The following is a 109,063-nucleotide window of genomic DNA, read 5'->3' as shown; positions in this document are numbered from 1 at the left end:
CTAATCATGACACCCTGGCCCAAGGATCTCGCCCATCGCAAGCTGACCGGAGTCTGCGCCGGCCTCGCCAACGGGCTGGGGGTGTCCAGGGTGACGGTGCGGGTGGCGGCCCTGCTGGCGCTGATCCTGATGCCGCCCCTGGCGCTGGCCGCCTATCTGCTGGCGGTGCTGATCATGCCGCCCCGCCGTGAATTGAAGCGCTGGCTGGATTGACCCGAGTCACTCAGCGGCATTAACCCAGTGAGGAGCACAACATGCTGGAATTTATCGTCTTGATCCTGGTGCTGATCGGCATGGCGCTGACCGGATTCACCGTGTTGGCCATGCTGCTGGTGAGCGGGGTCTTCGTGCTGTTTGGCGCCCTGGCCGGCATGTTTGCCCTCATCATCAAGCTGGCGCCCTGGTTGCTGCTGGTGCTGGTGGTGTGCTGGCTGCTTGGCAACAGGCGCAGGCAGTCGAACACCTACCGTTAAGCCTCCCTGAACTCGCATCCTTCCTTGGCCACTGCTTGCAGTGGCCCTTTTTATGGGCGCGACACGGGTTCGGTGTGCGGGGTGGCAAGCCAGGAAAGGCTCCAGTCGTGCCACAGCGCCGGCTCTTGCACCAGGCGCTCCTTGAACGCCTTGCTCTGCTGCTTGAGGCGGTACTCGAGGCGCAGCGCCTCGCGTTTGCCGGGAACCTCCTGCTGCCACGCCAGCGTCAGGGGCCCCTTGCCGCGCAGGGCTCTGGCCCCCTTGCCGCTCTGGTGCTGACGCAGGCGCCGCTCGGGATCCGTGCTGATCCCCGCATAGAGTGCCCCGGCGCCGGTGCGCACCAGATAGACAAACCAGGGGGAGGGCGTGTCGGTGGCGAGGGTCACGAGGTGCGCCACCTTGCCCGCCGACCCCCGAGCCGGTGCAGGGGCAGTAGGCTCACCAGCAGGCCAGCCCAGACGAAGGCAAAGCCCACGGATTTCACCGGATCCGGGATCTCGCCAAACCAGAAGAGGGCGAGCAGGAAGGCGAGGCTCGGCTCTATGTATTGCAACAGGCCCACGGTGCTCATGGGGGTGCGCGTCACCGCGTAGCAGAACAGCCCCACCGGCAGCAGGGTGGCGGGCGCACTGCCCATCAGCAGCAGCTTGTCGGCCCAGTCTCCTGCCATAAACTGGCTGGTGCCCTGCAAGGTCAGCCAGCCGAGGACGAGCAGGGCGACGGGCAACTGCACCAGGGACTCCAGATAGAGGCTGGTGCCGGCGTCCAGTCTCACCTTCTTCTTGATGAGGCCGTAGAGGGCAAAGTTGGCCCCCATCACGAGGGAGAACCAGGGCAGCTCGCCGTAGGAGAAGAGCATGTAGGCGAGCCCCGCCAGGGCGAGCGCCACCGCCAGGTGTTTCTGCGGGGTGAGCCTCTCTTTCAGGAAGAGCACCGCAAAGGCGATGTTGAACAGCGGGGTCATGAAGAAGGCGAGGCTGGTGGCCAGCACCTGACCCGTGGTCAGGCACCAGGTGAACATGCACCAGCTGATGGACATCACGGGGCCCGCCAGCAGCACGAGGCCGAGCTGCCGGGGATCGCCGCGCAGGGCCGCCCAGGGTACCCGGTGGCCGAGCAGCAGCAACAGGCCTCCCAGCAGCACCACGGACCAGAGCACCCGGTGGGAGAGCAGCTCCCACATGTTGACCTCGGGCATGAACTGGTAATAGAGGGGCAGCATGCCCCACAGCACGAATGAGAGGGCCGCGCTGCCGGTGCCCATCCAGTTCTTCATCGCTCTCCGTTTATTAAACTAAACAATGGCGGCTGCATGATAAGTATCCGCCGCCACTTTCACAAGCGGGAGCGGGGAGAAAACTCTGGTACTATCGGGTCCATGAACCGACTCGATATCCTGTTTGAACAGATCCGGGCCTGCCGCCTGTGCGAGGCCCACCTGCCGCTCGGCCCAAGGCCGGTGATCCGCGGCAACGAGCACGCCCGTCTGCTCATCATCGGCCAGGCCCCCGGCACCCGGGTACACGCCAGCGGCATCCCCTGGGACGACCCCTCCGGCGATCGGCTGCGCCAGTGGCTCGGGGTGGACAAGAGCGTCTTCTACGACGAATCCCGCATCGCCATCATGCCCATGGGGCTCTGTTACCCGGGCCGGGGCAAGTCGGGGGATCTGCCCCCCAGGCCGGAGTGCGCCCCCACCTGGCACGACAAGGTGCTGATGCTGTTGCCCAACATCGAGCTGACCCTGCTGATCGGCCAGTATGCACAGGCTTACTACCTGCGGGAGGCGGCGAAAGGATCCCTCACCGAGACGGTGCGACACTGGGCGGACTTTGGCCCGGCCTGGTTGCCGCTGCCGCACCCGTCACCGCGCAACACCCTCTGGCTCAGGAAGAACCCCTGGTTCGAGCAGGCCGTGATCCCCCATCTGCAGCAGAGGGTCGCCCCCCTGCTTGCCCCTGCCGGCTAGAGCGCCGGCTCGGCCTGCGGCTTGGGCTTGCTGCGGGCCATGGCGACCAGCGGCAGTATGATACACAGGCACCCCAGCAGCAGCGGCAGCCCTGGCTGCTCGTCAAACAGCCAGACCCCGATGGCGACTGCCATCAGCAGCCCGGTGTACTCCGCCGAGGCGATCTTGCTCGCCTCCGCCTTGCGATAGGCCATCACGCACAGCCCCGCATAGACCATGATGAGCGCCGAGGAACCGAAGGCGGGCCACCACATCTGCCACTGCCACTCGCCCCCTTCCCACCAGGCCAGCGCCAGGATGAAGGGCATGCTCAGCACGTTGGTGAAGAACAGGGTCTGGGCGATGGGCTGCTGGAGCGGGATCCGCTTGATCAGCAGATTGTTGACCGCCAGGGAGAGCGCCACCCCCAGGGCCGCAAGGGCGGCCCAGTTCACCTCGGTGGGGCGCAGCACGATGAGCACGCCGACGAAGCCGAACAGCGCAGTCAGCACCTTCTGGCGCGACAGCGCTTCCCCCGCCAGCCAGACCGCGAGCGGCACCATCAGGAGCGGCGCAGCATAGAAGAGGGCGTTGGCGGTGGCGAGCGGCAGGCGGGTGAGGGCGACCACCATCAGGCAGACGCCGATGGCCCAGATGTGGGCCCGCAGCAGGTGCCACTTGAGCGCCACCGGCGGGTTGTGCCGCCAGGACCAGAGCAGCCAGGGGGCGAGCAGCAGGGCGGCGGAGAGCTGGCGGAAGAAGACGAACTGGAAGAGGGGCTGGTCCGGCTCCAGCACCTTGACCAGTGCATCGGAGAAGACCGCCACCATGTTGCCCAGCACCAGATAGAGGATGCCTATTCCGACTGCATTCATACCACCTCCAGATTCAGATGAGGGGAGGGTAGCCCGCGGCCCGTTATCCAGTAAAATGATAAAAAGTCACCATGCATGAGAATTTTGGATAATGAAGCTGCCTCCCCTGCGTGCCGTTCAATATTTCGAGGTGGTGGCCCGCCTGCTGAGCTTTTCCCGCGCGGCCCTGGAGCTCAACGTCAGCCAGAGCGCGGTCAGCCACCAGATCCGCCTGCTGGAGGATTTCCTCGGGGAGCGGTTGCTGCTGCGCCAGGGTCGACTGCTCTCCCTGACGCCCCAGGGGGAGACCTATTTCGAGGGGATCTCCGCCGGGCTGGTCCAGATAGCCCAGAGCAGCGAGCAGTTGCGCGGCGGCGGCGAGATGCGGGTGCGGCTAGCTGTCTACAGCTCCTTTGCGGTGAAGTGGCTGATCCCCCGCCTGGCCGGACTGCGCCAGCTCCACCCCGAGCTGGATCTCAGTCTGGAGATGGTGGCGGAAGACCCCGAGCTCTCCGACAGGGTGGCGGATGGCTTCATCACCGTCTCCCCCGAGGGGCCCGGGTACCTGCACGATCTGCTCTATCGGGAGCGGCTGATGCCGGTGTGCAGCCGGCGCCTGTGGCAGCAGGTGGAGGGGGAGTGGCCCGCGACCCTGTGGCAGTTGCCGCTGCTCTCCATCCAGGCGATCTACAAGGAGAAGGGGGAGGACTGGCGGCGCTGGGCCGAGGTGGGGGGCCTGACCATTCCCCCCGAGGCGAGGGTGCACCATTTCAGCCATATCCTGCTGGCGCTGGAGGCGGCGAACTGGGACCAGGGGATGGCGCTCATCAACGACTACATGCTGCAGCCGGAGGACCCTCGCCTGGTGCGGCTGCCGCTGCACGCCCTCGAGACCGGCGACAACTTCTATTTCGTCTGCAAGCGCTCGCGCGCCCATGAACCCGCCATCAGCCGGCTGCGCCAGTGGTTGTGGCAGGAGTCGCAGGCGAGCCTGAGGCCCGGAGAAAACGAGCCCCTCAGGCGCGTCTGAACCGACTTGGTACGAAGAGGCTGGCGGTGCAGACCACGACGGACTGGCCTGGTTTGTGGGGGCTGATGGCGCTGGTGATACCAGCGCCATCGATCTTCACGTTCGCTTGAACTGGCTCAGTACAAACAAGGTGGTGGCGCAAACCACCACAGATGGACCCGCCGGGGTGTCCTGATACCAGGAGAGGGTCAGCCCGCCGAGTACGGCGAGGCAGCCGATGAGGGCCGCAAGGCCGGCCATCTGCTCCGGGGTCTGGCTGAAGCGGCGGGCGGTGGCGGCGGGGATGATCAGCAAGGAGGTGATGATGAGCGCCCCGACGAACTTCATGGCCACGGCGATGACCAGACCTATCAGTAGCATCAGCACGCAGCGCAGCACATCGACCCGCACTCCCTCTACCCGCGCCAGCTCTTCCGAGATGGTCATGGAGAGCAGCGGGTCCCACAGCCGCCACAGGGTGAGCAGCACCAGGGCGCCGCCGCCGTAGATCCAGAGCAGATCCATGGGCTGTACCGAGAGCAGGTCGCCGAACAGGTAGGCCATCAGATCCACCCGCACGTTGTCCATGAAGCTCAGGGTCACCAGGCCGAGCGACAGGGCGCTGTGGGCCAGGATGCCGAGCAGGGTGTCGGTGGCGACCTGCTGGTTGCGGCTCATGATCACCAGCAGCATGGCCATGGCGAGGCAGCAGACCACCACCGCCAGGGTGAGGTCCACCTGCAGCAGGATGCCGAGCGCTATGCCGAACAGGCAGGCGTGGGAGAGGGTGTCGCCAAAATAGGCCATCTTGCGCCACACCACGAAGCTGCCGAGGGGGCCGGCCAGCAGGGCGATGCCGAGGCCGGCCGCGAGGGCGTATAACAGAAAGCTGTCCACTTGATGATCCTGTTGCGTGCGTTACGGGTTGCGGGAGGGCAGGCGGATGACGGGAGCCTGCGGTTCATGGTGGTGATGCTCGCCATCGCAGTGGTGATGGTGGGTGTAGACCGCCAGCACCTCCTGCTCCGGCCGCCCGAACAGGCGGGCAAATTCCGGGTGGCGTGCCACGCTCTCCGGCTCGCCGTGACAGCAGACGTGGCGATTGAGGCAGATCACCTCGTGGGTGCTGGCCATCACCAGGTGCAGGTCGTGGGAGACCATCAGCACGGCGCAGTGGAATTCGGCGGCGAGCTGGCCGATGAGGGCGTAGAGCTCGATCTGGCCCGTGATGTCTACTCCCTGGACAGGTTCGTCCAGCACCAGCAACTCGGGCTTGACCAGCAGGGCGCGGGCCAGCAGCACCCGCTGCATCTCGCCGCCGGAGAGCTTCTGCATCCGGTTGTCCAGCAACTCCTGGGCGCCGACCCGCGCCAGGGCCTCCTCGATGGAGAGGCGGCCGTTCTTGCCAAGCTGCAGGAAGCGGCGCACCGTCAGCGGCAGCGTGGGGTCCAGGTAGAGGCGCTGCGGCACATAACCGACCCGCAAATCGCGGCGGCGAATGATTTCGCCCGAGTCCGGATTGAGCAAGCCCAGCACCAGCTTGCTCAGGGTGCTCTTGCCCGCTCCGTTGGGGCCGACCAGGGTGGTGATTTTGCCTTTGTTCAGGGTAAAGGAGACCTTGTCGAGCACGAGTCGTCCGTCAAATGAGAGACAGACCTCTTTCAGCTCCACCAGTTGGGTCATGACAGCTCCGGGGTTTACAGCCAGTGAGAGTTATAATATAACAGCGACGTTGGTTTGTTATATTATCACACACACACTCCCTGACGAGACCTCTATGCGAATTCTTGCCCTGATCACTGCCCTGCTGGCGGTGAGTCTGCCTGTCCGTGCCCTCGAGGTGCTGACCACCATCAAACCCCTTGGCTTCATCGCGGCGGCCATCACGGAGGGAGTGAGCGAACCCAAGGTATTGCTGCCGACGGGGGCTTCCCCCCACGACTATTCCCTGCGCCCCTCCGATATGCGCAGCATCAACGAGGCCGATCTGGTGGTCTGGGTAGGCCCCGAGCTGGAAAGCTTCATGGCAAAGCCGCTTGCAAAGCATCCCCATGCACTGACCCTGACTCTGGTGCCGGGCATGCCCTTGTTCAACTACGCAACCCAGGCGAGCCACGACGACCACGATCATGAACACGAGGCCCACGAGCACGGTGATCAGGATGATGGTCATGAAGGGCACCATCACGAAGGTGTGGATCCCCATCTCTGGCTGGGCCCGGCCCAGGCCAAGGCGATCGCCACCGCGATCGCGACCAAGCTTGGCAAGCAGGATCCGGCCAACCAGACGCGTTATGCCGCCAATCTTGCTACTTTCAAGGGCAAGGTCGATGCCCTGGACAAGGTGATCGCCGAGCAGATGAAGGCGGTGAACGAGAAGGGCTACTTCGTGTTCCACGAGGCTTATGGCTACTGGGAGCGTCACTACGGCATGAGTTCCAGGGGACACTTCACCGTGAGCCCTGAGCGTCGTCCCGGCGCCAAGACCCTGGTGGAGATCCGCAAGGCGCTGGAAGAGAAGCAGGCGAGCTGCATCTATGCCGAGCCGCAATTCTCGCCAGCGGTGATCGAGTCGGTTGCCCGCAACACCGGGGCCAGGGTGCTGTTGCTGGATGAAGTCGGCGAGCAGGTGCCGCTCGGCCCGGATGCCTATCTGCAATTCATGCAGCAACTGGCCGAGGCCTTTGCCCAGTGCCGTTGAGCTCTTCCCGGCTTTTCCGATGAGGCTGGCAGCGCCAACTATACTGACCTCCAGCATCTGATATGGAGTGTCTGCCATGAAATGGTTGTTCGCCCCCATCTGCATGCTGGCCCTATCCGGGGTCGGCGTGCAGGCATCCCGCCTCTCCGAACACATCGCCAGCCCCGATCTGAGGGCAAAAATGCAGGCTGTCTACGGTGCCAGGGCGATCCAGCGCGCCGAGGCCTTCTCCCGCCTGCTCACCCCGAGGGCCGGCACGACGGATCAGCAGAAGCTGGAGCTGGTCAACAACTACTTCAACAATCTGACTTACAGCGAGGATCCCAGACTCTGGGGTGACGAGGATTACTGGGCCAATCCCCTGGAATTCATCGGGGCCCGGGGTGGGGATTGCGAGGATTACAGCATCTCCAAGTACTACACCCTGATGGAGCTCGGCGTCGACGAGAAGAAACTGCGGCTGGCCTATGTGAAGGCGATCCGCTACAACCAGTTTCACATGGTGACGCTCTATTTCCCGAGCACCAAGTCAGATCCCCTGGTGCTCGACAACATCAATGGCCGCATCCTGCCGGGTAGCCAGCGCAATGATCTGCAACCCGTTTACAGTTTCGATGCCAAGAGCATCTGGGTCATGAAGTCGCGTCGCGAGGGAACCCTGGCGGGGAGCGCCGATCGCCTGACCCAGTGGACCTCGATGCAGAGCCGGTTCTCCAGCGAGCACCTGCGCGTCCCCCGCCGTCAGCTATAGCTTGCCCGCGCTTTTCAACTCTTCGAAGTATCTTGCCGCCCCCGGGTGCTGCGGGACGCTCAGCACCGGGCCCGTCTTGTTGCGCGCCTTGTGGAACAGGTTGGCATAGCCATATGTCTGTTCGTTGAAACCGGTCTGCTGGCTCAGCATCGCTTTGGTCAGACGATAGACGTCTTCGTCTGGTGTAGCGGCATTGGTCACCAGAGTGGCGGCAATGGCGAAGGTCGGTGTTGCCTTGAGGTTGCCGGGATAGATACGAGCGGGTACCTGGCTGCGCTGATAATACTTGACCCCCTTGAGCAGTCGCTCCCGCGTCTCCCCCTCGATCGGCAGGAAGCGGATGGCGCAGCGCTTCGCCGTGGCCAGCACGATCCGGTTGGGGTGGCCCATCACCAGGCCATAGGCATCGATCTGCTTGCTGCACAGCGCCTCGGAGAGATTGGCCACGCTCTTCAGGTCGAGGTCCTGCTCTCTGGTGCCCAGTGCGTGGAACAGGGCCAATGCCGTCTGGCGGGTGCCCGAGTGCTTCAACCCCATGTCGATGGGGGACAGCTTGAGTTGCGCCAGGGTGGTGATGTCGCCATCGGCTCGCACCACTATGGTGAAAGGTTCCGCATGGGTGGCGAAGAGGGTTCTCAGCTCGGGTTGGGGTTGCTTGGCGAACGGCCCGATCCCCTGGCTGGCCTGATAGAGCCAGTCGGACTGGACGAGGGCATAAGGGGTCTCCCCTGCCTGCAGTATGCGCAGATTCTCGATGGAACCTGAACTGGCTTGCGGCTTGCATGACAACGTGGGGTCACTCTTGTTGGCCAGCCGGCAGAACTCCTTGATGACCTGGTAATAGATGCCCTGCTCACCGCCCGTGCTGATGGCCAGGGAGGCGGCGTGTGGAGCGGGTTGCCACAACAGGGCAAGCAACAACAGCGGGGTTCTCATGATGCCTCCTGAGTGGCGTAGCCATCGATGCCCCAGTTGCGCAGGGTGTCTACGTCGCTCACCTCGCTGGCTTCGGCCAGCAGGGTGTAGCCGGAAGCATGGAGGCACTGGGAAAGCAGATTCCAATAGAGGGGAGCCTGGGTCAGCTGGCAGCTGATGAAGACAGGCCTGATGGGATCGAGCCTGGCCAGGTTGTCGTTGTTCATCGGGACATTGCTGAACGCCATCTCGATCCCCTGGGTCTGAAGCGCCGTCAGCCGCTCTTCGGCGAGGGGGGGCAGGCTGGCCAGATCCCAGCGCCAGTCCAGGGTCTTGCCTCTGGCATTGGCCAGAGAGGGGGCGAACTGTGCCCAGTCGGGATGGTTCAGCAGGCTGAGGGGCAGCTGAAGCCCTTCCGCTTTCTCGACAAGAAAGTCGTTGAACAGGGCCCTGATCTCATCGGGCGAACTGTCCGTGGTGGGGGGGTGCTTGGGCAAGAGCCGGCTGTAGAGTCTGATGTTGCCCTGAGTGGAGACGAAATGCTGCAGGTACATGTCACCTGCGGTATCGGTCAATCCCGTCAGCTTCTGGTGAGCCAGGGGGACGTCGAGCCTGCCGAGCTGGGTGATTTTGAGCCGTTGCTGCAGCAGATCCCGCTTGCGTTCGGACACCAGTTGATTGATGGAGGTGGCGACCTCCTGCAACTCGCGAAGCCAGGGGAGAGGCAGGTTGCCGCTGAACTGACGTTTGCGGATCTGGGTCAGTTGCTGGCTGATCTGTTCAAGCGGACGCAGCAGGCGACGGCATACCCAGGTGATGACCAGAGTAAAGACCAGTAGTCCGGCGAGCAGGGCAAGCCCGGTACGGCTGATGGCGTTCCACAGGTGCTGGTAGGCATACCCCTCGTGCCCTTCCAGCGTGAGAGTCCCAAGGATGCGCCAGCCATCGGTCAACTCCTGCTCAATCTTGACCGGGGGCATGTCGATAACCGAGGGAAGCCAGGTGGGGACGTTTTGTTGTGCGGTGTGGAAGACCTTCTGGAACAGCAGTTGACCGTCCGGATCCAGCAAGACCACCGAGCTGACGAAGCCGCCGTCGAACATGGCATTGACGATGGTTTCCGCGAGAACCTTGTCATCATTGAGCAGGGTGCCCTGGAGTACCAGACCCAGGGCAGTGATGGCGGTCTCAAGATTGGCCGACATCTGGTCGAGAATGGATTGTCGTACCGTGGTGATCTCCAGCATGAGCAGCAGGACGGCACCGATGGCGAACAGGATTAGGATGATCACATTTAACAATTTTGCCAATGACATACCCACTCCATGGTGATGTTTTTGCAACATTTGCGGATCCGGAGCGCCAAACAACCGGACTAGGTTCTTAAAAATAGAAAAAAATGGCTAAAAACGACGATCATTTCTGCCCATGCTGGAAGGTTATGCATAAAATGTGAGTTTCGTGCATGTAGCTATGAACTTTTTGTAAGTATTTAGGTCTAAAAGCCAGATATTCGGTTTTCATAATAAAAAATCATAAAAACAGACCCACAAACACCACCCTTAGATCTAATAACAGGATAGCGGATGAAACGTCTCCGTCCCTTGGTAGCACAGGCTGCCAATTGGGAACCCCCGGTTCCCCGCAAACACTTTTACGCCATGCTATTGCTCACGGCCATGACGCTGTCAGCGGTAGCCGTATTGCCAGCCCCGGGTGACATCCTGGAGCGGCCACTGCGTCTGGAGTTGCCGATCGCCACCACGGGCACCGCAACCAACGAAGACAATACCGACTTCAACGACATCCCGGATCACGAGCTGGTGGAGGCCGCAGCTCCGGAGGACGACATTCCGGCCGATCCCACGCCCCAATGGCAGGACTACCGGGTACGCAACGGCGAAAACCTGACCACCATCTTCAACACCCTGGGCCTGTCCACCACCACCCTCTACAAGGTGCTGGATGCGGACACCAAGAACCATCTGGCCCGCCTCAAGCCCGGCCAGACCATAGAGCTGCTGATCGATCAGGACAACATACTGCAGCAACTGAAGATCCGTCTGAACATCAAGCAGACCCTGGTACTGGAGCGCACCGATGACACCTACAGTGCCAACATGCTCAACGAAGAGGTGGAGTGGCAGAAGAAGAGTTATGAAGGCGTCATCAACGGCAGCTTCTACGTCAGCGCCCGCAACGCGGGGATCCCGGCGAACCACATCCAGAAGATTGCCAACCTGTTTCAGTGGCGCCTGAACTTCGCTAAGGATCTGAAAAAAGGGGATAAATTCAAGGTATTGGTGCGCCAGGAGACGGTAGAGGGCAAGAGCACGGGCAACACCCAGCTGCTCGGGGTCGAAGTCTTCAGCCAGGGCAAGGCGGCGTCGGCCTGGTTGTCTGAGGATGGCAACTACTATGACGGCCAGGCGAACAGCCTGGAGCGGGGTTTCCGCCGTTACCCGACCCACAGCCGCTATCGGGTCAGTTCCAACTTCAACCCGGCACGGCGTCATCCCATCACGGGCCAGGTGCGTCCCCACGAGGGCACCGACTTCGCGCTGCCGGTCGGGACGGCCGTCATGGCCACCGGGGACGGCGTGGTGCTCAAGGCCACCCGCCACCCGCTGGCCGGTACCTATGTGGTGATCAAGCACGGCCGGACCCTGACGACCCGTTACCTGCACCTGAGCAAGCTGCTGGTGAAACCGGGCCAGAAGGTGAAGATGGGGGACAAGATAGCGCTCTCCGGCAACACGGGCCGCTCCACCGGTGCCCACCTGCACTACGAGGTGCGGATCAACAACCGGCCGGTCGATGCCATGAAGGTCAAGCTGCCGATGGCGGAGCCCCTGAGCGGCAAGGAGAAGCGCCAGTTCCTCGCCAAGGTGAAGAGTTACCGCAAAGAGATGGAGGCGGGTTGATCCTCCCTCTTTCCCAGATAGCAAAAGGCCCCGCCATGATGGCGGGGCCTTTTTCATGGACCGGGCTCAGTAACCCTTGTCGAAGTCAATCCGGCCATCGAGCTGCTGGCCGTCGATGAAGCGGATGTAGTTGCGGATGAAGATCTGGGCCACATCTTCCGGGAAGCTGTAGGCGCTGTTGTGGGGGGTGATGACGAGATTGGGTTGATGCCAGAGCGGGCTGTCGGCGGGCAGGGGCTCCTGCTCGAACACGTCCAGCACCGCAGTGCCCAGCTTGCCGCTGCGCAATGCCACCAGCAGGTCGCCTTCGTGCACGGCATTGCCCCGGCCGACGTTGAAGAAGATAGCCCCCGGCTTGCAGTGGTTGAAGCGATCGGCGGTGAACAGGTGACGGGTCTCGCGGGTTGCCGGCAGCACGCTGACGACGACATCGGCCTGGGCCAGCATCTTGTTGAGTGCGGGCAGTTGATACACCTGATCGAACCCTGCGCGTTCGCGGCCGCTGTGGCTGATGCCGAGCACCGTCATGCCGAAGTGCTTGCCGGTGTGGGCGATGTGCTGGCCTATGCTGCCGGTGCCGAGCAGCAGCAGGGTCTTGCCCTTGAGCCCCTGATAGGGGTGGCTCTGCCACAGCGTCTGCTGCTGTTGCTCCCGATAGAGCGGCAGCTGGCGGCTGAGGCTGAGCAGGTGGCCGAACACGTATTCGCTCATCAGCGGGCCGAAGATGCCGCGGACATTGGTCAGCAGGTAGTCGCGACGGCAGCTGGCATCCAGCAGCACGTCGACTCCGGCATAGGTGGATTGCAGCCAGACGAGCTTGCCAGCCTTGGCCAGCAGCGGCCTGGCGCGGGCCGGTTCGGCCATCAGGATGTGCGCCTCGCCGATCAGTTTCTCGGCCTCGTTCTGGTTGTCGGCCCGCAGTATGTGCAGATAGGGGAGGTGGGCCGCCTTGAGCAGGCGTTCATAGTGATTGTTGTCCTGGCTGAGCAGAAGCAGGGTACGTTGGCTCATACTCTTGTTCCTTATCGTGTTTACGGCAGGGCTAAGGGGGTACTCTCCCCATCTTACCCCAGTTGATCTGGCAAGAAAGTCGAGTGGGGCGCTTTTTCATTTTCGCCACGCCCCTCGTGGGCTACAATCTGCCCCACATTTTGCAAAGGACCCGACTCCAGTGTTTGGTGACAAGTTTTATAAGCGACTGGCCGAGCTGCAGCCCTGGCAGCAGACGGTCTACACCCTGGCGCTGGCAGAGCGCATGTACCCCAACTATGCGCTGTTTACCCAGGCCGCCGGCTTCGGGGATGCGAAGGCGTTTCGCCACGCCCTGGATCAGATGTGGAACTACCTGACGGTGAAGGGATCCCGCGTCAATCTGGGCGCCATTCTGGAGGCGTTTGAAGTCTATATTCCCGATCCCCGCAAGTTTGAATCCTACGGCGCCTATCCGGCACTGGATGCCTGCGTGGCGCTGGGCTGCGCCTACAACTCGGTGATCTGCCGGGTGGGCGAGGAGGCGAACGATGCCAGCCACGCGTCCGTGGGGACGGTGGCAGGGTTCATCGACATGCTGGAAGGTCGTGAGCTGAGCGACGAGGAGCTCTACGAGCACGAATACATGGAGGCCGAGCTGGAGTTCCAGGTCGAGTTGCTCAAGCGGGTGGCTCATGAGCGAGACAGCGATCGGATCCTTGCCATCCGCACCTTTGCGGCCCAGGACGGGGTCTCCAACATCGGCATCAGCCTGGAAGAGTGAGCCTTTCGCTCGATTCCCATAAAAAAAGCTCCCAATGGGAGCTTTTTTTATGCCTGGCGATCAGGCCCGCTCTTCGGTCAGGGGGCGGACGCTCAGCACGGGGGCGGCATCGATGCCGTCGGCGTTCATCATGGCCGAAATGCGCTGCAGGGAGGAGAGCAGCAACCCCTGCTCCCAGTTTTCCAGGGCCTGGAAGCGCTGGATGAAGCTCTCCTGCAGCGGAGTGGGGGCCTGGGCCAGCAGGGCGCGTCCCGCGTCGGTGAGTGTCGCATGGACCTTGCGTTTGTCGGTTTCGCTGCGAATGCGCTGCACCAGTTGACGGCTCTCCAGCCGGTCCATGATGGTGGTCGCGGTGGCCTGGCTCATGTTGGTGTGATCCGCCAGCTGGCGCATGGAGATCTGGCCCAGTTCGTCTATCCCCTTGAGCAGCAGGAGCTGCGGCGACGTCAGTCCGGCCTCCTTGATCAGGCGCTTGGAGTGCATGTCGATGGCACGGATGATCTGGCGCAGGGCGATCAGCACTTCATCATGTTTTTCCATGGGGTCTGGGTCATCGCAGGGCAGTGGAGAGGCGCAAAATTCTCCGCCTAATTCACCACCAGGTCAATATGGTTTTCACTGTAATGATTTCTGCTCTAATTAATTTTGTGATAGGTTATTAGGCAATAGCCCCATTAAAACCCGATATTTGAGGAGTGACATCATGAATGACGACCTGGATATCAAGTCCCTGGTTGCCGACCTTCGCGTGGTCAGAGTGCGCTATGAACTGCCTGATACCTCGGCTTTCGTGCGTTATCAACCCGCCTATGACGAGGACCCCAACAACCTCAAGGTACATCACTACGATGGGGAGTTGCCCCTCTCCTGCAGCAACACAGGTTCTTTCAGTCTAAAGGAGTTGGTCAATGAGTTGCGCTACGCCTATGTGCTGGTGCACCTCTTCCCCGACGAGAGTGCCATGCACTTCTACCTCGCCGGCCTCGACAACGGCCTGGCCCAGCTGGAGTTCATCGGCGGTTCTTTCGACTTCAACCGCCTCTGGATCACCAGCGGTGTCTCAGGTCTGGGAGTGCCCATGGCCATCTTCCTCGGCAAGCGCCACGCGGTGAACGGCCAGCCTTCGGTCAGCCTGGTGGATCACCGTGAGCAGGCCGCCGGTCGCCTGGTCTATCGCGCCATCGGCGGCGCCGGCGATCACGTGGGCGAAGACTTCTTCAACAACGACTAAAAGGAGGCCAGATGAGAGCAACCAAAGGGCTTTTGAAAGGCCTCAACCCCACCATGGCCATGACGGCCCTCACCGTCGTGACCCTCTTCCTGCTGTTCGGCGTCTTTGATCCGGATACGGCGGGCACCTGGTTTACCGGGGCCAAGGATCAAATCATTGCAGGTTTCAAGTGGTACTACATCCTGGTGGTCGCCCTGTTCCTGTTCTTCGCCGTCTACCTGATGTTCAGCCGCTTTGGCAGCATCCGGCTGGGCGACGACGACCAGGTACCGGAGTTTGGCTACTTTGCCTGGTTCTCCATGCTGTTCAGTGCGGGCATGGGGATCGGCCTGGTGTTCTGGAGCATCGCCGAGCCCATGAACCACCTGCAGGGCAACCCCTTCGTCACCGAAGGGATGACGCCGGAGGCGGCCCAGATCGCCATGCGCCTCACCTTCTTCCACTGGGGTCTGCACCCCTGGGCCATCTATGTGATCGTCGGCCTGTCGCTGGCCTTCTTCAGCTACCGGCGCAAGTTGCCACTGGCCATCCGCTCTGTGCTTTATCCCATCCTCGGGGATCGCATCTACGGCTTCTGGGGCCATGCCGCCGACGTGCTGGCGGTGTTCGGCACCGTGTTCGGGGTGGCGACCTCCCTCGGCCTCGGGGTTTCCCAGATGAACACAGGCCTGAACCAGATGTTCGGGATGGAGGTATCCCAGGTGAACCAGCTCTGGCTCATCGGCGGCATCAGCCTGATCGCCACCCTGTCGGCCATCTCCGGTGTCGGGCGCGGGGTGAAGATCCTCTCCGAGCTCAATATCTGGCTCAGCGTCTTCGTGCTCGCGCTCTTCCTGGCGCTGGGGCCCACCACTTACATCCTCAACGCCTATGTGCAGAACATAGGTGACTACCTGCAGAACATCGTCCGTCTGAGTTTCTGGACCAACACAGAGGCCAACGGCACCTCGGCCTGGCAGTCGAGCTGGACGGCGTTTTACTGGGGCTGGTGGATCGCCTGGGCACCCTTTGTCGGCATGTTCATCGCCCGCATCTCCAAGGGGCGCACCATCCGCGAATTCGTGCTCGGTGTCCTGCTGGTGCCCTCCCTGCTCGGCATGCTCTGGCTCACCGTGTTCGGCGGCACGGCCATGAACCTGGAGCTGTTCGGTGGCGGCGGCGTGGTGGAAGCGGTCAACCAGGACGTTACCCTGGCGCTCTACAAGACGGTGGAGCTGCTGCATTGGGAGACCTTCGGCTGGATTGCCAAGGGGGTGCTGACCCTGCTCATCTGCACCTACTTCATCACCTCCAGCGACTCGGGCACGCTGGTGATTACGACGCTGCTCTCCATCGGCGATCAGGATCCTCCCGTGCTGCACCGCGCCATCTGGGGGCTGGGCCAGGGGCTGGTGGCGGCCATCCTGCTGGTCTCCGGCGGCCTGGCCGCCCTGCAGGCCGCCAGCATCATAGCCGCGTTGCCCTTCTCGGTGATCATGCTGGCCATGTGCTACTCCCTGATGCTGGGTCTGAAGCAGGAGAGCCGGCGCCAGTTCGAGTACCGGCAGAACCTCAAGCGCCACGACGGTTCAACCCACATGAGCCTGCTGGAACGCATAGGGCCGGCCTGACGGGTCACGCGCGCCATGTGCAACGAAAAGGGGAACCTCGCGGTTCCCCTTTTTGCATGTCTGAGCGACGGTCGGTGCTTACAGCATCTGCTTCAGGCGATAGAGCAGGTCGAGCGCCTGACGTGGGCTGAGCTCGTCGGGGCGCACCGCTTCCAGCTCATCGACTATCGGATGGCTCTGGGGCGCCATGGCCACCGGGGCCGGGCGAGATTCGCCGGCGGCCACCGGGGTGGCGCTTTCCAGCTCCGCCAGCTTGTGGCGGGCCTGATGGATCACCGATTTCGGCACTCCCGCCAGCGCCGCCACCTGCAGGCCATAGGAGCGGCTGGCCGCCCCCTCCTGCACCGCGTGCATAAAGGCGATGGTGTCGCCGTGCTCCACCGCATCGAGGTGGACGTTGGCCAGCCCGCTCATCAGCTCCGGCAGCCGGGTCAGCTCGAAGTAGTGGGTGGCGAACAGGGTGTAGGCGCCAATCTTGCTCGCCAGCTGCTCGGCACAGGCCCAGGCCAGCGAGAGGCCGTCATAGGTGCTGGTGCCGCGGCCGATCTCGTCCATCAGCACCAGGCTCTGGGCGGTGGCGTTGTTGAGTATGTTGGCGGTCTCGGTCATCTCCACCATGAAGGTGGATCTTCCCGATGCCAGGTCATCCGACGCCCCGATGCGGGTGAAGATGCGGTCGATGGGGCCGATGCGGGCGCTGTCGGCGGGCACGAAGGCGCCGATATGGGCCAGCAGCACGATGAGCGCGGTCTGGCGCATATAGGTGGATTTACCGCCCATGTTGGGGCCCGTGATGATCAGCATCCGCCGCTCCCGCTCCAGCCGGATGGGGTTGGCGATGAAGGGGTCCGTCATCACCTGCTCCACCACCGGATGGCGGCCGGCCTCGATCAGGATCTGATCCTCGTCGATGAGGGTCGGGCAACGGTAGTCCAGGGTTTCGGCCCGCTCGGCCAGGTTCGCCAGCACGTCCAGCTCCGCCAGGGCGGCGGCGGACTCCTGCAACTCGCCAAGGTGGGGCAGCAGGGCATCGAGCAGCTCCTCGTAGAGGCGCTTCTCCAGCGCCAGCGCCTGGGCCTGGGCGGTGAGCACCTTGTCCTCGTATTTCTTCAGCTCATCGATGATGTAGCGCTCGTTGTTCTTGAGGGTCTGGCGGCGGATGTAGTGGGCCGGCACCAGGTGGCTGTTGGCGCGGCTCACCTCGATGTAGAAACCGTGCACCTTGTTGTAGCCCACCTTGAGGGTGTTGATGCCGGTCAGCAGCCGCTCGCGCTCCTCGATGCGGGCCAGGCTGGCGGTGGCGCCGTTGGCCAGATCCCGCAGCTCGTCCAGCTCGGCGTTGAACCCTTCACGAATGACGCCGCCATCGCGGATCAGCACGGGCGGCACCTCCATCACGGCGCGCTCCAGCAGGTCATGCAGCTCGGGGAAGGTGCTGGCCCGCTCGCGCAGTTGCTGCACCGCCTCGTGCTCGCTGCCCGCCAGCAGGCGCTGCAGCTCCGGCAACTGGGCAAAGGCCTGACGCAGACGAGTCAGATCGCGCGGGCGGGCGGAGCGCAGGGCCAGGCGCGCCAACACCCGCTCCACGTCGCCGACCTGGCGCAGCAATCCGCCCAGCTCGTCGTAGAGGTTCTGTTCGATAAGCTCCTTGATGGTGCTCTGACGGCCTTTGAGGATCACCCGATCGCGGATCGGCTGGTGGATCCAGCGCTTGAGCAGGCGGCTGCCCATGGGGGTGGCGGTACAGTCCAGCACGGCGGAGAGGGTGTTGTCGTGACCGCCGGCCAGATTCTGGGTCAGCTCCAGATTGCGGCGGGTGGCGGCATCCATGATGACCGCATGATCGGGCTGCTCGAGGCGCACGCCGCGGATGTGGGGCAGGGCGGTGCGCTGGGTATCTTTCACGTACTGCATCAGGCAGCCGGCGGCACACAGGGCGGTCTCGCTCTGTTCGACCCCAAAGCCCACCAGATCCTGGGTGCCGAACTGCTGGCACAATAGCTTGCGGGCGGTGCCCAGCTCAAACTCCCACTCCGGGCGGCGGCGCAGGCCGCGGCGACCCTCGACATGGTGCAGGAAGGCGAAGGATTCGGGGTAGAGGAGCTCGGCCGGATTGGTGCGTTGCAGCTCGGCCAGCAGGGTCTCTTCTTTCTCGAACTGGTTGATGAAGAAGCGGCCGGAGCCGATGTCCATGGTGCCGTAACCGAAGCGGCGGCCATCGTGGTAGACGGCGGCGATCAGGTTGTCCTGCCGCTCGCTGAGCAGCGCCTCGTCGGAGACGGTGCCCGGGGTGATGATGCGAATGACCTTGCGCTCCACCGGCCCCTTGCTGGTGGCGGGATCCCCCACCTGTTCGCAGATGGCGGCAGATTCACCGAGCTGCACCAGCTTGGCCAGATAACCCTCGATGGCGTGATAGGGCACCCCGGCCATGGGGATGGGGCTGCCGGCCGACTGGCCGCGCTTGGTCAGGGAGATGTCGAGCAGCTGGGAGGCCTTGCGGGCATCGTCGTAGAACAGCTCGTAGAAGTCGCCCATCCGGTAGAACAGCAGGATCTCCGGGTTCTCGGCCTTGAGGGTCAGGTACTGCTGCATCATGGGGGTGTGGGCGCTGAGGGCTGCGCCTGGCGCCTGGTATTGTGCTGTCATGTGCTATTCCAGAAGGTGTTCTTGCGGGCAAGCCTGTGCCGCAATGGTCTGAATCTGGGGGCCATTCTACATGGTCGGGCCGGGATGGTGAGGGGTTATCTCGGTTTTGGGGGGGCGGATTTTGCGACATGCCGAGTGCCGTGAAGAAGGGATCTGATGAAGCGCCGGGGGATGCGGTCAAGAGTACGCGGGTCATGGAAGAAAGCAAAATCCCCGCCTTGACGCGGGGATTCTGGTCAGGGCAAGGACTCAGTACATGGCCTCGCTGCCGGTCAGCATCTCGTGCAGCTTGGCTTTCTGCTCAGCGGTCAGCACCTTGCTCACCTCGAACAGGTAGTGGGCGCGGTAGTAGCGGGCCTGCGCCTGTACGTCGCTGATGGTCTGCAACTGCTTCTTGGCCGCCGCCTCGTCCCACTTGCCGGACTTGATCATGTTGACGATCACGTCCTGGCCGATGGCGTCGAGCTTGACCGAACTCAGCTCCTTGGTCGCCTGTTCGCGCAGTCCCTTGATCTGTTCCACCTGGGCGCTGGACAGGTTCAGCTCCTGTGCCAGGGTGGTTTCGCTCTGCAGTTCGGCGTTGCTCTCGGTGGCGAAGGCACTGGTGGCGATGCACATTGCCAGGGCTGTCATGGCGACTTTGAACGGATGCTTCATCTGACTTTCTCCTTGTTCTCATCGGATAGAAACCGCACGCATGGCGGTGCCTGCTGATTATAGGGAGCCCCCATGTACTGGAGCTTAAGCGGTGACAACTTGCTGACGCAGCCTGCCCCCCGGTCGGTTGCCCGGGGGGCGGGGCAATTGCATAATGAGCGCCATATTTCGCCCGAGAGGGCCAGCGGAGGGCACTATGATGGGACTTGAGACGGAGATAGCCCGGTTATCCCAGGAACTGGGGGACGCGCTGATGGCGCGAGGCTGGCTGGCCGCCACGGCGGAGTCCTGTACCGGGGGCGGCGTCGCCACTGCAATCACGGATATCGCCGGCAGCTCGGCCTGGTTCGATCGCGGCTTTGTGACTTACACCAACGAGGCCAAGCAGCAGATGCTGGGGGTCAGCATCGACAGCCTGCTGCGCCACGGCGCCGTCAGCGAGGCCGTGGTGCTGGAGATGACCCGGGGCTGTCTGGCCCGCTCGGATGCGGGGATCTGCGTGGCCGTCAGCGGCATCGCCGGGCCAGGTGGCGGCAGCGAGGAGAAACCGGTCGGCACCGTCTGGTTCGCCTGGGCGGATCGCACCGGCCGTCACCACTCCCTGCTCGCCCGGTTCGACGGGGATCGCCATCAGGTTCGCCAGCAGGCGGTCAGACAGGCCCTGTCCGGACTCCTGGCCCTGCTCAAATAAATTGGGCTTGATACTGTATGCATAAACAGTATACTTAGCCCAAGTTCACTTCTTATTCACGATTCCCAGCGGAGATTGGCATGGATCAGAACAAACAGAAGGCACTGGCGGCTGCGCTGGGCCAGATCGAAAAGCAGTTTGGCAAAGGCTCCATCATGCGTCTGGGCGACAGCAAGACCATGGACATCGAAGCCATCTCCACCGGCTCCCTCTCCCTGGACGTGGCGCTCGGGATCGGCGGTCTGCCGTGCGGTCGCATCGTCGAGATCTATGGCCCGGAATCCTCCGGCAAGACCACGCTGACCCTGCAGGTGATCGCCGAGGCCCAGCGCAAGGGCAAGACCTGCGCCTTCGTCGATGCGGAGCACGCGCTGGATCCCATCTATGCCGCCAAGCTGGGCGTCAACGTCGATGACCTGCTGATCTCCCAGCCGGATACCGGCGAGCAGGCCCTGGAGATCTGCGACATGCTGGTGCGCTCCAACGCCGTCGACGTCATCATCGTCGACTCCGTGGCCGCCCTGACCCCGAAAGCGGAAATCGAGGGCGAGATGGGGGACTCCCACGTCGGCCTGCAGGCCCGCCTGATGTCCCAGGCCCTACGCAAGCTGACCGCCAACATCAAGAACGCGAACTGCCTGTGCATCTTCATCAACCAGATCCGGATGAAGATCGGCGTCATGTTTGGCAGCCCGGAGACCACCACGGGTGGTAATGCCCTCAAGTTCTATGCCTCCGTTCGCCTCGACATCCGCCGTACCGGCGCCATCAAGGAAGGGGACGAAGTGGTCGGCAACGAGACCCGCGTCAAGGTGGTCAAGAACAAGGTGGCCCCACCCTTCAAGCAGGCTGAGTTCCAGATCTTCTACGGTGCCGGCATCTCCAAGGAAGGCGAACTGGTGGACCTGGGCGTCAAGCACAAGCTGATCGACAAAGCCGGTGCCTGGTACAGCTACAACGGCGAGAAGATCGGCCAGGGCAAGGCCAACGTGATGAAGCTGTTCTCCGAGAACAAGGCGCTGGCCGCCGAGGTTGAAGCCAAGCTGCGCGAGCTGCTGCTCTCCGGTGCCGCTCCTGTGGAAGAGAAGGCTCCCGCTGCCGAGTACGACGAGTACGAAGCCGAAAACGAACAAGAGTTCGAATAAGGAACAGGAAAGGCCGGGTGAATACCCGGCCTTGTCATTTATGGTTGATGAATCCGTTACCGAGCCGGTCGAACCGACCTTTGAAGAGCAATTGGCGGCCGCCCGTGCCTATGCCATGCGCAGCCTGGCCCGACGGGAGAGCGCCGAGTCTGAACTGGCCAGGCGCCTGCGTCAGCAGGGCTACCAGGAAGAGGTGATCGAGGCGGTGCTCGACTACTGCCGCGGTTACAACTGGGTCAATGACGAGCGCTATGGCGCCATGGCGGTGCGGGCCGGTGCCGCCAAGGGACAGGGCCCCCTCAAGATCCGCTTCGACCTGCGCCGCAAGGGGCTGGACGATGGCCAGATCGATGCTGCCTTCGAGCAGCCCGAGCTGGACTGGTTCGAACTGGCGTTCGCCCTGCTCGAGCGGCGTGCCAGCGTCGCCGAACTGGATGACTTCAAGCTGCGGATGAAGTGGCTCAAGTATCTGCTTGGGCGGGGCTTTACCCAGGATCAGGCGCGTTATGCCATCTCTGCCATGCAGCAGGGGAGTGAATGAAGGGCTAGTCCTGGTCAGGGGGGAACCTGTGTCCCGTGAAGAAGGGAGAGGGCATTTTCCCTGTTTTATCCTGTCTCTGATGACAAGGGGGCCATGATCCGCCACCCAGCCGACTCCCCTCACCGCCTGCTCCTGTCTGGCGTGCTGCCGCAGTCCCGAACCTTGGGGGCTTTTTCACCCGCGACGGGCCCGCGCGTTTTACTTTACCCGGCAGAAAACTTACATTAATGCGGTTAAAAGTCCGTATTCGAATCAAGCAGGATTTTCCATGTATATGTCCACGTCAGAGATACGCGCCGCGTTTCTCGAGTATTTCCGCACCCAGGGGCACCAGGTTGTCTCTTCCAGCTCGCTGGTACCGCACAATGACCCGACCCTGCTGTTCACCAACGCAGGGATGAACCAGTTCAAGGACGTGTTCCTTGGCGCCGACAAGCGTGCCTACAATCGCGCCACCACGGCCCAGCGCTGCGTGCGGGCCGGCGGCAAGCACAACGACCTGGAAAACGTCGGCTATACCGCGCGTCACCACACCTTCTTCGAAATGCTGGGCAACTTCAGCTTCGGTGACTACTTCAAGCAGGACGCCATTCGTTTTGCCTGGGAATTCCTGACCGGTACCCTCAAGCTGCCCAAAGAGCGCCTGCTGGTGACCGTGTATGAGACGGACGACGAAGCTTTCAACATCTGGGCCAACGAGATCGGCGTACCGACCGATCGCATCGTGCGCATCGGTGACAACAAGGGTGCCGCCTTTGCATCCGATAACTTCTGGCAGATGGGCGATACCGGCCCTTGCGGCCCCTGCACCGAGATCTTCTATGACCACGGCGACCACATCTGGGGCGGCCCTCCCGGTTCCCCGGAAGAGGATGGCGACCGTTATATCGAGATCTGGAACGTGGTCTTCATGCAGTTCAACCGTCAGGCTGACGGCACCATGGAGCCGCTGCCCCGTCCGTCCGTGGACACAGGCATGGGGCTGGAGCGTATCTCCGCCATCATGCAGGGGGTGCACTCCAACTACGAGATCGACATCTTCCAGGCGCTGATCAAGAAGGCGGCCGAGATCGTCGGCACCACGGATCTGAGCAACCAGTCCCTGCGCGTCATCGCGGACCACATCCGCTCCTGCGCCTTCCTGGTGGCGGACGGCGTCATGCCTTCCAACGAAGGCCGCGGCTACGTGCTGCGTCGCATCATCCGTCGTGCCGTGCGCCACGGTCGCAAGCTGGGGGCCACCGAGGTCTTCTTCTACAAGCTGGCCGCCGAGCTGGCGGTGCAGATGAAGGACGTGGCAGCCGAGCTGATCGCCCAGCTGCCGCTGGTCGAGCGCGTGCTGCGCATCGAGGAAGAGCAGTTCGTCCGCACCCTGGACCGCGGTCTGCTGTTGCTGGAAGACGTGCTGGCCAACCTCGGCGATGCCAAGGTGATCCCGGGCGAGGTGGTCTTCAAGCTGTACGACACCTACGGCTTCCCGGCGGACCTGACCGCCGACGTGGTGCGTGAGCGCGAGATCGGTATCGACGAGGAGGGCTTCAAGGCGGAGATGGAGAAGCAGCGCGCCCGCGCGAAAGAGGCGTCCAGCTTCGGCGTGAACTACAACGACGTCCTGAAACTCGACTTCGAGACCCCCTTCACCGGCTACAAACAGCTGAGCCAAATGACCCAAGTGGTCGGCATCTACAAGGATGGCGTCGAGGTCAGCGGCCTGATCGCGGGCGAAGAGGCCGTGGTGGTGCTGGCAGAGACCCCCTTCTATGCCGAATCCGGCGGTCAGGTGGGTGACAGCGGCATCCTGAAAGTGGATGACGGCATCTTCGCGGTGACCGATACCCAGAAGGCGGGCAAGGCGATCATTCACAAAGGCTACCTAGAGCTGGGTACCCTGGAGAAGGGCGCCGAGGTCGAGGCCGTGGTCGATGGGGATCGCCGCCAGGCCGTGGCCCTGAACCACTCGGTCACTCACCTGCTGCACGCGGCCCTGCGCCAGGCGCTGGGTGAGCACGTGACCCAGAAGGGTTCGCTGGTGGGAGCCGAGCGCATGCGCTTTGACTTCTCCCACTTCGAAGGGCTGACCATGGCGACCATTCGCCGCATCGAAGAGCTGGTCAACGCCCAGATCCGTGCCAACCACGCCGTCAACACCGAGCTGATGAACCTAGATGCCGCCAAGGCGGCCGGCGCCATGGCCCTGTTCGGCGAGAAATACGAAGACGACGTGCGCGTGGTGCGCATGGGCGACTACTCCACCGAGCTGTGCGGCGGTACCCATGCCAAACGCACCGGTGACATCGGCTTCTTCAAGATCATCGCCGAGAGCGGCATCGCCGCCGGCGTGCGCCGCATCGAGGCGGTGACCGGCAAGGGCGCCATCGACTTCATGCACCAGCTGGGCGAGCAGATCGAAGAGGCGGCCGCCCTGGTGAAGGGGGATCAATTCTCCATCGCCGACAAGGTGCGCCAGCTGATGGACAAGGCCAAGCTGATGGAGCGCGAGCTGGAGCAGCTCAAGGCCAAGCTGGCGGCCCAGGCCGGCAGCGATCTGCTGAGCCAGGTCATCGAGATCAAGGGCCAGAAGGTGCTGGTCGCGGCGCTGGAAGGGGCCGATCCCAAGTCTCTGCGCGGCATGCTGGACGAGCTGAAGAACCAGATGAAGTCCGGTGTCGTGCTGCTGGCAACCAGCAGCGATGACAAGGTCAACCTGATTGCCGGCGTCACCAACGATCTGACCGCCAAGGTCAAGGCCGGTGAGCTGGTCAACCTGGTGGCCCAGCAGGTGGGTGGCAAGGGCGGTGGTCGTCCCGACATGGCCCAGGCGGGGGGAACCCAGCCCGAGGCGGTGCCGGCGGCGCTGCAATCCGTTCACTCCTGGCTGGAAGAGCGCCTGTAAGCGGGCGAGGTGATCTGTGGCACTCTATGTACAGAAGTACGGCGGTACCTCGGTGGGTACGCTGGAGCGGATCGAGGCGGTCGCCGATCGCGTTCAGCTGACCCGGGCCCAGGGACATGACGTGGTGGTGGTCGTCTCCGCCATGTCGGGCGAAACCAACCGGTTGCTGGGCATGGCCCAGCAGCTGGATCAGGATGCCAATCGGCGCGAGATGGATGTGCTGATCTCGACCGGTGAGCAGGTCACCATAGCGCTGCTGGCGATCGCGCTGAACAAGCGCGGTTGCCCGGCGGTCTCGATGACTGGCGATCAGGTCCGTATCCACACAGATTCCGCCTATGGCAAGGCGCGCATCACCCACATCGACACCGAGCAGGTTCAGGCCGAACTCGGCGCGGGCAAGGTGGTGGTGATCGCCGGCTTCCAGGGGCGTGACGAGCACAACGCCATCACGACCCTGGGCCGAGGCGGTTCGGATACCACGGCCGTGGCCGTGGCGGCGGCCATCAAGGCCGACGAATGCCAGATCTTTACCGATGTGGATGGTGTCTATACCACGGATCCGCGCATCGAGCCCAAGGCGCGTCGCCTCGATACCATCACCTTCGAGGAGATGCTGGAGATGGCGAGCCTGGGGGCCAAGGTGCTGCAGATCCGTTCGGTGGAATTCGCGGGCAAGTACCGCGTGCCGCTGCGGGTGCTGTCGAGTTTCGTCGACGGAGAGGGAACCTTAATCACATATGGAGGTGAGAGGATGGAAGCACCCCTGGTATCCGGCATTGCGTTCAATCGCAACGAGGCCAGTCTGACCATTCTGGGTGTGCCGGACAGGCCGACGGTGGCCGCACAGATCCTGAATCCGATCAGTGACGCCAACATCGATGTCGACATGATAGTGCAGAACACCATGGGGGATGGCACCGCCGATTTTACCTTCACGGTGAATCGGGATGACTATCGCCGGGCCCGCGCCCTGCTGGAGGAGACCGCCACCTTGCTGGGGGCCGCCTGCGTGCAGGGCAACGGGGAGATCGCCAAGGTCTCCATCGTCGGGGTCGGCATGTGGAATCACCCCGGCGTTGCTCGCACCATGTTCAAGGTATTGGGCGAGGAGGGGATCAACATGCAGCTGATCTCCACCTCTGAAATCAAGATATCCGTGGTGATTGACGAGAAGTACCTGGAGCTGGCCGTGCGCTCGTTGCATTCGGCCTTCGGGCTGGATAATGAGCCTCATGAGCAGCCCTTGGGGAACAATCCCTGATTGATTTAGTTTCAACCATTTACCATATCGGTATCTTTGTAAGATAATGGCGCATATCGATATAAATACAAAACAGGATACAGGAGCAAGCGAATGCTTATTTTGACTCGTCGTGTAGGGGAAACCCTGATGATCGGTGACGAAGTGACCGTGACCGTACTGGGCGTGAAGGGCAACCAGGTCCGCATCGGCGTGAACGCGCCGAAAGAGGTCTCCGTGCATCGCGAAGAGATCTATATGCGGATACAGGCCGAGAAAGTCCCGGGCCAACCGAATTTCTAAGCCGTCTGATCGACAGCTGCCAAGGCGACATCCCAGGTGTCGCCTTTTGTTTTTTCGGGCCTTGCCAATGGGCCTGCAGGGCGCGGCCGTACTGGGTAAGTGTCGATATTGCTTGAATATTCCACGCTTTGACCAAATGCTGAGCGAACACGCTGTTTTCTCCAAAAAAGTGTTTGACTAAAAATCCCTGTGAAGTATTATCAGCCCCGCAAACGGAGAGGTGGCCGAGAGGCTGAAGGCGCTCCCCTGCTAAGGGAGTATGCGGCTTATACCCGCATCGGGGGTTCGAATCCCCCCTTCTCCGCCATTAGCGCCCGTAGCTCAGCTGGATAGAGTACCTGGCTACGAACCAGGTGGTCAGAGGTTCGAATCCTCTCGGGCGCACCATATTTGACTCTTGTAGTCATGTGTTGACCATCAGCAAGTCGGCACTAAAGAAGGCTTACTGTTGAGTAAGCTTTTTTTATCGTTTGAAAACAGGGCGCCCGTAGCTCAGCTGGATAGAGTACCTGGCTACGAACCAGGTGGTCAGAGGTTCGAATCCTCTCGGGCGCACCATTTCAACGAATACAATGATTTATGAGCGCCCGTAGCTCAGCTGGATAGAGTACCTGGCTACGAACCAGGTGGTCAGAGGTTCGAATCCTCTCGGGCGCACCATGTTTCAAGCAGTGCAACAATTTGTGAGCGCCCGTAGCTCAGCTGGATAGAGTACCTGGCTACGAACCAGGTGGTCAGAGGTTCGAATCCTCTCGGGCGCACCATATTTCAAGCAGTGCAACAAGTTATGAGCGCCCGTAGCTCAGCTGGATAGAGTACCTGGCTACGAACCAGGTGGTCAGAGGTTCGAATCCTCTCGGGCGCACCATACAGACAGCCTCGACTTCGGTCGGGGCTGTTTTTTTATGGGCCGGATCCACACTGGACCCATTTCCGGCTCTCCACCTCATGCCTGCTTGCTCCTGCCTCACCCTCCTTATCCTGTGCCGCATCAGCACCTTGCAGACCACTCACCATGGTTCCAGTCAGCACATGCGGCTCGTCACCATAACCGCGCTGGCAGCCGTCAGGCGCCCTTCGGCGGCCAATAAAAAAGGATGCCGCAGCATCCTTTCAGGTCTTGATGGGACGAACTCAGCTCTTCAGCCACTTGCGGATACGGTTGGCGTCGCCGACCGGGGTGCGCTTGCCCACCGAGTTGAGCAGTACGATGGCGAGCTCCTGGCGGTCCGGCTTGGCGCGCATCAGCAGGCAGCGGCCCGCCTCGTCGGTGTAGCCGGTCTTGGAGAGGCGCACGTCCCAATCCGGGTTCTTCACCAGCGGGTTGGTGTTGTTGAACATCAGGCTGTAGGCAGGCTTGGTGAAGCGCATCTCCTTGCTGGTGTCCTGGGTGAATTGGCGGATCAGCGGCTGGCGATAGGCGGCGGCGATGAGCTTGGCCAGATCCCGGGCGGTGGAGACGTTGCGGGTCGACAGGCCGGTGGAGTCATAGAAACGGCTGTTGCGCATGCCGAGCTGCCTGGCCTTGTTGTTCATGGCGCGGATGAAGGCGGAGCGGCCACCCGGATAGTGTCGGGCCAGCGCCGAAGCCATGCGGTTCTCGGAGGACATCAGCGCCAGATGCAGGGCGTCGCGGCGACTCACCTTGGTGCCCATGCGCACCCGGGAGTAGGTGTGCTTGATGTTGTCCCTGTCGTTCTGATCTATGGTCAGGGTCTGATTCAGGTTCTGGCGGGCATCCAGCACCACCAGGGCCGTCATCAGCTTGGTGAGGGAGGCAATGGGCCTGACCTGGGCAGGGTTCTTCTGGTAGAGCGTCTTGCCGGTGTTGATGTCCATGACCAGGGCGCTGCCCGACTTGAGCTGCAGCTTGGCCGGGTTGGGGGCCGCCATGGCTGCGGGCAGCCCCTGCATTCCGATCAAGCCACACAACAGCGCGATTGCGCGAATCCAACACCTCATACAACCGACTCCATCCACAGCGAAAAAAGGCGCTAGATTCACTCATTTTTGCCCCCGCTTTACAAGAGCGGCCTGGCGGAATTCGTCACTATTTCCATAAAAAAGGGCCGCCTGACGGCGACCCTCCTGTTGGTCTCACTCTCTGGAGACGCTGGCCCTGCGTTTGCTCCACCAGCGCCAGACCAGGGCGATGAGCCCGCCCACCAGCAACACCACGGGCAGATAGAGGATGATGCTGAGAAACTGGGACTCATACTGCGCGGCCAGCTTGGTGTGGCTCAGGTAGTAACCCAGCCCGACCAGGGGGCAGATCCACATGATGGAGCTGATGAGGTTGACCACCAGGAAACGCCCTTGCGGGATCTCGTTGGCACCCACGATATAGGGGTAGGCGGTACGCACGAAGGCGATGTAGCGGGCGGTGATCAGGGTGATGATGCCGTACTTGTTGAGCAGGTAGTGCACCTTCTCCTTGTGCTTGTCATCCAGGTGGGACATCAGCCTGTGGTACATCTGGGTATGACCGAGGAAGCGCCCCTGCATGTAGCCAAGCCAGGTGCCGAAGAAGGTGGCCAGGATCAGCAGCGGTACGACCGCCAGCGGCAGCACCCCCTGATAGATCAGCACGCCGGTCAGGATCAGCAGGGTGTCCCCTGGCAGGAAGGCGGTCGGGATGAAGCCATTTTCCAGCACCAGAAAAGTCAACAGGACGACATAGACCATGAAGACCATATTGGGATTGGAAAGGGTCGCCAGATCCTGATTAATGAAGGCGTGAGCCAGGTGGTAAAACTGCTCCATACATGCAAACTCCGCAGGTTAGCTGGGTTGGTCGGTCAAGGGCATGGCAAGCACCTTGTCGATGCGCAGGCCGTCCATATCCACTATTTCCAGTTGCCACTGTTCCAGGGTGACCAGGTCTCCGGTCTGGGGAAGGCGGCCAAGGAGCAGCATGATAAGCCCTCCGAGGGTGTGATAGTGATGTTTTTCTTCTTCCGGCAGTCGAACCAGCTCCAGGCAGTCCTTCAATTCGGGCAGCGGGATCAGGCCGTCGAGCAGCCAGCTGCCGTCGGCGCGCCGGAAGGCCCAGTTGTCCTCGCCCCCCTCCTGCTGGAAGTCGCCGGCCAGGGTTTCCAGCAGATCCTGCTGGGTGACCAGCCCTTGCAGCTCGCCATATTCGTCCACCACCAGCACCATGTGCTCGGCGTGGGTACGGAAATGGTTGAGTAGCTCCAGGCCGTTCAGGGTCTCCGGCAGCAGGCTGCCATCCTGGGTCAGGGCCGCGAGATCGATGGGCTCCCCCTTGATGTAGGCGTGCAGCACCTTGCCGACGTTGAGGATGCCCACCAGATCCGACAGGCTGCCGTCACAGACCGGGAAGAAGCTGTGGCGATACTCCACCAGGCGCTGCAGGTTGGTCTCCAGCGGCAGGGAGAGATCCAGATAGCGGATGTCGCTGCGCGGCACCATCAGGGAGGCCAGGCTGCGCTCGTCGAGGCGGAACACGTTCCGTAACATAGTGTGCTCGTGATCCTCGATCACCCCGGCCTCTGAGCCCTCCACCAGCATGGCGTGGATCTCCTCCTGGGTGACGTTGGCGCCGCTGCTCTGATCGACCCGCATCAGGCGCAGGCTGGCGTTGGTAGAGGCCGAGAGCAGCCAGACGAAGGGGCGGGTCAGGGTCGCCAGCCACAGCATGGGACGGGCCACCAGGCAGGCGATGCGCTCGGCGCTGAGCTGGCCGAGGCGCTTGGGCACCAGCTCCCCCACGACGATGGAGAGATAGGTGACCAGCACCACGACGATGACGGTGGCGAGCAGGCTGCTGCTCTTGGGGGAGAGCCCCCACTCCTGCAGCCAGAGGGCGAAGGGTTGCGCCAGCAGGGATTCGCCGTAGATACCGTTGAGCAGGCCTATGCTGGTGATGCCGATCTGGACGGCAGAGAGGAAATGGGTCGGATCCTCGCCCAGCTTGAGGGCGATGGCGGCACCGCCGCTGCCCTCGCTGGCCATCTTGGCAAGACGCGCCTTGCGGGCGGTGACGATGGCGATTTCCGACATGGCAAAGACACCATTGAGCAAAATCAATCCAAGCAGGATCAATATTTCCATACTGCAGCAGCACTCCCGGTAGAAAAGGTCGCTGGCAGTGTAATGAATTTGCGGGCGATGCGCTTGTGAAAGGAAGTGATTTGGCTCGTGAATTTTTCAATACGCCTCCCGGGTTGGCGGCGTTGCTCCGCGAGGGGGCTTCCCCCGGTTGCGGCAGCGGGACAGGGCCAGGCCCGCTTCGGTGGGGGCCGGACAAGAAAAAACCCCCGATGGACGGGGGCTTTTGATGGGGAGGGGCCGCTTAGAGCGCCGCGATCTCGGCCTGCTGGGCTTCCAGCTTGGTCAGCTGGAGACGGTAATCTTCCAGCTTCTCGCGCTCCTTGATGATGACCGCTTCCGGCGCCTTGGCGACGAAGGCTTCGTTGCCGAGCTTGCCTTCGATCCGGCCGCACTCGCCGACCAGACGGGCCACCTCTTTGGCCAGACGGGCCAGTTCCGCATCCTTGTCGATGAGACCGGCCATCGGGATCATCAGCTCGGTCGCACCGATCAGCTTCTTCACCGACAGCGGGGCGGTTTCACCGTCCGCCAGCACGCGGATGGACTCCAGACGGGCCAGGGACTTGAGGAAGGCCTCGTTGTCCTGGGCGCGCTCGGCATCCTTGGCATCGCACTGGAGCAGCACGTTGAGGGGCACGCTCGGTGCCACGTTCATCTCGGCGCGGATGTTGCGAATGCTGACGATGAACTCCTTCACCCACTCCTGATCCGCCATCGCGGCTTCGTCCACCTTGGCGGCGTCGAATTCCGGGAAAGCCTGAATCATGATGGTGTCGGCGTGTACGCCAGCCAGCGGGGCCACCGATTTCCAGATGGTCTCGGTGATGAAGGGGATGATGGGGTGCGCCAGACGCAGCAGGGTTTCCAGCACGGTCACCAGGGTGTGGCGGGCAGCGCGCTGCTCGGCCTCGGAACCCTTGGTCAGCACCGGCTTGGTCAGCTCCAGATACCAGTCACAGAACTGGTTCCAGATAAATTCGTACAGCACGCCTGCCGCAATATCGAAGCGGTAGGTATCGAGCGCGGTGCGGAAGTCGCGGATGGCCACTTGCAGCTGGGACTGGATCCAGCGATCCGCCAGGCTGAACTGCATCTCGCCACCGGCAAAGCCGCAATCCTGATCTTCGGTGTTCATCAGCACATAGCGGGAGGCGTTCCACAACTTGTTGCAGAAGTTGTTGTAGCCATCCAGGCGCTTCATGTCCCAGTTGATGTCACGACCGGTAGAGGCCAGCGCCGCCAGGGTGAAGCGCAGGGCGTCGGTACCGTGGGCGTCGATCCCTTCCGGGAACTGCTTGGCGGTACGCTTGGCGATCTTCTCGGCCATCTGCGGCTGCATCATGTTGCCGGTGCGCTTCTCCAGCAGATCTTCCAGGGAGATGCCGTCGATCATGTCGAGGGGGTCCAGCACGTTGCCCTTGGACTTGGACATCTTCTGGCCTTCTTCGTCACGGATGAGGCCTGTGATGTAGACGGTCTTGAACGGTACCTGCGGCTGGCCGTTCTCGTCCTTGATGAAGTGCATGGTCATCATGATCATCCGGGCGATCCAGAAGAAGATGATGTCAAAGCCGCTCATCAGCACGTCGGTGGGGTGGAAGGTCTTGAGCGCCTCGGTGTTGTTTGGCCAGCCCAGGGTGGAGAAGGTCCACAGGGCGGAGCTGAACCAGGTGTCGAGCACGTCTTCGTCCTGACGCAGCACGGTCACGGACGGGATGCTGTGCTTGGCGCGCACTTCGTCCTCGTTGCGGCCCACGTAGACGTTGCCGGCATCGTCATACCAGGCCGGGATGCGGTGACCCCACCACAGCTGACGGGAGACGCACCAGTCCTGGATGTCGCGCATCCAGGAGAAGTACATGTTTTCGTACTGCTTGGGCACGAACTGGATGCGGCCATCTTCCACCGCCTCGATGGCGGTCTTGGCCATGGGGGCCACGCGCACGTACCACTGGTCGGTCAGCATGGGCTCGATGGGCACGCCGCCGCGATCGCCGTAGGGCTGCTGCAGCACGTGATCCTTGATCTCGGCCAGGAGGCCCAGCTCGTCCAGCTTGGCGACGATGGCCTTGCGGGCGGCGAAGCGCTCCATCCCGGCGAACTCGGTCGGCAGGGTGGCGTCATAGGCGGTGCTGGGGTTGCCGTTGGTGTCGACCACTTCGGCCTCGGCACGCACGTGGGCGTCCAGGGTGAAGATGTTGATCATCGGCAGGTTGTGGCGCTTGCCCACCTCGTTGTCGTTGAAGTCGTGGGCCGGGGTGATCTTCACACAGCCGGTGCCCTTCTCCATGTCGGCGTGTTCGTCGGCGACGATGGGGATCAGACGGTTCACCAGCGGCAGCAGGATGTGCTGGCCGATCAGCGCCTTGTAGCGGGGGTCTTCCGGGTTTACCGCGACCGCGGTATCACCCAGCATGGTCTCGGGGCGGGTGGTGGCGACGATCAGGTGTTCCTGACCCTCGGCGGTTTTGGCGCCGTTGGCCAGCGGGTAGCGCAGGTGCCACATGTGGCCCTTGATCTCGCGGTTTTCCACTTCCAGGTCGGAGATGGCGGTGTTGAGCTTGGGATCCCAGTTCACCAGACGCTTGCCACGGTACATCAGGCCATCTTCGTACAGGCGGACGAAGACTTCCTGCACGGCGGCGGAGAGGCCTTCATCCATGGTGAAGCGCTCGCGCTCCCAGTCCACGGAGTCGCCGAGGCGGCGCATCTGACGGGTGATGGTGCCGCCGGACTCTTCCTTCCACTGCCAGATCTTGTCGATGAAGGCTTCACGACCGTAATCGTGGCGGGTCTTGCCCTCTTCGGCGGCGATCTTGCGCTCCACCACCATCTGGGTGGCGATACCGGCGTGGTCGGTGCCCGCCTGCCACAGGGTGTTCTTGCCCTGCATGCGGTTGTAGCGGATCAGGGTGTCCATCAGGGTCTGCTGGAAGGCGTGACCCATGTGCAGGCTGCCGGTGACGTTCGGCGGCGGGATCATGATGCAGAAGGAGTCTTTGCTGGTGTCGCCGTGGGGCTTGAAGTAACCCTGGGCTTCCCAGTGCTGATAGAGCGCCTGTTCGATGGCGTTGTGATTAAAAGTCTTTTCCATGGTCTCGCCGTATTCTGGATGGATGGATTCTGGTGTTGATTCGTCGTGGATCGAGGGTGGCGCAGTCAGGGCTGCGCCGGATCCGGTGCGGCAAGGACGGGCTGATCCCTCATCTCGAGGGTGTGGCCCGCCTGGCGATAGTGCTTGTAGCGCTCGCGGGCTTGCTGCTTTTGCGTTTCGTCAGTGGGGACAAAATCTACCACTTGAGCGAAGTGTCCTGCAAACAAAGGTGTCTGCCGGGCCAGGTTGATGAGGCAGGCATAACGCCGCTTCGGCGGCTGATGGCCGATCTCCACCGGGGCCTGACCGCTCTCCCCCTGCAACTGGTGCGGCACGAAACGATCGGTTGGCAGCTGCCACAGCAGCTCGTCCAGGCGCAGGGCCTGGGCCTCGTCGTCACAGAACAGATAGAGGTGGCCGCCACTCCAGCCATCGGCCGCGAGCTGGCAGACGAGGCGCTCGACGGCGGAGGCATCCGCATCATCGGGCTGGCTCATCAGGTAAAAGGTCACTTGGCTCATCAGGTGGGTCCCGTTTGGCTGTGACGGACAGCGATTGGCCGTCTGCTGGGGCGCCGTGCGGTGCGCGGTATCCCAATGTTCTCAATGAAACAAGGAAGAGGCGAGCCTCTTCCTTGTGATACAGGGTAACGCCTTCTCGCATCGCTCATCGAGTCGATGGGGAAGGGCATCACTCCTTGTCTTCGACGTCCGCCACGCCGGCCCGGTTGAGCAGGAAGATGCTGGCTCGGCAGGGGCAACGGACTGTCGGGCAAGGATGGTTTTACTCTTTATCCTCAACGTCTGCCACGCCGGCTCGATTGAGCAGGAACTGGGTCAGCAGGGGCACAGGACGACCGGTGGAGCCCTTCTCCTTGCCGCTCTTCCAGGCGGTCCCGGCGATATCCAGGTGGGCCCAGTTGTACTTCTTGGTGAAGCGCGACAGGAAGGCGGCGGCGGTAATGGTGCCGGCCGGGCGACCGCCGATGTTGGCCATGTCCGCAAACGGGCTCTCCAGCTGCTCCTGATACTCGTCGAACAGGGGCAGGCGCCAGGCGCGATCACCCGCCTGCTCGGAAGCGTTGAGCAGCTCGTGGGCCAGGGGGTTGTGGTTCGCCAGCAGGCCAGAGGTGTGGTGGCCAAGGGCGATGATGCAGGCCCCGGTCAGGGTCGCCACGTCGATCACGGTTTCCGGATCAAAGCGATCCACGTAGGTCAGCGCATCGCACAGCACCAGGCGGCCTTCGGCGTCGGTGTTGAGCACCTCGACGGTCTGGCCGGACATGGTGGTGAGGATGTCACCGGGGCGGTAGGCGTTGCCCCCCGGCATGTTTTCGCAGCCCGCCAGCACGCCGATGACGTTGATGGGCAGTTGCAACTGGGCCAGGGCGTGCATGGTACCAAGCACGGAGGCGGCACCACCCATGTCGTACTTCATCTCGTCCATACCCTCGGCCGGCTTGATGGAGATGCCACCGGAGTCGAAGGTCAGCCCCTTGCCCACCAGCACGATGGGCTTGGCGTCGGCGTTGCCCTTGTACTCGATGATGGCCATCATGGCCTCGTTCTCGGAGCCGCGGGCCACCGCCAGGTAGGAGTTCATGCCGAGCTCGGCCATCTCCTGCTCGCCGATCACCTTGGTGGTGATGTTGTCATAGGCATCCGCCAGACGACGGGCCTGGGAGGCGAGGTAGGCCGGGTTGCAGACGTTGGGCGGCATGTTCGCCACGTCGCGGCAGACGCGCACGCCCTTTGCCACGGCCAGGCCGTGGGTGATGGCTCGCTCGCCTATGGTCAGTTCCCGACGCGTCGGCACGTTGAACACCAGCTTGCGCAGCGGGCGGCGGGGTTCGGCCTTGTTGGTCTTGAACTGATCGAAGCTGTAGAGGCCCGCCTTGGTGGTTTCCACCGCCTGACGCACCTTCCAGTAGGTATCCCGTCCCTTGACGTGCAGTTCGGTCAGGAAGCAGACCGCTTCCATGGAGCCGGTCTCGTTCAGGGTGGTGATGGTCTTGTTGATGATCTGCTTGTACTGGCGTTCGTCGAGTTCCCGCTCTTTGCCGCACCCGACCAGCAGCACGCGCTCGCTGAGCACGCCCGGTACTTGGTGCAGCAGCAGCATCTGGCCTGGTTTGCCTTCCAGATCGCCGCGGCGCAGCAGCGAGCTGAGGTAGCCGTCGCTGATCTTGTCCAGCTGTTCGGCAACCGGAGAGAGGCGGCGAGGCTCAAAAACGCCGACCACGACGCAGGCGCTGCGTTGCTTCTCAGGACTGCCACTCTTTACACTGAACTCCATGGAATCTCCTACATCCTAAAGACAAAAGGCACCATTTATTGAATAATGCGGTGCTTGTTGGGGTATCAGAGGCGGAGCGAACAGCCACAGGCTCCGCAGTTCAAACTGGTAAAAATCCAATATAGGGCCCTATTTTTCAGGCATTCGACTAAAAACACAAGTTTACTTGGGAATGACTGTGATCGTTTTCCGATATTTGTTCAGGGAGACCCTGAAAACCCAGCTGGCGGTGCTCTTCGTGCTGCTGCTTATCTTCGTCAGCCAGCAATTTATCCAGATCATCGGCGATGCCGCCGATGGCGAGGTGCCGACGCGCCTGGTTTCCACCCTGCTGCTGCTCAACCTGCCGAATATGGCGCTGTTGATGCTGCCTATCAGTCTGTTTTTAGCCATTCTGTTTGCTCACGGCCGTTTGTATGCGGAAAGCGAGATGACGGTGATGCATGCGGTGGGCTTCAGCCACCGTTTCATCATGGGCAGCGCCATGGTGCTGGCCCTGCTGACGGCGGCCGTCGCGGCGTTCAACACCGGCTGGATCGCCCCCCAGGCCAAGGAGCGCGAGTACCAGGTGATCGACGAGTTCAAGGCCGATCCGGGTATCTCCTTCCTGCAGGCCGGCCGTTTCATGGAGCTCGACAAGGGGCGGCTGGTCGCCTACATCCAGGATCTGAACGACAAGGGGTCGGAGTTGCAGAAGATCTTCGTGCTGCAACGGGCCGAAGGCACCTCGCCGCCCTCGGTGGTGGTGGCGACGGAAGGGGTGGTCACGGTCGACAACAACGGACTGCAGTGGCTCACCCTGAAGGACGGTTCCCGTTACGAGGGGCACTTCAATACCCGCCAGTTCCAGATCTCCCAGTTCGACGAATACAGCCTGGTGATCCGCCAGCAGGAGATGGAGCGCTCTAACCGCAAGGCGGCGGCCAAGCCGACCATGGCGCTGCTCGGCACTCAGGACAACCAGCTGATGGCGGAGCTGCAGTGGCGCCTGTCGCTGCCGCTCTCCATCCTGGTGCTCACCTTCCTGGTGGTGCCGATGGCGCGGGTCAACCCCCGTCAGGGGCGCTACGCCAAGCTGCTGCCGGCCATCCTGCTCTACCTCTCCTACTTCCTGCTGCTCAGCGCCGCCCGGTCGGCCATCGACAGCGGGCGTCTGCCCCACTGGCCCGGCATGTTCCTGGTGCCCCTGGTCTATCTGCTGCTGATCGGCCTGCCGCTCAACCTGCAGGGCACCAGTTGGTGGAACGGGATGAAGGGGCACTTCTTCCGGAGACAATCAGCATGATGCTGCAACCTAGGAGTTTCTGCTGATGTTCGGCATTCTCGATAGATACATAGGCAGGGTCATCTTCATGTCGATCCTGCTGTGCGAGCTGACCCTGGTGGGGCTGGCGGCGCTCATCAAGTACGTGGAGCAGTTGAAGGCGGTCGGGGAGGGCAACTACGACATGCTCAATGCCCTCTACTTCGTGCTGCTCTCCATGCCGAAAGAGGCGGTGCTCTTCTTCCCGCTGGCGGCCCTGCTGGGCGGCCTCATCGGTCTGGGACAACTGGCGACCAGCTCCGAGCTGGTGGTGATGCAGGCGGCGGGCCGCTCCAAGATCAGCATCGTGATGGCGGCGCTCAAGACGGCGATCCCCCTGATGTTGCTGGTGGGGCTGATGGGAGAGTACGTGGCCCCGGCTGCCAAGCGGATGGCGGACGACATCAAGGCGGGCGCCATGTCGGAAGGGCGGCTGACCGTCTCGGCCTACGGGGTCTGGGCCCGCGACGGCAACAACTTCGTCAGCATCAACGGGGTGCGCAACGACGGCGCCCTGACCGGCATCACCCTCTACCGCTTCACGCCGTCCCGCAACCTGATCGACGTGGTCCAGGCGCAGGAAGGGGTGTTCGAGCAGCATCACTGGCTGCTCAAGGGGGTGCATGTCACCCGCTTTGACGACCCCACCCGAGTCCTGGATGAAAAGCATGCCCAGATGGAGTGGCAGTCCGAGCTGACTCCCAAGCAGCTCGGGGTGGTCAGCATAGACCCCGAGAACCTCCCCGTCTCGGGTCTGATGGACTATATCGGCTATCTGGACGCCAACAAGCAGGACGCCGGTCGTTACAAGCTGGAGATGTGGCGCAAGCTGCTGTCGCCGCTCTCCGTGGTGGCCATGATACTGCTCGCCTCCTCCTTCATCTTCGGCCCTCTGCGCTCGGTGAGCATGGGGGCGCGGATGCTGATGGGGATCATGACCGGCTTCGCCGTCTACGTCAGCGATCGGGTCTTTGGCCCCGTCAGCCTGGTCTATGCGGTGCCCCCCATACTGGCGGCCATCGCTCCCAGCCTGCTATTTGGCGGCATCTCCTTCTACATCCTGAGCCGCAAGCAGTAGCGGTCTGAGGGGCGGTGGCGTCGCTGGCAAAAGGCGGCCATCGCTCCCGATGTGCTGCTGTCTGGCGGCATCTCCTTCTATATCCTGGGTCGCAAGCCGGCGTGGTCTGAGGCGACAAGATGCAAAGAGGGCACCCATGGGTGCCCTCTTTCTATTGCGTCAGGTGCGTCGGTCACTTGTTCAGCTGTTCCAGATTCTCTTCTTTGCTCAGCACCACGACCTCGCACTCGGCCCAGATATCCTGGAAGGCGCGCGGCCGCTCGCGGTTGAACACGCAGAGCAGGTTGCCGAGGCCGAAGGCCGAGGTCGCGAGCCGGATCAGTGCCTGAGTGATACGGATATTGCTGCCGTCCACATTCTGGATGCGCAGCCGCCAGGCTCGCATGCCGATGGTCTGGCCGGCACGGGTCCAGAACCAGGTGTAGAAGCCGCAGATCACCAGAGCCAGCCAGGCGCTGTAGAGGGGGCTGGTGAGCAGCCAGGCCGCATCCTTGCCTTCGGGCACGGTTGCCATGCCGGTGGCCAGCAGCAGGTGCGCCACCCCCATGCCGATGAAGCCGGCGATGATCAGCAGGGCGATGACCACCAGATAGTCGTAGAGCAGGGCTCCCAGGCGCCGCAGCAGACCGGCTGACGGGTGTCGATGCTGGGGGGCGGGGGGCTGAAGGGAGGAGGGGGTCTTGCGCTTGGCCATGGTGATTATTCCATTAATATGATGCGGGCATTCTATGTAACTGATCCTGCATCGGCAAGGCGTTGAATAAATGAGCAAACGACGGTGGGTGAAAGAAAAACACCTTGCATGCCCAAACGCCATTCGTATAATCCCTCGCAGCTGCCCGGGTGGCGAAATCGGTAGACGCAGCGGATTCAAAATCCGCCGTAGCAATACGTGTCGGTTCGAGTCCGACCCCGGGCACCATCAGATTCCAAAACAAAAGGCCATCCTCGCGGATGGCCTTTTGTTTTGCCGCGCATGCCCTTGTCAGTCGATATTCTGAGCGATCCGTCGCCGCCCCCCTGAGCGATCGCAGAGGCTGAGCGCCTTCATGTGACGGCCGGGGTCAAACCCGGTGATCCCGACGCCGTAGGGGCCTACGACCTGCCTCGCCCCTTCTCCCCGCACGGGGCACAAAACACATCTGTGTTCTTCATGGCGCCGGCCTTTTCATTCGTTTCGCAAATGTCTTGGCGAGGGGCACAGGCATCCTGTCGCCCCGTGCACGGCATGCCATTGAGCCATCCTGGTGCAGGTGTCCGGCGCTGCACAGCCGAAGTGCGAATTCCCACCCGTCGCGGGGCGTCATGCTCCAATATGGTGCGATGTCGATGGGGGTTGATGGTAACCAATTGAAAATAATCAATTATATTTTCTGGCCTGCTTTATGCTTTACATCTTCCATGTCGCCATGACGAGCCCGTGACATCGTCTCCTGATGGCGGCGAGGATGCGGGCAGTGAGCAGGTTTGAGATTCATATCAGGAAATGGACCCGGATGCCGGGACGACAAGGAGAGGGCTGTATGTTCAAGAGACTCGTAATGACTGGCCTGCTGGCGTTGAGCGCTACCATGGCCGCCCCTGGCTGGGCCGAAGAGGTGGCCGCACAGGCGGATGTGGTACAGGCTGCCGCGACCGTGACGATCAACAAGGGGGACAACACCTGGCTGATGGTGGCGTCGGCCCTGGTGATCCTGATGTCCATCCCGGGGCTCGCCCTGTTCTACGGTGGTCTGGTGCGCGCCAAGAACATGCTGAGCGTGCTGATGCAGGTGTTCACCCTGTTCTGCCTCATCACCGTGCTCTGGGTGGTTTACGGCTATTCGCTGACCTTCACCGAGGGGGGCGCCTTCTACGGTTCGTTTGACAAGGTGCTGCTGGCCGGGGTGACGCCGGATTCCATCGCCGCCACCTTCAACAAGGGGGTGGGGATCAGCGAGTTCATCTATGTGGTGTTCCAGGGGGCCTTTGCCGCCATCACCTGCGGGCTCATCGTCGGCGGTTTCGCCGAGCGGATGAAGTTCTCGGCCGTGCTGCTGTTCGCGGTGATCTGGTTCACCTTCGCCTACATTCCGATGGCGCACATGGTGTGGTACTGGGCCGGCCCGGATGCCTATACGGATGCTGCAGCCGCCGAGGCGGCCGGTGCCACCGCGGGCTATCTGTTCCAGCATGGCGCCCTTGATTTCGCCGGCGGTACCGTGGTGCACATCAATGCAGCGGTTGCCGGTCTGGTTGGTGCCTTCATGGTCGGCAAGCGGGTCGGGTACGGCCGGGATCCCATGACCCCCCACAGCCTGACCATGACCATGATTGGTGGCGCCCTGCTGTGGTTCGGCTGGTTCGGCTTCAACGCCGGCTCCTCCCTGGAAGCCAACGGCACGGCGGCCCTGGCCTTCGCCAACACCTGGCTGGCGCCAGCCGGTGCCGCCCTCTCCTGGACCTTCGCCGAGTGGGCGATGAAGGGACGTCCCTCCCTGCTGGGTGCCGTGTCCGGTGCCGTGGCGGGCCTGGTGGCCATCACCCCTGCCGCCGGTTTCGTCGGCGTGGGCGGCGCCCTCGTCATAGGTCTGCTGAGCGGTGTGGCCGGTCTGTGGGGCGTGCACGGTCTCAAGCGCCTGCTGGGAGCCGATGACAGCCTGGACGTGTTCGGCCTGCACGGGGTGTGCGGGATCCTGGGGGCCGTGTTGACCGGCGTGTTTGCCAGCCCGGATCTGGGCGGCACCGGGGTCTGGGACTATGTGACCAACCAGGTGGCCGAAGGCTACTCCATCCTGGCCCAGGTGAAGGTGCAGGTGATCGGCGTAGGGGTGACCGTGGTCTGGACCGCCCTGGTCTCCGCCGTGGCCTACAAGCTGGTGGACCTGCTGATCGGCCTGCGGGTGAAGGAAGATGCGGAGCGGGAGGGTCTGGACGTGACCAGCCACGGCGAGAAAGCCTACAGCCTGTGATCCCCTTCCCCTGACTCGAGACCGCCGGCATTGCCCGGCGGTTTTTTTATGGCGCTACGGGGCGGGGAAGGGGCCCCGTCGTTATTTGCATGAAGAGGCGGTTTAGTGCCTGCATTTTGGGCGGATCTTCGCTAAACTCTGCCACCCTTTATGCGGGGTCGCCGGGTCAGCCCTGCCGCCACCCTTTCTTATACGCCTTCGGAGCCGCTCATGCCGTTAGTGGGACACCAACATCGGATCGATATTCTGGAACTGACCGACAAGGGGGATGGCAAGGGTCGCCTGTTCGATCGCCCCCTGTTTGTCGAGGGTCTGCTGCCCGGTGAGCAGGCGTTGGTCGAGTTGACCGAGGTCAAGCCCAACTACCTGCACGGCAAGCTGGTCGAGCTGACCGGGCCCTCTGCCGATCGGGTGCCCGATTTCTGCCCCAACACAGAGTGCGGTGGCTGCCAGGTGCGCCCGCTGGCCTACCCGGCCCAGCTCGCTCTCAAGCAGACTCTAGTGCAGAGCGCGCTGGAGCAGATGGGGCTGGGCGAGACCATCGTCAATCCCATCCTCGGCATGGACAGCCCCTTCGCCTATCGCAACAAGGCGCAGTATGCCGTGCGCGGCAGCGAGGCGGGGGCCGAGATCGGCTTCTATCGCAAGCACTCCCACGATCTCATCACCGCCGACGATTGCGCGGTGCAGGACTCGCTCCACGTCGAGCTCAACGCCCGGGTGCGCCAGTGGATGCGCGAGCACGAGGTCGCGGCCTACGACGAGGTGGCCCACACCGGCTGCATACGCAACCTGATGACCCGCAAGGGCTTCAAGAGCGGCGAGCTGATGGTGGTGCTGGTGACCCTGGGCGAGGAGCTGCCGTTCGAGGCCGAGTTGCTGGCGTGCTTAAGCGATCTGCCCGTCACTACCCTGGTGCAGAACATCAATGGCGAACGCACCAACCGCATCCTGGGCGACAAGAACCGGGTGCTGCTGGGTAGCGGGGTGATCCGCGACAAGATCCACGAGCTCGAGTTCGAGATCTCGCCCCTCTCCTTCTTCCAGAACAATCCGGGCCAGACCGACGTGCTCTACTCCAAGGCGCTGGAATATTGCGAGCTGACCGGCAGCGAGACGGTGTTCGACATCTATTGCGGAATCGGCACCATCTCCCTGTTCCTGGCGGGCAAGGCCGCCAGGGTGGTGGGGATAGAGTCGGTGGAGAGCGCCATCAGCGACGCCCGCCGCAACGCGGCCCTGAACGGCATCGAGCACACCGAATTCCACGTGGGCAAGGCGGAGCAGCTGATGCCCGTGCTGCATGCCGACGGCGTGACCGCCGACGTGGTGGTGATGGATCCCCCCCGCAAGGGTTGTGACAAGGCGGTGCTGCAGACCCTGGTCGCCATGGCCCCGCGCCGGTTGGTCTATGTCTCCTGCAACCCGCAGACCCTGGCCCGGGATCTCGCCTGGCTGGTCAAGCAGGGCTTCGTGCTGGACGAGGTGCAGCCGGTGGACATGTTCCCGCACTCCATGCACGTCGAAGCGGTCGCTCGTCTGAGCCTGCCGGCCAAGGCCTGAATTGAATTAGCCAGATGGCTCTGATAAAAACGACTCCAAATGGAGTCGTTTTTTTATGGCCGTGGACCGGTGTAACCACCAGGCAGGGAGATCAGGGGTGATGATTCGTCTGGCAGGGGTGGAGGATGCAGCGGCGCTGGATCACTTCTTTGGGCAACTGGACAGGGAGACCCGCTTCATGCTGTATGAGGCGGGGGAGCGCCCCTCGGATATCGAGGGGCAGCGCCAGCGGCTCGAGGCCATGGCGGCGGCCCCCAATCAGGCCATGTGGCTGCTGGTGCTGGCCGGGGAGGTGCAAGGGTTTGCCGTGCTCATCGGCGGCGGCCTGGCGCGCAACCGCCACTGCGCCCTGGTGGTGATGGGGCTGCGGTCGAGAGTTCGCGGGCTGGGATGGGGTGAGCGGTTACTGCGCACCCTGATTGCGGCCGCCGGCGAGCTCGGGATCCAGCGGTTGGAGCTGGGGGTGATGGCCCACAACGAGGTGGCCCACGCCCTCTATCGCAAGTGCGGCTTCCGGGACGAGGGGTTGCGGCGGCGGGCCTATCGGCTGGATGATGGCTACGTGGACGAGATCAGCATGGGGTTGCTGCTGCCGCCCGGAGCGCAATGACTTGGCTGACCTGGAGGGGGAGGCGACAGAGTGTCCGACGGCTTGATGAAGGGAGGAACGCGCTGATGAAAGGTATCTTGTTACGCTGGCTCGCCCGCTACGACGCCTGGTGCCAGGAGTGGGGACTCACCCCGGAGAACCGGCGCTGTTGCGCGCCGGTGCGCCATGACGAAGACGAGGATGCGCCAGAAACGCGCGACGACGCCCTCAATGATAATTGCGCGTCACGGCGCCGGTGACGCTGTTGTAGTCGAACGAGAGCCCCTCCGGATACGCCGGAAAGCGGCCGATGGAATCGCGCAGGATATAGCGGCAGTTGTCGTGGCGCAGATTGCCTTCGAGTTGATCATTGGCCGGGATCAGCCGTGAGATATAGTCGCTTTTTGAATCTGTATGGCGTTCATCGGCTGCCGTCAGGTCGGTGTCGAGCAGGGCGCCGAACAGGCTCTCGCAATCGTCCCGGCTGCTGACGGAGATCTGATCGCTGTCGCCACCGGGGAAGATTGCATCGGGGCCCTGACCCCCCTGATCCTCCTTGGTCCCCACCGGCCAGCCATGGCGGTTGATGTCGAGATCCTGCTTGCCCATGCCGCTAAAGTTGTAGAGTGCCAGCGGCTCCCCCTTCACCTTGACCGCCCAGCCAGCGTGGGCGAGCTGCACGGCGCTGGCAAAACTGCCCGCCGTCGCCGAGACGCTGCTCTTGAGTGCATCGTCCTGGATGTTGATGAAACGGGGCAGGGCGGTGACGGCCAGGATCCCCAGCACGACGATGACCAGCACCAGTTCTAGCAGGGTAAAGCCGCGGGAAACGCGTGTTGACATGAGATGAACCCAGTGAGTACGACAAACGGATAGGCGCGATATGGAACTGATAGACACCCATTGCCACCTGGACTTTCCCGTCTTCGATGCCGAGCGGGAGGCCCTGCTGGTCCAGTGGCGCCAGTTGGGCGTGGGCGAGTATATCATCCCCGCCGTGGGAGAGGAGAACTGGGGACGGATCAGGACGCTGGCCGAGCGCCACGACGAGATCCGCTATGGGCTGGGGATCCATCCCTGGTATGTGGGGGCCCAGACGGAGGGGGTGCTGGCCAGGCTGGAGTCCCTGCTGGCGAGCCGGCCCCCTGGGCTGGTGGCGGTCGGGGAGTGCGGGCTGGATCTGCGCACCCAGGTGTCTCAGGAGGGGCAGATCGAGATGTTCGAGGCGCAAGTAAGGCTGGCCATGACTTACGATCTGCCCCTCATCGTCCACTCGGTGCGGGCCAATGACACCGTCGCCAAGATACTGCGGCGCTTCAAGCCGGCGAGAGGGGGGGTCATCCACGCCTTCAGCGGATCTCAGCATCAGGCAGAGGCGTTCTGGCAGCTGGGGTTCAGGCTGGGGATAGGGGGCGTCATCAGCTATGAGCGGGCCAACAAGACCCGGGAGGCGATCAGAGCCATGCCGCTGGAAGCCCTGGTGCTGGAAACCGATGCCCCCGACATGCCGTTGCAGGGGCGACAGGGGGAGATCAATACCCCGGGGAGCCTGCCGGTGATCGCCGACATGCTGGCACAATTGCGCCAGCAGCCGCTGGAGGATGTTATATCGGTGTTACATGAATCCACCCGGCAACTTTTCCCACTGGGAAAATTAAAGTGCAACACCTTGTTAACGATTGATGCCGATGTGATAAAAAACAACGTCCATAAAAATCGTTTTCGGTCTAATTAAACGATGTTCAGCCCGTTTCTGGCTTATAAAATGTGACCAGTATTCTATTTTGTCGCACCGTAATTAGTATAATGCGCACCCTTGATTAGCGGCTTTAATACACAAATCGTTAACAAGCTGGCTGGTGCTACTAAAGAGGAAGTCTGAATAATGAATCTGATAATGGGTCTGGTAGGGATGGCAACGCTCGTCCTTATCGCGGTGCTATTTTCCAGTAATCGCAAAGCAATAAGAGTGCGTACCGTCGCCGGTGCCTTTGCAATCCAAGCCGGCCTGGGTGCCTTCGTGCTGTACGTCCCGGTTGGCCGCGACATCCTGGTGGGCGTATCCGATGCCGTTTCCAGCGTCATCGGTTATGGTCAGAACGGCATCGAATTCCTGTTCGGTGGTCTGGTCAGCAACAAGATGTTCGAAGTGTTCGGTGGCGGTGGTTTCATCTTCGCCTTCCGTGTCCTGCCCGTCATCATCTTCTTCTCTTCCCTGATTGCGGTTCTGTATTACCTCGGCATCATGCAGTGGGTAATCAAGCTGCTGGGTGGCGGTCTGCAGAAGGTGCTGGGCACCTCCCGTACCGAGTCCCTGTCAGCCACTGCCAACATCTTCGTCGGCCAGACTGAAGCCCCGCTGGTGGTGCGCCCCTTCATCTCCAAGATGACCGACTCCGAGCTGTTCGCCGTCATGTGTGGTGGCCTGGCCTCCGTTGCCGGTTCCGTGCTGGCCGGTTACGCCTCCATGGGCGTCAAGATGGAATACCTGATCGCCGCCTCCTTCATGGCCGCCCCGGGTGGTCTGCTGTTCGCCAAGCTGCTGGTACCGGAAACCGAGACCCCCAGCTACGACGAGAATACCGCCGAGGGCGAGCTGGACGACAAGCCGGCCAACGTGATCGATGCCGCCGCCGCCGGTGCTTCCGCCGGTCTGCAACTGGCTCTGAACGTCGGCGCCATGCTGCTGGCCTTCATCGGCCTCATCGCCATGATCAACGGCATCTTCTCCGGCGTGGGTGGCTGGTTCGGCTATCCGCAGCTCTCCCTGGAACTGCTGCTGGGCTGGCTGTTCTCCCCGCTGGCCTTCCTGATCGGTGTGCCCTGGAGCGAAGCCGTGGTCGCCGGCTCCTTCATCGGTCAGAAGCTGGTGGTGAACGAGTTCGTGGCCTACCTGAATTTCGCCCCCTACCTGAAGGATGAAGTGCTGATCAACGGCGTGGCCATGTCCGAGCACACTAAGGCCATCATCTCCTTCGCCCTGTGCGGCTTCGCCAACCTGTCCTCCGTCGCCATCCTGCTGGGTGGTCTGGGCTCCATGGCTCCGAACCGTCGCGGCACCATCGCCAAGTTCGGTCTGAAGGCCGTGCTGGCAGGTTCTCTGTCCAACCTGATGTCTGCCACCATCGCAGGCTTCTTCCTGGCGCTGTCCGGCATGTAATACTGCCTGACCGTGAGGGTAAAGACGAACGCCACAGCGACTTGCTGTGGCGTTCTCGTTTGGAGCGGTGACAACCGTTTTCCTTTCTAGACTAATAATAAAATGAGTCAAATCGGAGGTTCTATGAATGAAGTGCTACTGGCAATGGCGGCCGGCTTTATCGTTGGGGTGTTGTTTTCTTTCCTCAAGTTGCCGATCCCGGCGCCTCCCGTACTGTCCGGGGTAATGGGGATTGTGGGGGTGTATCTGGGAGGGATTGCCTACTCCTGGATCCTGACCCGCTTCTTCTCCTAAAGCACCTTACAGTGCTGGATTTGCCGGGTGTGAGGTACCTCTGAAATTGGCAAATCCGGCTTGCAAACACGGGGTATCTCGGCTGAAATAGGCGATGCCAGCAGGGTGCTGGCATTGACTAATGCCCGATGAATTCGGGTGTTGGCGGTCAAATGGAATTGATTGGGAAGTCGGGTCAGACCTTGTCTGCCTTTCTCAAGTCTTCATGGAACCAAGTCCGCACTTTTGTAAGAAAGTGACAGGGCTCTTGCCTTATTTGCAGCCGTATTGCCTGTGCATTTGCGCTGCAATTCCATATCCCGTTGCTCCGGGAGCGTCTCTTGCCGACCCTCAGTGTGCGGTGACGGCCGTTCGCGGGTGATGGGGCTTATCAAGACTTTGGAGACATAGCATGACTGATCTGAAACTGGCCGCCCAACGTGCCCTGAACCTGATGGACCTGACCACCCTGAACGATGACGACACCGATCAGAAGGTGATCGATCTGTGCCGCAAGGCCAAGTCCCCGGCCGGCCTCACCGCCGCCGTCTGCATCTATCCCCGTTTCATCCCCATCGCGCGCAAGACCCTGCGTGAGATCGGCGCCGCCGACGTGCGCATCGCGACCGTGACCAACTTCCCCCACGGCAACGACGACATCGAGATCGCCGTGGCCGAGACCCGTGCCGCCGTCGCTTACGGTGCCGATGAAGTGGACGTGGTCTTCCCCTACCGTGCCTTCATGGCTGGCAATGAACAGGTCGGTTTCGATCTGGTCAAAGCTTGTAAGGAAGCCTGTGGTGCCAAGGTGCTGCTGAAGGTGATCATCGAGACCGGCGAGCTGAAAGAAGAAGCGCTGATCCGCCGCGCCTCCGAGATCTCCATCGACGCCGGTGCCGACTTCATCAAGACCTCCACCGGCAAGGTGCCGGTGAACGCGACCCCGGAAGCGGCCCGCATCATGATGGAAGTGATCAAGGCCAAGGATCCGAAAGTCGGCTTCAAGCCGGCGGGTGGTGTGAAGGACGCCGCCGTGGCCGGTGAGTACCTCGCCATGGCCGAAGAGATCCTGGGCAAGGACTGGGTATCCGCCCGCACCTTCCGCTTCGGTGCCTCCAGCCTGCTGGCCAGCCTGCTGGCAACTCTGGGGCACGGCGACAAGCCGGCCAACACCAGCGGTTACTAAGCGACGGCAGGGGGCGGTGCGCCGCCCCCTCTTAGGATCCTGTTCGGTCTGTGTTCGTGCGTGACGCACGGAGGGAATGAAAGATGTTTTTGCCTCAAGAAATTATTCGCAAGAAGCGCAACGGTGAAGCGCTCAGTACCCAAGAGATTCAATTCTTCATTCAGGGCATTACCAACAACACCATCGGCGAGGGGCAGATCGCGGCGCTCGCCATGGCGGTCTACTTCCAGGACATGACCATGGACGAGCGGGTTGCCCTGACCTGCGCCATGCGCGACTCCGGCATGGTGCTGACCTGGGACCACCTCAATCTGGGTGGCCCCATCGTCGACAAGCACTCTACTGGTGGCGTGGGTGACGTCGTCTCCCTGATGCTGGGCCCCATGGTCGCCGCCTGCGGCGGTTTCGTGCCGATGATCTCCGGCCGTGGCCTGGGCCACACCGGCGGTACCTTGGACAAGCTGGATGCCATTCCCGGCTATCAGACCTCGGTGGACAACGATCGCTTCCTGAAGGTGGTGAAGGAGGCCGGGGTCGCCATCATAGGCCAGACTGGCGATCTCGCCCCGGCCGACAAGCGCATCTATGCGGTGCGCGACATCACGGCCACCGTGGAATCCATCGCCATGATCACCGGCTCCATCCTCTCCAAGAAGCTCGCCTCCGGGCTCGAAGCGCTGGTGATGGACGTGAAAGTGGGCTCCGGCGCCTTTATGCCGACATTTGAAGCATCTGAAGAGCTGGCCAAGAGCATAGTCGCGGTGGCCAACGGCGCCGGCTGCCGTACTTCTGCCTTGCTGACCGACATGAACCAGGTGCTGGCCTCCAGCGCCGGCAACGCGGTGGAAGTACGCGAGGCGGTGCGTTACCTGACCGGTGCCTATCGCAACCCGCGCATCCACGAAGTGACCATGGCCCTGTGCGCAGAGATGCTGATCTCCGCCGGCCTGGCCCAGAGCGATGCGGAGGCCCGTGCCAAGCTGCAGGCGGTGCTGGACAACGGCAAGGCTGCCGAGATCTTCGGTCGCATGGTGACCGGCCTCGGCGGTCCCGCCGACTTCATCGAGCGCCACGACAGCTATCTGCCCAAGGCCGCCATAGTGCGCCCCGTCTATGCCGCCAGCAGTGGTTTCGTGACCGCCATGGATACCCGCGAACTGGGCCTGGCCGTGGTCGCCATGGGTGGTGGTCGCCGCGCCGCCAGCGACAAGCTCGACTACGCCGTCGGTCTGACCGACTTTATCCGCCTGGGTCAGAGCGTCGAGGCTGACAAGCCGCTCGCCCTGATCCACGCTCAGACAGAGGCTCAATTTGCCGAGGCAGCCCGCATGGTGCAGGCTGCCGTCAAGATCGGCGACACCCGACCCCAGGCGCTGCCCGAGGTTTACCGTCGCATCGGTCTGGCTGATTTGTAACAAGGGGAAGTCCCATGAAACGTACCTTTATTCTGATGATGGACTCTTTCGGTATCGGCGCTGCCGCCGATGCCGACAAGTTCGGTGATGTGGGCGCCAACACCCTTGGCCATATCGCCAAGGCCTGCGCCTCCGGTGAGATCGAGGGCCGCGGCCCTCTCAATCTGCCGAACCTCAACAAGCTGGGTCTGGGTCACGCGGGTGAACTCGCGAGCGGCACCTTCCCGGCCGGGTTGAAGAAGGATGTCGAGGTGATCGGCGCCTACGGCTTCGCCCAGGAGCTCTCCTCCGGCAAGGACACCCCGTCCGGTCACTGGGAGATCGCCGGCGTGCCCGTGTTGTTCGAGTGGGGCTATTTCCACGATCACCACAACAGCTTCCCGCAGGAGCTGCTGGACGCCATCGTCGAGAAGGCCGGTCTGCCCGGTTACCTCGGCAACTGCCACGCCTCCGGCACCCAGGTGTTGGATGATCTGGGCGAAGAGCACATGCGCACCGGCAAGCCGATCCTCTACACCTCTGCCGACTCCGTGTTCCAGATCGCCTGCCACGAAGAGACCTATGGCCTCGAGAAGCTCTATGAGCTGTGCCACATAGTGCGCGAGCTGCTGGAGCCCTACAACATCGGCCGCGTCATCGCGCGTCCGTTCGTGGGCAGCGGCAAGGGCAACTTCAAGCGCACCGGCAATCGCCACGACTACTCCGTGCTGCCGCCGGCGCCGACCGTGCTGGACTACATGAAGGAGGCGGGTGGCCAGGTGGTTTCCATCGGCAAGATCGCCGACATCTATGCCCAGCAGGGCATCACCAAGCAGGTGAAGGGCACCGGCCTGACCGAGCTGTGGGACCGAACCCTGGAAGAGGTGAAGGCCGCCGGTGACAACACCATCGTCTTCACCAACTTCGTGGACTTCGACTCCTCCTACGGTCACCGCCGCGACGTGAAGGGCTACGCCGATGCGCTGGAGTACTTCGACTCCCGTCTGCCCGAGCTGTTCGCGCTGATGCAGGATGGCGACGTGGTGGTGCTGACCGCCGACCACGGCTGCGATCCGACCTGGAGCGGCACCGATCACACCCGCGAATACATCCCTGTGCTGTTCTACGGCAAGCCGGTCAAGGCGGGTTCCGTTGGCCGTCGCGAGACCTTCGCCGACATCGGCCAGAGCATCGCGGCCTACCACGGTCTGCCCAAGCTGCAATACGGCACCAGTTTCCTGTGATGCCGACCCGGGGCGGACCTGCCCCGGAGGCAAAGGGGATCTGTTTCCTGTAATGCACCGGCCCGTCACCGCGAGGTGGCGGGCAACCCAATAAAGACAATAAAACTCAACCTAGTGTGAAGGAATAAAGAGAATGGCAACTCCTCATATCAATGCGAAAGATGGCGCCTTTGCTGATACCGTGCTGATGCCGGGCGACCCCCTGCGTGCCAAGTACATCGCCGAGACCTTCCTGGAGAACGTCGAGCAGGTGTGCGACGTGCGCAACATGTACGGCTTCACCGGCACCTACAAGGGCCGTCGCATCTCCGTCATGGGCCATGGCATGGGCATCCCGTCCTGCTCCATCTACGCAAAAGAGCTGATCACCGACTACGGCGTGAAGACCCTGATCCGCGTGGGCTCCTGCGGTGCCGTGCGTGAAGACGTGAAACTGCGTGATGTGGTGATCGGCATGGGCGCCTGCACCGACTCCAAGGTGAACCGTCTGCGCTTCAAGGATCACGACTTCGCCGCCATCGCCGACTTCGAGCTGGTGGCCAATGCCGTGCAAGCTGCCAAGAACAAGGGCGTGGCCGTGCGCGTGGGCAACATCTTCTCCGCCGACTTGTTCTACACCCCGGATCCCTCCATGTTCGACGTCATGGAAAAGTACGGCATCCTGGGTGTCGAGATGGAAGCCGCCGGTATCTACGGCGTGGCCGCCGAGTACGGTGCCAAGGCGCTGACCATCTGCACCGTTTCCGATCACATCCGTACCGGCGAGCAGACCACCTCCGAAGAGCGTCAGCTGACCTTCAACGACATGATCGAAATCGCGCTGGACTCCGTGCTGCTGGGCGATTGATCCCCGGCTTCGGCTCCATACAAAACGGCGACCTGGGGTCGCCGTTTTTTTATGTCTCATTGGGGATGCAAGCCTAGAGGGCTGGTTGTGCCACCTAGGTTTCCTGGCCTCAATCAAGAGAGTAAGGCCATGAAATGAAAGCATATGCTTACCCAATCGATCTTCATTCTGCTCCCAAGCATCGGGTGGGTCAGCGAGGGACCGACCGGCCCCGCGTCATCTTCTGTGATCTCCATGACGCTGCTCTCGGCCCATGTTAGCTGCCAAGCTCCTAGGGTAGATAAAGTGCCCTAATCCCCCTCAGCGCTAACCACCAGCGACCAGCTCTTGTCGGGATCGAACAGCTGGATCGCCTCGACGGCGGTGGCCGTATCGGCCCCGAGATCCTTTTGATACACCCGTCCCTCGTGATTCACCATGAAGGTCATCACCCCGCTGGTGGCATAATCGGCAGGCCAGGCGAGCAGGGCGACACCGTCTCTTAACTGCCCTTCGACAAAGTACTCTTTCTTGCCCCCATTGGCAGCGGCTCCCTGGGCATACAGGATACGGTAGTAGTAGCCATGATAGGGGGTGCGTTGACCGACCACGGCCCTGTAGCCCTCGGCCGCGGCACGGACGACCTCCTCTCCGGCCGGGCTGGCTGGTTCACCCTCGCCAACGGGCCAATAGAGCCCATTGTGCTGTCCTGGATCACTACGCAGTTTTGCCGCAAAGAGTCCCGCAGGCTGGCCATCATGCCCCAGGGCGGCGTACTCCAGCTGTGCGTCGATAAAGCCACGGCACACCGCAATGGCCCCCAGCTCATTGCGACCGATGCGGCGATAGACGATCTCTTTGGCTCCGGCGGCGCCATCGAGATACCACTTGCCATTTTCGGCCACGAGGGGGATGGGCAGTGGCCAATCCGACTCCCCCACGACCAGGATCATTTTATCCCTGCCTTCGGCCACCAGTTGGTGCTTGCTCTTGAAGCTCGCGACGAAGGCGGAGCGATCATTGGCATCGGCCACCTCATCCCCCGAAGTGACGGCCTCCTCACTATTTTCACCGAGCAACAGCGTCAGTGCGGCGACGTCGTTCTGCTCCAGGGCCGTGATCAGGGCCTGCACCGCCTCATCCGGGGTCGCGAAGGTGCGCTGCGCCATGGCGCTCGCATCGCTGGCGCAGACCAGGGCCAGCAGGGCCAAACCCCATGAGGGGGCCCAACTCCATTTCAACAAACGCTTCATCATCGCGTACTCCGTCTGGGTTGAGTGGTGCGCCCTGTACGCGCGCTACTGGCCACGCTTTCGCGGCCACGTTGGCTGGCGGCGCGTTCGGTTCTGCCCGAGTTATGTACCCCTTGGAAGGCACTCCTCGAGGTTGAGGCCGAGGCCACAGGGGCTCTGCGCGCCGCCGTCTGTGTCGCACTCTTGGTGTGAGTGGTGCGTGGTTGGACATAGCCGCGGTCACGTGCTCCTGCGGTTTGTGGCGTGATTTGCGGGCGCTTGACCCTGTTTCCCGCGTAGTCGCCCTGGCGCGGCGTGCGCTGGGCCACATTCGCCTCCCTGTTCGCCTGTCTGGCGTCGCGCGTCACCTTGGCATTGTCGCCTTGGGGTTGGCGGTTGGCTCCCGCATAGCTTCCCTTCGGGGCGGTTGCGCGAGCCTCCCGGTTCACCTCGTTGACGGCGCGCGGTGCGCCGGCGTATTCGCCTTTAGGCTGGCGATCGGCCCCCGCATAAGTCCCCTTGGGTGCTGCGTCTCGTTGGACCGCCCCTACCGCGTTATTCAGTGGACGCTGTGCCTGGGTCGCCAGCTCAGGGCGGTTGGGGCGCGCCGCCGTGATGGGGCTGTCGGCCTGGCGCAGGTAGTTGTTGGGGCCGCGCTCAAACTTGTTGAAGTAATCGTCCCCCTTGGCGTTGATATAAATATTGTTGTTGGAGCCCCGCTGATAGTTGACCGGACGGTTGTAGCCACTGGTGGGACGAAAACCGTTGCCATAGTTGGGGTTGTAACGATAGGGGACGTAACCGCTGGGATAACCTGCTCCCCACCTAGGGTAATAGGGGTGATAGTCGTCCTCATAGTCATCGTCGTTGAAGACTTCGTTGACCAGCATGCCCGCACCAAAGGCGAGCAAGCCCGTCAGGACCATATCATCGCGGTCGTATTCATCATCGTCATCGCTGTCATGGTCGTGATCGTCATGCTCCACCACTGTCGTGGTCGTTGTCGCAGGCACGGTCGTTGTCGTGGTCTCTGTGGTCACCGGTGCCGGCCCGGCAGCCGGCGCGCTATAGACGGCGGTTGGGTCGTATTGCGGGGCATAAATGACGTCAGGGTTGGCAGGAGCAATGGTGACGATCTGCTGATTGTTCTGTTCATCTTTGGCGACGTCCATCTGCTCGGAGTCTTTCAGGTTGCCCACCTCCATTGCTTGCTGGCGCAGGCGCTGAACGGCAGCCAGAACGCCCGGCTCATCGGCCAGGAAGGCACTGCCCAGCTCGGTCGTCCACTCCATCTTCAAGCACATCATGTCCATGACGGTCGGGAAGTGCATCAGCGACATGGTTGGCGGCGTAAAGCCCAGCGGCGCAATGGCGGCTGTCAGCTCCTTCCCCTTGAGACTGGGGTGGGCGACCAGCCAGTTGCCGGCATCGAGCACCTCTTGCGGATTGGTGGCGCTGGCCAGCACCTGAGCCAATAACGCATCCGGGTAGAGCGCTACGGGTGCAAGCAGGGTCTCAAGCGCCTCTGGGGTATATTTCGATGCTTGCGCGTTAACGGGCTGCCCTTGCGGTGCGACCGCTGCACTGGTGGTGCTGGCGGCCGAGACCGCGTTGGGCTGAACACTTTGCGCGACGGAAGGCGGCTCCTCTTTGCAGGCAGCCAATCCCGTGCTGAGGGCGAGCATGGCTGCCAACACGCTCCGGCGAAATAGGGGTTGCTTCATGACTGTGCTTCCTTCTGCTGGAGTGGCTGATGCACCCCTTGCCTGATGATTTGCATAAATGTGGTATCTCATCGCATTCAAGGCGGGCGTTTCATACCGAAAACATAAACCACGAATCGAGATCACACCCAACGCCGGCAGGAAAGGCGTGAAAAATTCGAGTGCGCCTGTCTCAGGCTATGCCTGGCACCTTAAGGTGAGCAGAATCAGATGGGCAGACAGTTGAACGCCGGTGCAGCGCTGCTGGCGGGATAGCCTGGTCAGGCAACGGCGGCATGAGGTGAGCGAGGAGAGGTCACTTCGTTGACGGGCGTTTCGGCGACGACGGCGGTGCCAGGCGCCTCGATACTCCGCTCGATAGTCATCTCGAGCAGTTGAGGGGGACGGGTATCGCGAGCAGTACCTTATTCGATGCCAGGCGGTGGGGCATTGTCGCCTGTCTGGGGCGGTGCCGGGCGTTTCTTGTGCTTGCGCACCCGCACGTAGTTGCGGCGCACCCCGTAGGAGATGAGCAGGCCGGCCAGCAGCATCACCAGCAGCATCAGCCGCTGCTTCTCCTGGCTTATCTTGAGCTGGGTGTCCTGCGCGGCCAGCAGCTTCTGCTCCTCCAGGGTGATCCTCAGGTAGCCCAGGGTCAGGTTCCCCTCCAGGATCTCCTGGACGAACTGGATGCGCCCCTTGCCCTGCTCCGGCAGGGACTTGTTGTCGGTGCCGATGGGCAGCAGGCTGTCCAGCGGTACCGCCTGATCCGACTGGGCGAGGGGGATGCCGCGGGCGTCGTAGAGGGTGACATCCAGGATGTCGGGGTCGGCGGCGAGATCCTGCGCCAGCCGCTCCAGCTCGCTCTCCTTGTCTTCCTTGATCCAGCGACCCATGTCCCGGGCGGCATAGGCGACCAGCGCCTGGGCCCTGTCCCGTGCCGCACTGTGCAGCGCGGCCTGGCTCTCTCCCTGCATGTGGATGAGCAGCACCAGCACCCAGAGGCCGAGCAGGATCCCTGCCGCCAGACTGATGACTCGTTTGATGGGAAGGTGACGCACAGCACAGAGCCTCTGGTGGTGAATGAAGGAGGGGCCGGGTTTCCGGTGGCCCCTCGGCGGGGCCGGGAGGGGCCTGCGGCACCGCAGGCGGGATCTTGGCGCTTGCCTGTACAAAAAGCAATACGCTACTCTGGGCCGGCATGATGAACCCCATGATTTCCAAGGAAGGCGTCTCTCTTATGTTGTTGTCCCAACTCCCCCGCTCCCTGCACGACTGGTCCAGTGCCCTGTGCAGCGCGCCCTGCTGGCAGCTCACTCCCGAAGCCCTGCTGCCTGCGTCCCGTGCCCACGATGGCGCCTGGCTCGTCCTGTTTGGCAGGGCGCTGGACGCCGGCCATCTGGGGCGGCTGGCCAGGCTGCTGGCCAGCCACGAGGTGGAGGCCAGTCTCTATCCCGTGGGGGAGCAGGCCGGCATCCCCCTGCTGCTGCTCGGGGCGAGCCGCTTCTCCCCTGAACTGGTGCAGGAATTGAAAGCCCAGGAGTGGGACATCGATCTGTGCCACCTGCCGACCCTGCCCACCCTGGGGGAACCCGGTTTGCTGGTGATGGACATGGACTCCACCGCGATCCGGATCGAGTGCATCGACGAGATAGCGCGGCTGGCGGGCGTGGGCGAACAGGTGGCGGCCGTCACGGCGGCGGCCATGCAGGGCAAGCTGGAGTTTGCCGACAGCCTGAGGGCCAGGGTGGCCCTGCTGGAAAGGGCACCGGTCACCATCCTCGACGAGGTGGCGGCTAACATGCCCTGGATGCCCGGCTTGCCACTCATGGTCGATACCCTCAAACAGGCGGGCTGGAAGGTGGCGATCGCCTCGGGCGGTTTTACCCGGTTCGCCGGTCAATTGCAGCGGGAGCTTGGACTGGACGCCGTCTTCGCCAACGAGCTGGCGGTGGAGGGGGGTCTGCTGACCGGCAAGGTGAGCGGCCCCATAGTGGATGCCGCCGTCAAGGCCGAGGTGCTGCAGCGGCTCGCGGCGGAGCACGGCATCGCCGCCAGTCAGACGGTGGCTGTCGGCGATGGGGCCAACGATCTCAGGATGATGGGGGTGGCCGGTCTGGGCATCGCCATCCACGCCAAGCCACTGGTGCGTGCCCAGGCGGCGGCCACCCTCAACCACCACGATCTGGAAGGGGTGCTCTGCCTGCTCGGCGCGCTGGCCTGTCGCGACCGGCGCTGGGGCTGAGCAGGCTCAAGGAGGAGCTGAAAGCAAGATGGAACTGTTGCAACAATCCCTGTTCGTCCCCTGCGGCGAGCATCGACTGCACGTACGCCACATCCAGCCCGGTGTTGCGGTGCATGCGGATCCCATCCTGATGGTGCACGGCGCCATCGAGAACGGCCGCATCTTCTACACCGAATCCGGCAAGGGGCTGGCCTGTTTCCTGGCACGGCACGGCTATCAGGTGTATGTGGCGGATCTGCGGGGGCGGGGGCTCAGCACCCCGGCCATCGCCGAACGGGCCGGTCACGGCCAGCATGAGCTGATCACCGAGGATCTGCCTGCCCTGCAACGCTGGGTCGCCGCTCGCCATGCCGGCGCCAGGGTGCACTGGATGGCGCACTCCTGGGGGGGCGTCATCATGGCCTCGACCCTGGTGCGCTTCCCCGCGCTGGCCGACCAGATAGCCAGCCTGGTGTTTTTCGGCACCAAGCGGGGGGTCTCGGTGCAGAATCCCGAGCGCTGGTTGAAGGTGGATCTGATCTGGAACCGGCTGGCCCCCTGGTTGGCGCGCCATCGCGGTTTTCTGGCCGCGCGCCGGTTGCGGATAGGGGCGGACGATGAGCCGCTGCGCTACCTGCAGGAGACCATCCCCTGGGTGAAGTGCGGCCCCTGGCAGGATCCGTTCGATGGCTTTGCCTACGGGGAGGCGGCAGCCAGGGTCAACTGGCCGCCGCTCTGGATGATCTCGGCCAAGGCCGACAAGGTGCTGGGTCACCCGACCGATGTGCGCCGTTTCAGCGACGAGATGGGCTCGGCCACCCGTCATACCCGCCTCGGGCGGGATAACGGCAACCGGCTCGACTACGACCACATCAACATGCTGACGGCGCCCCAGGCCCAGGAGGATCACTTCCCCGAGATCCTGGCCTGGCTGCTCAACCCGCAGGCGGCCTGAGACGGACAAGGGCGGCCCCGGGGCCGCCCTTGTCGTGAATGGCGCTCGCCCCGCCAGGGTCAGTGCGCGGCGATGCCGAGCCGGAACAGGGTGGCCTGGGTGGTATCGGTCAGCTCGCCCACCCCCACCACGCTCCACAGCTCCTCTTCCAGCTTCTTGGCCTTGTGAATGGCGAACTTGGCGATGTAGTCCAGCTCGTTGGCGATGAAGCTGGTGTCCGGCCGGCCGGTGCGGGAGATGCCGACCAGCACCGAATAGAACTCACCCTGCTGCCGGGCCGACTCGATGAAACGGCGTTTCTGCTCCACCGATGCAAAGCTGCTGGCAAGCTGGCTGCGAAACAGGGGCGCGCCCCCCTTGGTGTGCAGGCCGGCGATATAGACCTCCTCCTCCTCCGGCTTGTCTTCCCGAAGGATGGTGCGCAGGGGGGCGAGCAGCAGGATCTTGAGCAGGGAGCCCTGCAGCAGGGGGTAGAGGTTCGCCTGCCCCTCCCGCTCGGCGCAAGCCTGCAACAGGCCCGCGAGACTGCGCGGCCTGGGGGCCAGCCCCAGGGCGGCGGGGCGGGGCGGCCCGTTGAGCTTGTTCACGTAGACAGGGGTGTTGAACAGGTGGTGGGTATAGAGGTTGCGCAGCGCCCTGGCCATGCCACGGTAGCGCTTGTGCTCCCGGGTGGTCTTGAGCTTGTTCTGGTTGCTCTCTATCAGCAGGCTGAAGAACTGGTGGCCGATGTGGCGCTCCGCCACCCCCTCGATGCACAGGTGCAACACGGTTCGACTCTGGTTGAGGCTGACCAGCCGGTAGGGGAGACGCTGCAGATCCATGTTCCTGGCGAGATCCTGCAGGCGGGGCAGGGCGACCTGGAGTATCTCCCCCTTCTCGCCGGCAAACGGCTCCTCCAGCTCGATCTGCATGCCGTGGGCCGAGATGTCGCGGGTCCAGCCGAGCCAGGCGCGATCCTGGTGGCGGACCACGATGGCCGTCTTGTGGACGTAGCGGGCCTCCTTGCGCAGTTGCACATAGTGCAGCGTCTCTATTTCGAAGGGGACCGCATGAATGTCGTGGCCGAAGCGTTGCAAGTCGTTGGCGTTGTGCGCCTGGCGGCTGTCGAACCGGAATTCCTCGCGCTGATTGTCGAGCCCTATCTCCTGCAGCATGCCCACGTAACCCAGCTGGTCTAGCCGCTCGCGCAGCAGCCTGTCCTGCAGCTGGTGCGTCCCTCCCGGCTGGTTGTCGAGATCGGCCTCGGCCAGGGTGCAGGCCTCCAGGCTGAACTTGTAGACGCGCCAGCTGGGGCGGCGGGCGCCTACCTGGAAGAACAGGGTGGTCAGCCCGCTCTGCTCCAGCTCTTCCCGGGTGGCGGAGAAGAAGTAGAGGTGGCTGCGTACCGAGTGGGTGAAGCTGTAGATCAGGGTCTCTCGCAGCCCCCCCCTGTCCGGCAGCAGGGAGGGCATCCGCGCCGCCGTGAAGAGGGTGGCGAGCATGTCGCGGTTCTTGGCGTCGCGCCAGTACTCCAGGATGTGCTGGTTGTTTTCGGTCCGCAGGGCGATCTCGAGGGCCGGGGCACTGCCCTTGCCGAAGAAGAGCGGCATGCCCGTCATGCGCGGCAGGTAGAACTGTTCATACCCCTTGATGATGGCGGCCGACAGCAGGTAGTCGACGCTGACCCGGTAGCGGTTGCGGTTGTGTTCGATGAAGTCGCGCAGGAAGCTGTCGAAGGCGGGGTGCTCGCCGCTCTTCACCAGGCGGAGCCAGTACTTCCCCTCTTTCTGCTCCTCCCCCAGGATCTGGTAGCCGATCGACTGGCGCAGCACGGGGTGAGGGTGTTCGCGCTCCAGGCCGGTGAAGAAGACCTCGATCTGCTCGCCGGTCTGATACTCGGGCAGGTAGGGCACCGAGACCCGGATCCCGCCGAGGGAGATATCCGAGCTCTTGACCTGCAGTTTCTCCCCGCTCGCCAGGTGCAGCACCATGGGCGAGCTGAAGTGCATCCGCTCCTCCTGCCTGCCGTAGTGGCTGGCGAAGGGGATGGCGTTGACCTCGAAGGGCTGAAACGGATTGAGCGGCAGGGAGAGGTGCTCGCTGCGCCCCTGATTGAGCCTGTACCAGGCTTGCAGTGCCTCGTAGACCCCCAGGGTATAGGCGTCCCGGTAGAGGTAGCACTGGGATTGAAACAGCTCGATGGCCTCGGCGGGCATGAAGTGGGTGACCCCCTCGAACTCGTATACCTGGCAGAGGGCGCCGAGCTCGTTGCGCATGTCGATCACGCGTCGGCAGGGGGTGCACTTGCGCTTGAGCTCCATCTTCAGCAGGAAACGGCCGTTGGTATTCTCGTTCTGGGTCAAGCGGTTGAAGATGTCGTCGAAGTCCTTTTCCCGAAGCAGGGGGACAAGCTGTTCTATCAGGTGTAGGGGCTGTTCTGAATCCATGTATTCCTGCCGCGGAAAGTCACTTTTCCGATTCTGGGTTTGATCTGTCGGTCGCAAACCAGTATATCAAGCAGGAATTCATCCTGTCCCCGAGTTATCCATGGCCAAAAACAAAACCGCCTATGTTTGTTCCGAATGTGGAGCCGACTTCACCCGCTGGCAAGGTCAGTGCAGCGAGTGCAAGGAGTGGAACACCATCACCGAGGTGAGGTTGGGGGTCGCGACGCCCGGCAAGAGCGCCCGCTACACAGGTTATGCCGGTGCCGTCGGCAGCCAGGTGCAGACCCTGGCGGAGATCGCCACCACCGAGATCCCCCGTTTCAGCTCCGGCTTCAAGGAGCTGGACCGGGTGCTCGGCGGCGGCGTGGTGCCCGGCTCGGCCATCCTCATCGGCGGCAATCCGGGGGCGGGCAAGTCGACCCTGCTGCTGCAGACCATGTGTGGCCTGGCGCAGCGGATGAAGACCCTCTACGTGACCGGGGAGGAGTCCCTGCAGCAGGTGGCGATGCGGGCCGGCCGGCTGGGCCTGCCCACCGATCGGCTGCGCATGCTGTCCGAGACCAGCGTCGAGCAGATCTGCCTCATCGCCCAGCAGGAGCAGCCGCAGATCATGGTCATCGACTCCATCCAGGTGATGCACGTGGCGGACGTGCAGTCCGCGCCGGGCTCCGTCTCCCAGGTGCGCGAGTCCGCGGCCCTGCTCACCCGCTACGCCAAGCAGAACCACGTGGCCATCTTCATGGTGGGCCACGTCACCAAGGATGGCACCCTGGCCGGCCCCAAGGTGCTGGAGCACTGCATCGACTGCTCCGTGCTGCTGGACGGGGGTCATGACTCCCGGTTCCGTACCCTGCGCTCCCACAAGAACCGCTTCGGGGCGGTCAACGAGCTCGGCGTGTTCGCCATGACGGGGCAGGGGATGAAGGAGGTGAGCAACCCCTCCGCCATCTTCCTCAGCCGGGGGGAGGAGCAGGCCCCCGGCTCCATCGTCATGGTGATCTGGGAGGGCACCCGCCCGCTCTTGGTGGAACTGCAGGCGCTGGTGGACTACTCCCAGCTCTCCAACCCGCGCCGGGTGGCGGTGGGTATGGATCACAACCGCCTCGCCATGTTGCTGGCGGTGCTGCACCGTCACGGGGGGCTGCAGATGGCGGATCAGGACGTCTTCATCAACGTGGTCGGTGGCGTCAAGGTGGAGGAGACCAGCGCGGATCTGGCGCTGCTGCTGGCCATGGTCTCCAGCTTCAGGGATCAGGCCCTGCCCAAGGATCTGGTGGTGTTCGGCGAGGTGGGGCTCTCCGGCGAGATAAGGCCCGTGCCCTCCGGCCAGGAGCGGCTGCAGGAGGCGGCCAAGCACGGTTTCCGCCGCGCCATCGTGCCCCACGCCAATGCCCCCAAACACCCCATTGAGGGGATGGAGGTGGTGCCGGTGAAGAAACTCTCCGATGCCCTCGAGGCCCTGTAGCCGATGGCGGTCGACAGACAATGAAAAGGAGCGCCTCGGCGCTCCTCTGTGTATCCGCGCCTCTCAGGGCGTCGTCGGCGGGACGTGCTCCCTGTGTTCTTGCAGCAACTGCTCGAGCTCGCGATGGAGCAGCTGCTCTTCCCCGATGTTCAGCTCGATCATCCGCTTGAGGTGGGTGGCGCTGTCGATGTCGATGTGGTGGCAATAGAAGCCCAGCTTCTTGCTGGCCTCGTGGGTCAGCTCGACCTGCATCTTGATCTCGATGTCGCTGCCCCCCAGCACGAAGCAGATCTCGAACTCCTTGTCGTCGCTGGCGACCCAGTCCTCGGGCCTGAGCAGCAGGGCTCCCTGCAGGGAGACATCGACCAGCTGGGTGCGCCACTGGTGTTCACCCTGGGTGAGCCTGGCGGCGGTCAAATAGAAAATGCGTGTGAAGTGGCGGCGCTCGGCCATGGTCGTCTCCGGTCTGCGTGCGAGCACAGTGCTCATCGTTCATGTTCCAGAGTGTAATGTAGCTGGCGCATCAGGATGTTGAACTGGCTCCGGTATTGGATATCAGACCCGCTGATGGCTGAGGGATTCCACCACCTGCAGCGCCTTGACCAGGCGGTCTTCCTGCTTGAACCTGTCTTCCAGCACGGGGCCCAGCTGGTTCAGATCCTCGTCGAGTTGCAACAGCTGTGCCTCGTCGGCATTGCTGTACTTGTCGTTGAACTCCAGCGCGAACTCGGTACAGGCCCGGATGTGGGGGTAGATGCGTTTGGCCAGCTCCAGCTTGTCGCCGCTGGCCTGCTCGAAGGCGGTGACCACGTGGTTGTAGATCTCGAAGTGGCCGGCGCTGACGTAGTCGACCAGCTGTTCGCAGAAGCGTTGCAGCTCGATGTGACCGGGAAGGGATCGCTGCTTGGACTTGGTGGGCATGAGCCCGGCCAGTCGCATGTACTCGACCAGCAACGCCTGTCTGGCATCGAGCCAGTCGTCTATCGCTCTGTGCTTTCCTGCCAGTGCGCGCTTGGTGTTTTCCAGTTCAGTTAACATAGTCCCTCCATGGGCATGGCATGCGGCACTCTGGTCGCACACCTCCGGTCATTCTCATCGACTGACGACACTCCTATAACTAGGGAAAATCCTGTTGACCGTCAATAGGAGTGTAGGGATATTGTTACATCAGGCTGGGGGCTGCATACAAGTCTCCGCCGGTTTCGCGCGCCGTGTCGCCCATCTGGGTGACAAAGGGGCGAGATATGTGACTATTTCCGCAGATCTTGATGAAAACCCCAGCATTCAAGCCAATCCGGCTGATAAAGCCTTTGCCTGAGTGTTTTTTTTTGAATAGAGTGGCCCGGTGCTAAATGCCCGATCATAAAGGAAATGTTATGAACAAAGCTCAACTTGTCGATGCAATTGCCGCCAAAGCAGACCTGAGCAAAGCTCAGGCCAAAGTCGCTCTGGAAGAGATCATCAATGGTATTACCCAGAGCCTGAAAGAGGGCGATGCCGTTCAGTTGGTGGGTTTTGGTACCTTCAAGGTCAACCATCGCGCGGGCCGCACCGGTCGCAACCCGCAGACTGGCAAAGAGATCCAGATTGCAGCCGCCAATGTGCCGTCCTTTGTGGCAGGCAAGGCGCTGAAAGACGCCGTCAAGTAATCGCGTAAAGTAATCAAATGAAACCCGGCTCATGCCGGGTTTTTTCTTGCCATCTTCGTTAGAATTTGTTTCAGATACACTCAGGATATGGCATGCGCTGTAGTGAGGTGGATATGGAACAGAAGAATGCCATTCGGCAGGTGGCCGTACCCTGGGCCCCCTCTCGTCAACTCCCCCCCGGCCTGGTGGTGGCCGAGCTGCATCAGGACATCTGGAGCGACACCCTGACCATCATGCTGGGCCGTGCCCGCAGCATAGACCTGCCGCCGCAGCCCCTCTGCCGGGTCAATTTCCGCCACATCTTCGCGGTGCGGGTGATGGAAGACTGCGATCTGGCGGAAGGGCGCGACAGCCACGTCATCGAGGAGCAGATCCAGCTGATCATCCCGTCCCGCTTCGCCAGCTGGTTCCATCAGGAGTCCGATGGTCTGCATCTGGACGAGGACTTGCAGCATTACCGCATCTCGACCTGGGATTACTGCGCCGACGTGCTGACCTCGTCCCCCCCCGAGCTGCAGTTCGTGGCGCCGGAGGAGTGAATCGGCCCCCCCATTCCCGTCAAGGAAACAAAAAAAGCCGGCGCATCGCAGCGCCGGCTTTCCTGTCTGGGGTGTCAGCCCAGCAGCTGATCCCGGTGCAGGCCCAGCACGATCAGCAGCCCGATGAAATAGAAGGCGCTGAGCTTGATGCCCAGGATGGCGAGCAGGCCGGCGCAGAGGCGCACCAAGGCCTTGTGCAGCCAGGAGCCGGTGAAGCGATACATGGTTACTCCACCGACTCGGCGCTGGCGAATTCCGGCACCTTGGCCATGGCGTCCAGCACCACCTGGATGCCGGCGCCCGGCTTGCAGGCATTCTCGCTCAGGTGACGACGCCAGGCGCGGGCGCCCTGCATGTTCTGGAACAGACCCAGCATGTGGCGGGTCATGTGGGAGAGGTAGTTGCCCTTGGCCAGTTCCTGTTCGATGTAGGGCAGCATCATCCGCACCACCTCGTGGCGGCTCGGCACCTCGCCCGCCAGGCCGAAGATCCGGTTGTCGACCTCGGCCAGGAGGTAGGGGTTCTGGTAGGCCTCGCGCCCCATCATGACACCGTCGAGGTGTTGCAGGTGTTCGAGGGACTGCTCCAGGCTGGTGACCCCGCCGTTGATGGCGATGGTCAGATCCGGATAATCCTGCTTGACCCGGTAGACGCGGGGGTAGTCCAGCGGCGGGATCTCGCGGTTCTCTTTCGGGCTCAGGCCGCTCAGCCAGGCCTTGCGGGCGTGGACGATGAAGGTGTCGCAGCCGGCGTCGCGCACCTGCTCGATGAAGGTCTGCAAAAACTCGTAGGAGTCCTGCTCGTCGATGCCGATGCGGGTCTTCACGGTTACCGGGATCTTGACCACGTCGCGCATCGCCTTGACACAGTCGGCCACCAGGGCGGGCTCGCCCATCAGGCAGGCACCGAAGCGGCCGTTCTGGACACGATCCGACGGGCAGCCCACGTTGAGGTTGATCTCGTCATAGCCGCGCTCCTCGGCCAGTTTGGCACAGCGGGCCAGATCCGCCGGGTTGCTGCCTCCCAGCTGCAGGGCGAGGGGGTGTTCCTGCTCGCTGTAGCCCAGATAGTCCCCCTTGCCATGGATGATGGCGCCCGTGGTCACCATCTCGGTATAGAGCAGGGTCTGGCGGGTCATCAGACGGTGGAAGTATCGGCAATGCCGATCGGTCCAGTCCAGCATGGGGGCGATGGAAAAGCGCTGCGCCTGCATAAAAATCATCCGGGTTGGCCAAACAAGGGGGCGGATTCTACCACAACGTGAGACAGGCTCCGAAAATGAATTTTGTCGCCGCGCCGGGAAGGCCCTGTGATAGTATCCGGCTAATTGACAGGGTATCTGCGTGATCATGAATCAAGACCAACTTCTACAACGAGCGGAGCGCCTCTGCGAGCAGCGCGGGATCCGCTTCACCCCCACCCGGCGCCAGGTGTTCCGGCTGCTTGCCGCTCATGGCAATGCCATCAGCGCCTACGATCTGCTGGCCCAGTTGCAGCGGACCGAGGCCCATGCCAAGCCCCCCACCGTCTACCGGGCGCTCGACTTCCTGCTCGAGCAGGGGTTTGCCCACAAGGTGGAGTCGCTCAACGCCTTCATCTTCTGCTGCCATTTCGACCATGCCCATCCGATGCAATTGTTGATCTGCGACCGCTGCAAGGAGGTGGTGGAGCTGCACGATCCGGCCATCGACGGCGCCTTTTCCGAGCAGGCTCGCCAGCATGGTTTTACTATTACCAACAAGACCATAGAAGCTCATGGCCAATGCGCTAATTGCTCTGCCATCCTAGGAAGTCAAGATGAAGGCTGATTTTGTAAACCCGTTCCTGCTCTCCCTGCTCAACGTGCTCTCCACCATGGCGCAGCTGGAGCTCAAACCTGGCGCTCCCAAGCGCAAGACGGACGAGCTGGCACGGGGAGACGTCTCCGGCCTCATCGGCATGGTGGGTCCGCAGACCCGGGGCTCCCTCTCCATCAGCTTCGAGAAAGGGCTGGCCCTTGAGATCATGCGCCGCATGCTGGGGGAGGCGCCGGCCACCCTCAACGAGGAGGTGACCGACATGGTGGGCGAGATCACCAACATGGTGACCGGTGGCGCCAAGCGCATGCTGGGAGAGAAGGGCTATGAGTTCGACATGGCGACCCCCATCATCGTCTCCGGCCCCAATCACACCATTACCCACAGGGCCGACGGCGCCAAGATCATGATGCCGTTCGATTCTGAATATGGCCGCGCCACCATAGAGATCTGCTTCGAGTAATCGCCATGTGGAAGATGCTGAAATGGAGTGTCATCGGAGGGGTTGTGCTGCTCATCCTGTCGGATATCGAGATCCGCACCTCCCTCTACAAGTACGAGGACAACAGCGTGCAGATCAGTTTCCCGCGCTGGCAGGCCGAACAGCCCTGGGGCACCCTGCGCTGGCACGCAGGTCGGCTCGAACATCACTGGTACGGCCTGGCAGGCAAGCCCAAGCCTGCTCCCGTGCTCTGAGCGAGTGACCATTTCGCACCCACCAACACCAATGAAAGAGGCCAGCAGATGCTGGCCTCTTTTTTATCTAGCGATGGCGCCGGGGTGACGGTCAGGCGGCTTCGGCAGCCAGCTTGTCGGCACCACGCACCATGACACCCAGGCCACAGGCCAGCAGGGTCGGCAGCAACCAGGCCAGGCCCTTGTCAAACAGCGGCAGGAAGGCGAACGCATCCATCTTCATGCCGGCGGCGCCCAGGCCGTCCAGGCAGCCGAACAGGAAGGCGACCAGCAGCACGGAGCGGAACACTAGGCGGGGGCGACCGAAGTAACCCTTTAGGAAGGTGACCAGCACCAGCGCCACGGCCACCGGGTAGATGGCGACCAGCACAGGGATGGAGAGGCTGATGAGCTGGCTCAGACCCACGTTGGCTACCACGGCGCAGATGACGCCCAGCAGCACCACCAGCTTCTTGTAGCTCATGCCGGTGAGGTTGTGGAAGAAGTCGGAGCAGGCGGAGATCAGACCCACTGCGGTGGTGAAGCAGGCCAGGGTGATGATGGCCGCCAGGATGAACTGACCCGGCTGGCCGAACAGGCTCAGCACATAGGCGTTGACGATGGCGCCGCCGTTGCTGACGTCGGTAGCGACGCCGGCCGCGGTGTTGCCGAGCTGGAACAGGGAGACATAGACCACGGACAGGCCGATGGCGGAGATGATGCCCGCGATGGCCAGGTACTTGAACTGGCTCTGGTAGTCGTTGATGCCCTTCTGGCGCAGCAGATCGACGATCAGGGCGCCAAACATCAGGGACGCCAGGGTGTCCATGGTGTTGTAGCCCTCCAGGATCCCTTTCACGAAGGGGGTGTTCTGGTAGTCACCGGAAGCGGCAGGCATGGTGCCCTGGGGCGCGATGAAAACACCGACGGCCAGGGTCAGCAGCAGCAGCATCAGCACCGGGGTCAGGTACTTGCCGATGGCGTCCATCAGCTTGCCCTGATTCATGGAGACCAGGATGGAGATGCCAAAGAAGACGACAGTGTAGGCGATCAGCCCGGCCTGGCCCATATCACCGATAAAGGGCTTGAGGCCCATCTCGTAGGCTACCAGGCCGGTACGGGGAGCGGCGAAGGCCGGGCCGATGATGATGTAGATGGCGACGGCCAGGGCGGTGGCCACGCCAGCCGGCAGCAGCTTGGTCATGCCGGCCCAGCCGTTGCCCGCCTTGGCGACGGCGATGATGGTGATCAGGGGCAGACCCACGGCGGTGACCAGGAAGCCCAGCATGGCCAGGGAGAGGTGCTCGCCCGCCATGAAGCCGGCCAGGGGCGGGAAGATGATGTTGCCTGCGCCCAGATAGAAGGCGAAGGTCATGAAGCCCAATCCGAGTACGTCGGACAATGTGAGTGATTTCGTCAAGTTCAACCTCGTCTGTCTTGTAAACTATTGCTTGTTATAGTTTTTTATTGGTCGGTGACCGGCGTTGTTCAGGGGTAAAAAAAAGAGCCCCGCTGATTTTTTCATCGCGACCAGTGGTTTGAACTGGTCTGGAGCGGGCGCTCATTTAGCAGTCAGCATAATGATGTGAAAAAATAGTTCAAGACAAAATTTACATCTTCAAATAGAAGGGGCTGGTGAGTTGGATATATCTGTCGGAATAGCCGCCGGTAGCAGAATGGATGACAATTTCACCCCTGTTGCACTTGTTTAATCCTCTGCCAAGTAGCAATAAAACACGATTTGCCTCTTTCCCCTCCCTGGTGATAACAGCCAGATAACAACTCGCATGCAGATCATAACTCGACGAAATGCATAAAATTTCATCCGCCATCGCCGTCGGCAGCACCAGAGCCAGCTGTCCATGCCGGTTCAGCAGACGGTTGCTTGCGGCCAGCAATCCGTGGGGATCGAGCGCTCCCGTGTGACGGGCCAGGGCCCTGGCCGGATCGCGAAATGGCTGGCCTGCCACGAAGTAGGGAGGGTTGGAGACGATCAGATCATAGGGTTCGCCGTGATAATCCTGAATGGCGCTCTCTATGACGGTGACCCGGCTGTGCCAGGGGGAGGCGGCGACATTCTCCCTGGCCTGATCGGCTGCATCCTTATCCAGCTCCACCCCGTCGATCCGGCAGTCGTTCGTGCTGCGCTGGGCCAGCATGAGGGCGATGAGACCGCTGCCGGTGCCGATGTCCAGCACCCGGCGGGCGCCGGTGATCGGTACCCAGGCCCCCAGCAGGATACCGTCCGTGCCCACCTTCATGGCGCAACGGTCGTGGTCGACGTGAAATTGCTTGAAGGTAAAACCGCTGCTTCGTCCCATCCGGCTCCCGTCCTGTACCTGCCCGTTGAAAATGGTCGGCGATTATAGCGGCTAAGCCACAGTCACCATAGGAGCCGGCGGCATAATCGCCTATAATCTGCCGTTTCCTTAATGACCGAGTATTGCCATGAGCCAGTCCTTTGATGATTTCGACCTGAATCCAGCCCTCAGCCGGGCCTTGGCCGAGATGGGATTCACCCGCCCCACCACCATTCAGCAGATGGTGCTGGAGCCAGCCCTGGACGGCCGCGATATTCTGGCATCCGCCCCGACAGGCACCGGCAAGACAGCCGCCTTCCTGTTGCCGGCCATGCAGCACCTGCTGGATTTCCCGCGCCGCAAGCCGGGGCCGTGCCGCATGCTGATCCTGACTCCGACCCGCGAGCTGGCCCTACAGGTCAGCGCCCATGCCAAGGCGCTGGCGGTGCACACCCATCTGAGCATCGAGACCATCATCGGCGGCGTGAGCCACGAGGAGCAACTGCCCGCCCTGACCAAGACTACCGACATCGTGGTCGCCACCCCGGGCCGTCTGCTCGAGTACATCGAGAAAGAGGAGTTCGAGAGCCACGACATCGAGGTGCTGGTGCTGGATGAAGCGGACCGCATGCTGGACATGGGCTTCATCAAGGACGTGAACCGCATCGTGGAAGAGGCGCGCTACCGCAAGCACACCATGCTCTTTTCCGCCACCCTGGAAGGCGCCGGCCTCGAGAAGTTTGCAAGCGAGATCCTCAAAGACCCGGTTGAGCTGCACGCCGAGCCGCCCCGCAGCGAGCGCCGCCCCATCACCCAGTGGATCCACCTGGCGGACGATGCCGCCCACAAGCTGGTTCTGCTGGTGCATATCCTGAAAAACCCGGAGACCCAGAAGGCGATTATTTTCGTCAAGACCCGTGAGCGATTGGCGGAGCTTTCCGGCCAGTTGCAGGCGGCAGGCGTGCCCTGTGCCTGGATCCGCGGCGAGATGGAGCAGGCCAAGCGCATCGAGTCGATCCGCAAGTTCCACGAAGGGGAGGTGCCCTTCCTGATTGCCACCGACGTGGCCGCCCGCGGTATCGACCTGCCGAACGTCAGCCATGTCATCAACTACGACATGCCCTACGGCGCCGATGTCTACGTGCACCGCATCGGCCGCACCGGCCGTGCCGGCAACCGTGGCTGTGCCATCAGCCTGGTGGAGGCCCACGACATGGCCATGGTGGCCAAGATCGAGCGTTACACCGAGGAGCGCCTCAAGCGCCGGGTGATCGACGAGCTGCGCCCCAGGCACAAGGAGGCGCGGGTACCGGTGAAGAAGAAAAAGCCGAAGGATGCCAAGAAGTCGGCCAAGAAGAAAAAGAAGTAAGCCTGCCCGCCAGAACGGCCATCCCCGGATGGCCGTTCTGCTGTCCGGCGCCTGCCGAGGGGTGGAAAAGAAAAAAGCCGACGCATGAACGTCGGCCAACAAAAAGTGCTTACAACAGAGGATTCACAGAGTCAGACCCGAGGATCCCTGACTTGGTTCCCTGCTGGGTGTAATTAATTTTCAGCGCGCTTGAACATCAGGGTGTTGGCATCGGACTCTTCCGGTACGAAGTAGTAGCCTTCGGCGTTGAAGCCGGTCAACTGTTCCACCCTGGTGAGGCGGTGCTTGATGATGTGGCGGGCCATCATGCCGCGCGCCTTCTTGGCGTAGAAGCTGATGATCTTGAACTGGCCGTTCTTCTCGTCCTTGAACACCGGCGTGACGATGCGCCCCCGCAGGGTCTTCGGGCGCACCGACTTGAAATATTCGTCGGAAGCCAGGTTGATCAGCACCTCGTCCCCCTGGGCGGCCAGCGCCTGGTTCAGGTGTTCCGCGATGATGTCGCCCCAGAACTGGTAGAGATCCTTGCCGCGCGCGTTGTCCAGGCGAATGCCCATCTCCAGCCGGTAGGGCATCATCAGATCCAGCGGGCGCAGCACCCCATAGAGGCCGGAGAGCATGCGCAGGTGCTCCTGGGCGAAGTCGAGATCCCCGTCGTCGAAGTCGTCCGCCGCCAGCCCCGTGTAGACGTCCCCCTTGAATGCCAGCAAGGCCTGGCGGGCGTTGGCCGGGCTGAAGTCGGGTTGCCACTGGGCAAAGCGGGTGGCGTTGAGGCCGGCCAGCTTGTCGCTGATCTTCATCAGGCTGGCGATCTGATCCGGGCTCAGCTGGCGGGCCCGGCCGATCAGCTCGGCGGAGTGGTCCAGCAGCTCGGGTTGGGTGAAACGGGACGTCACCAGGGGCGACTCGTAATCCAGCGTCTTGGCCGGGGAAACCACAATCAGCATAACGATCCTTTATAGCGGTGACGCACGCCCCTCATTCATCCAGGGTGACGTTGTCGAGAGTACCTGCACCCAGCTGCTCGCGCCCCGACAGCTTGATCAGCAGTCGCAGGTCGTTGGCGGAGTCGGCATGGGCAAGGGCCTCACTGTAGCCAATTTGGCCGGCGCAGAACAGGGTGAACAGCGCCTGATCGAAGGTCTGCATGCCGAGCTCGGTGGACTTGGTCATCACCTCCTTGAGCCGATGCATCTCCCCCTTGCGGACGATGTCGGTGATGAGGGGGGTGTTGAGCAGGATCTCGAAGGCGGCGAAGCGGCGACTCCCGTCGATGCTCGGCAGCAGTTGTTGTGCGACGATGGCGCGCAGATTGAAGGAGAGATCGAACAGGAACTGGCGGTGCTTCTCCTGGGGAACCAGGTGGAGGATGCGATCCAGCGCCTGGTTGGCATTGTTGGCGTGCAGGGTGGCGAGGCAGAGGTGGCCCGTCTCGGCAAACTGGATGGCGAACTCCATGGTCTCCTGGTTGCGGATCTCGCCGATCAGGATGACGTCCGGTGCCTGGCGCAGGGAGTTTCTGAGCGCCACGTCGAAGGAGCCGGTGTCGATGCCGACCTCCCGCTGGGTCACCAGGCAGCGACCGTGCTGGTGGACGAACTCCACCGGGTCTTCCACCGTCAGGATGTGGCCGTCGCCATGCTGGTTGCGATAGCCGAGCATGGCCGCCTGGGTGGTGGATTTGCCGGCGCCCGTGGCCCCGACGAACAGCACCAGGCCGCGCTTGGCCATGGCGACGTCCTGCAATATCGGGGGCAGCACCAGCTCGTCGAAGGTGGGAATGCGGGTCTCGATGCGGCGCAGCACCATGCCCGGCAGGTCCTGTTGCCAGAAGGCGCTGACCCGAAAGCGCCCAAGCCCCTCGCGATGGATGGCGTAGTTGGCCTCCCGGGTGTGCTGGTAGCGTTCGAAATGCTCGGCATCCAGGCTGCTCTTGACCAGGGCCAGCGCGGTCTGTCTGTCCAGCGGGGTTTCTCCGAGCGGCACCAGGCGCCCATTCACCTTGAGAGTGGGGGGGGCATCGACCGTGATGAAGAGGTCCGAGCCCTTTTGTTCAACCAGTGCTGCGAGCAGAACATCCATGTCCATGGCATCTCCTTGGGTGTGCGAGCTTAAATGGTGTTGGGGTCGACCGCCTTGGCCTTGGCGTCGAGGGCGGCGACGATCCCCCGGTTGACCAGCTGCTTGAGGCTCTGGTCCATGGTCTGCATGCCGTGGGTCATCCCGGTCTGGATGACGGAATAGAGCTGGGCCACCTTGTCCTCCCGGATGAGGTTGCGCACGGCGGGAATGCCCATCATGATCTCGTGGGCCGCCACCCGGCCACCCCCGATCCGCTTGAGCAGGGTCTGGGAGATGACCGCCCGCAGGGATTCGGACAGCATGGAACGCACCATGTCCTTCTCCGAGCCGGGGAAGACGTCGATGATACGGTCTATGGTCTTGGCCGCCGACGAGGTGTGCAGGGTGCCAAACACCAGGTGGCCGGTCTCGGCTGCCGTCATGGCGAGGCGGATGGTCTCGAGGTCGCGCATCTCCCCCACCAGTATGATGTCCGGGTCTTCCCGCAGGGCCGAGCGCAGGGCGTTGCTGAAGCTCTTGGTGTCGCGGTGCACCTCCCGCTGGTTGACCAGGCAGCGCTTGTTCTCGTGCACGAATTCGATGGGATCCTCGATGGTGAGGATATGGTGGTGGAAGTTGTCGTTGATGTAGTCAACCATGGCCGCCAGGGTGGTGGACTTGCCCGAACCGGTCGGCCCTGTCACCAGCACCAGGCCGCGGGGAAACTCCGCTATCTTGCGAAATATCTCGGGTGCCGCCAGATCGTCCAGGGTCAGGACTGTGCTCGGAATGGTACGGAACACGGCGCCCGAGCCCCGCGCCTGCTGGAAGGCGTTGACCCGGAAGCGCGCCATGCCGGGCACCTCGAAGGAGAAGTCCACCTCGAAGTTCTCCTCCAGCTCCTTGCGCTGGTGGTCGTTCATGATGTCGTAGATGAGGGCATGGACTTCCCGGTGATCCAGGGCGGGCAAATTGATCTTGCGAACCTCCCCGTCAACCCTGATCATCGGAGGGACCCCGGCGGAGAGGTGTAGATCCGAGGCCTTATGCTTTACACTGAATGCCAATAACTCTGTGATATCCATAGATTTGTTATTCTCCCATCACAAGATCACGAACGAAATATGAGCCAGATTGCCCAGCACCTGCTTCAGGTAAAGGAACGTATTGTAGAGGCTGCCCGACGCGTCGGCCGTGGCGCCGATCATATCCAGTTGCTGGCGGTCAGCAAGACCAAGCCGCTGGTGGACATCCAGGCCGCCTATGCCGCCGGTCAGCGGCGCTTCGGCGAATCCTACGCCCAGGAGGCGGCCCTCAAGATAGATGCCCTGCGTGAGCAGGCCGCCTGCACAGACATAGAGTGGCACTTTATCGGCCCGCTGCAATCGAACAAGTCCAAACTGGTGGCGGAGCGGTTCGACTGGGTGCAAAGCGTCGATCGCGACAAGCTCATCGAGCGTCTCAACAACCAGCGTCCTGCCGGGTTGGCGCCGCTAAATATCTGTCTGCAAATCAATATTAGCGGAGAGAGCAGCAAATCCGGTACGTCGGAGCAAGAGATTTTCCGCCTGGCCGCCCTGGTGGCCCGGAGTGAACGCCTGGTGCTGCGCGGCCTGATGGCGATCCCCGAGCACACCCGTGACGAGGCGGTGCTGGCCGCCCAGATGGCACGCATGCAGGCTCTGTTCACCGAGCTTGCGCAACAATACCCGAGTGTCGATACCCTCTCGATGGGCATGACCGAGGATCTCGAGCCCGCCATCGCCCATGGCAGCACCATGGTGCGGGTCGGTACCGCCATCTTCGGTGCCCGCGACTATTCATGAGCAGGCCCCCGCGATGTCAGGCGGGGCTTGCGCTTTTTTCAGGCAACAGGAGCGTTTGATGCCATTGCCGGCCCAGGGCGGTCAGAACGGGCATCCGCAGCGCTGTCAGCAACAGGAGTGTTTGATGCAGCAGAGAACCCTCGTCCTTATCGGGGCGGGCATGCCGGGCTTCGCAGCCATTTCATCAGCAGGAGTCCAGGATGCAGCATAGAATTCTCGCCTTCATCGGCGCAGGCAACATGAGCCGCAGTATCATTGCCGGCCTCGTCCAGGCCGGCTACCCGGCCGATCGTATCATCGCCGCCAACCCCAGCCGTCCCAAGCTGGACGAACTGGCCAGCCGGTTTGGCATTCGCGTCACCCAGGACAATGCCGAGGCGGCCCGTGAGGCCGAGGTGATCGTGCTGGCGGTCAAGCCCCAGCTGATGGCGGGCATGCTGACGACGCTGGTGGCCGAACTCGGGTCGCTGGCGGGCAAGCTGCTCGTCTCCATCGCCGCCGGCATCAGGGTGGCGCGTTTGCAGGAGATGGCGGGGGGCCATGGCCGCATCATCCGCACCATGCCCAACACCCCCTCCCTGCTGGGGCTGGGGATGACGGGGCTCTACGCGCCGCCCGGCATCGAGCTGGCCGATCGCGACTTCGCCGAGCAGATGATGCAGGCGGTGGGCAAGACCCTCTGGGTGGAGCAGGAGTCCGGCATCAACGGCGTCATCGCGGCGGCGGGCAGTGCCCCGGCCTACTTCTTCCTGTTCATGCAGGCGATTGCCGAAGAGGCGGAGGCCATGGGCTTCTCCCCCGAACAGGCCAGGCTGCTGGTGCAGCAGACGGCGCTGGGCGCCGCCGCCATGGTGGAGCAGAACCCGGCTCTCTCCCTGCAGACCCTGCGGGAGCAGGTGACCAGCAAGGGGGGGACCACGGCCGAGGCCGTCAAGACCTTCCAGGAGCAGGGGCTGATGGCGCTGACCGCACGAGCCATGCAGGCGGCCGTTACCCGGGCCGGCGAGATGGAAACCCTTTTTTGAACCCTCTTTTAGCAAGGAGCCCGGATGAACACGGCTTACTTTTTGATTAACACGGTTTTTGATCTCTACCTCATGGTGGTACTGCTGCGGGTCTGGCTGCAGTGGGCCCGCGCCGACTTCTACAACCCCATGAGCCAGATGGTGGTCAAGCTGACCAATCCCCTGGTGGTGCCCCTGCGCCGCGTCATTCCCGGCTTTGGCGGGCTGGACATGGCCTCGGTGCTGCTGGCGCTGCTCATCGCCTTCGCCAAGCTGGCGCTGCTCAAGAGCATGAACGTGCTGCTGACAGACTGGCTGACCCTCAGCCTGTTTGCACTGCTCACCGTGCTGAAGAAGGTGGGCTCCATGATCTTCTGGATCCTGCTGATCCGCGCCATCCTGAGCTGGGTCAGCCAGGGTCGCAACCCCATCGAATACGTGATGCACCAGCTGACCGAGCCTTTCCTGGCACCGATCCGCCGCATCCTGCCCGCCCTGGGAGGGCTGGATCTCTCCGTGCTGGTCGCCTTCATCGCGCTGCAGGCCATAAACTATCTGTTGGGGGATCTGTTCGGTCAGCTGTGGTGGATGATCTGATGCCCGCCGTCCTGCTGGAAGGGGACGAGCTGGTATTGCATCTGATGATCCAGCCCAAGGCGAGCCGGGATCAGATCGTCGGTTTGCACGGGGACGAGTTGAAAGTGGCCATCACGGCGCCGCCGGTGGATGGCCAGGCCAACAGTCACCTGATCAGGTATCTGGCCAAGCAGTGCAAGGTGGCCAAGGGGCAGGTTCGCATCGTGCGGGGAGAGCTGGGTCGCCACAAGACGGTTGCCATCGAGGCGCCGAAGCAGATCCCCGCCGAGATCGCCGCCCTGCTGGAGAGTGGAACACGAGAAGGATGACATCATGAAAACAGTCTGGATGAGCTGCCTGCTGGCGCTCTTGATGACGTTGCCACTGCGGGCCGAACAGATGAAGGAACTGGGCCCCTGGCAGGTGCACTACAGCGCCTTCAACTCCAGCTTCCTCACCCCCGAGGTGGCCAAGGCCTATGGTCTGGAGCGCAGCCGTTACAACGGCATCGTCAACATCGCGGTGCAGAACAAGCAGGGGGTGGCGCAGGCAGTGGGGATCAGCGGGGAGGCCAAGAACCTCACCGGCACCATCCGTACCCTGAGCTTCCAGGAGGTGAAGGAGGGGGATTCCATCTACTACCTGGCGGTGTTGCCCTACCGCAACGAGGACACCTACCAGTTCACCCTGACGATCATGGGGGAGGGGCAGCAGCAGACGCTGAGCTTCCAGCAGACCTTCTACGTCGACTAGGCGCTCTGTGAGATGGGATGCCCCGAACCGGCAGGTTCGGGGCATTTTTTTATCCGCAGGGGGCCGTTCCCCCGGGCTTAGCGGCTGGCCAGCGGATAGGTGAACAGGGCCAGGTGGGCGAAGTTGAACAGGAAGTGCAGCAGGATGGCGACGCCGAGGCGGCCACTCCATTGGAACGCCAGGCCGTAGCAGGCCCCCGCCAGGGTGGCGAACAACACTAGCAGCGGGCCGCCGGCCAGGTGTGCCACCCCGAACAGCAGGCTGGCGATGAGAATGCCCAGCCAGACCCGGGTGCGCCGGGTGATGGCCTGCTGGAGAAAGCCCCGGAACAGCGCCTCCTCCGCCACGCAGGTGAACAGCAGGTTGTTGAGGGCGAACAGCCACCACCAGTGAGGCAGACCGACCTCGGGTCTCAGGGCCCCCAGTTGCCAGGCGGTGATCAGCAGGGCCGACAGCGGCAACAGCAGCAGGGCCAGCGGGCGCCAGCGCAGGGGACCACCCGGACCCGGCAGCGCGGGCCAGGCCAGCAACAGGCCGAAGAAGATCAGCGGCTTGTCTAGATTGAGGTACATGTTGAACGGCACGCTGGCGGGGCCGGCCCGCACCTGGTCCAGCACCTTCAGATTGCTGAACCCCGGGACGAGATGCAGGGTCAGGGCGACGGCCCAGAGCAGCACCAGGGCGAGGGCCATCGGGCGCCAGGGTGGCGGCAGGCGGGGAGTCTGCCAGGCCAGCAGCAGTCCGGCGAGGCTGATTAGCAGGGCCGGAGGCGTGATGCGGCCAAGGGCAAGGGCACCGAGCAGGGCGATGCCCAGCAGGATAAGGCCGGGTGTGCGTTGGCGGGCGAGGCAGAGCAGTACGGCCAGGGCAAGGGCGGCCCAGATCAGGGCATCGGGAAGTGGCAGCATTGAGTCTCCTTGTTGGTTCCAAGGGGCGCACCTTAACGAGCTGCTTCCTCTTGCACAAGGCGCAATGGACTGGTCGGAGCCCTGGATGCACTATCTTGCCGAGGGTTCTGACCGGCTTGGACAATAAAAAGCCGGAGCTGAGGCTCCGGCTTTGGGGAGAGGTGGTGGCCAGGCTGACGGGGCCCAAGCCAGATTAACGGCCGGATTCGGCGATGACCCGGGCGATGATGTCGGCACGCTTGCTCGCTTCCAGCTCGCCCAGGGCGATGAGTCCGGCCTTGAAGATCACGTTCTTCGGCAGGCTGACGTCGTCCAGGGTGGTGATGGCCTCCACGTGCATGCCGTTCAGGCGGCTGGCGTCTCGGGGGCTCAGGTTGACCTGGGTATTCAGCACCTGCTTGCCCTTCTTCTTGGGCTGGGCGGCTTTCTTCGGTTGATCCTGTTCGTCTTCCGGCAGTTCGTCATCAAAATCGTAAATAGACATAGTCAATCCTGTTGGGTTGCAATGGGCATGCTCGCCCGAAATATGAGAGATCAGCCCATATCCTCATTGCGGATAAAGGCGCGCCAGGAGACAAGCACCTGGGCAAAGTCTTCCAGCCCGCACATGGCCAGCTGTTCATCATCGTAGTAGGAGAGATCGTCGAGATCCGCGTCCTGCTCGATATTGAGGACATTGGCCTTCACCTCGGCCTCCTCGTGGGTCAGCAGCAGGGAGTAGTCGCCGCCGAGCAGCCGATATTCGGTGCGGGTCCGGCCGGAGAGCTGGTCGATGATGGCGAACAGCTCGTCGAGCTTCTCCTCGTCCTTGCCCACTTCGTCGATCAGCCACTGGCCTATGGCCTCGTGGCCCATGGAGAACCGGGCGCGATAGCCACCGAACGGGTCGCGGCGAAATTCATAATCCATAGCGGAGTCCATACCGGATGGGTGGAGCCACCCTGCCACGGTGCGGCATGACGCCGGATCCCTGATCCAGGGCGGGGCACAGATGGCGTAAAGTGGCCTATTCTAGCGATCCCCCCCGCACTTGTCTTGAAGATGTGGGATCTTTGCCCCGGCGCCGGCACTTTACAGCCAGCCCGGTCCCCGTGTTGGAGATGTTATGCAGCTAAACGAGACCCTGGCCCGGCAGATAGTGAGCAGGGCGATGAAGATACTATCGTTCTCGGTCAACGTGATGGACGAGCGGGGCCTGATCATCGCCTCCGGCAACCCGGAGCGGCTGCACCAGCGCCACGAGGGGGCCGTACTGGCCCTGACCGAGAACCGGGTGGTGGAGATCAGCGACGCCACCGCCCGCCAGCTCAAGGGGGTGAGGCCCGGTATCAACCTGCCCATCGCCTATCAGGGGGAGCTGCTCGGGGTCATCGGCATCTCGGGGGATCCGGACATCGTTCGTGCTTACGCCGAGCTGGTGCGTATGACCGCCGAGCTTATCCTGGAGCAGGCGGCGCTCACCGAGCAGTTGCAGTGGGACAAGCGCCACAAGGAGGAGCTGGTGCTGCAGCTCATTCGCGGCGAGGGGCGGGCCGATCAGTTGCAGCAGGCGGCCCGCTTCCTCGAGCTGGATCTGGCCCAGCCCAGGGTGGTGGCCGTGCTGGCGCTGGAGGAGGCGGAGCCCGCCCGTCTGCGGGAACTGGTGCATCTGCTGGAGAATCCGGAGCGGGACAACCTGGTGGCCATCAACGGCCTGGACGAGATAGTGGTGCTCAAACCGGCCCAGCTCAGTGAAGGCGTCTGGCAGTCGGCGCAGGAGCGTAGCCGCATCAGGCAGTTGCTGACCCGTATCCCCCACTTTCGGGTGCGCATCGGGGTGGGTGATTACTTCGCCGGGATCGAAGGGCTGGCGCTCTCCTACCAGACGGCGCGGGACACCTTGCGCCGGGGCATGCGCCAGGCGCCGCGCAAGCAGGTCTACTTCTTCGAGGATTACCGGCTGCCGGTGCTGCTCGGCAGCCTGGCGGACTCCTGGCAGGCGGATCAGCTGCGCGCCCCCCTGCTCAGGCTGGCAAGGGAGGACGCCAAGGGGGTACTGCAGAAGACGCTGCGCCAGTATTTCTTGCAGGATTGTGATCTGCATCCCTGTGCCGAAGCCCTGTTCATCCATCCCAACACCCTGCGCTACCGGCTGACCCGGATAGAGCAGATAACAGGCTTGAGTTTCAACAAGTTAGACGACAAATTCCTGCTCTATCTCGGCCTGAATCTCGACGGCTGATTTGTTCGATTGAACAAAAACAATCGGGATGGCAGCGAAAAGTTTGGCTTTCTGACCAAAGCATTCTGGCCCGGGATCCCCATAATGGCGGCCACTCATTACAACAAAAGGTGCCCGTCATGATCCCTGTATCCGCGCTCGGCGCTCTCGCCGCGCTCTCCATCGCCATCTTCCTGATCCTGAAGAAGGTGCCGCCCGCCTACGGCATGATAGTCGGTGCCCTGGCCGGCGGCCTGATCGGCGGCGCCGATCTGACCCAGACCGTCGCCCTGATGATCGGCGGCGCCCAGGGGATCACCACGGCGGTGATGCGGATCCTGGCGGCGGGGGTACTGGCGGGCGTGCTCATCGAATCGGGCGCCGCCACCACCATCGCCGAGACCATAGTCAAGAAGCTCGGCGAGACCCGGGCCCTGCTGGCCCTGGCCCTGGCCACCCTGATCCTGACCGCGGTCGGTGTCTTCGTGGACGTGGCCGTCATCACGGTCGCCCCCATAGCGCTCGCCATCGCCCGCCGTGCCGATCTCTCCAAGGCGGCCATACTGCTGGCCATGATAGGCGGCGGCAAGGCGGGCAACGTCATGTCTCCCAACCCCAACGCCATCGCCGCGTCTGACGCCTTCCACCTGCCCCTCACCTCTGTGATGGCAGCCGGCATCATCCCGGGTCTGTTCGGCCTGGTGATGGCCTACTGGCTCGCCAAGCGCCTGAACAACAGGGGCAGCAAGGTCGCGGCCGACGAGGTGGTGAGCTTCGATGGCAGCAAGTTGCCCGGCTTTGCCGCCGCCATCAGCGCGCCCCTGGTGGCCATACTGCTGCTGGCCCTGCGTCCTGTGGCCGGTATCGTCGTGGATCCGCTGATCGCGCTGCCCCTCGGCGGTCTGGTGGGCGCCCTGATGATGGGCAAGTTCGGCAAGGTGAACCAGTTTGCGGTCTCGGGCCTGGCCCGCATGGCGCCGGTGGCCATCATGCTGCTGGGTACCGGTACCCTGGCGGGCATCATCGCCAACTCCGGTCTCAAGGATGTGCTGATCAGCGGCCTGACCGCCTCCGGTCTGCCTTCCTACCTGCTGGCCCCCATCTCCGGTGCCCTGATGTCGCTGGCGACCGCCTCGACCACCGCCGGTACCGTCGTCGCCTCCAACGTGTTCAGCTCCACCCTGATCGAGCTCGGCATCAGCAGCCTGGCGGGGGCCGCCATGATCCACGCCGGGGCCACCGTGTTCGACCACATGCCCCACGGCTCCTTCTTCCACGCCACCGGGGGCAGTGTCCACATGGGCGTCGGCGAGCGGCTCAAGCTCATCCCCTACGAAACCGCCGTCGGCCTGACCATAGCCGCCGTCTCCACCCTGATGTTTGGCGTGTTCGGTCTCGCCTAAGGAACTGATATGAAAATTGTGATCGCCCCGGATTCATTCAAGGAGAGCCTCAGTGCCATGGCGGTGGCCGATGCCATCGAGGCCGGTTTCAAGCAGGTGCTGCCGGATGCCACCTACGTCAAGCTGCCCATGGCGGATGGCGGCGAGGGGACGGTGCAGTCCCTGGTGGACGCCACCGGCGGCCGCATCCTGCCGGTGGAGGTGACCGCCCCCCTCGGCAACCGGGTGCAGGGCTTCGTCGGTCTGCTGGGGGATGGCGAGCGGGCCGTCATCGAGATGGCGGCCGCCTCCGGCCTGCATCTGGTGGAACCCGAGCGGCGCAATCCCCTGCATACCTCGAGCTTTGGCACCGGCGAGCTCATCCTGGCGGCGCTGGAGATGGGGGTGACTCACCTTATCCTCGGCATTGGCGGCAGCGCCACCAACGACGGCGGCGCCGGCATGATCCAGGCCCTCGGCGGCAAGTTGCTCAAGGACGATGGCTCTGCCATCGAGTCGGGGGGCGCCGGTCTGGCTGAGCTGGCGACCATAGACCTGAGCGGACTGGATCCTCGCCTGGCCGGGCTCCACATCGAGGTGGCCTGCGACGTGGACAATCCGCTCTGCGGTCCGAAAGGGGCCTCTGCGGTGTTTGGCCCGCAGAAGGGGGCGACCCCCGGGATGGTGGCGCAGCTGGACGCCAACCTGGCCCGCTACGCCGATTGCATCGAGCAGGCGCTCGGCAAGCAGGTCAGGGAGATCCCGGGGGCGGGGGCCGCCGGTGGCATGGGCGCCGCCCTGGTGGGCCTGCTCGGCGCCGAGCTCAAGCCCGGCATCCAGATCGTCATCGAAGCCCTGAAACTGGCCGAGGCAGTGGCCGACGCGGATCTCGTCATCACCGGCGAGGGGCGCATCGACAGCCAGAGCATCCACGGCAAGACGCCCATCGGGGTGGCCCGCTGTGCCAAGCGGTTCGGCAAACCGGTGATCGGCATCGCCGGCTGCCTCACCGATGATTGCGGCGTGGTGCATGAGCACGGGCTCGATGCGGTGTTCGCCGTGGTCAACCGCGCCATGTCCCTGCCGGAGGCGCTAGCCACCGCCACCACCAACCTGCAGCTCACGGCCCGCAACGTGGCCGCCCTCTATCTATTGCGCAAATAGCCCCTCTCCTGGCCGGCGCGACGCGCCGGCCACACCCAGCCCCGTGTAGCGGATGTGGCTGCCTCGCGGCAGACCTTCTGACGCACCTTGCCGATCCCAGGATCGGCTTTTTTATTATCCCGCTGTCTTTTATATGGTTTTTGTATTCTGGCGAGGGGCTTTGCGGCATAGTGATCTCCTTATTGCGAGGAGCCATCTTTGAGGAACAACCCATGATCCTGCTGACCCTGGGGGTAGTGTTGTTTGCCCTGACGCACCTCTATCCCTGTTTCGCCGCGACCCATCGCGCCCGTCTGCGTGAGCGGCTGGGGGAGAACCGCTACAAGGGGCTCTTCTCGCTGCTGGTGTTCGTCGCCATCGGCTGCATCCTCGCCGGCTGGCGCAGCGCCAGCCCGTTGCCGCTCTATTTCCTGCCTCCCTGTGGGCCGACTCTGGTGATGGTGGCCATGCCCGTCTCGCTGATCCTGCTGTGCGCAGGCCAGGGCGCGAACCATTTCCGGCGCTGGCTGGTGCATCCCCAACTGCTCGGGGTGCTGCTCTGGTCGGGGGCCCATCTGACGGTCAACAGCGAGGCCCGCTCCCTGGTGCTGTTCGGCGGCATCGGCCTCTGGGCACTGGTCAGCATCGTCTGGATTTCGGTGCGGGACTGGCAGCAGAAGCCGCGGCCCGAGGCGAGCTGGCAGGGGACCGGGATCAGCCTGGGGGCCGGGCTGGCGCTCACGGCCCTGCTCATCTTCTGGGGCCACGGCTGGCTGACCGGGATCCCGCTGCACTGATCCCTGAACCAGGTTCGGGGATCTTGCGTATGATGGAGAAAACCCGAGGAGTCACGTCGATGAAATGGTTCACCCTGCTGTTGTTGCTCGGCTCGGGCGCGGCGTCCGCCGCCTGCCCCGACTACTTCAACGTGGAGATGCGGGAGCTCAACAGCACCCAGCGCCACAACCTCTGCCGGCTGACCGAGGGCAAGGTGGTGCTGGTGGTCAACACCGCCTCCTACTGCGGGTACAGCGGCCAGTTCCGGGATCTGGAGGCGCTCTACCAGGGTTACAAGGAGAAGGGGCTGATGGTGCTGGGCTTCCCCTCCAACGACTTCTGGCAGGAGGCGGGCAACGAGAACAAGACCGCCGAGGTGTGCCGGCGCGACTACGGGGTGACCTTCCCCATGTTCAACCGGGTGGCGGTGCGTGGCTCGGATGCGGTGCCCCTGTTCAAGGGGCTGGCGGCCGCCGCCGACGGTGACGCCCCCAACTGGAACTTCCACAAATACCTGGTGGGCCGCGATGGCAAGCTGATTGCGAGCTATGGCGCCAACCAGAATCCGGCCGACGACCCTCTCAAGCGGCAGATCCTCGAGGCGCTCGGGCGCTGACCCTATCCCACGGCGGGCGGCTCTGGAATAATGAGGGGCCCGCCATCCACCCTGGTTATGCCGTGCTGCAACGTCTTCCCCAAATGGTGATCTTCGACGCCCTGGTCCGCGAGCAGGGTATCTCGGCGGCCGCACGCCGGCTCGGGGTCTCCAAGTCCCACATCAGCAAGCAGCTCGCCCTGCTGGAAACGGCGCTCGGGGCCCAGCTGGTGCAGCGCACCACCCGCCGCTTCGCGCTCACCGAACTGGGTCAGGAGTATGCCCGCCACTGCCGCGCTCTGGTGGCGGTGGCGCTGGAGGCGGAATCCATGGTGGCGGAGCGCCGCGGCAAGGTGAGCGGCGTGCTCCACCTGGGGGTGGGCCAGTCCTTCGGCCGACTGCACGTGATCCCGCGGCTCAAGGCGTTTCAGGCGCGCTACCCGGATCTGGAGCTGGAGGTGTCCCTGTTCGATCACCGCACCAACCTGGTGGACGAGGGGCTGGATCTCTGGATCACCACCTACGAGGACAAGCCTGAGGCCCTGGTGGGGCAGCGGTTGGCGGACATCGGCTTCGTGCTGGTGGCCTCGCCGGACTATCTGCTGAGTCACGGCACGCCGCTGCATCCGAGGGATCTGGCCCGCCACAACTGCATCACCTACCAGAGCCGGGAGCGGCGCTACCACGAGTGGTCGTTTCGCCAGGGCAAGGAGCGGCAGACGGTGCAGGTGGCGGGCAACTACCGGGTGGATCTGGCTGAGGCGGTACGGGACGCCGCTCTGGCCGGGCTCGGCATCGCCTATGTGGCCAACTACCTGCTGGACAAGGAGTTGCAGTCCGGCCAGCTCATCCCCCTGCTTCCCCAGTGGCAACCGAACCAGAAGATGGCGGTGCACGCCGTCTATGCCAGGCGAGAGCATCTGGACCCCAAGATCCGCCTCTTCATCGACTTCCTCAAGGAGTGCTTCGGACCCGAGCCCTACTGGGCGCAGCGGCTGGCCCCCTGGCTCGGGGGCAAATTGTCCGGCCTGGAGGAATGATCGTTTCCATGCAAGAACGCTGGCTTGAGTCCGGCTTCAAAGTCGAGTCAAATCAATCAGTTGACGCAACCGATATCGTGCAAACGTTTTTGCTAACAGGGTTGTAACCAGGCTGGCTTGCAGTGGCGAGGGCAGGGGAGCAGAATCCGCGCCCATCTTTTGCCCCACTGGATGGAATCCCCATGATCGCCCTGCTTGGTATCCTGAGCATCCTGGCCCTGGCCGCACTCTGCTCCGATAATCGTCGTCGTATCCCGTTGCGAACAGTAGGCTTCGCCCTCTGCCTGCAAGTGCTCTTCGCCGCCCTGGTGCTCTGGCTGCCCGCCGGCCAGCAGGCGCTCAACGGCGTCAGCGAAAGCGTCAGCAGCGTCATCGGTTACGGCCAGGAGGGGATCGCCTTCCTGTTCGGGGATCTGGCCAAGTTCAAGCTGGGCTTCATCTTCGCCTTCAACGTGCTGCCGGTGATCATCTTCTTCTCTGCCGTGATCGCCATCCTCTACCACATCGGCCTGATGCCCAAAGTCATCGCCCTGCTTGGCGGCGGACTGCAGAAATTGCTGGGTACCGGCCGCGCCGAGAGCCTCTCCGCCACCGCCAACATCTTCGTCGGCATGGTGGAAGCGCCCCTGGTGGTCAAACCCTATCTCTCCAGGATGTCCGACTCCCAGTTCTTCGCCGTGATGAGCTGCGGCCTGGCCTCGGTGGCCGGTGGCACCCTGGTGGGGTACGCCAGCATCGGGGTCGAGCTGAAGTACCTGATCGCCGCCGCCTTCATGTCCGCGCCTGCGGGGCTCGCCATGGCCAAGATCCTGGTGCCGCCCGCTGCCGAAGAGGTGGATCATCACGAGGACGTGGAGATCCCCCGCGCCACCAACGTCATTGAAGCGGCCGCCGATGGCGCCATGGCGGGTCTCAACATCGCGGTTGCCGTGGGGGCCACCCTGCTGGCCTTCGTCGGGGTGATCGCCCTGCTCAACGGCCTGCTGGGCTGGGCCGGTGACCTGGTGGGGCTGGAGTTGAGCTTCCAGATCATCCTGGGCTGGCTGTTTGCCCCCGTCTCCTGGCTCATCGGGGTGCCCTGGGAGCAGGCCCAGGCGGCTGGTGCGCTTATCGGCACCAAGATCGTCATCAACGAGTTCGTCGCCTTCATCGCCCTGGTACAGGATCAGACACTGAACGAGTCGAGCAAGGCCATCGTCACCTTCGCCCTGTGCGGTTTTGCCAACATCTCCTCCATGGCGATCCTCATCGGCGGCCTGGGGGCCATGGTGCCGGAGCGCAAGTCCTTCATCGCCCGCTACGGCATGCGCGCCATCCTGGCGGGGGTGCTGGCGAACCTGATGAGCGCCTCCCTGGCGGGGTTGTTCCTCGCGCTCTGATGCCAACGCATCGGACAGGAGCCCGCTTCGGCGGGCTTTTTTGTGGCCGGACGACGGACAAAAAAAGCGCCTCTGGGGAGGCGCGGGGAAAAAGACAGATTGGAAGCGTCACATGGGTGCCACCTGGATGAGGGATGAGCCGTGCCATCCAAGTGTGACGCCATGATGCCTGACGGTGTCTGAAGCCCTTCTGAGGCGATTCTTCATACTCTGTTCATTTTGGAAATGCTGCCTGATGCCTGTGTGGTGCAGGACTCATGCTGCATTCATTCAAATGACTAGAGTTTTATCTTGCCTCCTCGCAAGGGGCTTATCCCCGGCAGCTTGCTGCGCCAGCAACCAACGCTTGATGGGGTGCCGCCTGATGGTCAGGGGGTCAGCGTGAAGTTGTCGGCAGTCTGTTGCTCCAGCGCCAGCAGCCAGCGTTTGATGGGGATGCCGCCGGCATAACCGGTCAGTGCGCCGCTGCGACCGATCACCCGGTGGCAGGGCACTATGATGCTCAAGGGGTTGCGGCCGTTGGCGGCGCCCACGGCGCGCACCGCCTTGGGGTTGCCGATGGCCTGGGCAATCTCGAGGTAGCTGACGGTCTCGCCATAGGGGATGTCGCACAGGGCGTGCCACACCGACTGCTGGAACGGCGTTCCCCGGGCGGCGAGGGGCAGATCGAACTGGCGCAGCCGGCCGGCGAAGTAGGCGGCGAACTGCTCGACGAAGGGGGCCAGGGCCTGATCATCCCGTTGCCATTCCGCCGTCGGGGTGACCGGCTGCTCTCCCCGGACGAACTCTACATAACGCAGGCCATGCCGATCGATGGCGACGAGCAGGGGGCCGTGACGACTCTCGCAAAAACTGTATTGCATCCTCTTCTCCTCCGGAGGGCGGCAAGGCAGGTCACTCCAGCCCGGGTTTGCCGCGGGCGGACTTGATCTCGCCCTTGCGCTTCTTGGCCTCGACCCGCTTGCGCTGGGCGCTGCGGGTCGGCTTGGTGGCGTGACGCGCCTTGGGGCGCCAGGCGGCTTTTTTCAGCAGCTCGGTCAGGCGGCTCATGGCCTCCTTGCGGTTCATGTCCTGACTGCGGTGGGTCTCGACCCTGATCTGGATGAAGCCGTCGTGGACCCGGCTGTCGGCGAGCCTCTCCAGCCCCTCCTTGTAGAGGGGGGGCAGGCTGGGGGAGTCTCTGTAGTCGAAACGCAGCCAGACGGCGGAGTCGGTCTTGTTGACGTGCTGCCCCCCGGCCCCCTGGGCTCGCATGGTCTGGAACTGCAGCTCATGCCAGGGAATGATCACGCTCTGGGAGATGACTAACATGGGGCGATGCTCTCATTTGGTGCATCAAGGGAGTCTGGTGCAGCTTGGTGCCTCATTATGGGGCGAGATGCGCTTCCTTGGTGATCCTGAGCCGTAATGGCTCAAGGGTTGATGGCTATCTTAATGAAAATAAACAATAAAAATACTTGGCACAAGAATTGATGACCCATTCGTGACATACCATGGATTGGGAGCAACCAGATGAAGCTGATTACTGCGATTATCAAACCCTTCAAGTTGGACGACGTGCGCGAGGCCATCGCCAACCTGGGGGTGGAAGGCCTGACCGTCTCCGAGGTCAAGGGCTTCGGTCGCCAGAAGGGGCACACCGAATTATACCGGGGGGCCGAGTACCAGGTCGACTTCCTGCCGAAGGTAAAGCTGGAGATCGCCACCGCCGACGAGAACGTGGAAGGGGTGATCGAGGCCATCTGCAAGGCGGCCTACACCGGCAAGATAGGTGACGGCAAGATCTTCGTCTATGACCTGTTGCAGGCGGTGCGGATCCGCACCGGCGAGAGCGACGACGAGGCGCTCTGATACCCCGCGCCGCGGGGCCGTGAAGGTCCGGCAGCGACGCCTCGGCGGGGAGAGGCTGTCATCAAGGGACCGGATGAGACATCATTCGGTCCCTTTCATTTGTTCAATGGTTAAATATGTGATCCTACCTCCCTGAAGCGCCTTGATCCTGAGGCCGTGACTCGTGCAGAATGCAAACAAAAATGGTTATCAATCGATACGCACACAAGGAACGGACAATGAAAATGAAGATGCTGGCGCTGGCTCTCTCCACCCTGGCCGCCCAGTCGGCATTCGCCGCTGAAGTGAACGTCTACTCCACCCGTCAGGATGAGCTGATCAAGCCCATCATCCAGCAGTTCGAGAAGGAGACCGGGATCAAGGTCAACGTGGTGTTCGCCAAAGAGGGGCTGAACGAGCGTCTGGAGCGGGAAGGCAAGCTCTCCCCGGCGGATTTGATGCTGACCGTCGACATCAGCCGCCTGACCGACCTGGTGAACAAGGATCTGGTGCAGCCGGTGGACAGCAAGACCCTGCAGGAGAATATCCCCTCCATCTATCGGGATCCGGAGAACCGCTGGTTCGCCCTGACCACCCGGGTGCGCGCCATCTACTCCAGCAAGGAGCGCCTCGGCAAGCTCGCCACCATCAGCTACGAAGATCTGGCCAAGCCTGAATTCAAAGGAAAAATTTGTACCCGCAGCGGCAAGCACGAGTACAATGTGGCGCTGGTTTCCTCCATGATCGCCCATCACGGCATGGCGGATGCCAAAACCTGGCTGGAAGGGGTCAAGGCCAACCTGGCACGCAAGCCGCAGGGCAACGACCGGGATCAGGTCAAGGCGATCAAGGACGGCATCTGCGATGTCTCCCTGGGCAACAGCTACTACCTGGGCGCCATGCTGAAGGATCCGGCGCAGAAGTCCTGGGCCGAGGCGGTCGAGATCAACTTCCCGAACCAGGGGGATCGCGGTGCCCACGTGAACGTGAGCGGCGTGGCCATGACCAAGTACGCCAAGAACAAGGAGGCGGCCCAGAAGCTGATGGAGTTCCTCTCCGGCGACACCGCCCAGCACATGTATGCGGACGTGAATGCCGAGTACCCGGTCAAGGCCGGGGTGGAACCCTCCGCCATGGTCAAGTCCTGGGGCAGTTTCAAGTCTGACTCCCTGCCGGTCAGCGACTACGCCAAGCATCGCAAGGACGCCTTGCAACTGCTTGATGAAGTGAAATTCGACTTGTAATCAGATGGGGCCGATGGCCCCATCAACATCTGTGGACTCATGAAACATTTTGGATGGATTGCCGGCAGCTGGGCCACCGCCCTGCTGCTGGGTTTGCCGGTACTTGCCCTCGTCTTCTCCGCCTTCTCGGCCGACGGGGATCTGTTTGCCCACCTTGCCGATACGGTACTGACCGATTACCTTCGCAACACCTCGGGCCTGGTGCTGGGGGTGGCGGCGCTCAGCCTGTTGTTCGGGGTGCCTACCGCCTGGCTGGTGGCCATGTGCCAGGTGCCGGGGCGCCGCGCCCTGCAGTGGGCGCTGATGCTGCCCATGGCCATGCCCTCCTACATAGTGGCCTACGTCTATACCGATCTGCTGGACTACTCGGGCCCGTTGCAGGCGGGGCTGCGCACCCTGTTTGGCTGGCAGAGCCCGGCCGACTACTGGTTCCCGGCCATCCGCTCCCTCGGCGGTGCCGCCTGGGTGCTGGCCCTGGTGCTCTTCCCTTATGTCTATCTGCTGGCGCGCGCCTCCTTCCTGGAGCAGTCGGTCAGCCTCATTCACTCCAGCCGGCTGCTCGGCTGCACCCCCTGGCAGAGCTTTCGCCGTCTCAGCCTGCCGCTGGCCCGCCCCGCCATCATGGTGGGGGTATCCCTGGTGGCGATGGAAACCCTGGCGGACTTCGCCACCGTCCACTTCTTCGCCATCAACACCCTGACCACGGCGGTCTATGACACCTGGCTCGGTTACGGCAGTCTGGCCACCGCCGCCAAGCTCTCCTGCCTGATGCTGCTGGCGGTGGTGCTGCTCATCGCCATTGAGCGTCGTTCCCGCCAGCGCCAGCAGGTGTTCCAGAAATCCATGGGGTTCGAGCAGCCGATGCGCTATCCCCTCAAGGGAGGGCGCCGCGTGCTGGCGGCGATCTGGTGCTGGGGCCTGGTGCTGGCGGGCTTCGTCCTGCCGTTCGCTATCCTGCTGGACTACGGGGTGCGCTATTTCGCGCTGTCGTGGACGCCGGAGTTCGTTCGCTTCGCCGGCAACAGCCTGACGGTCTCGGCGTTGACCGCACTGCTCGCCATGGCCATCGCCCTGCTGCTCGGCTTCTTCCGCCGTCTTGACGGGGGCACCCGCAGCCTGCTGCCCCTGCGCATCGCCGCCATGGGCTACGCCATGCCGGGCACAGTGCTCGCCATCGGGGTGCTGGTGCCGCTGACGGCGCTGGACTTTGGCATCAACGATCTGGCCGACTGGCTCGGGATGCAGGGGCCGGGTCTGCTCTTGACCGGCACCCTCACCGCCATCGTGTTCGGCTACCTGGTGCGCTTCGTGGCCATCGCCATCGGCTCGGTGGAGAGCAGCATGAACAAGGTCTCCCCCAGTCTCGACATGGCGGCCCGCTCCCTGGGGCAGGGGGCGGGCGGCATGCTGCGGCGTATCCACCTGCCGCTGGTGCGACGCGGCCTCTTTGCCGGCGCCATGCTGGTATTCATCGAATCCATGAAGGAGCTGCCTGCCGCCCTGTTGCTGCGGCCGTTCAACTTCGAGACCCTGGCGACCCACGTCTACCAGTTCGTCTCGGACGAGATGCTGGAGCGGGGAGCGCTCGGCGCCATCGTCATCGTGCTGGTGGGGCTGGTCCCCCTGGTCTGGATCAACCGCAGTCTGGACGGCCCGGGCCACTGAGCGCGTCGTCCCGCCCGGCGTCAACACGCGAGAGGAAAAGTACCTTGTCCTGCCTGAATATCGAGAAGGTCAGCTGCCGCTACAACGGTCGCAATGTGCTGGAACAGCTATCCCTGACGGTGGCCGACAACGAGATCGTCTGCCTGCTGGGGGCGAGCGGCTGTGGCAAGACCACCTTGCTCAAGGCCGTCGCCGGCCTGTTGCCGCTGGCCGAAGGGGAGATCCGTCTCGGCGATATGCTGCTGGACGGAGAGGGCCAGAGCGTGCCGCCGGAGGCGCGCCACATCGGCATGATCTTCCAGGATTACGCCCTCTTCCCCCATCTGACGGTGGCACAGAATGTCGGCTTCGGGCTGATCCGGCTCGATCGCGGCAGCCGCCAGCAGCAGGTGGAAGAGGCGCTGGCGCTGGTCAATCTGCAGGGCCTGGGGGAGCGTTATCCCCATCAGCTCTCCGGCGGCCAGCAGCAGCGGGTGGCCATCGCCCGCGCCCTGGTCTGCAAGCCGAGGCTGATGCTGCTGGACGAGCCCTTCTCCAACATCGACACCCAGGTGCGGATGAAGCTGATCCTCGAGATCCGTACCCTGCTCAAGCAGCAGGGCATAGGGGCCATCTTCGTCAGCCACAGCAAGGAGGAGGCGTTCGCCTTCGCCGACCGGCTGGCGCTGTTTCGGGCCGGTCACATCGAGCAGGTGGGGCAGCCTGAGCAGCTCTATCGTCGCCCACAGAACCGCTTCGTGGCGGAATTTCTCGGCGGGGTCAACTATCTGGCGGCCGAGGTGGTGGACAGCCACTGCGTGAAGACCATCCTGGGCACCATCTGTGGCCAGGAGCCCCATGGCCGTACGGTCGGGGAGCGGCTGCAACTCATGCTCAGGCCCCAGCAGCTGGCGCTGACGGCGGCGGCTGATGGCGAACTCGAGGTGCGGGAGCAGCACTTCCTGGGTCATCACTGCCGGGTGCTGGTGGATTGTGCCGGCCAGTCTCTGGAGGCCAGCATCGGCGAGCCCCTGGAAGGGAAGAGGGCGCGGGTGACCGTGGCCCCCCATGCCCTGGTGTTGTTTGACCCTTTGCCCTGATGGCGTGATATCGTCGTGAAATCAATGAACTGGGGTTGCACTGGTTTATAATCGCGCCACGCCTTTAGCCAATGTCTTTGGAGAGAGAAATGAAAGCCCAAGCCGGGATCTGCGCAGAGCCGAATCTGCATGCCCTCTATCTGATGTTCAATCGCACCGGCGACGGTGCCGCCCTGGCGGCCCGCCTGGCCAGCCTGCCGGCGCTGTGGGACGCGGTGAGCGCCGACTTCCCCGATGCCGCCTTCAGCGGCCTGGTGGCCGTGGGTGCCGAGGGCTGGGATGCCATCTATCCGGTGGCCCGTCCACCCCAGTTCCGCGGCTTTATGGCGCAGGAGGCCAATGGCAACAAGGCGCCGAACACTCCGTTCGATCTGTTCGTGCAGCTGAGGGCCGACCGGGTCGACGTGCTGCACCACGCCGGCCAGCGGGTGATGGCCCTGCTGGCCGGACTGGTGGTGCTGGCCGAAGAGGTGCGCGGTTTTCGCAACCTCGACTGCCGGGATCTGACCGGCTTCGTCGACGGCACCGAGAACCCGCAGGATGAGCACAGGGCCGAAGTGGCGCTGCTGGACGGCGGCGAGTTCGCCGGCGGCTCCTATCTCCACGTGCAGCGCTGGGTCCACGCCATGAGCGACTGGGAGAAGCTGGCCCTGAAGGAGCAGGAAGACATCATAGGCCGCACCAAGGTGGACAACATCGAATACGAGTCCGCCGACAAGCCGCTCACTTCCCACATCAAGCGGGTCAACCTCAAGACCTCGAAGGGGGAGTCCATGGAGATACTGCGCCAGAGCATGCCCTGGGGCACCATGAGCGAGCAGGGGCTCTACTTCATCTCCTGCTGCCGCACGCCGCTGCACTTCAACGCCATGCTGGCCAGCATGTACAAGGGGGAGGGCAGTCACTTCGATCACCTGCTGCGCTTCACCCGGGCGGTGACCGGCGCGGCCTTCTTCGCCCCGTCCGTCGACTTCCTGGAGGCCCAGGGCCGTTAAGCCTGTCTTACTCGCAGATAACAAAAATCCCGGCCTTGGCCGGGATTTTTCGTTCGGGATGCCGTCTCGACGACGGCCGCCCGATCAGGGGGTCTGCTCGAACAGTTCGAGGGCGGAGAGGTAGAGCTCCTCGATGTCGGTGTCGCTGGTCGGCGTGATGAAGATGGTGTCGTCACCGGCGATGGTGCCGAGGATCCCTTCGGCCTTGCCGAGGGAGTCGAGCAGGCGGGCGATGAGCTGGGCCGCCCCCGGGCTGGTGTGGATCACCACCAGGGCGCCGTTGTGGTCGACGTCAAGGACCAGATTCTTGAGGGGGCTGGAGGTGGTGGGGACACCCAGCTCCACCGGCAGGCAGTACACCATCTCCATCTTGGCGTTGCGGGTGCGGACGGCGCCGAAGCGGCTCAGCATGCGCGAGACCTTGGACTGGTTGATGTTCTCGAAGCCCATCTCTTGCAGGGCAGTCACTATCTCTGCCTGGGAGCCGAATCGCTCCTCTTTCAGCAAGGCTTTAAAGGCCTTGGCCAGTTTTTCTTGCTTGTCGTTATGTTTCATCTTGGACTCACGAATGAGGGGGGTGACCGCCTGTCACGCTCAGGCGGCAGATACGAACAGCGCTGCTATTTTGCATTCATATGCCTCTTTTGGCAAGGAAGCGGCGCTTGTTCTGCATATTGATTCAAATATAGCTTGCATCAATGTATGCCGGCGCTAGAATCAGGACGAAATTTTGAAAACTTATTCAATTGGGCTGTATGGGTATCGAATTAATCGGCGTCGAAAAATCCTGGCACAAGGTGCCGGTATTGCAACAGGTGAGCTTTCGGACCGCTCCCGGCGAGACCTTGGTATTGCTGGGCCCGAGCGGTGCGGGCAAGAGCTCCCTGCTGCGCATGATGAACCTGCTGGACACCCCGGACGCCGGTGTGCTGCGCATCGCGGGCAGTGAATTTTCTTTCCCGTCCAGCCTCTCCGCCGCCGAGTTTAACCGTCAGGCTCAGGCCTTGCGCCGCAAGGTGGGCATGGTGTTCCAGCAGTACAATCTCTGGCCCCATCTCACCGTGATGGAGAACCTGATCGAAGCCCCGGTCAAGGTGCTCGGCATGAGCCGAGAGGCGGCCATCGACAAGGGGGCCTACCTGCTGGCCCAATTGCAGCTGGCCGACAAGCGCGATGCCTGGCCGGCACGCCTCTCCGGTGGCCAGCAGCAGCGGGTGGCCATCGCCCGTACCCTGATGATGGATCCCCAGGTGCTGTTGTTTGACGAACCGACTGCGGCCCTGGACCCCGAAATTACCAAAGAGGTGGCGGAGATCATCCGCACCCTGAGCCAGACCGGCATCACCCAGGTGGTGGTGACCCACGAGGTGGAGTTCGCCCGCAAGGTGGCCAGTCAGGTGATCTATCTGGAGAAGGGGCGGATCATCGAATCCGGCACCGCCGCCATCTTCCAGGCCCCGCAAACCAGCCGGTTTGCCGAATTCTTGATGCATTGATATTGAGTCGATAAGGAAGCTGTCATGAAAAAGAGTCTGTTGCTGGTCGCCGCCATGGGCCTGCTGAGCACCTCTGTGCTGGCGAAAGAGATCAAGTTCGCCACCGAGGCCACCTATGCGCCGTTCGAATACCTGGACGACAAGAACGAGTTCCAGGGCTTTGACATCGATCTGGCCCGCGCCGTCTGCGCCCAGGTCAAGCTGGAGTGCAGCTTCCACAACCAGGCCTTCGACAGCCTGATCCCCAGCCTCAAGTTCCGCCGCTATGACGCCGCCATCGCCGCCATGGACGTGACCCCGGAGCGGGCCGCCCAGGTCGACTTCTCCGACATCTATTACGAGAACTCCGCCGTCTTCGTCGCCAAGAAGGACGCCTTCAAGGGGCCGGAAGATCTGGTGGACAAGACAGTCGGCGTGCAGAACGGCACCTCCCACCAGTCCTATCTGGTGGACAACTGGGTGAGCAAGGGTCTGCTGACCGTGCCCTACGCCAGCTACCAGAGCGCCTTCCTCGACATGATGAACGGCCGCACCGACGGCGTGTTTGCCGATACGGCGGTGGCCGCCGACTGGCTCAAGCAGCACAAGGAGTATGCGGTGGTGGGGACGCCGGTGACCGACGCCAAGTACTTCGGTACCGGCTTCGGCATCGCGGTGGCCAAGGGCAACCAGGAGCTGTTGACCCAGCTGAACAAGGGGCTGGCCGAGATCAAGGCCAACGGCACCTATCAGAAGATCTATGACAAGTACTTCGCGCAGTAAGCCATGCTGAGCCTGTTGTTGGATGCAGCCTGGATGACCCTCGGGCTGGCCCTGGCATCCCTGGTCGGGGGCATGGCGCTGGCGCTGGCGTTCAGCGCTGCCGAGCTCAGCAAGCGCAGCTGGTTGGTGTGGCCCGTGGCCACCCTGACCACCCTGATCCGCGGTCTGCCCGAGCTGCTGGTGGTGCTCTTCATCTACTTCGGCTCGACCCAGGTGCTGTTCCTCATCACCGGGGAGTACGTGGAGTTCAGCCCGTTCGCCTGCGGTGTGCTGGCGCTCTCCCTGCTGTTCGCGAGCTATGCCACCCAGACCCTGAGGGCCGCGCTCAATGCGGTGCCTGCCGGGCAGCGGCTGGCCGCGCTGGCGCTCGGCCTGGGCAAGGGGCACACCTTCTTTCGCATCGTGCTGCCCCAGGCTTGGCGCCACGCCCTGCCGGGGCTGGGCAACCAGTGGTTGGTGCTGCTCAAGGACACCGCCCTGGTCTCCCTCATCGGGGTGAACGAGATGATGCGCCAGGCGCAGATGGCGTCGGCCAGCACCTATCAACCCTTCACCTGGTACGCCGCCGCGGCACTCATCTACCTGGCCATCAGCCTGGTGAGCGAGTTCGGCCTCAAGCAGGCGGCTCGTTACACCCGACGCTACGGAGGCTGAGCATGCAGGACTATCTCATGACCCTGCTGGGGGGATTTGTTATCACCCTGCAACCGACCGCCTTCAGTCAGCTGGGTGACTGCGGGTTCAAGCAGGCTGCTCCTTCTACCCGCCGTTACGGAGGCTGATCATGCAGGATTACCTGATGACCCTGCTGGGGGGGCTGGCCATTACCTTGCAGCTCACCGCGTTCAGCCTGCTGCTCGGGGTGTTGCTGGCGATCGGCATGACCTGGGTGCTGGAGCGCCGCATACCGGTGGCGACCCAGCTGGTGCAGCTCTGGGTGCTGATCTTCACCGGCACGCCGCTGCTCATCCAGATCTTCCTCATCTACTACGGGCCTGGCCAGTTCGAGTGGCTCAAGGCGAGCCCGCTCTGGCCGCTGCTCAAACAGCCCTGGTTCTGCGCCGTGCTGGCGCTCGGCTTCAACACCGCCGCCTACTCCACCCGGCTGTTCAAGGGGGCCCTCGACGCCATCCCCGCCGGCGAGGTGGAGGCCTGTCGGGCGCTCGGCTTCTCGGCCGGCCAGACCCTCTGGATGAAGACCCGCCACGCCGCCCGCCGGCTGGTGCCCGCCTATTCCAACGAGGTGATCCTGGTGCTCAAGGGGAGTTCGCTCGCCAGTACCATCACCATCATGGACATCATGGGGCTGGCCCAGCGCCTCAACGCCCAGACCTATGACACCCTGGCGGTGTTCACCGTGGCCGGGGCCCTCTACCTGACCATGAATGGATTGTTAACAATTGGTTTCCGCTGGTGTGAGCGCAGAGCGCTGGCATTCCAGTCCTGAGGCAGTCTGATTTACCTCTTAATGGTGAGGTGGGCACAGGAAATCTGTGCTTATCCTCCCATTTATCGCATATTCCTCTCCGCTTTCGTCGCCGCTTGTTCCCTGGCTCACAGAACCCGTGATTACAACTGTTATCAGATTGTTTTTTGGGAGGGGATCCTTTAAGGTGAGGCGCACAATAAGAATCAGCGTTAACCCAACTAGAAACAACCTTAAACCTACGCTTAGACATGGAGTTGATCATGAAAGTTGCCGTTCTGGGTGCCGCCGGTGGCATCGGCCAAGCCCTCGCTCTGCTGTTGAAAAATCGCCTTCCTGCCGGTTCCGAACTGAGCCTGTATGACATCGCACCGGTCACCCCGGGCGTGGCGGCGGACCTGAGCCATATCCCGACTGACGTGAAAGTAAAAGGTTTCTGCGGTGAAGATCCGAGCCCGGCTCTGGTCGGCGCCGATGTCGTGCTGATCTCCGCTGGCGTGGCCCGCAAGCCCGGCATGGATCGTTCCGACCTGTTCAACATCAACGCCGGCATCGTCAAGAATCTGGTGGAGAAGTGTGCCGCCTCCTGCCCGAAAGCGCTGATCGGCATCATCACCAACCCGGTCAACACCACGGTCGCCATCGCCGCCGAAGTGCTGAAGAAGGCCGGTGTCTATGACAAGCGCCGCCTGTTCGGCGTTACCACCCTGGACGTGATCCGTGGCGAGACCTTCGTGGCCGAAGCCAAGGGGCTGAACGTCGACAAGGTGCGCGTCAACGTCATCGGCGGCCACAGTGGCGTGACCATTCTGCCGCTGCTCTCTCAGGTTGAAGGCGCGTCTTTCACTGCTGAAGAAGTCGCCGCCATGACCAAGCGCATCCAGAATGCCGGTACCGAGGTTGTGGAAGCCAAGGCCGGTGGCGGTTCCGCCACCCTCTCCATGGGCCAGGCAGCCTGTCGCTTCGGTCTGTCTCTCATCAAGGGTCTGCAAGGGGAAGCCAACGTCATCGAGTGCGCCTATGTGGAAGGCAACGGCGAGCACGCCACCTTCTTCGCGCAGCCGGTACTGCTCGGCAAGAACGGTGTCGAGTCCGTGCTGGACTACGGCAAGCTGAGCGCCTTCGAGCAAGAGGCGATGGACAGCATGCTGGCCACCCTGAAGGCCGACATCCAGCTGGGTGTCGACTTCGTCAAATAAGTCGCCGCGTCGATCGCAAGGGGAGCCCAGGCTCCCCTTTGTCATTTTCGGGGGTTGGTGTGGCGGGCTAAGGAGATGGTCCCGGCTGCCGATAACAGAGGGCAGCAGGAGATCCCTAATGATGAAACCCAGTATCCTCATCGGCCTCGTCGGTTTGTGCAGCCTCCCCTTGCAGGGGGCCGAGCCGGCATCGGCCGCCATACCAACCCAGACTGCGGCGACCGCGTCTCCCCCAGCCACAGTTACGTCACCACCTGAACGTTCGACCATTGCCGCGCCTGCCGCATCCGCTGCGGCCTCGACAGCCCCGGCGGCGGCACCCTTGCCCAAGGCGGCAAGCGCAGTCTCCGCGGCGGCGGGGGAACTGCAGGCGGTGCCGCTCTATCGGCAGGACGAGCTGCTCAACTGGATAGAGCAGGGGCGCCACCTGACCCGGGTGAGGCAGGATCGATGCCAGCTGACCCAGGATATCGAGGCCCGCGCCTCGGTGATGAAGATCCCCGCCTATCAGTTCCTGTGGGGGGACATGCTGGCCTGGGGCGTCTGCGTCAAGCCGGATGCCCAGATCGGCGTGCAATACATGTGGGAGGCGGCGAACCAGGGGCTGGCGCCCGCGTTGGAGCAGCTCGGTCGCTATTACTGGAAGGGCATCTTGGTGCAGAAGGATCTGGTGCGGGCCGAAACCCTGATGCGGGAGGCCGCCAGCCTCGGCTTCCTGCGGGCCCAGATGGAGTGGGTCGAGATGCTGTTGCAGGGCATGGGGAGCCCGCTGGATTACGAGGAGGCCTATCACTGGCTGCACGGCGCCGTCATCGGTGACAAGGCCACCCACCAGAAGGCGGCCAGCCTGCTGAGCCGGCTCGGCAACCGCATGCCCGCCAACGCCATCGCCCGCGCCAAGGCGATGCGCTGATCACTGGCGGCCAGACACCATGAAAAAGGCCCGGGCACCTGGGTGCCCGGGCCTTGTCAGCTGTGCGCGGCGGTGAGGCGGGATCAGATCTCCTGATGGGGGCCGAAGATCTCGTAGTGCATCCGGTCGGCAGGCACGCCCAAACCGACCAGTTGACCCTTCACCGCCTTCATAAAGCCAAGGGGGCCGCAGAAATAGTAGTGGGCGTTGGCCGGGATGAGGTCGGTGACCTGCTCCAGCGCCAGGGGGCCGATGAAGTCGTAATCCTCACCCTGGACATCCTGCTCTCCCGGCTCTCGATACCAGGTGCGGCTCTGCAATCTGGGGTGCTGCCGGCTTTTCTCCCGGATCTCCTCTCTGAACGCGTGCTGGGCACCGCGCTCGCAGGCGTGCAGCCAGCGGATCTCGGTATCCTGGCCGCTCGCCAGCAAGTGGTTGAGCATGCTCAGCACGGGGGTGAGTCCCACCCCGGCGGAGAGCAGCACCACTGGGGTGGCAGTCTCCTCTTGCAGGAAGAAGTCGCCTGCCGGTGGCATCACTGTCACCTCGTCACCGACGTGCAGCTTGTCGTGCAGCAGGTTGGAAGCCTGACCCTGGGGCTCGCGCTTGACGCTGATGCGGTAGTCGCGGCCATTGGGCGCATCGGAGAGAGAGTACTGGCGGATCTCCTGGTGTTCTAGCTTGGGATGAACCAGCTTGATGCTGAGATATTGACCCGGCTTGAAGCGCAGCACGGGCATGCCGTCGACGGGGGCCAGCACGAAGGAGGTGACGAGTTCGCTCTCCTGGCGCTTCTCCCTGATGATGAAGGAACGGGTACCCTGCCAGCCCCCCTCCTGGCTTGCCTGCTCCCGGTAGAGCTCGCCCTCCCGGCCGATGAAGATGTCGGCCAGCACGCCATATGCCTTGCCCCAGGCCGCCAGCACCTCCTCTGTCACCGCATTACCACCCATTTCTTTGAGCGTGGCCAAGAGATGACTACCTACAATGTGATATTGTTCCGGCTGGATGAGGAAACCCGTGTGCTTGTGGGCGATGCGTTCCACGGCCCCTGCCAGGGCGCCCAGGTTGTCGATGTTCCTGGCATAGGCCGCCACCGCACTGAACAGCGCCAACGGCTGACCGCCGCTGCGCTGGTGAGCCAGATTGAATACATCCTTCAATTCCGGATGGTGGCTGAACAAGCGCTGGTAGAAGTGCTGGGTGAGGGCTGGTCCCGCCGATTCGAGCAAAGGAATGGTGCTCTTGATGACGGCGATGGTGGCTTGGTCTAACATAGGAGGTCCTTTCTAATTGAACATCTGGAATGTCACTTAATAAGTTGCATCCTAAATGTTTAATTGATCTGGATCAATCATCAATTCTTTGCGCTATGCGCCGCAGGCACTATGAGACTGACTAGCTATACCGATTTTGGATTGAGAGCCCTGCTCTATCTGGCCACCCTGCCGGAGGGCGAACTGTCGAGCGTGGCCAAGGTGTCCGCCCTGTACGACGTCTCCCGCAACCACATGGTGAAGGTGGTAAACCAGCTGGTGAAGCTGGGCTACCTGCAATCCCAGCGCGGCAAGAATGGCGGGATCCGCATGGCCTGCTCCCCCGAGAGCATAAACATAGGCCAGGTGATCCGGGCGCTGGAAGGCAATCTGGACGGCATCGACTGCGGTTCCCCCGTCTGCCATATCGTCTCTGTCTGCCTGCTCAAGAGCGCGTTGAAGGAGGCGATGAACGCGTTCCTGGCGGTGATGGACGGCTATACGCTGCAAGATCTGCTGGCCAACCGTGACGAGCTGCAGCAGGTGTTCGGCGAGTTGATCCCGACCCTGGTGCTGGAGCCGGATGACGAGAGCGAGTGAAACGAAAAGGCTGCCATCGGCAGCCTTTTTTCAATCTTCGTACCCTGAATCGTTACGGTACAGGTGTGGCATGATCCTCGCCATCTTCACCATGTTGTTCTCCACCTCGAGGATCTCGATGGGGTAGCCCGCCAGCCTGACGCTGATGTTGGGCTGGGGGATCTCCTCCAGGTACTCCAGGATCACGCCGTTGAGAGTGCGCGGGCCATCGGTGGGGAGGTGCCAGTCCATCTCCTTGTTCAGCTCGCGGATGCTGGCGGAGCCCTCGACCAGGAAGGAGCCGTCCGGCTGGGGGTGGATCTCGTCGCTCGGGGTCGGCGTCATGGAGGTAGTGAAGTCGCCGACTATCTCTTCCAGTATGTCGTCCAGGGTGATCAACCCCTGAATGTCGCCATATTCGTCGACAATCAGCCCGATCCTCTCCTTGTTGCGCTGGAACTTGGCCAGCTGCACATTGAGCGGCGTCCCCTGGGGGATGAAGTAGATGGGGTCGACCTCTCGCAGCAGACTGGACTTGCTGAACTGATCCCGTGCGACCAGCCTCAGGGCGTCGCGTGCGTGCAGGAAGCCAACCACATCGTCGATGTTGTCGCGATAGAGCAGGATCTTGGTGTGGGCGCAGTGGGCCAGCTGGCGCAGGATGAGCTTCCAGTCGTCGTTGATGTCGATGGCGGAGATCTCGCTGCGCGGCACCATGATGTTCTCCACCGTCATCTTGTCCAGATCCAGGATGCTGATCAGCATCTCCTGATGGCGCTGGGGAATCAGGCTGCCCGCCTCGTTGACTATGGTGCGCAGCTCCTCGGTGTTGAGGGCGTCATCCTTGCGGTGTTCGAGGCGCAAGAGCTTGAGCAGCAGGTTGGTGATGCTGTTGATGAGCCAGACCAGGGGCGAGAAGGGCACCATCAAGCCCTTGAGGACCCAGGAGGCGGGGTAGGCAATGCGCTCGGGGAACATGGCGGCCAGGGTCTTGGGGGTGACCTCCCCGAACACCAGCACCACCAGGGTGAGGCCGAAGGTGGCGATGGCGACGCCGAGATCCCCGAACAGCCGGATGCAGACTATGGTGGCGATGGCGGAAGCCAGGATGTTGACCAAGTTGTTGCCGATGAGAATGAGGCCGAGCAGCCTGTCCGGCCGGGCCAGCAGTTTTTCGACCCGGCGGGCGGCCTTGTGCTTGGTCTGGGCCAGATGCCGCAACTTGTAGCGGTTGAGGGACATCAGACCGGTTTCGGAACTGGAGAAGAAGGCTGACAAGAGGATCAAGATAACGAGCACAATCAGCAATGTACTCGTTGAGATACTGTCCAAGCAGGGCTCCTGTGTCTGTGGTTGAGGGGCGGGCGGGTCGTCAGCTCAGCAGCACTTCCTTGACGAAGCGACTGCCAAAGTAGGCCAGGGTCAGGATGATGCTGCCGACCAGGCTCAGCATGATGACTTTGCGACCCCGCCAGCCACGGGTGTGATGGCCCCACAGCAGCAGGGCGTAGACGCACCAGGCCAGGATCGAGAGGATGGCCTTGTGGGACTTGCCCTGGGCGAACATGTCTTCCAGGAAGAACAGGCCGGAGGCGATGGAGAGGGTCAGCAACAGCAGCCCCGCCGAGATCAGCTGGAACAGGCGCTTCTCCACCGTCATCAGGGGCGGCATGGCAGGCAGATGACTGATTTTTCTCGATTTCAGCTGCCTGTCCAGACAGGCAAGCTGGAGGGCAAACAGGCAGGCTATCATCAGCACCGAATAGGCCAGCAAGGCGAGCCCGATGTGCAGCAACAGTTGAGGATGGGCCTCCAGATGGGTGATGTAGCGCCCGGGAATGAGGGCGCTGGCCGCCAGCAGCAGGGCCGAGAAGCTGTAGACGACGGGCAGCAGGATCCAGCCGTTGAAGCGGCGGGTGACGCAGGTCATGAAGCTGCTGATGATCAGACTGACCAGGGAGGCCACGTTCAGCATGCTGAGGTTCTGGCCGGAGTGAGTGGCCAGTACCTCGCTGCCCACGGCCACCCCATGGGCGGTCAGGGCAAGGCCGATGCAGGCAAACAGCGACGCTTGCCCGACAGGCTTGGCGCTGAGCAGCAGGTGCAGTGAGGCGATGATGGCCAGCAGGTAAAACGCCAGGGCCAGAACAGAGATCACGATCATAACCAGGTCGTTGTCAAACAAGCTTTAGGGATAAGAGGGGCAGTATACCTTGCACAAGATATGCTCGCCAGTTGTGCCAGGGGCCAACTGCCCACATATAAGTAGAAGCGCTCCATGCGGCGAATAATCGTCCTCCGGCGTTGACTGGGGTATACTGCCCGCCATTTGTTGACCTGCCCGTTCATGGCAGGCTGCCGCAAGCGGCGAGTCATCGTCCCTGCAGTGCGGACTGGGGTATAATGCCCCTCATTTGTTAGCCTGCCCGTTCGAAGGCTGGCTGCCGCCACAAGCGGCGAGTAATCGTCCCCACAGTGCTGACCGGGGTATAATGTCCCCATTGTCACGCCAAGAACCGGAAAGCGTCATGTTTGAGAATTTGACTGAACGACTCTCGCGCACCCTGCGCAACGTCAGCGGCCGCGGTCGCCTGACGGAAGAGAACATCAAGGATACCCTGCGCGAAGTGCGCATGGCGCTGCTCGAGGCGGACGTCGCCCTGCCGGTGGTGCGCGATTTCGTTGCCCGCGTCAAGGAGCGGGCGGTGGGCCAGGAAGTGGCCAAGTCCCTGAGCCCGGGCCAGGCCTTCATCAAGATAGTGCACGGCGAACTGGTCACCGTGATGGGGGAGGCCAACGAGCAGCTCAACCTGGCGGCCCAGCCGCCGGCCATCATCCTGATGGCGGGTCTGCAGGGGGCCGGTAAGACCACCACGGTCGGCAAGCTGGCCAAGCTGCTCAAGGAGCGAAGCAAGAAGAAGGTGCTGGTGGTCAGTGCCGACGTTTACCGCCCGGCGGCCATCAAGCAGCTGGAGACCCTGGCCGGCGACATCGGCGTCGACTTCTTCCCGAGCGATGCCAGCCAGAAACCCGTCGCCATCGCCACCGCGGCCATCGATCAGGCGCGCAAGAAGTTCTATGACGTGGTGATCGTCGATACCGCCGGTCGTCTGCACGTCGATGGCGAGATGATGGCGGAGATCCAGGATCTGCACGCCACCATCAAGCCGGTGGAGACCCTGTTCGTGGTGGATGCCATGACGGGTCAGGATGCCGCCAACACCGCCAAGGCATTCAACGAGGCGCTGCCCCTCACCGGTGTGATCCTCACCAAGGCGGACGGCGACGCCCGCGGCGGTGCCGCCCTGTCGGTGCGCCACATCACCGGCAAGCCGGTCAAGTTCATCGGCATGGGAGAGAAGACAGACGCGCTGGAGCCCTTCCATCCGGATCGTCTGGCCTCCCGCATCCTCGGCATGGGCGACGTGCTGTCGCTCATCGAAGAGGTGGAGCGCAACGTCGACAAGGAGAAGGCGGCCAAGCTGGCCAGCAAGGTCAAGAGCGGCAAGGGCTTCGATCTGGAAGACTTCCGCGAGCAGCTGGCCCAGATGCGCAACATGGGCGGCATGATGGGCATGCTCGACAAGCTGCCCGGCATGTCCGGCCTGCCGGACAACATCAAGGACCAGATGGATGACAAACTCACCGTGCGGATGGAGGCCATCATCAGCTCCATGACGCCCAAGGAGCGTGCCCACCCCGATCTGATCAAGGGCTCCCGCAAGCGCCGCATCGCCGCGGGCTCCGGCATGCAGGTGCAGGACGTGAACAAGCTGCTCAAGCAGTTCACCGAGATGCAGCGCATGATGAAGAAGATGTCCGGCAAGGGCGGCATGCGCAAGATGATGGGCCAGATGAAGAACATGCTGCCCCCCGGCTTCGGTGGCGGCCGCGGCCCCTTCTGATCCGACCCGGATCGCTGATCGAGGGTCTGCCCATGGCAGGCCCTTTTCATTGCCGCTCTGCGCAAAAAATGGCTGGCTTGGTTGCAATTATTACGAATCCAAGTAGAATTACGCGGCTTATTTTAAGCTAGGGTCCGCGTGTTTGCGGGCCTTGTTCATTAGATGTTAATGAGGACGATATGGTAACCATTCGTTTACAACGTGGTGGCGCGAAAAAGCGTCCGTTCTACCAGGTAGTAGTTGCTGACAGCCGTAACGCCCGTGACGGTCGTTTCATCGAGCGCGTCGGTTTCTTCAACCCGGTTGCTGCTGGTAACGCTGAAAAGCTGAACCTGGACCTGGCTCGTATCGAGCATTGGGTTGCTACTGGTGCCGCTGTTTCTGACCGCGTTGCCAAGCTGATCAAAGACGCTGCCAAAGCTGCTTAATCAGCCAAACGGTAGGGAGTTAAGGTGGAAAAACCTGTAGTTCTGGGCACCCTGGGCACCGTTTACGGGATCAAGGGCTGGCTTAAAGTGAACTCCTTCACCGATGTTGCCGAAGCGATTTTCGATTACAACCCCTGGCTGATCAATCAGAACGGGGCGTGGCGTGAAATCCGGGTGTCATCCTGGAAGCGTCACAACAAGGGTCTGATCTGCAAACTCGATGGTATCGACGTGCGCGAGGATGCCCTGGCATTGACCAATGTCGAGATTGGCGTCCCCGCCGATCTGTTGCCCGCGTTGCCCGAAGGGGAGTTCTACTGGCGTGACCTCATCGGTTGCACCGTAGTGACCACCAAGGGATACGACCTGGGCAAGGTGACCGAGTTGATGGAAACCGGCTCCAACGATGTGTTGGTGGTTGAGGCCAATGTAAAAGATGCCTTTGGTGCAAAGGAGCGGTTGATTCCGTTCCTGGAAGAGCAGGTGATCAAGAACATTGATCTGACTGCTCGAACAATCGAAGTTGATTGGGATCCTGGTTTCTAGTTTCCCGCGCTGATACGGGTGCCGGAGGTTTCTTATGTGGATTGGGGTGATCAGCCTCTTCCCTGAAATGTTCCGAGCCATTACCGAGCACGGGGTAACGGGTCGGGCCGTCAAGAGTGGCCTGCTGCAGATTGAGTGCTGGAACCCCCGGGACTTTACCCACGACAAACACCGTACGGTCGATGATCGTCCCTATGGTGGTGGGCCCGGCATGTTGATGATGGTTCAGCCGCTGCGTGATGCCATTCATGCAGCCAAGCAAGCGGCGGGAGACGGGGTGAAAGTCATCTATCTCTCCCCTCAGGGACGCAAGCTGACTCAAGCGGGCGTAACCGAGCTGGCGATGAATCAGAAACTGATTCTGGTCGCCGGTCGATACGAAGGTATCGATGAACGCGTGATACAAACCGAAGTCGACGAAGAGTGGTCTATCGGGGATTACGTGTTAAGTGGTGGCGAACTGCCTGCCATGACCCTGATCGATGCGGTTTCGCGTCTGGTCCCGGGGGTTTTGGGCGATCAGGCCAGTGCCGAGCAGGACTCCTTCACGGATGGCCTGCTGGATCATCCCCACTATACTCGGCCGGAGGTGTTGGATGGGCTGACGGTGCCCGAGGCGCTGACAAGCGGCAATCACGAAGTGATTCGGCGCTGGCGTCTCAAGCAATCGCTCGGACGAACCTGGCAGAGAAGGCCGGAACTTATTAACAACCTAGCTCTGACTGACGAGCAAGAATCACTTCTTGCCGAGTATGTCCGCGAAGTGCGTGACAACGTTTAGTAGAGTTTTCAGTTTATCCTAGGTAAGGAAAGACAATGAGCAAGATTATTCAGCAGCTTGAACAAGAGCAACTGCGTACCGACATCCCGGCTTTTGCCCAGGGCGACACCGTACGTGTTCAAGTTCGTGTTAAAGAAGGTGGTAAAGAGCGTCTGCAGGCTTTCGAAGGCATCGTGATTGCCAAGCGTAACCGCGGTCTGCACTCTGCTTTCACCGTTCGCAAGATCTCCAACGGCGAAGGTGTTGAGCGTGTATTCCAGACTCACTCTCCGCTGATCCACAGCGTAGAACTGAAGCGTCGTGGTGATGTTCGCCGCGCCAAACTGTACTACCTGCGCAACCTGTCCGGCAAAGCTGCTCGTATCAAAGAGAAGCTCAACTAATTCGATTCGAATTGGTGTCGGTATGTCGGCGAAAAGCTCGACAGGTAGTGAAAAGGCTCGCCAATGGCGAGCCTTTTTTGTGTCCGCGATTCGGCAGGCCGGCACTCAGCCCGGCTGGCTGACCCTCACCACTGAGTTGTCCCGCCCGAAGGGACCGGGCACATAGTCATCCGCTTCCCAGTCGTTGTCGTAGAAGGTCTCGCCATTCGGTTGCACCAGCTGGTAGCAATACTCGAAATGGGCGGGGCCGTCGGTGGGAAGGTTGAGCGTCGCCTTGAACTCCCCGCTCTTCATCCTTTTCAGTTCGATGGGTTGCCACTGGCTGAATTCACCCAGCAGCAAGACCTGTTCGGCGTCGCCGGCGGCCTCCTTTTCCACTGCAAAGGTCACCTTGACCTCGGGACGGGACTTGAGAAATTGCTTGTTGATCGGCATATGGACTCCTTGTCACTGGCTGCGAAGAAAGCACTCCTGGTCATTTTTATATCACTCTATGACAAGGATGTTGATAACACAGATCAAAGGGGCAGGGCAAAGTGGCGCTGCAGCAACTGGTGGGTGAACGGGATCTTGAGGTAGAACCCCCGTGGCAGGGTCTGGATCGGCTGGCCGTTGCGACCGATGGCGCGGGTCAGGGCCTTGCTGTTGGCCGCCTTGGGGCGCAGTTGCATCACCTGGCCGTGGCGGGCACTGATCTGCTCCACTTCCCCCAGCACTATCATGTCCATCAGCTCCTCCCAGTCCTGACGCAGCAGCTCATCCTCCTCCTCGCTCGGGCTCCACAGCAGCGGCATGCCGACCCTGCGTTCACCGACCGGGATGTCGCGGCTCCCCTCCACCGGGATCCAGAGCACCCGCGACAGCTTGTTGCGCACGTTCGACTCTTCCCAGCGCTGGCCGCTGATCCCGATGAGGGGGGCCACGCAGACGAAGGTGGTCTCGAGCGGCCGGCCTTGAGGATCGACGGGGATCGTCTTGAGCTCGATGCCGAGATCCGGGAAATCCTGCTCGGGCCGGCTGCCGGCGCTGGCCCCCAGATGCCATTCGATCAATTGCCCCGTCCAGCCCTTGTCACGCCTGAGATCCCGCGGCACCGGGATCCCGGCGGTGGCGGCGAGCTGGGCCAGGGTGAGGCCCGCCATGGCATAGGCGCGGGTCAGCAGCTCCTGTTCTGACTGGGGATTGGCGGGCATGAGGGCTCCTGTGAGAGGGAATGGGTTGGGCATGGTGGACCCTCGAAGGGATCGCTGATTTTATAACCGATCCTTGCCCGGCTATACACAGGGGGGGCAAGATTACCGGTTATTATCTATCGTAATGATTTTAAAGAGTTTTGGTGTTTTTCTCCAGCCCGGAGAGGAGAAGGATCCCTGCTGAAGCGAGTTGTCCAAGGGTTTGGACGAGCTGTTTCACATAGTTATCCACAGAAATCTTGGATAACTGAGATAAAGTGGTGATGCAGCCCCCCGCATCAGAAATAAATGTGAGAGCACGCCGATTTTTCTCGCCATTTCGGTGCAGATAATGCGCCATATCTGTGGATAAATCAGCCTTGGTGGATCTTTGAACAGCCGAACTTGTTCACAATTGACGGTGAGGATCCTTGGGCGCAAAAGACATGGATCTTGATCCAGCACTTAAAGTGTAAGTTTATGTATTTAAATGAATATTATATTTAGTGGTGAATCGGGTATGATGTGGTGCCGTGAGACACCACAGTATAAAACTACTGTATATACCTGCTTGATCACAGGCTTATGCACAGTCTGGGTGGGCAACTTGGGCAGCTAGAATGTCCAATTTGTTTATAACTTTGCTTGAAAAGCCAAGTTATTCATGAATGGAAGATGACAGTCCCTGTTTGCCGCCACGGGGTGAATGTGGAACAATCTCGTTATAGATTCAGCCTTTATAAGGTGATCACGTGATAGATGGCGACGGATTTCGTCCCAATGTCGGCATCGTGATCTGTAACCGTGACGGACAAGTATTGTGGGCTAAGCGCTATGGGCAGCACTCCTGGCAGTTTCCGCAGGGGGGGGTTGATGATGGTGAATCGCCGGAACAGGCCATGTATCGTGAGCTGTATGAGGAGATAGGCCTCAAGCCGGACGATGTGACCATCTTGGCGACCAGTCGCAACTGGTTGAAATATCGCTTACCCAAACGGCTCGTTCGCTGGGACAGTTCACCGGTCTGTATTGGCCAGAAGCAGAAGTGGTTTTTGTTGCAGCTCGATCCCGGTAAAGAGTCCAGGATCCAGTTTGGCTGCCATGGTCACCCGGAATTTGATGATTGGCGTTGGGTCAGCTTCTGGTACCCGGTGCGTCAGGTCGTCTCCTTCAAGCGGGAGGTTTACCGCCGGGTGATGAAGGAGTTTGCCCCGCTGGCCATGCCAGTGCCCGTGGTGCAGGCTAATCGAAAGGATGGGCGGCGCAACCGCTCGCGCTAAGGAGCACAACTAGTTGCTGACGGAACTCAGACGCATCGTGGAAAGCATGGCCGAGGCCAACACCCTCGAACAGGCCCTGCATGCATTGGTGAGCCAGACCCGGCTCGCCATGACGGTGGACTGTTGCTCTGTCTATGTCGCCGAGCCAGAGATGCGCCGCTACCGGCTGGCGGCCACCGATGGCCTGGCCGAGTCGGCCGTGGGCAAGGCGACCCTGCCCTTCGAACAGGGCATCGTCGGTCTGGTGGGTCAGCGTGAAGAGCTGATCAACCTGGCCGATGCCCCGGCCCACCCCAGTTTCAAGTTCCTGCCCGACGTGGCCGAGGAGGCGTTTCGCTCCTTCCTCGGTGCCCCCATCATGCATCAGCGCCAGGTGGTGGGCATTCTGGTGGTGCAGCAGAAAGAGAGTCGGTTGTTCGATGAAGGGGAAGAGTCCTTCATGGTCACCCTGGCGGCCCAGCTGGCGGCTCGCATCGCCCAGGCCCAGGCCAAGGGGTGGTTGCAGAAGACCGACTGGAGCAAGCCCCTGCGCGGCATCGCCGGGGCCAGCGGCATCGCCATCGCCAAGGCCTGGGTGTGGCGCCCGCGCAAGGCGCTCAACACCATCACGCCGCGCAAGGACGAGGACCACGGCAAGCAGCTGGCCCGCCTCGAGCTGGCGGTGGAGGAGGTGCGCCACGATCTGGAGAGCCTAGCGCTGCGCTTTCGCGAGAGTTACAGCCAGGACTCGGTCGCGATCTTCGACATCTATCTGCACCTGCTGGACGACCCTGGCTACATCAAGCCGATCCGCAACAAGGTCAGCAAGGAGCACTGGACCGCGATC

Annotated in this window: 112 protein-coding genes, 7 tRNA genes and 1 pseudogene (2 of these 120 running past the window's edge); 77 read left to right on the top strand and 43 right to left on the bottom strand. The window is 62.5% G+C overall.

Annotated elements, in window-relative coordinates:
* The 3 genes in view from pspA to pspG are tightly spaced (at most 41 nt apart) and all read left to right on the top strand, a layout consistent with a single transcriptional unit that may run on beyond the window.
* Window positions 1-4 carry the final stretch of a phage shock protein PspA gene (pspA, locus tag BN1132_RS19085; RefSeq protein ID WP_042079386.1) on the top strand. Its footprint begins 659 nt before the window's first position, so 4 of the gene's 663 nt are visible here — the last part of the coding sequence; its start codon lies off the left edge, out of view; the stop codon is at window positions 2-4.
* A gap of 2 nt (window positions 5-6) precedes the next feature.
* Complete coding sequence (locus BN1132_RS19080) at window positions 7-213, top strand: PspC domain-containing protein (protein ID WP_042079385.1); 207 nt, start codon at window positions 7-9, stop codon at window positions 211-213.
* 41 nt (window positions 214-254) lie between these two features.
* Window positions 255-473 carry an envelope stress response protein PspG gene (pspG, locus tag BN1132_RS19075; protein ID WP_042079384.1) on the top strand — a complete coding sequence of 73 codons (219 nt, stop codon included), beginning with the start codon at window positions 255-257 and terminating at the stop codon, window positions 471-473.
* Window positions 474-523: 50 nt separating this feature from the next.
* Here pspG and BN1132_RS19070 read toward each other — a convergent pair whose 3' ends face one another.
* Window positions 524-859, bottom strand: coding sequence for a GIY-YIG nuclease family protein (locus tag BN1132_RS19070; RefSeq protein ID WP_084203133.1), 336 nt, complete (start codon window positions 857-859; stop codon window positions 524-526).
* Entirely contained in the window at window positions 856-1,749 is an 894-nt protein-coding gene (gene rarD, locus BN1132_RS19065; RefSeq protein WP_042079382.1) for an EamA family transporter RarD, read from the bottom strand. The genes BN1132_RS19070 and rarD overlap by 4 nt, the downstream gene beginning before the upstream one ends.
* A 102-nt stretch (window positions 1,750-1,851) precedes the next feature.
* Between rarD and BN1132_RS19060 the strand changes: the two genes are divergently transcribed.
* Window positions 1,852-2,442, top strand: a complete 591-nt coding sequence (locus tag BN1132_RS19060; protein ID WP_042079381.1) for a uracil-DNA glycosylase family protein — start codon at window positions 1,852-1,854, stop codon at window positions 2,440-2,442.
* On the opposite strand, the gene BN1132_RS19055 is transcribed toward BN1132_RS19060, so the two are convergent.
* On the bottom strand, window positions 2,439-3,296 hold the full coding sequence (locus tag BN1132_RS19055; protein ID WP_042079380.1) for a DMT family transporter: 858 nt from the start codon (window positions 3,294-3,296) through the stop codon (window positions 2,439-2,441). The genes BN1132_RS19060 and BN1132_RS19055 overlap by 4 nt on opposite strands.
* 91 nt (window positions 3,297-3,387) lie before the next feature.
* Here BN1132_RS19055 and BN1132_RS19050 point away from each other — a divergent pair, with 91 nt between their 5' ends.
* A complete protein-coding gene (locus BN1132_RS19050; RefSeq protein ID WP_042079379.1) occupies window positions 3,388-4,305 on the top strand; it encodes a LysR substrate-binding domain-containing protein in 918 nt (305 codons plus the stop codon).
* 96 nt (window positions 4,306-4,401) lie between these two features.
* Here BN1132_RS19050 and znuB read toward each other — a convergent pair whose 3' ends face one another.
* Complete coding sequence (znuB, locus tag BN1132_RS19045) at window positions 4,402-5,181, bottom strand: zinc ABC transporter permease subunit ZnuB (protein ID WP_042079378.1); 780 nt, start codon at window positions 5,179-5,181, stop codon at window positions 4,402-4,404.
* Window positions 5,182-5,202: 21 nt separating this feature from the next.
* Window positions 5,203-5,967, bottom strand: a complete 765-nt coding sequence (znuC, locus tag BN1132_RS19040) for a zinc ABC transporter ATP-binding protein ZnuC (RefSeq protein WP_042079377.1) — start codon at window positions 5,965-5,967, stop codon at window positions 5,203-5,205.
* A gap of 94 nt (window positions 5,968-6,061) precedes the next feature.
* Here znuC and znuA point away from each other — a divergent pair, with 94 nt between their 5' ends.
* Window positions 6,062-6,985, top strand: a complete 924-nt coding sequence (gene znuA, locus BN1132_RS19035) for a zinc ABC transporter substrate-binding protein ZnuA (RefSeq protein WP_042079376.1) — start codon at window positions 6,062-6,064, stop codon at window positions 6,983-6,985.
* A 76-nt stretch (window positions 6,986-7,061) separates the two neighbouring features.
* Complete coding sequence (locus BN1132_RS19030) at window positions 7,062-7,736, top strand: transglutaminase-like cysteine peptidase (protein WP_042079375.1); 675 nt, start codon at window positions 7,062-7,064, stop codon at window positions 7,734-7,736.
* Here the strand turns inward: BN1132_RS19030 and BN1132_RS19025 are convergent.
* Entirely contained in the window at window positions 7,731-8,672 is a 942-nt protein-coding gene (locus BN1132_RS19025; RefSeq protein ID WP_042079373.1) for a TAXI family TRAP transporter solute-binding subunit, read from the bottom strand. The two genes, BN1132_RS19030 and BN1132_RS19025, sit on opposite strands and share 6 nt — an antisense overlap.
* Window positions 8,669-9,967 carry a LapD/MoxY N-terminal periplasmic domain-containing protein gene (locus tag BN1132_RS19020; protein ID WP_042079372.1) on the bottom strand — a complete coding sequence of 433 codons (1,299 nt, stop codon included), beginning with the start codon at window positions 9,965-9,967 and terminating at the stop codon, window positions 8,669-8,671. Before BN1132_RS19020 ends, BN1132_RS19025 begins: the two co-directional genes overlap by 4 nt.
* A gap of 270 nt (window positions 9,968-10,237) precedes the next feature.
* On the opposite strand from BN1132_RS19020, the gene mepM reads away from it, so the two are divergent.
* Window positions 10,238-11,575, top strand: coding sequence for a murein DD-endopeptidase MepM (gene mepM / locus BN1132_RS19015; RefSeq protein WP_042079371.1), 1,338 nt, complete (start codon window positions 10,238-10,240; stop codon window positions 11,573-11,575).
* A gap of 66 nt (window positions 11,576-11,641) precedes the next feature.
* On the opposite strand, the gene BN1132_RS19010 is transcribed toward mepM, so the two are convergent.
* Window positions 11,642-12,586 carry a D-2-hydroxyacid dehydrogenase gene (locus BN1132_RS19010; RefSeq protein WP_042079370.1) on the bottom strand — a complete coding sequence of 315 codons (945 nt, stop codon included), beginning with the start codon at window positions 12,584-12,586 and terminating at the stop codon, window positions 11,642-11,644.
* Between the two features lie 160 nt (window positions 12,587-12,746).
* Here BN1132_RS19010 and BN1132_RS19005 point away from each other — a divergent pair, with 160 nt between their 5' ends.
* Window positions 12,747-13,328, top strand: a complete 582-nt coding sequence (locus tag BN1132_RS19005) for a YjaG family protein (protein WP_042079369.1) — start codon at window positions 12,747-12,749, stop codon at window positions 13,326-13,328.
* A gap of 60 nt (window positions 13,329-13,388) precedes the next feature.
* Here the strand turns inward: BN1132_RS19005 and BN1132_RS19000 are convergent, their stop codons facing one another.
* Window positions 13,389-13,868, bottom strand: coding sequence for a MarR family winged helix-turn-helix transcriptional regulator (locus BN1132_RS19000; protein ID WP_041212322.1), 480 nt, complete (start codon window positions 13,866-13,868; stop codon window positions 13,389-13,391).
* 163 nt (window positions 13,869-14,031) lie between these two features.
* On the opposite strand from BN1132_RS19000, the gene BN1132_RS18995 reads away from it, so the two are divergent.
* Both BN1132_RS18995 and BN1132_RS18990 read left to right on the top strand, forming a co-directional pair.
* Window positions 14,032-14,559, top strand: coding sequence for a hypothetical protein (locus BN1132_RS18995; RefSeq protein WP_042079368.1), 528 nt, complete (start codon window positions 14,032-14,034; stop codon window positions 14,557-14,559).
* Window positions 14,560-14,570: 11 nt separating this feature from the next.
* Window positions 14,571-16,169, top strand: a complete 1,599-nt coding sequence (locus BN1132_RS18990) for a BCCT family transporter (RefSeq protein ID WP_042079367.1) — start codon at window positions 14,571-14,573, stop codon at window positions 16,167-16,169.
* Between the two features lie 78 nt (window positions 16,170-16,247).
* On the opposite strand, the gene mutS is transcribed toward BN1132_RS18990, so the two are convergent.
* Entirely contained in the window at window positions 16,248-18,818 is a 2,571-nt protein-coding gene (mutS, locus tag BN1132_RS18985; protein WP_042079366.1) for a DNA mismatch repair protein MutS, read from the bottom strand.
* A gap of 249 nt (window positions 18,819-19,067) precedes the next feature.
* On the bottom strand, window positions 19,068-19,475 hold the full coding sequence (locus tag BN1132_RS18980; RefSeq protein WP_042079365.1) for a Spy/CpxP family protein refolding chaperone: 408 nt from the start codon (window positions 19,473-19,475) through the stop codon (window positions 19,068-19,070).
* A gap of 199 nt (window positions 19,476-19,674) precedes the next feature.
* Between BN1132_RS18980 and pncC the strand changes: the two genes are divergently transcribed.
* The 12 genes from pncC (at window position 19,675) to BN1132_RS18920 (ending at window position 27,159) form a co-directional block, all read left to right on the top strand.
* Window positions 19,675-20,166 (top strand): nicotinamide-nucleotide amidase, encoded by a 492-nt coding sequence (pncC, locus tag BN1132_RS18975; protein ID WP_042079410.1) that lies wholly within the window; start codon window positions 19,675-19,677, stop codon window positions 20,164-20,166.
* An 80-nt stretch (window positions 20,167-20,246) separates the two neighbouring features.
* Complete coding sequence (recA, locus tag BN1132_RS18970; protein WP_042079364.1) at window positions 20,247-21,311, top strand: recombinase RecA; 1,065 nt, start codon at window positions 20,247-20,249, stop codon at window positions 21,309-21,311.
* Between the two features lie 40 nt (window positions 21,312-21,351).
* On the top strand, window positions 21,352-21,852 hold the full coding sequence (locus BN1132_RS18965) for a regulatory protein RecX (protein WP_042079363.1): 501 nt from the start codon (window positions 21,352-21,354) through the stop codon (window positions 21,850-21,852).
* A 268-nt stretch (window positions 21,853-22,120) separates the two neighbouring features.
* Window positions 22,121-24,745, top strand: a complete 2,625-nt coding sequence (gene alaS / locus BN1132_RS18960; protein ID WP_042079362.1) for an alanine--tRNA ligase — start codon at window positions 22,121-22,123, stop codon at window positions 24,743-24,745.
* 16 nt (window positions 24,746-24,761) lie between these two features.
* Window positions 24,762-26,009: an aspartate kinase gene (locus BN1132_RS18955; RefSeq protein ID WP_042079361.1), complete on the top strand. Its 1,248-nt coding sequence runs from the start codon at window positions 24,762-24,764 to the stop codon at window positions 26,007-26,009.
* Between the two features lie 93 nt (window positions 26,010-26,102).
* The gene (gene csrA, locus BN1132_RS18950) at window positions 26,103-26,291 is read left to right on the top strand and encodes a carbon storage regulator CsrA (RefSeq protein WP_005315760.1); all 189 of its coding nucleotides are present in this window, start codon (window positions 26,103-26,105) and stop codon (window positions 26,289-26,291) included.
* A gap of 214 nt (window positions 26,292-26,505) precedes the next feature.
* Window positions 26,506-26,598 (top strand) — tRNA-Ser (locus BN1132_RS18945).
* Between the two features lie 3 nt (window positions 26,599-26,601).
* Window positions 26,602-26,678, top strand: a tRNA-Arg gene (locus BN1132_RS18940).
* A 94-nt stretch (window positions 26,679-26,772) separates the two neighbouring features.
* A tRNA-Arg gene (locus BN1132_RS18935) sits at window positions 26,773-26,849 on the top strand.
* 25 nt (window positions 26,850-26,874) lie between these two features.
* A tRNA-Arg gene (locus BN1132_RS18930) sits at window positions 26,875-26,951 on the top strand.
* A 27-nt stretch (window positions 26,952-26,978) separates the two neighbouring features.
* Window positions 26,979-27,055, top strand: a tRNA-Arg gene (locus BN1132_RS18925).
* 27 nt (window positions 27,056-27,082) lie between these two features.
* A tRNA-Arg gene (locus BN1132_RS18920) sits at window positions 27,083-27,159 on the top strand.
* A 266-nt stretch (window positions 27,160-27,425) separates the two neighbouring features.
* Here BN1132_RS18920 and pbpG read toward each other — a convergent pair.
* The 6 genes from pbpG to pepA all read right to left on the bottom strand — a co-directional run bounded on the left by pbpG (window position 27,426) and on the right by pepA (window position 35,754).
* The gene (gene pbpG, locus BN1132_RS18915; RefSeq protein WP_042079360.1) at window positions 27,426-28,253 is read right to left on the bottom strand and encodes a D-alanyl-D-alanine endopeptidase; all 828 of its coding nucleotides are present in this window, start codon (window positions 28,251-28,253) and stop codon (window positions 27,426-27,428) included.
* 135 nt (window positions 28,254-28,388) lie between these two features.
* Window positions 28,389-29,054 carry a DedA family protein gene (locus tag BN1132_RS18910; RefSeq protein WP_042079359.1) on the bottom strand — a complete coding sequence of 222 codons (666 nt, stop codon included), beginning with the start codon at window positions 29,052-29,054 and terminating at the stop codon, window positions 28,389-28,391.
* Window positions 29,055-29,072: 18 nt separating this feature from the next.
* The gene (locus tag BN1132_RS18905; protein ID WP_042079358.1) at window positions 29,073-30,365 is read right to left on the bottom strand and encodes a hemolysin family protein; all 1,293 of its coding nucleotides are present in this window, start codon (window positions 30,363-30,365) and stop codon (window positions 29,073-29,075) included.
* Window positions 30,366-30,606: 241 nt separating this feature from the next.
* Window positions 30,607-33,459, bottom strand: a complete 2,853-nt coding sequence (locus BN1132_RS18900) for a valine--tRNA ligase (RefSeq protein ID WP_042079357.1) — start codon at window positions 33,457-33,459, stop codon at window positions 30,607-30,609.
* Between the two features lie 65 nt (window positions 33,460-33,524).
* On the bottom strand, window positions 33,525-33,980 hold the full coding sequence (locus BN1132_RS18895) for a DNA polymerase III subunit chi (protein WP_042079356.1): 456 nt from the start codon (window positions 33,978-33,980) through the stop codon (window positions 33,525-33,527).
* Window positions 33,981-34,242: 262 nt separating this feature from the next.
* Window positions 34,243-35,754 carry a leucyl aminopeptidase gene (pepA, locus tag BN1132_RS18890; protein WP_042079355.1) on the bottom strand — a complete coding sequence of 504 codons (1,512 nt, stop codon included), beginning with the start codon at window positions 35,752-35,754 and terminating at the stop codon, window positions 34,243-34,245.
* A 172-nt stretch (window positions 35,755-35,926) separates the two neighbouring features.
* On the opposite strand from pepA, the gene lptF reads away from it, so the two are divergent.
* Complete coding sequence (gene lptF, locus BN1132_RS18885; RefSeq protein ID WP_042079354.1) at window positions 35,927-37,039, top strand: LPS export ABC transporter permease LptF; 1,113 nt, start codon at window positions 35,927-35,929, stop codon at window positions 37,037-37,039.
* A 25-nt stretch (window positions 37,040-37,064) separates the two neighbouring features.
* A complete protein-coding gene (lptG, locus tag BN1132_RS18880; protein ID WP_042079353.1) occupies window positions 37,065-38,135 on the top strand; it encodes an LPS export ABC transporter permease LptG in 1,071 nt (356 codons plus the stop codon).
* Window positions 38,136-38,307: 172 nt separating this feature from the next.
* Here lptG and BN1132_RS18875 read toward each other — a convergent pair whose 3' ends face one another.
* Entirely contained in the window at window positions 38,308-38,829 is a 522-nt protein-coding gene (locus tag BN1132_RS18875) for an RDD family protein (RefSeq protein ID WP_042079352.1), read from the bottom strand.
* 143 nt (window positions 38,830-38,972) lie between these two features.
* On the opposite strand from BN1132_RS18875, the gene BN1132_RS18870 reads away from it, so the two are divergent.
* The 4 genes from BN1132_RS18870 (at window position 38,973) to BN1132_RS18855 (ending at window position 43,259) form a co-directional block, all read left to right on the top strand.
* A tRNA-Leu gene (locus BN1132_RS18870) sits at window positions 38,973-39,057 on the top strand.
* 601 nt (window positions 39,058-39,658) lie between these two features.
* On the top strand, window positions 39,659-41,086 hold the full coding sequence (amt, locus tag BN1132_RS18865) for an ammonium transporter (protein WP_042079351.1): 1,428 nt from the start codon (window positions 39,659-39,661) through the stop codon (window positions 41,084-41,086).
* Between the two features lie 210 nt (window positions 41,087-41,296).
* The gene (gene rlmD / locus BN1132_RS18860) at window positions 41,297-42,649 is read left to right on the top strand and encodes a 23S rRNA (uracil(1939)-C(5))-methyltransferase RlmD (RefSeq protein WP_042079350.1); all 1,353 of its coding nucleotides are present in this window, start codon (window positions 41,297-41,299) and stop codon (window positions 42,647-42,649) included.
* A 100-nt stretch (window positions 42,650-42,749) separates the two neighbouring features.
* Window positions 42,750-43,259: a GNAT family N-acetyltransferase gene (locus BN1132_RS18855; RefSeq protein ID WP_209428985.1), complete on the top strand. Its 510-nt coding sequence runs from the start codon at window positions 42,750-42,752 to the stop codon at window positions 43,257-43,259.
* A 207-nt stretch (window positions 43,260-43,466) separates the two neighbouring features.
* Here BN1132_RS18855 and tppF read toward each other — a convergent pair whose 3' ends face one another.
* Entirely contained in the window at window positions 43,467-44,081 is a 615-nt protein-coding gene (gene tppF / locus BN1132_RS18850) for a type IVa pilus pseudopilin TppF (RefSeq protein WP_042079348.1), read from the bottom strand.
* A 40-nt stretch (window positions 44,082-44,121) separates the two neighbouring features.
* Between tppF and BN1132_RS18845 the strand changes: the two are divergent.
* The 7 genes and pseudogenes from BN1132_RS18845 to deoD all read left to right on the top strand — a co-directional run.
* Window positions 44,122-44,907: pseudogene (locus BN1132_RS18845) on the top strand (TatD family hydrolase); the annotation flags it as partial.
* A gap of 216 nt (window positions 44,908-45,123) precedes the next feature.
* A complete protein-coding gene (locus BN1132_RS18840; protein ID WP_042079347.1) occupies window positions 45,124-46,398 on the top strand; it encodes a NupC/NupG family nucleoside CNT transporter in 1,275 nt (424 codons plus the stop codon).
* A gap of 123 nt (window positions 46,399-46,521) precedes the next feature.
* Window positions 46,522-46,692 carry a XapX domain-containing protein gene (locus BN1132_RS18835; RefSeq protein ID WP_010673027.1) on the top strand — a complete coding sequence of 57 codons (171 nt, stop codon included), beginning with the start codon at window positions 46,522-46,524 and terminating at the stop codon, window positions 46,690-46,692.
* A 391-nt stretch (window positions 46,693-47,083) separates the two neighbouring features.
* Complete coding sequence (gene deoC / locus BN1132_RS18830; RefSeq protein WP_042079346.1) at window positions 47,084-47,857, top strand: deoxyribose-phosphate aldolase; 774 nt, start codon at window positions 47,084-47,086, stop codon at window positions 47,855-47,857.
* An 83-nt stretch (window positions 47,858-47,940) separates the two neighbouring features.
* Complete coding sequence (gene deoA, locus BN1132_RS18825) at window positions 47,941-49,272, top strand: thymidine phosphorylase (RefSeq protein ID WP_042079345.1); 1,332 nt, start codon at window positions 47,941-47,943, stop codon at window positions 49,270-49,272.
* 14 nt (window positions 49,273-49,286) lie between these two features.
* A complete protein-coding gene (locus BN1132_RS18820) occupies window positions 49,287-50,495 on the top strand; it encodes a phosphopentomutase (RefSeq protein WP_042079344.1) in 1,209 nt (402 codons plus the stop codon).
* A gap of 133 nt (window positions 50,496-50,628) precedes the next feature.
* Entirely contained in the window at window positions 50,629-51,342 is a 714-nt protein-coding gene (gene deoD / locus BN1132_RS18815; protein ID WP_042079343.1) for a purine-nucleoside phosphorylase, read from the top strand.
* Window positions 51,343-51,632: 290 nt separating this feature from the next.
* On the opposite strand, the gene BN1132_RS18810 is transcribed toward deoD, so the two are convergent.
* The 3 genes from BN1132_RS18810 to BN1132_RS18800 form a co-directional block, all read right to left on the bottom strand.
* A complete protein-coding gene (locus tag BN1132_RS18810; protein WP_084203127.1) occupies window positions 51,633-52,577 on the bottom strand; it encodes a DUF2950 domain-containing protein in 945 nt (314 codons plus the stop codon).
* Window positions 52,574-54,277 carry a DUF3300 domain-containing protein gene (locus BN1132_RS19225; protein ID WP_052447054.1) on the bottom strand — a complete coding sequence of 568 codons (1,704 nt, stop codon included), beginning with the start codon at window positions 54,275-54,277 and terminating at the stop codon, window positions 52,574-52,576. The genes BN1132_RS18810 and BN1132_RS19225 overlap by 4 nt, the downstream gene beginning before the upstream one ends.
* A 404-nt stretch (window positions 54,278-54,681) precedes the next feature.
* Window positions 54,682-55,317 (bottom strand): AhpA/YtjB family protein, encoded by a 636-nt coding sequence (locus tag BN1132_RS18800; protein ID WP_042079342.1) that lies wholly within the window; start codon window positions 55,315-55,317, stop codon window positions 54,682-54,684.
* 179 nt (window positions 55,318-55,496) lie between these two features.
* Between BN1132_RS18800 and serB the strand changes: the two genes are divergently transcribed.
* Window positions 55,497-56,501 (top strand): phosphoserine phosphatase SerB, encoded by a 1,005-nt coding sequence (serB, locus tag BN1132_RS18795; protein ID WP_042079341.1) that lies wholly within the window; start codon window positions 55,497-55,499, stop codon window positions 56,499-56,501.
* A 28-nt stretch (window positions 56,502-56,529) separates the two neighbouring features.
* On the top strand, window positions 56,530-57,435 hold the full coding sequence (locus BN1132_RS18790) for an alpha/beta fold hydrolase (protein WP_042079340.1): 906 nt from the start codon (window positions 56,530-56,532) through the stop codon (window positions 57,433-57,435).
* A gap of 59 nt (window positions 57,436-57,494) precedes the next feature.
* Here the strand turns inward: BN1132_RS18790 and BN1132_RS18785 are convergent, their stop codons facing one another.
* Window positions 57,495-59,861, bottom strand: coding sequence for a PilZ domain-containing protein (locus BN1132_RS18785; RefSeq protein ID WP_042079339.1), 2,367 nt, complete (start codon window positions 59,859-59,861; stop codon window positions 57,495-57,497).
* A 100-nt stretch (window positions 59,862-59,961) separates the two neighbouring features.
* On the opposite strand from BN1132_RS18785, the gene radA reads away from it, so the two are divergent.
* On the top strand, window positions 59,962-61,326 hold the full coding sequence (radA, locus tag BN1132_RS18780; protein WP_042079338.1) for a DNA repair protein RadA: 1,365 nt from the start codon (window positions 59,962-59,964) through the stop codon (window positions 61,324-61,326).
* Window positions 61,327-61,389: 63 nt separating this feature from the next.
* On the opposite strand, the gene BN1132_RS18775 is transcribed toward radA, so the two are convergent.
* Window positions 61,390-61,779: a PilZ domain-containing protein gene (locus BN1132_RS18775; protein WP_042079337.1), complete on the bottom strand. Its 390-nt coding sequence runs from the start codon at window positions 61,777-61,779 to the stop codon at window positions 61,390-61,392.
* Window positions 61,780-61,881: 102 nt separating this feature from the next.
* The gene (locus tag BN1132_RS18770) at window positions 61,882-62,364 is read right to left on the bottom strand and encodes an Rsd/AlgQ family anti-sigma factor (RefSeq protein WP_042079336.1); all 483 of its coding nucleotides are present in this window, start codon (window positions 62,362-62,364) and stop codon (window positions 61,882-61,884) included.
* A 338-nt stretch (window positions 62,365-62,702) separates the two neighbouring features.
* Between BN1132_RS18770 and hupA the strand changes: the two genes are divergently transcribed.
* Together hupA and BN1132_RS18760 are read left to right on the top strand one after the other, a co-directional pair.
* Window positions 62,703-62,975 carry a nucleoid-associated protein HU-alpha gene (gene hupA, locus BN1132_RS18765; RefSeq protein WP_005305063.1) on the top strand — a complete coding sequence of 91 codons (273 nt, stop codon included), beginning with the start codon at window positions 62,703-62,705 and terminating at the stop codon, window positions 62,973-62,975.
* A gap of 113 nt (window positions 62,976-63,088) precedes the next feature.
* Window positions 63,089-63,514 carry a hypothetical protein gene (locus BN1132_RS18760; protein WP_042079335.1) on the top strand — a complete coding sequence of 142 codons (426 nt, stop codon included), beginning with the start codon at window positions 63,089-63,091 and terminating at the stop codon, window positions 63,512-63,514.
* Between the two features lie 74 nt (window positions 63,515-63,588).
* On the opposite strand, the gene BN1132_RS19820 is transcribed toward BN1132_RS18760, so the two are convergent.
* A complete protein-coding gene (locus tag BN1132_RS19820; protein ID WP_084203124.1) occupies window positions 63,589-63,738 on the bottom strand; it encodes a hypothetical protein in 150 nt (49 codons plus the stop codon).
* Window positions 63,739-63,740: 2 nt separating this feature from the next.
* Complete coding sequence (gene dusA / locus BN1132_RS18755) at window positions 63,741-64,727, bottom strand: tRNA dihydrouridine(20/20a) synthase DusA (protein WP_042079334.1); 987 nt, start codon at window positions 64,725-64,727, stop codon at window positions 63,741-63,743.
* 136 nt (window positions 64,728-64,863) lie between these two features.
* Here dusA and zur point away from each other — a divergent pair, with 136 nt between their 5' ends.
* The 3 genes from zur to BN1132_RS18740 are packed head-to-tail and all read left to right on the top strand — an operon-like array spanning window position 64,864 to window position 66,006.
* On the top strand, window positions 64,864-65,322 hold the full coding sequence (gene zur / locus BN1132_RS18750) for a zinc uptake transcriptional repressor Zur (protein WP_042079406.1): 459 nt from the start codon (window positions 64,864-64,866) through the stop codon (window positions 65,320-65,322).
* Window positions 65,312-65,773 carry a chemotaxis protein CheX gene (locus tag BN1132_RS18745; RefSeq protein WP_042079333.1) on the top strand — a complete coding sequence of 154 codons (462 nt, stop codon included), beginning with the start codon at window positions 65,312-65,314 and terminating at the stop codon, window positions 65,771-65,773. The genes zur and BN1132_RS18745 overlap by 11 nt, the downstream gene beginning before the upstream one ends.
* 5 nt (window positions 65,774-65,778) lie before the next feature.
* Window positions 65,779-66,006, top strand: coding sequence for a hypothetical protein (locus BN1132_RS18740; RefSeq protein WP_042079332.1), 228 nt, complete (start codon window positions 65,779-65,781; stop codon window positions 66,004-66,006).
* A 91-nt stretch (window positions 66,007-66,097) separates the two neighbouring features.
* Here the strand turns inward: BN1132_RS18740 and brnQ are convergent, their stop codons facing one another.
* Together brnQ and BN1132_RS18730 are read right to left on the bottom strand one after the other, a co-directional pair.
* A complete protein-coding gene (brnQ, locus tag BN1132_RS18735; RefSeq protein WP_042079405.1) occupies window positions 66,098-67,360 on the bottom strand; it encodes a branched-chain amino acid transport system II carrier protein in 1,263 nt (420 codons plus the stop codon).
* A 235-nt stretch (window positions 67,361-67,595) separates the two neighbouring features.
* Window positions 67,596-68,306 carry a tRNA1(Val) (adenine(37)-N6)-methyltransferase gene (locus BN1132_RS18730; RefSeq protein WP_042079331.1) on the bottom strand — a complete coding sequence of 237 codons (711 nt, stop codon included), beginning with the start codon at window positions 68,304-68,306 and terminating at the stop codon, window positions 67,596-67,598.
* A gap of 127 nt (window positions 68,307-68,433) precedes the next feature.
* Here BN1132_RS18730 and srmB point away from each other — a divergent pair, with 127 nt between their 5' ends.
* Window positions 68,434-69,654, top strand: a complete 1,221-nt coding sequence (srmB, locus tag BN1132_RS18725; protein ID WP_042079330.1) for an ATP-dependent RNA helicase SrmB — start codon at window positions 68,434-68,436, stop codon at window positions 69,652-69,654.
* A gap of 173 nt (window positions 69,655-69,827) precedes the next feature.
* Here the strand turns inward: srmB and yaaA are convergent, their stop codons facing one another.
* The 3 genes from yaaA to tapT are packed head-to-tail and all read right to left on the bottom strand — an operon-like array spanning window position 69,828 to window position 72,800.
* Window positions 69,828-70,601 carry a peroxide stress protein YaaA gene (yaaA, locus tag BN1132_RS18720; protein WP_042079329.1) on the bottom strand — a complete coding sequence of 258 codons (774 nt, stop codon included), beginning with the start codon at window positions 70,599-70,601 and terminating at the stop codon, window positions 69,828-69,830.
* Between the two features lie 31 nt (window positions 70,602-70,632).
* Window positions 70,633-71,742: a PilT/PilU family type 4a pilus ATPase gene (locus BN1132_RS18715; protein ID WP_042079328.1), complete on the bottom strand. Its 1,110-nt coding sequence runs from the start codon at window positions 71,740-71,742 to the stop codon at window positions 70,633-70,635.
* A gap of 23 nt (window positions 71,743-71,765) precedes the next feature.
* Complete coding sequence (tapT, locus tag BN1132_RS18710; protein WP_042079327.1) at window positions 71,766-72,800, bottom strand: type IVa pilus ATPase TapT; 1,035 nt, start codon at window positions 72,798-72,800, stop codon at window positions 71,766-71,768.
* Window positions 72,801-72,839: 39 nt separating this feature from the next.
* Between tapT and BN1132_RS18705 the strand changes: the two genes are divergently transcribed.
* The 5 genes from BN1132_RS18705 to BN1132_RS18685 all read left to right on the top strand — a co-directional run bounded on the left by BN1132_RS18705 (window position 72,840) and on the right by BN1132_RS18685 (window position 75,874).
* Complete coding sequence (locus BN1132_RS18705) at window positions 72,840-73,541, top strand: YggS family pyridoxal phosphate-dependent enzyme (protein ID WP_042079326.1); 702 nt, start codon at window positions 72,840-72,842, stop codon at window positions 73,539-73,541.
* Between the two features lie 200 nt (window positions 73,542-73,741).
* On the top strand, window positions 73,742-74,566 hold the full coding sequence (proC, locus tag BN1132_RS18700) for a pyrroline-5-carboxylate reductase (RefSeq protein WP_042079325.1): 825 nt from the start codon (window positions 73,742-73,744) through the stop codon (window positions 74,564-74,566).
* A gap of 24 nt (window positions 74,567-74,590) precedes the next feature.
* Window positions 74,591-75,142, top strand: coding sequence for a YggT family protein (locus tag BN1132_RS18695; RefSeq protein ID WP_042079324.1), 552 nt, complete (start codon window positions 74,591-74,593; stop codon window positions 75,140-75,142).
* Window positions 75,142-75,450, top strand: a complete 309-nt coding sequence (gene yggU, locus BN1132_RS18690) for a DUF167 family protein YggU (protein WP_042079323.1) — start codon at window positions 75,142-75,144, stop codon at window positions 75,448-75,450. Before BN1132_RS18695 ends, yggU begins: the two co-directional genes overlap by 1 nt.
* A 4-nt stretch (window positions 75,451-75,454) precedes the next feature.
* The gene (locus BN1132_RS18685; RefSeq protein ID WP_042079322.1) at window positions 75,455-75,874 is read left to right on the top strand and encodes a DUF4426 domain-containing protein; all 420 of its coding nucleotides are present in this window, start codon (window positions 75,455-75,457) and stop codon (window positions 75,872-75,874) included.
* 77 nt (window positions 75,875-75,951) lie between these two features.
* Here the strand turns inward: BN1132_RS18685 and BN1132_RS18680 are convergent, their stop codons facing one another.
* The 3 genes from BN1132_RS18680 to BN1132_RS18670 all read right to left on the bottom strand — a co-directional run bounded on the left by BN1132_RS18680 (window position 75,952) and on the right by BN1132_RS18670 (window position 77,691).
* A complete protein-coding gene (locus BN1132_RS18680) occupies window positions 75,952-76,782 on the bottom strand; it encodes a CPBP family intramembrane glutamic endopeptidase (RefSeq protein ID WP_042079321.1) in 831 nt (276 codons plus the stop codon).
* Between the two features lie 193 nt (window positions 76,783-76,975).
* Window positions 76,976-77,266, bottom strand: a complete 291-nt coding sequence (locus tag BN1132_RS18675) for a hypothetical protein (RefSeq protein ID WP_042079320.1) — start codon at window positions 77,264-77,266, stop codon at window positions 76,976-76,978.
* Between the two features lie 50 nt (window positions 77,267-77,316).
* Window positions 77,317-77,691 carry a YacL family protein gene (locus tag BN1132_RS18670; protein ID WP_042079319.1) on the bottom strand — a complete coding sequence of 125 codons (375 nt, stop codon included), beginning with the start codon at window positions 77,689-77,691 and terminating at the stop codon, window positions 77,317-77,319.
* Window positions 77,692-77,887: 196 nt separating this feature from the next.
* On the opposite strand from BN1132_RS18670, the gene BN1132_RS18665 reads away from it, so the two are divergent.
* The 7 genes from BN1132_RS18665 (at window position 77,888) to BN1132_RS18635 (ending at window position 85,298) form a co-directional block, all read left to right on the top strand.
* Complete coding sequence (locus BN1132_RS18665) at window positions 77,888-79,003, top strand: sugar diacid recognition domain-containing protein (RefSeq protein WP_042079318.1); 1,116 nt, start codon at window positions 77,888-77,890, stop codon at window positions 79,001-79,003.
* 119 nt (window positions 79,004-79,122) lie between these two features.
* Window positions 79,123-80,385: a GntP family permease gene (locus BN1132_RS18660; RefSeq protein WP_042079317.1), complete on the top strand. Its 1,263-nt coding sequence runs from the start codon at window positions 79,123-79,125 to the stop codon at window positions 80,383-80,385.
* Window positions 80,386-80,394: 9 nt separating this feature from the next.
* A complete protein-coding gene (locus BN1132_RS18655) occupies window positions 80,395-81,528 on the top strand; it encodes a glycerate kinase (RefSeq protein WP_042079316.1) in 1,134 nt (377 codons plus the stop codon).
* Between the two features lie 212 nt (window positions 81,529-81,740).
* Complete coding sequence (locus tag BN1132_RS18650) at window positions 81,741-82,304, top strand: NnrU family protein (RefSeq protein WP_042079315.1); 564 nt, start codon at window positions 81,741-81,743, stop codon at window positions 82,302-82,304.
* Between the two features lie 59 nt (window positions 82,305-82,363).
* A complete protein-coding gene (locus tag BN1132_RS18645; protein WP_042079314.1) occupies window positions 82,364-82,900 on the top strand; it encodes a glutathione peroxidase in 537 nt (178 codons plus the stop codon).
* Window positions 82,901-82,983: 83 nt separating this feature from the next.
* Window positions 82,984-83,919 (top strand): LysR family transcriptional regulator, encoded by a 936-nt coding sequence (locus tag BN1132_RS18640; protein WP_042079313.1) that lies wholly within the window; start codon window positions 82,984-82,986, stop codon window positions 83,917-83,919.
* Between the two features lie 182 nt (window positions 83,920-84,101).
* Complete coding sequence (locus tag BN1132_RS18635; RefSeq protein WP_042079312.1) at window positions 84,102-85,298, top strand: NupC/NupG family nucleoside CNT transporter; 1,197 nt, start codon at window positions 84,102-84,104, stop codon at window positions 85,296-85,298.
* Window positions 85,299-85,666: 368 nt separating this feature from the next.
* Here BN1132_RS18635 and BN1132_RS18630 read toward each other — a convergent pair whose 3' ends face one another.
* Together BN1132_RS18630 and arfB are read right to left on the bottom strand one after the other, a co-directional pair.
* Complete coding sequence (locus BN1132_RS18630) at window positions 85,667-86,161, bottom strand: methylated-DNA--[protein]-cysteine S-methyltransferase (RefSeq protein ID WP_042079311.1); 495 nt, start codon at window positions 86,159-86,161, stop codon at window positions 85,667-85,669.
* A 31-nt stretch (window positions 86,162-86,192) separates the two neighbouring features.
* Complete coding sequence (gene arfB / locus BN1132_RS18625) at window positions 86,193-86,609, bottom strand: alternative ribosome rescue aminoacyl-tRNA hydrolase ArfB (RefSeq protein WP_042079310.1); 417 nt, start codon at window positions 86,607-86,609, stop codon at window positions 86,193-86,195.
* Window positions 86,610-86,810: 201 nt separating this feature from the next.
* On the opposite strand from arfB, the gene glnK reads away from it, so the two are divergent.
* From glnK to BN1132_RS18600, 5 genes are all read left to right on the top strand, one after another.
* The gene (glnK, locus tag BN1132_RS18620; protein WP_005332325.1) at window positions 86,811-87,149 is read left to right on the top strand and encodes a P-II family nitrogen regulator; all 339 of its coding nucleotides are present in this window, start codon (window positions 86,811-86,813) and stop codon (window positions 87,147-87,149) included.
* A gap of 218 nt (window positions 87,150-87,367) precedes the next feature.
* On the top strand, window positions 87,368-88,372 hold the full coding sequence (locus BN1132_RS18615; RefSeq protein WP_042079309.1) for a Fe(3+) ABC transporter substrate-binding protein: 1,005 nt from the start codon (window positions 87,368-87,370) through the stop codon (window positions 88,370-88,372).
* Between the two features lie 39 nt (window positions 88,373-88,411).
* Entirely contained in the window at window positions 88,412-90,037 is a 1,626-nt protein-coding gene (locus BN1132_RS18610) for an ABC transporter permease (protein ID WP_042079308.1), read from the top strand.
* A 44-nt stretch (window positions 90,038-90,081) separates the two neighbouring features.
* Window positions 90,082-91,116, top strand: coding sequence for an ABC transporter ATP-binding protein (locus BN1132_RS18605; protein WP_042079307.1), 1,035 nt, complete (start codon window positions 90,082-90,084; stop codon window positions 91,114-91,116).
* A gap of 89 nt (window positions 91,117-91,205) precedes the next feature.
* Complete coding sequence (locus tag BN1132_RS18600) at window positions 91,206-92,111, top strand: Dyp-type peroxidase (RefSeq protein WP_042079306.1); 906 nt, start codon at window positions 91,206-91,208, stop codon at window positions 92,109-92,111.
* Window positions 92,112-92,195: 84 nt separating this feature from the next.
* Here the strand turns inward: BN1132_RS18600 and argR are convergent, their stop codons facing one another.
* Window positions 92,196-92,666, bottom strand: a complete 471-nt coding sequence (argR, locus tag BN1132_RS18595) for a transcriptional regulator ArgR (RefSeq protein ID WP_005308670.1) — start codon at window positions 92,664-92,666, stop codon at window positions 92,196-92,198.
* A 200-nt stretch (window positions 92,667-92,866) separates the two neighbouring features.
* Here argR and BN1132_RS18590 point away from each other — a divergent pair, with 200 nt between their 5' ends.
* The 7 genes from BN1132_RS18590 (at window position 92,867) to BN1132_RS18565 (ending at window position 97,907) form a co-directional block, all read left to right on the top strand.
* On the top strand, window positions 92,867-93,607 hold the full coding sequence (locus tag BN1132_RS18590; protein WP_042079305.1) for an ATP-binding cassette domain-containing protein: 741 nt from the start codon (window positions 92,867-92,869) through the stop codon (window positions 93,605-93,607).
* A gap of 24 nt (window positions 93,608-93,631) precedes the next feature.
* A complete protein-coding gene (locus tag BN1132_RS18585) occupies window positions 93,632-94,369 on the top strand; it encodes a lysine/arginine/ornithine ABC transporter substrate-binding protein (RefSeq protein ID WP_042079304.1) in 738 nt (245 codons plus the stop codon).
* 3 nt (window positions 94,370-94,372) lie between these two features.
* On the top strand, window positions 94,373-95,023 hold the full coding sequence (gene artQ / locus BN1132_RS18580; protein WP_042079303.1) for an arginine ABC transporter permease ArtQ: 651 nt from the start codon (window positions 94,373-94,375) through the stop codon (window positions 95,021-95,023).
* Between the two features lie 2 nt (window positions 95,024-95,025).
* Window positions 95,026-95,151 carry a hypothetical protein gene (locus BN1132_RS20410; RefSeq protein ID WP_280136294.1) on the top strand — a complete coding sequence of 42 codons (126 nt, stop codon included), beginning with the start codon at window positions 95,026-95,028 and terminating at the stop codon, window positions 95,149-95,151.
* Window positions 95,152-95,153: 2 nt separating this feature from the next.
* Entirely contained in the window at window positions 95,154-95,816 is a 663-nt protein-coding gene (gene artM / locus BN1132_RS18575) for an arginine ABC transporter permease ArtM (RefSeq protein ID WP_042079302.1), read from the top strand.
* 242 nt (window positions 95,817-96,058) lie between these two features.
* The gene (gene mdh / locus BN1132_RS18570) at window positions 96,059-96,994 is read left to right on the top strand and encodes a malate dehydrogenase (protein ID WP_042079301.1); all 936 of its coding nucleotides are present in this window, start codon (window positions 96,059-96,061) and stop codon (window positions 96,992-96,994) included.
* 322 nt (window positions 96,995-97,316) lie between these two features.
* Complete coding sequence (locus BN1132_RS18565; RefSeq protein WP_042079300.1) at window positions 97,317-97,907, top strand: tetratricopeptide repeat protein; 591 nt, start codon at window positions 97,317-97,319, stop codon at window positions 97,905-97,907.
* Window positions 97,908-97,990: 83 nt separating this feature from the next.
* Here BN1132_RS18565 and hmpA read toward each other — a convergent pair whose 3' ends face one another.
* Window positions 97,991-99,184 carry an NO-inducible flavohemoprotein gene (gene hmpA, locus BN1132_RS18560; protein WP_042079299.1) on the bottom strand — a complete coding sequence of 398 codons (1,194 nt, stop codon included), beginning with the start codon at window positions 99,182-99,184 and terminating at the stop codon, window positions 97,991-97,993.
* A 111-nt stretch (window positions 99,185-99,295) separates the two neighbouring features.
* Here hmpA and BN1132_RS18555 point away from each other — a divergent pair, with 111 nt between their 5' ends.
* On the top strand, window positions 99,296-99,763 hold the full coding sequence (locus BN1132_RS18555; RefSeq protein WP_042079298.1) for an Rrf2 family transcriptional regulator: 468 nt from the start codon (window positions 99,296-99,298) through the stop codon (window positions 99,761-99,763).
* Window positions 99,764-99,793: 30 nt separating this feature from the next.
* Here the strand turns inward: BN1132_RS18555 and BN1132_RS18550 are convergent, their stop codons facing one another.
* Window positions 99,794-101,074 carry an HlyC/CorC family transporter gene (locus BN1132_RS18550; RefSeq protein ID WP_042079297.1) on the bottom strand — a complete coding sequence of 427 codons (1,281 nt, stop codon included), beginning with the start codon at window positions 101,072-101,074 and terminating at the stop codon, window positions 99,794-99,796.
* 40 nt (window positions 101,075-101,114) lie between these two features.
* Entirely contained in the window at window positions 101,115-101,906 is a 792-nt protein-coding gene (locus BN1132_RS18545) for a cytochrome C assembly family protein (protein ID WP_042079404.1), read from the bottom strand.
* A 364-nt stretch (window positions 101,907-102,270) separates the two neighbouring features.
* Between BN1132_RS18545 and ffh the strand changes: the two genes are divergently transcribed.
* From ffh to rplS, 5 genes are all read left to right on the top strand, one after another.
* Window positions 102,271-103,647: a signal recognition particle protein gene (gene ffh, locus BN1132_RS18540; RefSeq protein WP_042079296.1), complete on the top strand. Its 1,377-nt coding sequence runs from the start codon at window positions 102,271-102,273 to the stop codon at window positions 103,645-103,647.
* Between the two features lie 179 nt (window positions 103,648-103,826).
* Window positions 103,827-104,075 (top strand): 30S ribosomal protein S16, encoded by a 249-nt coding sequence (rpsP, locus tag BN1132_RS18535; RefSeq protein WP_010673084.1) that lies wholly within the window; start codon window positions 103,827-103,829, stop codon window positions 104,073-104,075.
* A 24-nt stretch (window positions 104,076-104,099) separates the two neighbouring features.
* The gene (gene rimM, locus BN1132_RS18530) at window positions 104,100-104,621 is read left to right on the top strand and encodes a ribosome maturation factor RimM (RefSeq protein WP_039039979.1); all 522 of its coding nucleotides are present in this window, start codon (window positions 104,100-104,102) and stop codon (window positions 104,619-104,621) included.
* A gap of 34 nt (window positions 104,622-104,655) precedes the next feature.
* Window positions 104,656-105,402, top strand: a complete 747-nt coding sequence (gene trmD, locus BN1132_RS18525) for a tRNA (guanosine(37)-N1)-methyltransferase TrmD (RefSeq protein WP_042079295.1) — start codon at window positions 104,656-104,658, stop codon at window positions 105,400-105,402.
* A 35-nt stretch (window positions 105,403-105,437) separates the two neighbouring features.
* Window positions 105,438-105,785, top strand: coding sequence for a 50S ribosomal protein L19 (rplS, locus tag BN1132_RS18520; RefSeq protein ID WP_005313505.1), 348 nt, complete (start codon window positions 105,438-105,440; stop codon window positions 105,783-105,785).
* 105 nt (window positions 105,786-105,890) lie between these two features.
* Here rplS and BN1132_RS18515 read toward each other — a convergent pair whose 3' ends face one another.
* Window positions 105,891-106,220, bottom strand: a complete 330-nt coding sequence (locus BN1132_RS18515; protein ID WP_042079294.1) for an isoamylase early set domain-containing protein — start codon at window positions 106,218-106,220, stop codon at window positions 105,891-105,893.
* An 83-nt stretch (window positions 106,221-106,303) separates the two neighbouring features.
* Window positions 106,304-106,978, bottom strand: a complete 675-nt coding sequence (mutH, locus tag BN1132_RS18510; RefSeq protein WP_042079293.1) for a DNA mismatch repair endonuclease MutH — start codon at window positions 106,976-106,978, stop codon at window positions 106,304-106,306.
* Between the two features lie 731 nt (window positions 106,979-107,709).
* Here mutH and rppH point away from each other — a divergent pair.
* Complete coding sequence (gene rppH, locus BN1132_RS18505; RefSeq protein WP_082035008.1) at window positions 107,710-108,237, top strand: RNA pyrophosphohydrolase; 528 nt, start codon at window positions 107,710-107,712, stop codon at window positions 108,235-108,237.
* A gap of 13 nt (window positions 108,238-108,250) precedes the next feature.
* On the top strand, window positions 108,251-109,063 hold the 5' end (the start) of the coding sequence (ptsP, locus tag BN1132_RS18500) for a phosphoenolpyruvate--protein phosphotransferase (RefSeq protein ID WP_042079292.1). 1,467 nt of this gene lie beyond the right edge of the window; the window shows 813 of its 2,280 coding nt (coding positions 1-813); its start codon is at window positions 108,251-108,253; its stop codon lies off the right edge, out of view.

Origin of the sequence: Aeromonas sanarellii, from assembly GCF_000820085.1 — a bacterium.
In the GTDB taxonomy this organism is placed as follows: Bacteria; Pseudomonadota; Gammaproteobacteria; order Enterobacterales; family Aeromonadaceae; genus Aeromonas; species Aeromonas sanarellii.
The sequence above is the reverse complement of the archived record's forward strand: the minus strand, read 5'-3'. Positions and strand labels throughout refer to the sequence as shown.

Excerpts from the sequence above, each read along its gene's own strand:
- BN1132_RS19080 (WP_042079385.1), top strand. The coding sequence starts at position 7 with ATGACACCCTGGCCCAAGGATCTCGCCCATCGCAAGCTGACCGGAGTC.
- pspG (WP_042079384.1), top strand. The coding sequence starts at position 255 with ATGCTGGAATTTATCGTCTTGATCCTGGTGCTGATCGGCATGGCGCTG.
- rarD (WP_042079382.1), bottom strand. The coding sequence starts at position 1,749 with ATGAAGAACTGGATGGGCACCGGCAGCGCGGCCCTCTCATTCGTGCTG.
- BN1132_RS19060 (WP_042079381.1), top strand. The coding sequence starts at position 1,852 with ATGAACCGACTCGATATCCTGTTTGAACAGATCCGGGCCTGCCGCCTG.
- BN1132_RS19055 (WP_042079380.1), bottom strand. The coding sequence starts at position 3,296 with ATGAATGCAGTCGGAATAGGCATCCTCTATCTGGTGCTGGGCAACATG.
- BN1132_RS19050 (WP_042079379.1), top strand. The coding sequence starts at position 3,388 with ATGAAGCTGCCTCCCCTGCGTGCCGTTCAATATTTCGAGGTGGTGGCC.
- znuC (WP_042079377.1), bottom strand. The coding sequence starts at position 5,967 with ATGACCCAACTGGTGGAGCTGAAAGAGGTCTGTCTCTCATTTGACGGA.
- znuA (WP_042079376.1), top strand. The coding sequence starts at position 6,062 with ATGCGAATTCTTGCCCTGATCACTGCCCTGCTGGCGGTGAGTCTGCCT.
- BN1132_RS19030 (WP_042079375.1), top strand. The coding sequence starts at position 7,062 with ATGAAATGGTTGTTCGCCCCCATCTGCATGCTGGCCCTATCCGGGGTC.
- BN1132_RS19025 (WP_042079373.1), bottom strand. The coding sequence starts at position 8,672 with ATGAGAACCCCGCTGTTGTTGCTTGCCCTGTTGTGGCAACCCGCTCCA.
- BN1132_RS19020 (WP_042079372.1), bottom strand. The coding sequence starts at position 9,967 with ATGTCATTGGCAAAATTGTTAAATGTGATCATCCTAATCCTGTTCGCC.
- mepM (WP_042079371.1), top strand. The coding sequence starts at position 10,238 with ATGAAACGTCTCCGTCCCTTGGTAGCACAGGCTGCCAATTGGGAACCC.
- BN1132_RS19010 (WP_042079370.1), bottom strand. The coding sequence starts at position 12,586 with ATGAGCCAACGTACCCTGCTTCTGCTCAGCCAGGACAACAATCACTAT.
- BN1132_RS19000 (WP_041212322.1), bottom strand. The coding sequence starts at position 13,868 with ATGGAAAAACATGATGAAGTGCTGATCGCCCTGCGCCAGATCATCCGT.
- BN1132_RS18995 (WP_042079368.1), top strand. The coding sequence starts at position 14,032 with ATGAATGACGACCTGGATATCAAGTCCCTGGTTGCCGACCTTCGCGTG.
- BN1132_RS18990 (WP_042079367.1), top strand. The coding sequence starts at position 14,571 with ATGAGAGCAACCAAAGGGCTTTTGAAAGGCCTCAACCCCACCATGGCC.
- mutS (WP_042079366.1), bottom strand. The coding sequence starts at position 18,818 with ATGACAGCACAATACCAGGCGCCAGGCGCAGCCCTCAGCGCCCACACC.
- BN1132_RS18980 (WP_042079365.1), bottom strand. The coding sequence starts at position 19,475 with ATGAAGCATCCGTTCAAAGTCGCCATGACAGCCCTGGCAATGTGCATC.
- pncC (WP_042079410.1), top strand. The coding sequence starts at position 19,675 with ATGGGACTTGAGACGGAGATAGCCCGGTTATCCCAGGAACTGGGGGAC.
- recA (WP_042079364.1), top strand. The coding sequence starts at position 20,247 with ATGGATCAGAACAAACAGAAGGCACTGGCGGCTGCGCTGGGCCAGATC.
- BN1132_RS18965 (WP_042079363.1), top strand. The coding sequence starts at position 21,352 with ATGGTTGATGAATCCGTTACCGAGCCGGTCGAACCGACCTTTGAAGAG.
- alaS (WP_042079362.1), top strand. The coding sequence starts at position 22,121 with ATGTATATGTCCACGTCAGAGATACGCGCCGCGTTTCTCGAGTATTTC.
- csrA (WP_005315760.1), top strand. The coding sequence starts at position 26,103 with ATGCTTATTTTGACTCGTCGTGTAGGGGAAACCCTGATGATCGGTGAC.
- pbpG (WP_042079360.1), bottom strand. The coding sequence starts at position 28,253 with ATGAGGTGTTGGATTCGCGCAATCGCGCTGTTGTGTGGCTTGATCGGA.
- BN1132_RS18910 (WP_042079359.1), bottom strand. The coding sequence starts at position 29,054 with ATGGAGCAGTTTTACCACCTGGCTCACGCCTTCATTAATCAGGATCTG.
- BN1132_RS18905 (WP_042079358.1), bottom strand. The coding sequence starts at position 30,365 with ATGGAAATATTGATCCTGCTTGGATTGATTTTGCTCAATGGTGTCTTT.
- BN1132_RS18900 (WP_042079357.1), bottom strand. The coding sequence starts at position 33,459 with ATGGAAAAGACTTTTAATCACAACGCCATCGAACAGGCGCTCTATCAG.
- BN1132_RS18895 (WP_042079356.1), bottom strand. The coding sequence starts at position 33,980 with ATGAGCCAAGTGACCTTTTACCTGATGAGCCAGCCCGATGATGCGGAT.
- pepA (WP_042079355.1), bottom strand. The coding sequence starts at position 35,754 with ATGGAGTTCAGTGTAAAGAGTGGCAGTCCTGAGAAGCAACGCAGCGCC.
- lptF (WP_042079354.1), top strand. The coding sequence starts at position 35,927 with ATGACTGTGATCGTTTTCCGATATTTGTTCAGGGAGACCCTGAAAACC.
- lptG (WP_042079353.1), top strand. The coding sequence starts at position 37,065 with ATGTTCGGCATTCTCGATAGATACATAGGCAGGGTCATCTTCATGTCG.
- BN1132_RS18875 (WP_042079352.1), bottom strand. The coding sequence starts at position 38,829 with ATGGCCAAGCGCAAGACCCCCTCCTCCCTTCAGCCCCCCGCCCCCCAG.
- amt (WP_042079351.1), top strand. The coding sequence starts at position 39,659 with ATGTTCAAGAGACTCGTAATGACTGGCCTGCTGGCGTTGAGCGCTACC.
- rlmD (WP_042079350.1), top strand. The coding sequence starts at position 41,297 with ATGCCGTTAGTGGGACACCAACATCGGATCGATATTCTGGAACTGACC.
- BN1132_RS18855 (WP_209428985.1), top strand. The coding sequence starts at position 42,750 with ATGATTCGTCTGGCAGGGGTGGAGGATGCAGCGGCGCTGGATCACTTC.
- tppF (WP_042079348.1), bottom strand. The coding sequence starts at position 44,081 with ATGTCAACACGCGTTTCCCGCGGCTTTACCCTGCTAGAACTGGTGCTG.
- BN1132_RS18840 (WP_042079347.1), top strand. The coding sequence starts at position 45,124 with ATGAATCTGATAATGGGTCTGGTAGGGATGGCAACGCTCGTCCTTATC.
- BN1132_RS18835 (WP_010673027.1), top strand. The coding sequence starts at position 46,522 with ATGAATGAAGTGCTACTGGCAATGGCGGCCGGCTTTATCGTTGGGGTG.
- deoC (WP_042079346.1), top strand. The coding sequence starts at position 47,084 with ATGACTGATCTGAAACTGGCCGCCCAACGTGCCCTGAACCTGATGGAC.
- deoA (WP_042079345.1), top strand. The coding sequence starts at position 47,941 with ATGTTTTTGCCTCAAGAAATTATTCGCAAGAAGCGCAACGGTGAAGCG.
- BN1132_RS18820 (WP_042079344.1), top strand. The coding sequence starts at position 49,287 with ATGAAACGTACCTTTATTCTGATGATGGACTCTTTCGGTATCGGCGCT.
- deoD (WP_042079343.1), top strand. The coding sequence starts at position 50,629 with ATGGCAACTCCTCATATCAATGCGAAAGATGGCGCCTTTGCTGATACC.
- BN1132_RS18810 (WP_084203127.1), bottom strand. The coding sequence starts at position 52,577 with ATGATGAAGCGTTTGTTGAAATGGAGTTGGGCCCCCTCATGGGGTTTG.
- BN1132_RS19225 (WP_052447054.1), bottom strand. The coding sequence starts at position 54,277 with ATGAAGCAACCCCTATTTCGCCGGAGCGTGTTGGCAGCCATGCTCGCC.
- serB (WP_042079341.1), top strand. The coding sequence starts at position 55,497 with ATGTTGTTGTCCCAACTCCCCCGCTCCCTGCACGACTGGTCCAGTGCC.
- BN1132_RS18790 (WP_042079340.1), top strand. The coding sequence starts at position 56,530 with ATGGAACTGTTGCAACAATCCCTGTTCGTCCCCTGCGGCGAGCATCGA.
- BN1132_RS18785 (WP_042079339.1), bottom strand. The coding sequence starts at position 59,861 with ATGGATTCAGAACAGCCCCTACACCTGATAGAACAGCTTGTCCCCCTG.
- radA (WP_042079338.1), top strand. The coding sequence starts at position 59,962 with ATGGCCAAAAACAAAACCGCCTATGTTTGTTCCGAATGTGGAGCCGAC.
- BN1132_RS18775 (WP_042079337.1), bottom strand. The coding sequence starts at position 61,779 with ATGGCCGAGCGCCGCCACTTCACACGCATTTTCTATTTGACCGCCGCC.
- BN1132_RS18770 (WP_042079336.1), bottom strand. The coding sequence starts at position 62,364 with ATGTTAACTGAACTGGAAAACACCAAGCGCGCACTGGCAGGAAAGCAC.
- hupA (WP_005305063.1), top strand. The coding sequence starts at position 62,703 with ATGAACAAAGCTCAACTTGTCGATGCAATTGCCGCCAAAGCAGACCTG.
- BN1132_RS18760 (WP_042079335.1), top strand. The coding sequence starts at position 63,089 with ATGGAACAGAAGAATGCCATTCGGCAGGTGGCCGTACCCTGGGCCCCC.
- BN1132_RS19820 (WP_084203124.1), bottom strand. The coding sequence starts at position 63,738 with ATGTATCGCTTCACCGGCTCCTGGCTGCACAAGGCCTTGGTGCGCCTC.
- dusA (WP_042079334.1), bottom strand. The coding sequence starts at position 64,727 with ATGCAGGCGCAGCGCTTTTCCATCGCCCCCATGCTGGACTGGACCGAT.
- zur (WP_042079406.1), top strand. The coding sequence starts at position 64,864 with ATGAATCAAGACCAACTTCTACAACGAGCGGAGCGCCTCTGCGAGCAG.
- BN1132_RS18745 (WP_042079333.1), top strand. The coding sequence starts at position 65,312 with ATGAAGGCTGATTTTGTAAACCCGTTCCTGCTCTCCCTGCTCAACGTG.
- BN1132_RS18740 (WP_042079332.1), top strand. The coding sequence starts at position 65,779 with ATGTGGAAGATGCTGAAATGGAGTGTCATCGGAGGGGTTGTGCTGCTC.
- brnQ (WP_042079405.1), bottom strand. The coding sequence starts at position 67,360 with ATGACCTTCGCCTTCTATCTGGGCGCAGGCAACATCATCTTCCCGCCC.
- BN1132_RS18730 (WP_042079331.1), bottom strand. The coding sequence starts at position 68,306 with ATGGGACGAAGCAGCGGTTTTACCTTCAAGCAATTTCACGTCGACCAC.
- srmB (WP_042079330.1), top strand. The coding sequence starts at position 68,434 with ATGAGCCAGTCCTTTGATGATTTCGACCTGAATCCAGCCCTCAGCCGG.
- yaaA (WP_042079329.1), bottom strand. The coding sequence starts at position 70,601 with ATGCTGATTGTGGTTTCCCCGGCCAAGACGCTGGATTACGAGTCGCCC.
- BN1132_RS18715 (WP_042079328.1), bottom strand. The coding sequence starts at position 71,742 with ATGGACATGGATGTTCTGCTCGCAGCACTGGTTGAACAAAAGGGCTCG.
- tapT (WP_042079327.1), bottom strand. The coding sequence starts at position 72,800 with ATGGATATCACAGAGTTATTGGCATTCAGTGTAAAGCATAAGGCCTCG.
- BN1132_RS18705 (WP_042079326.1), top strand. The coding sequence starts at position 72,840 with ATGAGCCAGATTGCCCAGCACCTGCTTCAGGTAAAGGAACGTATTGTA.
- proC (WP_042079325.1), top strand. The coding sequence starts at position 73,742 with ATGCAGCATAGAATTCTCGCCTTCATCGGCGCAGGCAACATGAGCCGC.
- BN1132_RS18695 (WP_042079324.1), top strand. The coding sequence starts at position 74,591 with ATGAACACGGCTTACTTTTTGATTAACACGGTTTTTGATCTCTACCTC.
- yggU (WP_042079323.1), top strand. The coding sequence starts at position 75,142 with ATGCCCGCCGTCCTGCTGGAAGGGGACGAGCTGGTATTGCATCTGATG.
- BN1132_RS18685 (WP_042079322.1), top strand. The coding sequence starts at position 75,455 with ATGAAAACAGTCTGGATGAGCTGCCTGCTGGCGCTCTTGATGACGTTG.
- BN1132_RS18680 (WP_042079321.1), bottom strand. The coding sequence starts at position 76,782 with ATGCTGCCACTTCCCGATGCCCTGATCTGGGCCGCCCTTGCCCTGGCC.
- BN1132_RS18675 (WP_042079320.1), bottom strand. The coding sequence starts at position 77,266 with ATGTCTATTTACGATTTTGATGACGAACTGCCGGAAGACGAACAGGAT.
- BN1132_RS18670 (WP_042079319.1), bottom strand. The coding sequence starts at position 77,691 with ATGGATTATGAATTTCGCCGCGACCCGTTCGGTGGCTATCGCGCCCGG.
- BN1132_RS18665 (WP_042079318.1), top strand. The coding sequence starts at position 77,888 with ATGCAGCTAAACGAGACCCTGGCCCGGCAGATAGTGAGCAGGGCGATG.
- BN1132_RS18660 (WP_042079317.1), top strand. The coding sequence starts at position 79,123 with ATGATCCCTGTATCCGCGCTCGGCGCTCTCGCCGCGCTCTCCATCGCC.
- BN1132_RS18655 (WP_042079316.1), top strand. The coding sequence starts at position 80,395 with ATGAAAATTGTGATCGCCCCGGATTCATTCAAGGAGAGCCTCAGTGCC.
- BN1132_RS18650 (WP_042079315.1), top strand. The coding sequence starts at position 81,741 with ATGATCCTGCTGACCCTGGGGGTAGTGTTGTTTGCCCTGACGCACCTC.
- BN1132_RS18645 (WP_042079314.1), top strand. The coding sequence starts at position 82,364 with ATGAAATGGTTCACCCTGCTGTTGTTGCTCGGCTCGGGCGCGGCGTCC.
- BN1132_RS18640 (WP_042079313.1), top strand. The coding sequence starts at position 82,984 with ATGGTGATCTTCGACGCCCTGGTCCGCGAGCAGGGTATCTCGGCGGCC.
- BN1132_RS18635 (WP_042079312.1), top strand. The coding sequence starts at position 84,102 with ATGATCGCCCTGCTTGGTATCCTGAGCATCCTGGCCCTGGCCGCACTC.
- BN1132_RS18630 (WP_042079311.1), bottom strand. The coding sequence starts at position 86,161 with ATGCAATACAGTTTTTGCGAGAGTCGTCACGGCCCCCTGCTCGTCGCC.
- arfB (WP_042079310.1), bottom strand. The coding sequence starts at position 86,609 with ATGTTAGTCATCTCCCAGAGCGTGATCATTCCCTGGCATGAGCTGCAG.
- glnK (WP_005332325.1), top strand. The coding sequence starts at position 86,811 with ATGAAGCTGATTACTGCGATTATCAAACCCTTCAAGTTGGACGACGTG.
- BN1132_RS18615 (WP_042079309.1), top strand. The coding sequence starts at position 87,368 with ATGAAAATGAAGATGCTGGCGCTGGCTCTCTCCACCCTGGCCGCCCAG.
- BN1132_RS18610 (WP_042079308.1), top strand. The coding sequence starts at position 88,412 with ATGAAACATTTTGGATGGATTGCCGGCAGCTGGGCCACCGCCCTGCTG.
- BN1132_RS18600 (WP_042079306.1), top strand. The coding sequence starts at position 91,206 with ATGAAAGCCCAAGCCGGGATCTGCGCAGAGCCGAATCTGCATGCCCTC.
- argR (WP_005308670.1), bottom strand. The coding sequence starts at position 92,666 with ATGAAACATAACGACAAGCAAGAAAAACTGGCCAAGGCCTTTAAAGCC.
- BN1132_RS18590 (WP_042079305.1), top strand. The coding sequence starts at position 92,867 with ATGGGTATCGAATTAATCGGCGTCGAAAAATCCTGGCACAAGGTGCCG.
- BN1132_RS18585 (WP_042079304.1), top strand. The coding sequence starts at position 93,632 with ATGAAAAAGAGTCTGTTGCTGGTCGCCGCCATGGGCCTGCTGAGCACC.
- artQ (WP_042079303.1), top strand. The coding sequence starts at position 94,373 with ATGCTGAGCCTGTTGTTGGATGCAGCCTGGATGACCCTCGGGCTGGCC.
- BN1132_RS20410 (WP_280136294.1), top strand. The coding sequence starts at position 95,026 with ATGCAGGACTATCTCATGACCCTGCTGGGGGGATTTGTTATCACCCTG.
- artM (WP_042079302.1), top strand. The coding sequence starts at position 95,154 with ATGCAGGATTACCTGATGACCCTGCTGGGGGGGCTGGCCATTACCTTG.
- mdh (WP_042079301.1), top strand. The coding sequence starts at position 96,059 with ATGAAAGTTGCCGTTCTGGGTGCCGCCGGTGGCATCGGCCAAGCCCTC.
- hmpA (WP_042079299.1), bottom strand. The coding sequence starts at position 99,184 with ATGTTAGACCAAGCCACCATCGCCGTCATCAAGAGCACCATTCCTTTG.
- BN1132_RS18555 (WP_042079298.1), top strand. The coding sequence starts at position 99,296 with ATGAGACTGACTAGCTATACCGATTTTGGATTGAGAGCCCTGCTCTAT.
- BN1132_RS18545 (WP_042079404.1), bottom strand. The coding sequence starts at position 101,906 with ATGATCGTGATCTCTGTTCTGGCCCTGGCGTTTTACCTGCTGGCCATC.
- ffh (WP_042079296.1), top strand. The coding sequence starts at position 102,271 with ATGTTTGAGAATTTGACTGAACGACTCTCGCGCACCCTGCGCAACGTC.
- rpsP (WP_010673084.1), top strand. The coding sequence starts at position 103,827 with ATGGTAACCATTCGTTTACAACGTGGTGGCGCGAAAAAGCGTCCGTTC.
- trmD (WP_042079295.1), top strand. The coding sequence starts at position 104,656 with ATGTGGATTGGGGTGATCAGCCTCTTCCCTGAAATGTTCCGAGCCATT.
- rplS (WP_005313505.1), top strand. The coding sequence starts at position 105,438 with ATGAGCAAGATTATTCAGCAGCTTGAACAAGAGCAACTGCGTACCGAC.
- BN1132_RS18515 (WP_042079294.1), bottom strand. The coding sequence starts at position 106,220 with ATGCCGATCAACAAGCAATTTCTCAAGTCCCGTCCCGAGGTCAAGGTG.
- mutH (WP_042079293.1), bottom strand. The coding sequence starts at position 106,978 with ATGCCCGCCAATCCCCAGTCAGAACAGGAGCTGCTGACCCGCGCCTAT.